This is a genomic window from Bradyrhizobium sp. 142, from assembly GCF_023074015.1.
Lineage (GTDB): Bacteria > Pseudomonadota > Alphaproteobacteria > Rhizobiales > Xanthobacteraceae > Bradyrhizobium.
Genome location: NZ_JADPKQ010000136.1, coordinates 1 through 91521 on the forward strand (window position 1 = coordinate 1; position 91521 = coordinate 91521).

Genomic DNA, 91521 nt, shown 5'->3' on the forward strand with positions numbered 1-91521 from the left:
CAACCAAGCGGCGCTCCTCTCGCCCTCCTCTGGATCGCCGCCCGAAGCCCTCTTCAGGAAGCGGGCCAGTGCGGCTTTTCGTGAATCCCGCGTAGGCGGTCTGCTTGAACTCGATGCCGTCAAGCAGTTCCTGAATGTAGCCGGAAATCGTATCCGCAGCCATGATGAGCGCTGTATCAAGCGTATGGATGTATATTTGCTCGTTACCGAACTCTTGGCATGGCCCACGAGCGCCGCGATGGTTACTGGTGAAGCCAAGATCGTTCGCGATGCTGGCGAAGCGTGACGTAGGACGTGGGGGCACATCGGATAGCGGGGAATCCTCGAAGAGCCTGGCCGACGCTTCATTCTCTACCTCGCACAAACGGTTAGTCTTGGCTTACGGTAAGTATGAACTTACTGTCCGTCGACGGCGAGCATCGACATGATCAATGCAGAACGCGCCCTCGACGCACTTGGAGACCCGACTCGACGACGGGTGTTCATGCGGCTGCGCGAGGGCAACAGATCCGTAAGAGAGATCTCGGATGGCCTCAATGTGAGTCGGCCCGCGGTCTCGCAGCATCTCAGGGTGCTTAAGGATGCGGGCCTCGCGGTGGTGAGGATCGAAGGCACGCGGCGGCTCTACGCAATCGACACGCGCGGACTCGAAAGCCTGCGGGGATGGCTCGACGGGTTCTGGGACAAGACGCTCAAAGCCTTCAAACAGGCGGCCGAACGCGAAGCCGCCAAAGAAAGGAGATCCCGATGATGGAGAAGATGCCCGACCACTCATACGATCCCTACAGCGTCCGCAAGGTGATGACCGTGCAGGCGCCCCGCTCGGTGGCCTGGCGCGTTTTCACGGAGCAGATGGCCAGCTGGTGGCCGCTCGCACACTACAAGATAGGAAAGACGAGCGCGGTCGATGCGATCATGGAGCCGCGGGTTGGTGGCCTCTGGTACGAACGCGGCGACGACGGCAGCACCTGCAATTGGGGCAGCGTGCTCGCTTGGGAGCCGCCGTCGCGCCTCGTCCTGTCGTGAGACATCACCGCGGACTGGCAGTACGACCCGAATTTGAAGACCGAGATCGAGGTCCTCTTCATCGCGGAAGGCGAAGAAGCCACCCGCGTCGAACTTGAGCACCGCAAACTCGATCGGTATGGGACGAGAGCTGCCGAGATGCGGCGCATCTTCGATACTGAGGGCGATTGGGGCCGTCTGCTCGCCATGTTCGCAGCGCGCGCAGTGCAGGAGGGAGGCCAATGACCGGGAAGGAAAGACCGCCCACACTGTTTCAGTTTCCACGCATGTTCGACATAGTCAGGGAATACGGCATCCTCATAGGCTCGAAAGTCCTCAATACCCTCGGCAGGTATTCGGACGATGAGCACGAAGGTTACGAGGTTCGATTGACCGGCGCCCACCGCTATCCTCGCCGCGCCGCTTCCAGAGCCTGCGGCGTGTCGATGTCGAGGAAGGCGCTCTCGCCGTCGACGGGCACTTCGGCGACGGCTTCCGCATGCTTGGCGATCAGGTGACGCGCGCCGACATCGCCCTCGATCGTCATCAGCTCCGGGAAGAAGCGGCGCGACCACAGCACGGGATTGCCGCGGCGGCCTTCGCTGACGGGCACGACGATGAGATTGCCGCGGTCGGGCGCAAACCCGCCGATCAGACGATCGATCAGGCCGGCATCCATCAGCGGCATGTCGCCAAGACAAACCACGGCGCCATCGCAGCTGTCCGGGACGGCCGCGATGCCGGACTTGACCGAGCTCGCGATGCCGCCGGTGAAATCCGGATTGCGGACGAATTTCACCTTCAGCCCCGCAAGCGCCTGTTCGACCAGATCGGCCTGATGACCGGTCACCACGATCACTTCGGAGGCTTTCGAGGCGAGCGCCTGCTCGGTCGCGATCCGCACCAGCTTCTTGCCGTCGAACTCGACCAACAACTTGTTGGGGCCGCCCATCCGGGTCGAACGCCCGGCCGCGAGCACGATGGCCGCGACCTGACTGTTGCCCTCGATCTCCGGCTTGGCGCGCGGCTGCGGGCGGGTGACGATCTCCATCAGCAGGCCGCCGACGCCCATGCCCATCAGCTCGGAACGCGTCACCTCGATGCCGGCCAGGAGGCGCATCAGCACCCAGTCGAAACCGTTCTCGACCGGCGAGCGCGCGCAGCCTGGGGCGCCCAGCACCGGCACGCCGCCGGCCCGCGCAATCAGAAGCAGATTGCCGGGATCGACCGGCATGCCGAAATGCTCGATCTCGCCGCCGATCCCGGTGACCGCGGCCGGGATCACGTCGCGGCGGTCGGCGATCGCCGACGCCCCGAACACGATCACGAGCTCGGCGCCAAGCGCAAGCAGCTCCTTGATCGCAGCCGATAACGCCCGCTCCTCATGTGCGACGCGCCGCTCCGCGATGATGCCGGCACCGGCCGGCGCGAGCCGCTCGGCGGTGACGCGCAGCGTCTTGTCGATCACCTTGGAGGACAGCCCCGGCAGCAGCGTCGAAACCACGCCGACGCGCTTGATCACGTATGGCGCGATCTTCAAGACGTCCCTGCCCGCGGCCTTCACCGCCGCATCGCGCAAGCCTTCTTCAATGCCGAACGGGATGATCTTGACGGTGCCGACCATCTCGCCCTCGACCACCGGCTTATAGGCAGAGAGCGTCGCAAAAGTAATGGCCTCGTCGATGCTGTTGATGCGGTCGACCGCGGCGCGGTCGATCACCAGCACGCCGGGGCGCGCGGCGAACAGATTGGCGCGGCCGGTGAAGGCGCGCTCGACATGAATGCCCTCTCCGCCGACGGCAAGCGCGATGCTGGAGGCGGCGACGTCCTCGGAGACGTCGCCCGCCTCCATCCGCACCACGACGATGTCCTTGATGCCGGCACGCTCCAGCGCCTCGACCTCGGCGGGCCCGATCGTCGTGCCCTTCTTCAGAACCAGCGGTCCCTGGCGCAGGGTGTGGACGGTCACCCCGCCGATCGCATCCCTGGGGCTCGCCGGGCCGAATTTCATGCCGCTTCTTCTTTTTGTTTGGGAGGCAGGCGAAGCACCGCCGTGATCTCGGCCATGATCGCCACCGCGATCTCGGACGGCGAGACGGCGCCGATCGCTAGCCCAATCGGCGCGTGAATGCGCGCGATGTCGCTTTCCGTCGCGCCCTGGGCCCGCAGCCGATCGCCGCGCTTGGCGTGCGTCTTGCGCGAGCCGAGCGCACCGATATAGAAGCAGCGGCGCTCGAAGGCGTGCAGCAGCGCGGGATCGTCAATCTTCGGATCGTGCGTCACCGCGACGAACGCCGTGTAGGGATCGACGTTGAGCGGCGGCAGCGCCGTGTCGGGCCATTCGGCGACCAGCGGAATGTCGGGGAAGCGCTCGGGACTCGCAAAGGCCGTGCGCGGATCGACCACGGTGACGTCGTAGCCGAGCGAGCGCGCCAGCGGCGCCAAGGCCTGGCTGATATGGACGGCGCCGACGATGACGAGCTTCGCCGTCGGCGCGTAGACGTTGAGGAAGAGCTTCTTGCCGCCGGCCTCGACATTGGCGCTCTTGCCCATGCGCAGCTGTTTTTCAAGCTCGGCGCCCAGCGGGTCCCTGGCAAAATCCCTGGCCTTCACCAGCCGCTGCTCACCGCTCTCGGTGTCAGTGACCAGGATGACCGGCCGCCGCGCGGCGCGCTCGGCATTGAGTTCGTGCAGGATCTCGAGCTTCACGGCTAACCGACCTTCTCGACGAAGACGCGGATGGTGCCGCCGCAGGACAGCCCGACATTCCAGGCGGTCTCATCGGCTACGCCGAACTCCAGCATCCTCGGCTTGCCGCTCTGGATCACGTCCATGGCCTCGGTGACCACGGCGCCCTCGACGCAGCCCCCGGAGACGGAGCCGAGGAATGTACCTTCGTCATTAATGACGAGGCTCGAGCCCGCCGGGCGCGGCGCCGAGCCCCAGGTCTCCACGACCGTCGCCAGCGCGACGCCACGGCCGGCCTTCTGCCAGTCCTCCGCCGCCTTCAGGATATCCTCGTCGCGATCGAGCATGGCCTACCTCTCAAGCTGCGGAGCGGATCAGGCTGCGGTGATGCGGCGGCAGCGGCCGGGAGAGCGTGCTGATCAGCTCCTGGATCGAACTCAAATTATGTACCGGGCGGAATTCGTCAACGTGCGGGAGCATCATTTTGATGCCCTGCGCCTTGGCCTCGAAGCCGCCGAACCGCAACAACGGGTTGAGCCAGATCAGCCGCCGGCAGGAGCGGTGCAGCCGGTCCATCTCGAAAGCCAGCTTGGAATCGGCCTCCCGTTCCAGGCCGTCGGAGATCAGCAGCACGATGGCGCCCTGGCTCAGCACACGCCGGGCCCACAATTTGTTGAAGTTGTGCAGCGAGGCCGAGATCCGCGTGCCGCCGGCCCAGTCCTCCACCGCCGCCGAGCAGCTGGCCAGCGCCTCGTCAGGATCGCGCTGGCGCAGCGCGCGGGTGACGTTGGTCAGCCGGGTGCCGAACAGGAACACCGAGACGCGCTTGCGGGCATCGCCGATGGCATGGAGGAAGTGCAGGAACAGCCGCGTATACTCGCTCATCGAGCCCGAGATATCGAGCAGCGCCACGATCGGCGCCGGCTTCTCGATGCGGCCGAGGCGATGGATGTCGATGATGTCGCCGCCGGTGTGGAGCGAGGCGCGCAGCGTGCGGCGCAGGTCGAGGCGCAGGCCCCGCGGATCGGGCCGGTGCCGGCGCGTCAGCAACTCGGCCTGCGGCAGCCGCATCCTGTCGGTGGCCCGCAGCGCCTCGGTGATCTCCGCCGCGCTCATCTGTGCAAAATCCTTCTTCTGAAGGATTTCCTTATCGGAGACCGACAGGCGCAAATCCTGCTCCTGATGCTGCTGCGTCTCCGTCATCCGCGGCTGCGACAGCGCCTCCTGCACCCGACGCGAGGCGGCCGGCGGCTTCTTCTTGGCGCTATCCGGCAGCGGCACCGAATCCAGCATGTGCTTCCACTCTTCCGACGCACGGAAGAACAGGGTGAAGGCCTGCTTGAAGATCAGCGCATGCTCGTGGCGCTTGACGAAGATCGCCTCGAGCGTGGCGAAGACGTCGGCCCGGGTGCCAATGTCGATCACCTGGAGCGCATTCACGGCATCGATGACCGCGCCCGGCCCGACCGGCATGCCGGCCGCGCGTAGCGCGCGGGCGAAGCCGACGATATTGTCGGCGAATTGCTCGGTCTGCTCAGGTGCAAGATGGTTGATGGCCATTGTTCAGCTGCCTCTGCCGTCATTCCGGGGCACGCTAAGCGTGAACCCTGAATTCATTGCCCCACGTCTCCGCAGCCCGATGGATTCCGGACTCGCAGTACGCGCGCCCCGGAATGACAATGAGATCAATTCTCGCTCGTCGCTTCCTTCAGCACCTTCTGCAAGGCATCGCCCTGCATCCGCGTGATGTCGTCCTGGTACTTGAGCAGCGCGCCCAGCGTGTCGCCGACCACCTGCGGCGTCAGCGAGCGAGCGTCGAGCTCCGACAAAGCGGTGGCCCAATCGATGGTCTCGGCGACGCCAGGCGACTTGTAAAAGTCCTGGTTGCGCAGCGCCTGCACGAAGCGCACCACCTGCTGCGACAGCTTGGCGGAGATGCCGGGCACGCGCGTCTTGACGATCGCGAGCTCGCGCTCGGCGGCAGGATAGTCGACCCAGTGGTAGAGACAGCGCCGCTTCAGCGCGTCGTGGATCTCGCGGGTGCGGTTGGAGGTGATGATGACGATCGGCGGATGCGGCGCCTTGACGGTGCCGAATTCGGGGATCGTCACCTGGAAGTCGCTGAGGATTTCGAGGAGGTAAGCCTCGAAAGCTTCGTCGGCACGGTCGAGCTCGTCGATCAGGAGCACCGGCGGGCCCGCAACATCAGGCTCCAGCGCCTGCAACAACGGCCGCTTGATCAGGAAGCGGTCGGCGAAAATATCCGACGACAACTGGTCGCGATCGGTGTCGCCGGCAGCCTCGGCCATCCGGATCGCGATCATCTGCGAGGCGCTGTTCCACTCATAGACTGCCGAGGAGACGTCGAGGCCCTCATAGCACTGCAGGCGGATCAGCTTCCGCCCCAGCGCCGCCGACAGCACCTTTGCGATCTCGGTCTTGCCGACGCCGGCCTCGCCTTCGAGGAACAGCGGCCGGCCCATGCGCAGCGACAAATACGTCACCGTCGCGAGCGACCGCTCGGCGAGGTAGCCGCGCGACGTCAAAAGCTCGAGCATCGCATCGACCGATGCCGGCAAAGCACCGGAAGATTTGACCGCTGAAGTCATGAAAGGCCAGTCTCGCTTATGCCCTTACCGGGGCCAGGTATCGGGCCGGATTGATTCCGGCCCGCTCATTCTTTGGCGTTGGCGGCCTCGACGGCGCGCCGGGTCAGCACGCCGATGAGATGCGCGCGATATTCCGCGCTGCCGTGGATGTCGCTGTTCAGCCCTTCCGCCGGCACCTCGATGCCGTCCAGCGCCTTCGCGGCGAAGCGCTTCTTCAGGGCCTCCTCGAACGCGGTGACGCGGAACACGCCTTCAGAACCGGCACCGGTGACGGCGACCCGCACGTCCGACGGACGCCGCGCCACGAACACACCGACAAGCGCATAGCGCGAGGCCTGGTTGCGGAATTTGATATAGGCCGCCTTCTTCGGCAGCGGGAACATCACCTTGGTGATGATCTCGTCAGCCTCCAGCGCGGTCGAGAACAAGCCCTGGAAATACTCTTCGGCCTTGAGGCGGCGCTTGTTGGTGACGATGGTCGCGCCGAGCGCGAGCACGGCAGCCGGATAATCCGCGGTCGGGTCGTTGTTGGCGAGCGAGCCGCCGATCGTGCCCTTGTGCCGCACGGCGGGATCGCCGATTCCGCTGGCAAGATTTGCAAGTGCCGGGATCGCCTCGCCGACGATAGCGGAGCTTGCGACCTCGGCGTGCCTGGCGGTGGCGCCGATCACGAGCGAGCGGCCCTTCATCTCGATCGCGTCGAGGCCCTCGATGTGGGACAGATCCACCAGATGCGGCGGGCTTGCCAGCCGCTGCTTCATGACCGGAATCAGCGTATGGCCGCCGGCGATCAACTTGGCGTCTTCGTTCTTCACCAGGAGATTGGCGGCCTGCCGCACGGTCCCGGGGCGATGATACTTGAATTCGTACATGAGGGTGTCCTGATCGCGGGATGCGCGCGTGTCGGGTTAGGCGAGATCGGATTTCGCCATCGCCTTCGCGCCGGCGGCGATCGAGGCGACGATGTTCTGATAGCCGGTGCAGCGGCAGAGATTGCCTTCCAGCTCCTCGCGGATGGTGTGGTCGTCGAGCTCGTGGCCCTTGCGATGGACGATGTCGATCGCCGTCATGATCATGCCTGGCGTGCAGAAGCCGCACTGGAGGCCGTGATGCTCGCGGAAAGCTTCCTGCATCGGATGCAGCGGCGCACCGTCGGCGGCCAGCCCCTCGATGGTCTTGACCTCGTGGCCATCGGCCATCACGGCAAGCGTGGTGCAAGATTTCACGGCCTTGCCGTCGACATGCACGACGCAGGCGCCGCACTGCGAGGTGTCACAGCCGACATGGGTCCCGGTCAGCCGCTGATTCTCGCGCAAGAATTGCACCAGCAGCGTCCGCGGGTCGACATTGGCGGTTACAGGATTGCCGTTCACGATGAGGGAGATTTTTGCCATAAGCACTCTCTATCAGCGCCCCAACGGGTCCCGTCGAAGCGGTTCTTATAGTTATTCCAACCTATCATATGGGCCAATATGCCCGGGGGCAACATTGCCCGGGGCGCAAGGCGCCATGACAAAAGGCGATATGTGAAAGGTGATGGGCCTCTAGCCCTGCACCGCCTTGGCGAAGTTCGCGAAAAATTCGTCGGCCAGTTTCTTGGCGGTGCCATTGATCAGGCGCTGGCCAAGCTGCGCCAACTTGCCGCCGATCTGCGCCTCGACGTCATAGGCGAGCAGCGTGCCGCCATCCTTCTCGGACAGCTTGACGACCGCGCCGCCTTTGGCGAAGCCGGCCACCCCGCCCTCGCCTTCGCCGGAGATCTTGTAGCCGTTCGGCGGATCGAGATCGCTGAGCATGACCTTGCCCTTGAAGCGCGCCGACACCGGACCGACCTTCATTTTGGCCACCGCGCGGAAACCGCCGTCGTCGGTCCGCTCCAGCTCCTCGCAGCCGGGTATGCAGACCTTTAGCACTTCGGGATCGTTCAGTTTGGCCCACACGGCCTCGCGCGGCGCCGCAAGCTGGACTTCGCCGTTCATTGTCATGGCCATGGGGCGCCTCCCGGATCGCGTAACTATAGTGCTGCTGAAGTAACGCACGGACGCCGCAAAGGAAAGGGCGATGCTGGCCAAGTGCAATGCATATTCGCAAGTGCAAAATGCTTGCGTGCGCGCTTTGGGATTGGCAGAGGCGGGCCATGGTGGTTAGGTCGCGCGCAACATGAGCACATCCCTGTCCCCCCTGCTCGCGCCAATGCTGTCGAGCGCGGTCATGCGCGCGGTCTGCGACGACCGCACTACACTCCAGAACATGCTCGATTTTGAGGCAGCCTTGGCGCGCGCCGAAGCCGCCACCGGTGTGATTCCGGCAAGCGCGCTGGGCCCGATCGAAGCCGCCTGCAAGGCAGACGCTATTGACATGACCGCGCTGGCGGAGGCCGCGACGCGCTCGGGCAATCTGGCGATTCCCCTGGTCAAGACGCTGACCGCCAATGTCGCCAAGGCGGATGCGGACGCTGCGCGCTATGTTCATTGGGGCGCCACCAGCCAGGACGTCATCGATACCGCCACCATGCTCAGCTTGCGCGCCGGCATCGATGCATTGGACGCCGACCTCAGCCGCGCCATCAAGGGGTTTGCCGCGCTTGCGCGGACGCATCGCAACACGGCGATGGTGGCGCGGACCTGGCTGCAGCATGCGCTGCCGATGCCGTTCGGACTGAAGGCCGCCGAATATGCCGCAAGCCTCGCCCGCTCCCGCTGCCGTCTGCGGCGGCTGCGCCGCGAAGGCCTCGCGCTGCAATTCGGCGGCGCCGCCGGTACGCTCGCTGCGCTCGGCGACCAGGGGCTCGCGGTTTCCGAGCGGCTCGCGCTGGAACTGAATCTGCCGCTGCCTGAAGCGCCCTGGCACACTCATCGCGACCGGATCGCAGAGGCGGCGTCAAGCTTCGCGATTCTCGCCGGAAGCTGCGGCAAGATCGCCCGCGACGTCTCGCTGATGATGCAGACCGATGTCGCGGAAGCCTTCGAGCCGGCCGGCGAAGGCCGCGGCGGCTCCTCGACCATGCCGCACAAGCGCAACCCGGTCGCCGCCGCGAGTGCGCTCGGTGCCGCGACCATGGCCCCGCAGCTCGCTGCGATAATTTTTGCTGCGCAGGTGCAGGATCACGAGCGCAGCGCCGGTCCATGGCATGCGGAGTGGCCGACGCTGCCGCAATTGATGCTGGTTACCTCGGGCGCGCTCGCTGCGATCGTCGACATTGCCGAGGGCCTCGAGGTCGATGCCGCGCGCATGCGCAGCAACCTTGAAGCGACGCACGGCCTGATCATGGCCGAAGCGGTGTCGATGGCCCTGGCCGAGAAAGTCGGCAAGAGCGATGCGCATCACCTCGTTGAAGCCGCAAGCAAGCGCGCGGTCGCCGAGAAGAAGCATCTGCGCGAGGTGCTCACGGCCGATTCGCAGGTCACCGCGCATCTTACGCCCCAGAAAATTGCGGCATTGTTCGAGCCGATGGCCTATCAAGGGGCTTCCCAAGCCCTGATCGACCGGCTGCTCGACAGCCTCGAGCGCGAATAGAGCGGCCCAAAGCGCAAATAAAACGGAGACGCCAGCATGCCCATGATCGATGCCGACGGTTGCCTGATCAACGTCTCCGTCGAGGGCCGCGACGGCGGGCCGACCCTGATGCTCTCCAACTCGCTCGGCTGCACGCTTCAGATGTGGGAGCCGCAGATGAAGGCGTTGACGCAGGTGTTCCGCGTCATCCGCTACGATCGCCGCGGCCATGGCAAGTCGAACGTGCCGCCCGGCCCCTATTCGATGGAGCGCTTCGGCCGCGATGTGCTCGCGATTCTCGACGATCTCAACATCGAGAAGGTGCATTGGTGCGGCCTGTCGATGGGCGGCATGGTCGGGCAATGGCTGGGGGCGAATGCGCCGGAGCGGTTCGGCAAAATCATCCTCGCCAACACCTCCTGCTACTATCCGGACCCGACCAACTGGCGCAATCGCATCAAGGCGGTGAAGGAAGGCGGCATCGCCGCAGTCGCCGACGCCGTGATCGCCGGCTGGCTGACGGCCGATTTCCGCGAGCGCGAGCCTGAGATCACCGCGAAGATGAAATCGATGCTGCTCGCCTCACCGGTCGAAGGCTATCTCGCCTGCTGCGAGGCGCTGTCGACGCTCGACCAGCGCGAGCTGCTGCCGAAGATCAAGAGCCCGACGCTGGTGATCGCCGGCCGCCACGACATGGCGACGCCGATCTCGGCGGGCGAATTGATCCGCTCAAAGATTCCCGGCGCGAGCATGACCATCATCGACGCCGCCCACATTTCCAATATCGAGCAGCCGCACGCCTTTACTGATGCGGTGGTCGGCTTTTTGACGCAACGCTAGCCGCAACCGTCATTGCGAGCGTAGCGAAGCAATCCAGACTGTCTCCGCGGAAGGATTCTGGATTGCTTTGCTTCGCTCGCAATGACGCAGAGGAGGATAGAATGGACGACCAGAAGCGCCGCGATGCCGGCATGAATGTGCGGCGAAAAGTGCTGGGCAATGCCTGGGTCGACAAGTCGATCGCGGGTCGCAATGCGTTCAACACCGACTTCCAGGACATGATCACGCGCTACGCCTGGGGCGAGATCTGGACCCGGCCGCATTTCGACGAGCGCACGCGGCGGGTGCTGGTGATCGGCACCATGGTCGCGCTTGGGCAGTGGGACGAATTCCGCCTGCATGTGCGCGCGGCGCTCGCCGAGGGCGGTTTCACTCCCGACGACATCAAGGAGATCTTGTTGCAACAGGCGATCTATTGCGGGGTGCCGGCGGCGAACCACGCCGTCAAGGAAGCCTCAGCGATTGTGCACGAGCTCGGACTGCTCGAGGGCTAGCGGCGCTGTGGCCTCGGCGGTCTTCGGTGTCGCCTCCGGACGTTCGATCACGATCACGATCGCAGCACCGAGCAGCAGAAGGAGTTCGGTGGCATGCAGTCGCAGCGCGGCCATCTCGCCGACCTTTGACGCCATCACCATGCTGGCGAACGAGATCAGGCTGCCGATCGCAAGCGCGATGCCGAGCGCCTCGTCGCTGCCGCCGCTCTTGCGGACACGGGGAATGCAAAGAAGGGCGAGGTAGATCGCGAAGAACGCCACAACCGTCAGCCGTCCCAGCGCGAGCAGCCAGGCGGCACGCACCGTGCTCATCCCCGCCATCTGGAGATGATCGCTCAGGAACAGCGCCACGGCCACAGTCGGCCGCTCGTAGAGGCCGTGCACCGGCGCCACCATGATGTTGAAGGCGACGAGGGTCCAGGCCGGGATGAAATAAGCCGCCACCAGCGCGCCGTTCACCGAGCCGATCCGCCAATTCCTGAACATTGCCGCTTCCCGCATCGTTTGCCCGAAGCCTTCGATGGAAGGCACCGGCTTTGCGGGGAGCTAACTCGCATCGGACTGTGGCGGCAATTTAAACCCTTTGTTTACCTTAATCGCCCCGGCAGCCGGCGCGGCCAAGGAAAAAGGCCCGCCTCCCGGCGGAGCCCTCCCTACTCCTCGGCTCCCAAACTAGTCATCCTGACTGCGCTGGCCGTCCTGTTGCTGGCCGGGCTTTTCGCCCTGGCGCTGCGGGGCCTGCTGCTGCTGTCCGGGTTTCTGGCCACCGCCCTGCTGCTGCCCGGGGCGCTGCTGGCCGGGGTTCTGAGTCTGCTGACCCGGATTCTGGTTCTGCTGCTTCGTCATCGGGGGAAACTCCTTCGTTGGACGTCAGGGTGCAACAACGACCGGCACCCGATTTGGTTGCCCGTGGAACCCGGTTCCTCGCTGGTGCGGAACCGAGAAAACGACGTCCGCGGCGAAATGAGCTCTGCAAAACCCCAATGGCCGGGGATGGCCAGTTGCGGGCGCCAGTTCCCTCCTGTTACAAAACGGGAAGAATGCTCAAGGGCTGCCGGGGCCCAAGAACTCTTTACTCAAGAGCTACCTTTGAGCGGTGTCAGGTTTGGGTACGGCAGCCTATGGATTATTTCACCCAGCAGCTCATCAACGGCCTCGTGCTCGGCTCGATCTACGGCCTGATCGCGATCGGCTACACGATGGTCTACGGCATCGTCGGCATGATCAACTTCGCCCATGGCGACGTCTTCATGATCGGCGGCTTCATCGCGCTGATCACGTTCCTTTTGCTGGTCTCCACCGGCCTCACCGCGGTCCCCGTGATCCTCTTGATCGTGATCCTGGTCTCGATGGCGATCACCGCGCTCTATGGCTGGACCATCGAGCGCGTCGCCTACCGGCCGCTGCGCCACTCCTTCCGCCTCGCCCCGATGCTGTCGGCGATCGGCATGTCCTTCGTGCTCACGAACTACTCGCAGGTGGCGCAAGGGGCGCGCGTCAAGCCGATCCCGCCCCTCATCACCGGCGGCTATACGCTGCACGAGAGCGCCGATGGCTTCGTGATCCAGCTCTCGAACATCCAGATCGTGGTGGTCATCACCACCATCGTGCTGCTGGCGATCTTCACCTGGCTGGTCTCGCGCACCCGGCTCGGTCGCGACATGCGCGCCTGCGAGCAGGACCAGACCATGGCGGCGCTGCTCGGCGTCGACGTCGACCGCACCATCTCCATGACCTTCGTGATCGGCGCCGCACTCGCCGCCGTCGCGGGCCTAATGTATCTACTCTATTACGGCTTGGTCGATTTCTTCATGGGCTTCGTCGCCGGCATCAAGGCATTCACGGCCGCCGTGCTCGGCGGCATCGGGTCGCTGCCGGGCGCCATGCTCGGCGGTCTCGCAATCGGCCTGATCGAGACGTTCTGGTCGGCCTATTTCTCGGTCGAGTACAAGGACGTCGCGGCGTTCTCGATCCTGATCGTCGTGCTGATCTTCATGCCGACCGGCCTGCTCGGCCGTCCCGAAGTCGAAAAAGTCTGACGGACCGCCGCGTGACAGCCATCCCGCACGAGACCACGCACGCAAGCCGCACCGCCGGAATCACCTACATCCTGAAAAAGTCCCTCATCAGCGCGCTGGTCGCGCTGGTGCTGTTCTCGCTGATGGTCGGCGTCCGCACCGAGGCCGGCTCCGACGGCCAACTCACCTATTGGACCCGTTTCGGCGAGGTCGCCGCCCTCGTCGCCGTCGTGTTCGGCGGCTCGATCGTGATCGAGCTCTTGCGGCAATGGATCGGCCCCAACGGCACCGACAGTCTGGTGCCGCCTGCTGTACGCAGCGGCATGTCTTTTCTCGGCCGTTACCTTGCGCCGGCGCTTTTGATCTTCACCTTCCTGGTGCCGGTGATCTTTTATGACCAGCGCTACATCCTCGACCTAGGGATCCTCGTCCTCACCTATGTGATGCTGGGCTGGGGCTTGAACGTGGTGGTGGGACTCGCCGGCCTGCTCGATCTCGGTTACGTCGCCTTCTACGCGGTGGGCGCCTACTCCTACGCGCTGCTTGCCACCAATTTCGGCTGGTCGTTCTGGATCTGCCTGCCGCTCGCGGGCATCCTTGCGGCGTTCTGGGGCGTGCTGCTCGGCTTTCCCGTGCTGCGCCTGCGCGGAGACTATCTCGCCATCGTCACGCTCGCCTTTGGCGAGATCATCCGCCTTGTCATCATCAACTGGCAGTCGCTGACCGGCGGCCCCAACGGCGTCTCCAGCATTCCCCGCCCCTCCTTCTTCGGCATCCCGCTCGACAACAGCGACAACGGCCTCGCCGCCAGGCTCGGCATCGAGTATTCGCCGACCCATCGCATCGTCTTCCTGTTCTATCTGATCCTGACGCTCGCACTCCTCACCAATTGGGTGACGATCCGCCTGCGCCGCCTGCCGATCGGTCGCGCCTGGGAAGCTTTGCGCGAGGACGAGGTCGCCTGCCGCGCGCTCGGCATCAACACCACGACCACGAAACTCACGGCGTTCGCGACCGGCGCCATGTTCGGCGGCTTTGCCGGCGCGTTCTTCGCCACGCGGCAGGGGTTCATTAGCCCGGAATCCTTCACCTTCCAGGAATCGGCGCTGGTGCTCGCCATCGTTGTGCTCGGCGGCATGGGCTCGCAGCTCGGCGTCGCGCTTGCGGCGCTGGCCATGATCGGCGGCTTCGAGCTGTTCCGCGGCCTCGAGAACTACCGCATGCTGGTGTTCGGCATGGCGATGGTGCTGATCATGATCTGGCGGCCGCGCGGCCTGATCGGCCATCGCGCGCCGACCGTGTACCTGACCAAGGCACACGCGATCTCCTCCGACCTCGTCAAGGAGGGGCACGGATGAGCAGCGACCAGATCCTCAACGTCGACCGGCTCAGCATGCGCTTCGGCGGCATCGTCGCCGTGCAGGAGCTGTCGTTTGCGGCCGAGCCGAAGAAGATCACCGCGCTGATCGGACCGAACGGCGCCGGCAAGACCACCGTCTTCAACTGCATCACCGGCTTCTACAAGCCGAGCGGCGGCACCATTCGCCTGACCCACGACGACGGCAGGGTCATCGCGCTGGAGCGGCTGAACGATTTTCGGATCGCCAAGCGGGCCAAGGTGGCGCGCACCTTCCAGAACATCCGCCTGTTTCCCGGTATGACCGCGCTGGAAAACCTGATGGTGGCGCAGCACAATGCGCTGATGCGCGCCTCCGGCTTCACCTTGCTCGGCCTGATCGGCGCGCCGGTCTACCGCATCGCCGAAAAGCGCGCGATCGATCTCGCCACCGAATGGTTGAAGCGGGTCAATTTGCTCGACCGCGCCGACGATGCCGCCGGCAATCTCGCCTATGGCGACCAGCGCCGGCTCGAGATCGCGCGCGCGATGTGCACCGAGCCCGCGCTGCTCTGCCTCGACGAGCCCGCCGCCGGCCTCAATGCGCGCGAGAGCGCCGCCTTGAGCGAGCTGCTGCTGTCGATCCGCAACGAGCAGGGGACCTCGATCCTGCTGATCGAGCACGACATGTCCGTGGTGATGGAAATCTCCGACCACATCGTGGTGATGGACCATGGTGTCAAAATCGCGCAAGGCTCACCGCGCGAGGTCCGTGACGATCCCAAGGTGATTGCCGCCTATCTCGGCGCCGACGAAGAAGAGGCGATCGCCGTGATGGAGAGCGGGTCGTGACCGCTCCCCTGCTCGCGATCCGTGGCCTGCGCGCCGCTTACGGCAAGATCGAGGCGCTGAAGGGCGTCGACGTCGAGATCAAGGCTGGCGAGATCGTTGCTCTGATCGGAGCCAACGGCGCCGGCAAGTCGACGCTGATGATGACGATCTTCGGCAAGCCGCGCGCCCGTGCCGGCCAGATCCTGTACGAAGGCCGCGACATCACCGACGTGCCCACCCACGAAATCGCGCATTTGCGCATCGCGCAATCGCCAGAGGGACGACGCATCTTCCCGCGCATGAGCGTGGCGGAAAACCTCCAGATGGGGGCGGACGCCACCGAATGCACCGATTCGGAACGCGACACGACGCGGGAGCGCGTCTTCACGCTGTTTCCGCGCCTGAAGGAACGCTATGCCCAGCGCGGTGGAACCCTGTCCGGCGGCGAGCAGCAGATGCTGGCGATCGGCCGCGCCTTGATGAGCCGCCCCCGCCTGCTCCTGCTGGATGAGCCCTCGCTCGGGCTCGCACCGCTGATCGCCCGCCAGATTTTCGACGCGATCCGTACCCTCAACCGGCAGGACGGCTTGACCGTCCTGATCGTCGAGCAGAACGCCAACCATGCCCTCAAGCTCGCCCATCGCGGCTACGTCATGGTCAATGGCCTGATCACGCTTGCCGGCACCGGCTCCGAGTTGTTGCAGCGCCCCGAGATTCGCGCCGCCTACCTGGAAGGCGGGAGGCACGGCTGAGGCAGCCCAAAGGCGGATCATCTGCGGCCGAACGTGGCGAGATATCTCCGCCGAGCCCTGCATTTTGCCGGTGACTTCTTGCTAAATTCATTCAACAATGGCGCCGGTTTGGACCGGGCGTGCCCGGCAACTTCCACAGGCGATCACCCGCGAGGTATCTCATGAAATCATTGAAGCTCATCGGTCTGGCATTCGGCGCGTCCATCGCTCTGTCGAGCGCGGCGTTCGCGCAGGATGTCACCATCGCAGTCGCAGGCCCGATGACCGGCGGCGAGTCCGCCTTCGGCCGCCAGATGAAGAACGGCGCCGAAATGGCCGTGGCCGACATCAACGCCGCCGGCGGCGTCAACGGCAAGAAGCTCGCGCTCAACATCGAGGACGATGCCTGCGATCCGAAGCAGGCGCGCTCGATCGCCGAGAAGATCGCGGGTGCAAAGATTCCGTTCGTCGCCGGGCACTATTGCTCGTCCTCGTCGATTCCCGCGTCGGAGGCCTATGCCGACGGCAACGTGCTCCAGATCACCCCCGCCTCCACCAATCCGAAATTCACTGACAGCGGATTGTGGAACGTGGCGCGCGTCTGCGGCCGCGATGACCAACAGGGCCTGGTCGCGGCGCAGTACATTGCCAAGAACTTCAAGGGCAAGAACATCGCGATCCTCAACGACAAGACCACCTACGGCAAGGGTCTTGCGGATGAGACCAAGAAGTCGCTGAACAAGGCCGGCATCACGGAAAAGATGTACGAGTCCTACAACAAGGGCGACAAGGACTTCAACGCGATCGTCTCGCGCCTGAAGCGCGACAACATCGATCTGGTCTATGTCGGCGGCTACCATCAGGAGAGCGGCCTCATCCTGCGCCAGATGCGCGACCAGGGTCTCAAGACGATCCTGATGGCCGGCGACGCGCTCGCTGACAAGGAGTATGCCTCCATCACCGGTCCGGCCGGCGAAGGCACGCTGTTCACCTTCGGCCCCGATCCGCGCAACAAGCCGACCGCCAAGAAGATCGTCGAGGCCTTCAAGGCCAAGAACATCGACCCCGAGGGCTACACGCTCTACACCTATGCGGCGATGCAGGTCTGGTCGCAGGCGGCCAAGAAAGTCGGCACCACGGATGCCAAGAAGGTCATGGCGGCCATCAAGGCCGGCAAGTGGGACACCGTGATCGGCCCGATCGAGTACGACGCCAAAGGCGATATCAAGCAGCTCGACTATGTCGTCTACAAATGGGACGCCAAGGGCGGCTACGCCGCGATCAGCGGCCAAGGCACCTGAAGCCTCGCCGGGATCGAGCCACGATACAATCACCACCACGCCCCGGCTTGCCCGGGGCGTTTCGTCTTTGCAGGACAATCAGACGGCCGCCGGGAGCTCGTCGCCCGCCGCGGCCTGCGCCTTATGGAGCGCTCGCAAAAGATCGTTCGGCCGAAATGGCTTTTGCAGACAGACCACGTTGGCGAGGTGGGGCGACTGTTCCATGAAATCGAGCGCCGTCATCCCGGACACCGCAACGACGGGGAGTCCCGGCACACGCTCGCGCAGGACCGCAATAACCTCGACCCCATTGGTGTCGCCGAGGAAAATGTCCACAATGACCGCGTCGAAGGATGCCTCGGTAAAGGCCTTCAGCCCCGCCGCGCCGCTCTCGGCCTCGGTGACCTCGTAACGGTTGACCCGGAGCACGATCGCGACCATGGCGCGGACGTCCTTCTGGTCATCGATGATGAGAACGCGACGCATGGGGGATCAACTCCCGGATATTCCAGTCAAAATCGCATGATTCAAACCTGGAACCCGCTGCAGCGGCAAGGCATTATGACACCGCCCAGTAAAGCGCATCTTATTCGAACCCTATACTGCGTTCCCACCCAAATTAAGTAAGTTGTAACCTTCGGTTGAGTCTGGCCCGTTTCCGTTCACGATGCGTGCCTAGAACCGCTACCTTGGACGCAAAAAACATCGACGGAATGAGATGGTGGAGATGCTCAAGACCCATCTGCAAGACGTGGACGTGCCAGCGGCAACCGATCGAAGCGCATTTCTGTCGACGTTGCCGGCCACCCAGACAGACCGCACTGCAGCAGCGGCGATCGTCGGCGTTTCCGCAGTCGTTTTTGCGTTGGCCGTGCCCTTCGCCGGGATCCCGCTCCTGCCAATGCACGCCTTCGTGGCGAGCTATCAATCCGCCCTCGCTGTCGCCGACATCGTCACCGCGGTCCTGCTGCTGTCGCAGTTCGTGGTGTTGCGGACGCGAGCGTTGCTGCTGCTCGCGACCGGCTATCTATTCACCGCCGTCACTGCGCTGGTCCATGCCCTCACCTTCCCCGGGCTTTTCACACCGGCCGGACTTTTCGGCGCCGGCCCGCAGACCACCGTCTGGCTCTACATGATCTGGCACGGCGGCTTTCCGCTGTGCGTGCTGGCCTATGCCTGGCTGAAGGAGGCCGACGGCGGCGTCAGGATCGCGGGCTCGGCAAGCAAAGCGATCTACGCCAGCGTGCTCGGCGTCGTTGCCACCATCATCGTCTGCGCATGGCTCGTCACCGCAGGGCATGATCTGCTTCCGGTCCTGCTCCGCGACGGCCGCTACACGCAGGTCATGATCGCCGTGGTGTCCTTTGTGTGGTCCTTGAGCTTCGCTGCGCTCGTCTCGCTGTGGTTCCGGCGCCCGTATTCCGTGATCGACGTCTGGCTCATGGTCGTGATGTGCGCCTGGCTGTTCGACATCGCGCTGTCGGCGATCGTCAACGTCGCCCGGTTCGACCTCGGCTTCTACGCCGGCCGCCTCTACGGCCTCTGCGCGGCGACCTTCGTGCTCGCGGTGCTGCTGATCGAAAACGTCCGCCTCCAGGCACAGACGGTGGGACTTGTCGACAGGCTGCGCCAGCAATCGGCTTCGGAGCGCGACTATTACGGCAAGCGCCTCGCCCTGTACGGCGCTGTCGTCGAGTCCGCCAATGACGCCATCATCACGAAGACGCTCGACGGTATCATCACGGGCTGGAACAAGGCCGCCGAACATCTGTTCGGCTATTCCGCCGAGGAGGCCATCGGCAAGTCGATCGACATCATCGTGCCGCAGGATCGGAGGGCCGAAGTCCGGGGCATCCTCAACCGGGTCGGCAGCAACGAATCGATCGCACAGCACGAGACGGTCCGGATCCGAAAGGACGGTCGTCCGCTCGACGTCGTCCTCAATATTTCTCCGCTTCGAACCGACGGCGGCGAGATCATCGGCGTCTCCAAAATCGCGCATGACATCACGGAAGAGAAACAGTCCAGGGAAAAGCTGCGCCGCGAGATCGAGGAGCGTCAGCGCATCTTCGAGACCTCGCAGGACCTGATCCTGGTCACCGACGGTTATGGCAATTTCATCCAGGTGAGCCCGAGCGTGAAGGACATCCTCGGCCTCAACCCGGAGGACATGATCGGACACAGCGCGACCGAATTCATCCATCCCGACGACCTCGAGAAGACGCGGGGCGAGATGCGCGCGGCACGCCGCGGCCAGATCAAGCGCAGCTTCGAGGCACGTTACTACCATTACGACGGTCACGAGGTCACTCTGAACTGGATGGGCACCTGGTCGGAGCCCGTGAAGCGCCATTTCTTCATCGGCCGCGATCTGACCGACAAGCAGGCCGCCGAGGCCCAGCTCCGGCAGGTCCAGAAGATGGATGCTATCGGCCAGCTGACAGGCGGCGTTGCCCACGATTTCAACAACGTGCTGACCGTGATCACCGGCACGATCGGTATCCTTGGCGACGCCGTCGCCGACCGGCCCGAACTCGCCGCCATCACCAAGCTGATCGATGACGCCGCCGAACGCGGCGCGCAACTGACCAAGCACCTGCTCGCCTTCGCCCGCAAGCAACCGCTCCAGCCGCGCGAAATCGATATCAACGCGCTGGCGCTCGAGGCCGCCAAGCTGCTGCATCCCACCCTTGGCGAGCAGATCACCATCAACCCGCAGCTCACCGAGGACGCCTGGCCGGCGCTGGTCGATCCGAACCAGCTCACCTCCGCCATCCTCAATCTCGCGCTGAATGCGCGCGACGCCATGCCTGAAGGCGGCACGCTGGTGCTCGAGACGCGCAACATTTTTCTCGACGACGGCTATGCTAGCATGAATGCCGAAGTTGCCCCCGGCAATTACGTCATGATCGCGGTGAGCGACACCGGCGCCGGAATCCCTGCCGAGCTGATCGACCGGGTGTTCGATCCCTTCTTCACCACCAAGGAGGTCGGCAAAGGTACCGGCCTCGGGCTCAGCATGGTGTTCGGCTTCGTCAAGCAGTCCGGAGGCCACGTCAAGATCTATAGCGAGGAGGGCCACGGCACCAGCGTGAAGATCTACCTGCCGCGCTCGAGCGGCGTGCAGGAGACCGAGTTCGAGGCGAGCAAGAACGTACCCATCACCGGCGGCAACGAGAAGATCCTGATCGTCGAGGACGATGCGCTGGTCCGGCAGTATGTCGTGACCCAGATCAAAAGTCTCGGCTATACCGCACTCGAAGCTGCCAATGCGGCCGAGGCCCTCACCATCATCGATGCCGACAACGGGATCGACCTGCTCTTCACCGACATCATCATGCCCGGCGCCATGAACGGCCGGCAGCTCGCCGACGAGGCGGCACGGCGGCGCCCCGAGCTGAAGACGCTGTTCACCTCAGGCTACACGGAGAACGCCATCGTCCATCATGGCCGGCTCGACTCCGGCGTGCTGCTGCTGGCAAAGCCCTACCGCAAATCCGAGCTCGCCAAGATGCTGAGGACAGCGCTGGCGAGTTGAGCGCGGCGCATGCGTGCGCTATCGCTTCAAGCCAACCGCCTGGAGCGCAGGAGTGCCGCCCTTGAAAGACCTTCTCACTGATATTGCCGGTGTCCGAGTCGGCCACGCCGAGGATGCGAAACTCGCCTCCGGCACGACCGCAATCATCTTCGATTCGCCAGCGGTCGCGGCGATCGACGTTCGCGGCGGCGGCCCCGGCACGCGCGAAGTCTCGCTGCTCGACGTCGCCAATACGGTCGAGCGCGTCGACGCGATCACGCTGTCGGGCGGCTCTGCCTTCGGCCTCGATTCCGCAGGCGGGGTCCAGGCTTGGCTTGCCGAGCAGGGCCGCGGCTTCAGGATCCGGGAGGCCGTGATCCCGGTCGTGCCGGGCGCTATCGTGTTCGACCTGCTTAATGGCGGCGACAAGGCCTGGGGCCGCTTCTCGCCCTATCGCGATCTCGGCTACGCCGCGGCTGCGGCAGCCGCTGCCGGCAACGACTTCGCGCTCGGCAGCGTCGGGGCAGGCCTCGGCGCCACCACAGCCACCCTCAAGGGCGGCCTTGGTTCAGCCTCGGCGACGATGCGGAGCGGCGTCAAGGTCGCCGCCATCATGGTCGTCAACGCAGTCGGCAGCGTCACCGTCGGCACCGGCCCCTGGTTCTGGGCCGCGCCGTTCGAGCAGAACGGCGAGTTCGGCGCCCGCGGGCTGCCTGAAAAGTTCACGCCAGACATGCTGGCGATGCGCATCAAGGGCGGAGCCGCCGCAAGCGCCGGCGAGAACACCACGATCGGCCTCGTCGTCACCGACGCCATCCTGACCAAGGCGCAGGCCAAGCGGCTCGCGATGATCGCCCAGACCGGGTTTGCCCGAGCGATCTATCCGGTGCACGCCCCGCTCGACGGCGACGTGCTGTTTGCCGCAGCCACCTGCGAGAAGCCGATCGAGCCGCTGGTCGAGCTCACCGAACTCGGCCTGGTCGCCGCCAACGTTGTTGCGCGCGCGATCGCCCGCGGCGTCTACAATGCAACGGCACTGCCATTCCCGGGCGCGCTGCCGGCGTGGAAAGACCGGTTCGGCTAGCAACGAAACGCCTGATACAGCGCTGTTGCGACGGGCCAAGGTGCACCTCATGCCGTCGTCCGTGATCCGCTTTTTCCGCTACGCCCCCGATACCCGCGAGCTGAAGGTAAGCTTCGTCAGCGGGCGCATCTACGTTTATGAGGATGTTCCGCCGGAGGTTGCCGACGCCTTCAGGGCTGCGCGCTCGAAGGGGACGTTCTTCAACCATGAAATCCGCGATCACTACACCTATCGCGAGATCACGCGCGCATATTCGGACTAGGCCCGCGTCACACACTCATCGACGTGGATGAAGCCGCGGATCCCGACGATGCCTGCGCCTCGCGCTGCATCATCTGCTCGAACCAGTTATAGGCGGAGTTGCCGGCGCCCGATGCCTTCGAAGCGCTGGAGGCGCCCGGGACCGTCGTCGACATCTTGAACCCGTCGGCATAGGTGACGGTGGTCGTGCTCGAGCCGTCGGCGGCGGTCGTCGTGGTCGAGGTCGATCCGCCGCTTCCCTGCGAGGAGGACTCCGAGCCGCTGCCGGACGCATTGCCCGAGTTTGCGTGGCGGTGGCCGCCCTTCAGCGCCTTCGACATCTCCCCGAGGCTGACGCCGTTGTCCGAATTCGCATCAAGCTTGGAGAACACGTCGTCGGCGTGCGCCAGGTTGGTGCCACCGGCGCCGAGGGCGTCCTCGAATTCGGACTTGGTGATCTTGCCGTCGCCGTCCGCATCGATCTGCGAGAACAGGTCCTTCAGTGCGTCCTCGCGGCTCATCGACTTCGAGGACGTCGAGAAAGTCGAACTCGACGTCGCCGAGTTGGTGGCGCTGCTCGCGCTGTCAGGCGAGAGACCTTGCGCGGCAAGCAACGCGCTCATCGTCTCCGGCGCTATCTGTGGACCTTTGCCTGAGCCGACCGGCGAGGTCACAGTGCTGGACGTGCTGTCGATCGCAAACGGGTTGGTCGCCCCTTGCGAAGAGCCGGTCTTCTGCGTCGACCCAGCCTTCTGTGTCGACGATGACGATTTCGAGTTCGTCAGCGCCTGTAACGCGTCGAGCGCACTGCCTACGGCACCAAGCGCGAACAACATTGCACAACTCCAACCGATGCGGCATGCCGCAGCCAATGTTCCGGAGTGAAGTCAGCAAGCGTCGTGCCAGCGCGAAAAGCTCAATGAAATCCGCCTCCCTCACGCCTCACGCAGCTCGGGAACATCGGCAATTCATGCCGCAGACGGCAGAAATTTCCGCCCGAAGGAAGCTCGCTTCCCCTGCATTGCCGGGCGCAAAGGCCCATGTTAGGCGAGGCCTGCTCTCTCACGGCCGCCACGGGAAACTGCGCCATGACCCAAGCCTTCGCCCCCCGACCCCTGGTAATTGCGCCCTCGATCCTGGCCTCGGATTTCTCCAGGCTCGGCGAAGAGGTGCGGGCGGTGGATGCTGCCGGCGCCGACTGGCTCCATCTCGACGTGATGGACGGCCACTTCGTCCCGAACATTTCCTATGGCCCCGATGTCATCAAGGCGATGCGCCCGCACACGAAGAAGATCTTCGACGCGCATTTGATGATCTCGCCCTGCGATCCGTATCTCGAGGCGTTTGCAAAGGCCGGCTGCGACCACATCACCGTGCATGCGGAGGCGGGTCCTCACCTGCACCGCTCGCTCCAGGCGATCCGCGCGCTGGGCAAGAAGGCCGGTGTGTCGCTCAATCCGGGAACGCCGATCAGCACGCTCGAATACGTCCTCGACCTGATCGACCTCGTGCTGGTGATGTCGGTCAATCCCGGCTTCGGCGGCCAGGCCTTCATCCCCTCCGCGATCGGCAAGATCCGCGACATCCGCGCGATGACAGCAGGACGCCCGATCGACATCGAAGTCGATGGCGGCGTCGGTCCCGACGTCGTCGGCGCGCTGGCGGCGGCCGGCGCCAATGCCTTCGTCGCCGGCACCTCCGTGTTCAGGGGCGGCACGCAGGAGGCCTACAAGACCAACATCGCCGCGATTCGCAACGTGGCCGCGGGCGCGCGGGGCGAAGCGATCTGAGCCATCGTCAGACGCGGCAGAGGCGTCCGCGAGCCTGCGGTTCTTACCGGTGTTGCGGCAGGCGATGCCTAAAATTGCAATCAAAATCCGTACTCATCCGGGCTTCCCTGATTCGTGCAAATCACCACAAGTGATTCTCGCCTGCTTTTGACGGGAGCACATCATGACGACGACCCTGGTTTGGACTGGCGTGGCGTTGTGGATTGGTTTCAGTGCATTTGTTGTGTTTGGCCCATCTGCCGGACCGGTGAAAGTCACGGCACGTTCGGCCCGCATCGCTCACCCCCGCCTTCTCCGGGATTGACGCCATGCAGGTCGCGATCATGAAACGTCAGCCGAAGCGCCGGTGCCGGATCCCGCGCCGCCCGCATCCGAACCTCGATTATTTCTTTGGCCGCCTCGAGCATGCGGCGGGCGCACCGAACGACGATGCCGGGCCCGACAATTCGGACCCGGACCATTCGCTCCACTCGCCACGGCGGCACTGAGAATTCCTTTTTCCGGGAAACCCCATGAAACCGCATTGCCCGAACTGCCTGAAGGAAATGACCAACGCAACCGCGTCGCGTAATCTCTTCAATTGCGAACCCTGCCGCGAGATCATCCAGTTCTTCGGCGGTCATGCGGAGCATAGCGAGCATGGCCCCCGGTTCACCTGGCCTATCCGCCGCAAGCGCGACGGCCACGCCGCCCGCGCGGCCTGATCCCTCCCGCAGGACGCCTAGCCGGCCGCTTCCCTTGCGTCGGACGAATCCGCAGCCATCCGCGGCGGCCGCACCACGGTGACGGTGCAGGTCGCTTCCGAGGCGACCTTGGCCGAGACGCTGCCGAGCAACGTACGCCTCAAGGAGCCCTGCCGTGCGCCGATGATGACGTGGTCGACCTGGTTGACCTCGGCGAATTCCAATAGCGCGGCGGCGGGATCGACCGCCTCCAGCACATGAACCGACAGCCGGCTCTCGTCCAGCTTCAGAGGCGTCGCCCAATGCCTGAGCGCCACCAGGCGGTCGATATGCTTGTTGGAGCCCTGCTCGTCCAGGGTACGGTCGACCGCGATGCGGTTGAGCTTGAGCACGTTGACGCAGGCCAGCCGCGCCGACGGCAGCGTGGCGAGAATCCGCTCCGTCGTCATGCGCAACGCCTCGTTCAGCTCCGGCGCCCCTTCCTCGGTGTCGAGCGCGACCGCCAGGATCGGGCTCGAGGCGATCTGCTCTGCGACATCCGACTTCGCGCGCGGCTGCATGACGCCCAGATTGAAGCGGCGCCGCCACGCCACGCCGAGGGGATCGCGCTTCATCCGCTCCGAGCGTGCGGTGAGCCTGACCTGGCTCGGATGGGTGAGATCAAAGGCGAGCTGCGATGCGGTCGGATAGCGCCAGACCGGCTCGATCTCGAGAGAACGCAGCACCACCTCTTGGAGCCAGGGCGGATAGTCCGCCCGCAATTTGCGCGGCGGCTGCGGATCACGCCACAGCCTGCGCCGCATCGCGCGCAGTGTCTCGCCTTCCCCGAATGGCCGCTCGCCCGTCGTGAAGAAATAAAGCAGCACGCCGAGCGAGAACAGATCGCTGCGCTGATCGTCGCGCACCCCCAGCAGCCGCTCCGGCGCCATATAGGGCGCGGTGCCGTAAGGCAGCCGGAACTCCGCCTGCAACAGGTCCGGCAGGTGATTGTGGTGCGACAGACCATAGTCGATCAGCACCGCTTCGCCGCTATCGCGGAACATGATGCTGCTCGGCTTGATGTCGTGATGGATCACGTTCTGGCGGTGCAAATCGGCGAGCGCGGCCGCGATCTTCGCAACCAGCTGCCGCGCCTCCTCGTAGGGCAACGGCAGGTCGGGCAGCCGCTTGTAGAGCGTGGTCCCGGGAATGCGCTCGATCACGACATGGGCCTGGTGGGCGAAGTCGCCAGTGCCGAAACAGGCCGGCACGTGCGGTCCTGCCAGCCGCGGCAGGATCATCATCTCCATCTCGAAGGAGACGATCGCGGCCGGGTCCTCGCCTTCCGATACCCGCGGGATTTTCATCAGCAGCGGCACCTCGATGCCGGGATGGGTGACGGTCCACAGCGTCGCCATGCCGCCGGCATGGACGCATTCGCCGATGGTGTAGCCGTCGATCTCGGCGCCCGGCTTGACCAGGGGTTTCGGCATCGCCGTCAGCGTCCCTGTGATAGGCGGTCGGCGAGCCAGGGCGGCAGGCCATTCTCGCGAATCTTGCCCGCCGCGCTCGCGATGTCATAGGGCACGCGGCAATAGGTGATCTCGCACGAAACCGTATCGAAGAGCACGAAAGCGGCGGACGGATCGCCGTCGCGCGGCTGGCCGACCGCGCCGAGCACGGCCAGCCATTGCCGGCCGCGCAGGAACTGCACGGCGACGCCGGTCTTGGGTACAAAGCTCGTCATCTTCGCCGTCACCGACATTGAATAGATCGCCGGACGGTGGATGTGGCCGCAGAAAGTAACATGGGCAGGCGTCGCGATCAGGCTCTTGGCGGCGTCCGCCGTCGAACGGACATAGTGCCAGCGCTGGGGACTCGATGCTTCCGAGTGGACGAAAAGACGATCGCCGTCCTGCACTAGCATCGGCAGCTCGGCCAGAAAGCGCCGTTGCGCCACGTCGAGCCGCCCGCGGGTCCATTCGATCGCGACCTGTGCCTCGGCGTTCATGGTCTCGCTGGTCGTGCTGACCGCCTCGTCGTGGTTGCCCCGGACCGCGATGGCGCCTTCCTCGACCAGCCTCATCGCGGTATCCACGACCCATTCGGGATCGGCGCCATAGCCGACGAGATCGCCGAGCAGAACGAACCGCTCCGCGCCTCTCGCGCGGGCCACCTTCAGGCACGCCTCGAACGCCTGCCGGTTGCCATGGATATCCGAGAAGACAGCTAGGAGCACGCACCCTCCACCCTTGAGGTCTTATCGAAAGCCGATAAGGCCAAATTGAGGGAGGTCAACAAGATGCGCCAGCGCGGCGCGGTTTTCCAGCGCACCCCGGGGCAATGGTGAAGGGCCTATTGCTCGTCCTTTGGCGGCATCCGGGGCGGCGGCAGCGGCGTGAACACGGCGCCTTGCGCGCCGGCCGATGGAGCGCTGAACTCGCCCGTCGAGGAATCGCCGCCGCTCGTCTCCATGATCGTCTTGGGCGTTACATATTCCCGGACCATGTCGATCAGGCTGCCCTCACCGCCGCCGAAATCCGCGGCGCGCCCGCCTTGCAGATGCCCCGCCGCGATCTCGTTCTGCGCCGCGTGGGTCTTGTCGGCGAGCCTGTCATTGTAGGGCACGCGAAAGGCCCGGGGGATACCGCTCGGACGATTGTCCTCGTCGAGCTCCTCCACCCACAGATAGATCGAGCCGGGATCACCCTCCAGCGAATGCGGCTCGACGATGCGGGCCTGGAGCAGCTTGAAAGAGCCCGGCAGGCGGTCCGCGCTGGCCCAGCCGAGCAGCCCGCGCATTTCCGTGAAGCTGACCACATAGAAGGCGCTGGTCACGACCACCGTGATCGCTTTCAGCGACCAGTGCAGTCGCGCGTAGACCAAAACGACCAGGAGCAGCGCGCCGATCACGGCGTAGGCGACCGACAGCGTGAGGATGACCGCTTGCAAATTACTCACGGCGTACCCTCACACCAGTCTTCGGGTCGACGTCAGCGCCATTGCGCCAACTGCTGCGGAACGTCTCCAGCAGCGATTTCGGCCGCTGGTCCACATTGACCACCTTTCCTTCGGCATCGAGCCTGAACCGCACCGCAGTCTTCTCGTCGCCGGTGTGATCGAGCGTGAATTTGTTGTCGAAGATCACCTGCGCGGTCGGGTTGAGTTTCTGCACCTTCACATTGGCCGAAACCGGCTCGCCGGTCGTGGCCACGAAATGCGAGACGTTGACGGTGTATTCGCCGGCGACGATGCCGCGCACGGTCACGATCTCCTCGCGGATCGGCGAGGCGATCTTCTTGCCGTTGACCATGATGAAATCGTTGGCCCCGCCCCGGTCGTCACGGTCGAGCGTGAGAAAGCCCGCCTCGCGGTGGCGATACCAGGCGATGTTGCCGGCGGGATCCTGCACGAACAGGTCGAGATCGTCGGGGTGATTGTCCGGCCAGTCCAGCGTGATCATGAACTCCGCCTTGGAGTCGATCTTGCCGTCCTTGGCGTCCGGGGAGACCGCGAGCAGCGCGAGGAAGAACAGGAAGGCGATCACCTGGAGCGCCTTGAACAGCATCACACCCAGCGGATCGAACGATTCCTCGCGCGGATAGAGACCAAAGTCGTCCATCATGACGGCGTTTCCGAACGCCGGCGTTCCAGAGCCGGCGTCACATAGGTCTCGGTCAGGACCACCGCGTCCGAGAACACGCGCTGGGTCGCCGCATCCAACATGTAGTACTGAATCCGGACCAGGATCGAGCCGACAAGGCCTGCAAGCGTCGTGTACATCGCGACCGCCATGCCGTCGCTCATTAGCCCCATCGAAGACCGCATCGCGACCTTGTCGGCCGCGTCGAGGCCCGCGATCGGCGCCAGCATGATGATGAAGCCGACGATGGTGCCGAGCAGGCCGAGCTTCATCAGCGTGTCGGAGACGAAGGCGCCGAACCCGTTGGACCCGCGCAGGCGGTCGGCCAGCGTCCGCAGCAGCAGCGTCTGGTCGACCGCACGGAAGTCCTGCGCCGCGGCCTTGGTCACCAGACTCCCGATATGATCCCGCACCAGCCCGCGCGGCAGCGAAGTCGCACTTGCATCGAGCACCTTGCTGCCGTCAGGCGCCGCGAGCACCGCGCGACAGCGCCGCGCCGCCGCGCCCTCGCGCGCAATCGCCCGGGTCCGCAGGAAGCAATGGCCGCAGGTGACGACATAGAGCAGCGCGATCACACTCGAAATGTAGGTCCGGTCCGAGGTCAGCATCAGGTGGATCAGGCCGAACCGCCACAGCAGCACGACAGCGAAGATCGAAAGTCCTGTGAAGATCATCCAGAACAGCAGCGCGCTGCGCTCGGACGGGTCGGCAGCGCTGCCCGCGATCGGTCCAATTGTCATCGAACTCATGCTGCACTGCTCCCGGCCTGCGATTCCTCGCCGATTAGACCAAAGCCACCGGGCCGGGTCTAAAGAGCCATGCCCAATCCGGCCCGGGAATTTTGCCCGAGCTGCGATCCTGCCATTCCCCGCAATTGGCAAGGCGCGGCGGCGTTGTTAGTCTGACCTTACCAAACTTTGGGGTGATCGCATGCGCCTTGTGCTTCAGCTTATCGCCCGTTTGCTTGTCATCGTCGCGCTGTGCCTCGCCGCCGCGACACTGTGGGCCACGTTCGACGCCTATCGCAGCGTCGACCGGGCGACTGCGGCCTCCGCGCAGCGGGTCGCGCAGGCGCTTCAGGCGCTGTACTGGCACGAGCTCTTGTTGCGCAGCAGCAGAACGCGCGAGCATCTGCTGCCGGTTCCGGACTGGCGCACGCTGGAGACGATGAAGCTGATTTCGCCGGGCGTCTGCGTCGAATTCCAGCCCGCGGCGGCATTCGAAAAGCCACTCTGCGGCCAAAGCCAGGGCATCGGCAAGATGCCACCGCGCTGGTTCGCATCGATCGTGCCCACCTTCCTTGGCAGCCACGCCGAGGTGGTGCGGCCGGTCAGTCCACGCGCCGCATCCGCCGGCGCGGTCGTTGCGACACCGGATGCCGCAGCCGCGATCTCGCTCGCCTGGGAGTACATCCTCAACGTGATCGACGTCGCGCTGCTGATGGCGGCGGCGATCGCGCTGCTGGCCTCGCTCGCGATCGCGCACACGCTGGCCCCGGCACGGGCGATCGTCACCGCCTTGCAGCGCATCGCGCGCGGGCAGTATCGCACGAAACTTCCGCGCTTCCGCTCGATCGAACTTGCGATGATCGGGGGCGCCGTCGACGCGCTCGGCAGCCGGCTGGAGGAAGTCACCGAGCAGCGTGCGGCGCTGACGCGGCGCCTGATCGAGATCCGCGACGACGAGCGGCGCGCGCTCGCCCGCGAGTTGCACGACGAGTTCGGGCAAAATCTGTCGGCCATCCTCGCCTTCGCCAACACGATCGAGACGGCGGGCGCAAGGCAGAGCAGCGATAGCGGTATCGCACAGGACGCGCGCATGATCTCCCAGGCCACGCATCATTTGATGGCCTCACTGCGCGACGCGCTGAAGCGCCTGCGCAATCCGCTGCCCGAGGAATTCGGGCTGGAGGCCAGTCTCGTCAATCTCGTCGACAGCTGGCGCTCGCAGAGCGCGACACAGCCGATGATCCAGCTCGATCTTAGGGGCGACTTCACCGACATCAGCGGCCACGCTGCCACCACCGCCTATCGCGTCGCCCAGGAATGCCTGACCAACGCGCTACGCCACGGCGCGGCACGCGAGATCTCCCTGCGCGTCGAGCGGCGCGCGGGCGAGGATGATGCGCTTCTGATCCGCGTCGAGGACGATGGCGGCGGCGACGCGGCGCGCGTGGCGCAGTCGGCCGGCTTCGGTCTCACCGGCATCCGCGAGCGCCTGGCCGCGGCCGGCGGATCGTTGTCGATCCTGCCTGCCAATCGTGGACTGAGCGTCGCCGCCATGATCCCGCTCGCCGCGTGAGGCCACGATGAGCGAGGTCGCGGCAACAGGCATCTCCGTGCTGCTGGTCGACGATCACCCGATCGTCCGGCAAGGCTACCGGCGCGTGCTGGAGAGCCAGGGCGATCTGCGTGTCGTGGCGGAAGCCGACAATGCCGCTGACGCCTACGCCGCATTCAAGGCGCATGATCCCGATGTCATCGTGATGGACATCTCGATGCCGGGCGCGAGCGGGCTGGAGGCGATCCGCAACATCCGAGCGCGCAGCCCGCGGGCGCGGATTCTCGTCTTCACCATGCACAACGAGGCCGTGCTGGTGAAAGCCGCCTTCAACGCCGGTGCCAGCGGCTTCGTCACCAAGAGCAGCGAGCCTTCCGCCGTCGTCACCGCGATCCGCGCCGTCGCCCGCGGCGAGCGCACCATGAGCGACGACATCGCACATGTGCTGGCCGAAGACAGCCTGTCACCGACCGGCTCGGCGCTGGATCAATTGGGCGAACGTGAGATCGAGATCTTGCGACAGTTCGCCGGCGGCGCGACGACCGAACAGATTGCGGCGCACCTCAATCTTAGTGTGAAGACGGTGCAAAACTATCACTATCTGATCAAAACGAAAACCGGCGCACGCACGGATGCACAGCTGGTGCGGCTGGCGGCGGGTTGCGGGCTGACGAAGATTTAGCAGCAATGCTGTCGCACGGAGATCCTTGCGCATCGCTCCAGAGGCGCTTGGTCTCATGTGACGTTTCCGATGATTACTGCCCTGTTATTGCTGGACAGATTGGAACGGACTCCATTCAGCTTCTGTTGGTAGCAGAGTGGAGGAATAACGCCATGAGTAAGGCCATTCACAAGGTAGCCGCCCATCCCGCTATCATCACTGTAGGCGAGCTCATCGACGAGCTTTGCCGCCTGCCAGATACGGCCGTCGTCAGCTTCCGCTGCCCCATGCTCGAACAACAGCTGGCATTCTACCGGCTACGAAAGCGGTCAAAGGACCTTGTCGAAGTCGAAGTCAACGCCTATCCGGAGAGCCCGCCGATCGTGCCGTCGGATGGCGCATTTCATGCGACCAAGCGGGCCTCTCACGCGTCGCCGGCGCGGGAAAGCGCTCTCCTCCACAAGGGACGAGGTTGAACAGCCGTTACAAGCGGATGGGCATCCGCCCCTAGGCAGCCTGGAGCCCGCGCAGGAGCAGTGCAAGCGTCGCATCCATGCGCGCCGGCAGATCGGCATCCTTCCACTCGTCGGCATGGGCCGGGTGATGGAAGCGGACAGTGGCATCGAAGATCGCGCGCGCCGTCGTCTTGACGTCGCTCACAGCGAATACGCCCTGCTTCACGCCATCCGACAGGATCGCCGCGATCTGGTCGATCATGGTATCCTTGTGACACTTGACGGCCGCGCAGGCTTCGCGCGCCAGTGTCAGATAGGTCTGGAACATCTCGGGGTCGTCCAGGACGCGCGAGCGCTTGGCGGCGAACAGCGTGCGCAGCCAGCGGTCCAGCCGCACCGGCGCGGGGCCCTGCTCCTCGGCGATCTGGCGCAGCGGAGCGTCGATACGGTCGAGCCAGCGCTTGGCAACGGCCTCGCGCAGCGAGGCCTTGCTCGGAAAATGCCGGTAGACGCTGCCGTGGCTGACATCGAGCGCGCGGGCCACATCGACTACGGTGGCCTTGGCAAGTCCGTAACGCCTGAGCACATCCTCGGTGACTTCGAGGATCCGCTCCGGCGTCAAGATAACGGCTTCGTTCATGCCAGCACCATGTTCCCGTTGGCTCAGTTGCCCGGCGATGGAGCTGCTTGCGAAGCGCCCCTGCCGGTCGTTTCGCAAAGCTCTCGTCTTAATGAGGCAGTTTTGCAGCCTGCGCCGCGATCTGGCGCGCCACCAGTAAATTGAGCCAATGCCCAATTGTCCCGGTCAAATTGATGATTTCGGTGGTCATTGTCGTAAGTCTCCATTCGTCCGCGGGCCCCTCTCTTCAATTTCGCCCTCGATCCGCATTTGTTTCGGATGTCAGGGCCTTCCGGGGGTGGCCGCGGGACGCCCAATCGGAGCGTCCGGGAACGGATATACACGTCCCGATGACAGATTTCAATATCTGTCAGTCAATGATCTGTGATTGATAGTTAATTTCTGATCCCGGCCGGCTTCAGGCTGGAGGGGCCGGGCTAGGTAAGCTGTCCCCACTCATCCCCCTACCTTGCCGACGGCGTTTGTTTCGTCCTCCCGCTCTGCTAAATCGCGGCGTAAAAAGCGTTTTGGCCGGAGCCGCACCCCTTGAGTCGCTTGGGGACTCCCTTGGGCCGCGCCTGCCCACCTCTTTGGAGCCGTCAGATGATCCCCCGCTATACCCGACCGGAAATGGCCTCGATCTGGGAGCCGCAGACCCGGTTCAAGATCTGGTTCGAGATCGAAGCGCACGCGGCGGACGCTCTGGCCGAACTCGGGACGATTCCGAAACAGGCCGCCAAGACCGTCTGGGAGAAGGCGAAGAACGCCACCTTCGACGTCGCCCGCATCGACGAGATCGAGCGCGAGACCAAGCACGATGTCATCGCCTTCCTGACCCACCTCGCCGAGATCGTCGGCCCCGAAGCCCGCTTCGTGCACCAGGGCATGACCTCGTCCGACGTGCTCGACACCTGCCTCAACGTCCAGCTCACCCGCGCCGCCGACCTGTTGCTCGCCGACGTCGACAAGGTGCTGGCCGCCCTGAAGAAGCGCGCCTTCGAGCACAAGATGACGCCGACCATCGGACGCAGCCACGGCATCCATGCCGAGCCCGTGACGTTCGGCCTCAAGCTCGCTTATGCCTATGCCGAATTCTCGCGCGCCAAGGAGCGCCTGATCGCGGCGCGGAACGAGGTCGCGACCTGCGCGATCTCCGGCGCCGTCGGCACGTTTGCGCAGATCGATCCGCGCGTCGAGGAGCATGTCGCCAAAGCCATGGGGCTCGTGCCCGAGCCGATTTCGACCCAGGTAATCCCGCGCGACCGCCACGCGATGTATTTTTCGACCCTTGGCGTGATTGCCTCCTCGGTCGAGCGTCTCGCGGTCGAGATCCGCCACATGCAGCGCACCGAGGTGCTGGAAGCCGAAGAGTTCTTCTCCGAAGGACAAAAGGGCTCGTCGGCGATGCCGCACAAGCGCAACCCGGTGCTGTCGGAAAACCTCACCGGCCTCTCGCGCATGGTGCGGGCCTATGTGACGCCGGCGCTCGAGAACGTCGTGCTCTGGCACGAGCGCGACATCTCGCACTCCTCCGCCGAGCGTATGATGGCGCCCGATGCCACCGTGACGCTCGACTTCGCGCTGGTGCGCCTCGCTGGGCTGATCGACAAGCTCTTGGTCTATCCCGCCAACATGCAGAAGAATCTCGACCGCCTCGGCGGCCTCGTGCATTCGCAGCGCGTGCTGCTGGCACTGACCCAGAAGGGCGCGAGCCGCGAGGACGCCTACAAGCTGGTGCAGCGCAACGCCATGCCGGTCTGGCGCGGCGAAGGCGACTTCTTGCAGCTGCTGAAGAAGGACGCCGAGGTGAAGAAGTATCTCTCCGACGCCGAGATCGAGGAGCAGTTCGACCTCGGCTATCACCTCAAGCACGTCGACACGATCTTCAAGCGCGTGTTCGGCGAGAGCTGAGGACCAGCCTAACTCGCCGATGAGTGGACCGCGATCGTCCTAGCAGCATGCACCTGCGGCGGTCGAGCGGAACCGCACTGCTTAAGAATTGAGCAGAACACCTTGTAGTGGAATATTCGTTCGGCACCGACGTTCTTTTGATATTTGTCAGTGACGTCAACCGCTATCCTGCTACGCGAAGCGAGCCCGTTGAATTTCAAAGCCGATTCGCATTGGAAAACCGCCAAACGGAAGCGCTGTCGGTATTGCGCGTATGAACCCGCAAATTAACGGAGTTGAGTTTTTTCGAAGTGAACTCTTAACTACAATCGGAGGTTTATTATGCCTCAATTTGAGGGGCATCTCGTCCCTTCCGATATGCTTCGATTTGTCGAGGAGAAGCTTGGCGCTGGCATCTGGCGCTACGATGCCGCCGGCCAAATGCAATGGTCGCGCGGTTTTTACGAGCTGCTGGGGTTAGACCCTCGGAAGGACGCGCCCTCTTACGCGGAGATGGACCGACGGATTCACCCGGAGGATCGACGCCCGAAACTCGATGTGAGCGAGCTAATGCTCGACCGGTCTCCGCTTGAGGGCGAATTTCGAATCATTCGACCGAACGGGACGTTGCGCTGGGTCTACAACCAGGCTGAGCTGTTGCTCGATGACTCCGGCAAGCCGTCGGGCATTCTGGGCGTGATGTTCGATATCACCGCCAACCGCAAGAAGTTGCAGTCTCTCAGAACCGATGCCGAGCGCTACAGCGCGCTCACCCAGATGGCTCTTGGATTGTTGTGGATCGGCAGCTCCGATGGTCGGATCACGGCCTTGCCCAATGCGGCCAGAATGCCGCAGGCATCTCTGTTCTTTGGCAGGGGTTGGCTGGATTTGTTGCATGGCGAGGAGCGCGAAACGGCGCTGCATCAATGGTCGGCCGCCGTTGAAATGAGACGTCCTTACACCACCGAACATCGGATGCGGCAGCCTGATGGCACTTACCGATGGTTCCGCTGCAGCGCCGTGCCGGTCTCCAATCCGGACGGCAACATCCGCGAATGGGTGGGCGTCTCGATCGATGTGCACGACGAGGCTCACCGGAGCGCAAATCCGCGCCGCACGGGGCATTCTGAACTGGTCAGTGAAAGAATTGGCCGAGCGGACCGGGATTTCTTCCGCGGTCATCCGGCGGTTCGAGGATTACAATGATTCTCCACCAATGCCTGGCGACACCATGGAGGTTCTTCGCAACACGCTCTCGAGCGCAGGCATCGAATTCCTGTTTTCACATGTCGGGAAGCCCGGCGTTCGCCCGCGCTGATTGTCGAGCCACCCTGCACCTGACTCAAATTTTGAGTCTTTTCTGTCGAAAATCAGGTAGCTACGCAAATTTTGATGCGTGTGTGCAACTTCCGCTCGGCTGGCGGGCAGAAGGACAACTTTTTTGCGACCGCCCGATGCGGGGTGGATAATTCTTTCTTAACGCGCGCATAAATATTTTGTCCCGTGCTCTGCACGCAAGGGTTTCGGACTTCGCAAGTGGGACACTGTGGTAGTTGCGCGCAGACCGAGCATTCATCCTCACGGTCCAGCCAACACTAAGATGCCGCGGGTGCCGCTGCGCCGACGCCTTTGCCCTCGCAACCCACAGCCCATTGGGCGGAGCACGATAATTCATTTGGCCAATTCCTTGCGGCAGCAGTTCGCAGGGATCGAGGAGTATTGCCATGGCATTCAATTTCAACCTGCGCATACGCGGACGACTGCTTGCCGGCTTTACCGCCGTCTGCGCCATTATCGCACTTTCCGTCGGCTACACGGTTTTTGCCGTCGGCGGAGTCTCCAGGATTGTAGATCGTATGGTGAACCTGCGCACGCCGGTGGCGCTCGCAAGCACCGAGTTGGTCGGAAATGTTTATTCGACGCTCGCGACGTTGCGTGGCTATCTTTTGACGGGCAATCCGCAGGGCAAGCTTGACCGTCAGGCGATGTGGAAGGAAATGGATGCGACCGCTGCCGCGTTCGACGAAATGGCAACGCAATTCACCAACCCGGAGAACAAGCAAAAATGGGCGGAGGCCCGGACGCTGCTCGCGGAGTTTCGCGCGGCGCAGGACAAGGCCGAGGCGATCGCCTTCACGCCCGACGCTTATCCCGCAAGCAAGCTCCTCGGCGCTGAGGCAAGCCCGCGCGCCGAGACGATCTTCTCCGAGATCACGCACATGATCGACGAGGAGGAAGGCCTTGAGGCGACGCCGCAGCGCAAGCGCGTGCTGAAGGCCATGGCGGATACACGCGGCGATTTCGCCGCTTCCATGGCTCAGCTCCGGATGTATCTATTGTCCGGCGACCAGAACGAAAAGCAGAAGTTCGCAAGACCATGGGGGCTATTCGAGCAGGGCTTCGCCGCGGTGAGCGCGCAGAAGGGCCTGCTGACTGCAACCCAGCTCGCGTCTTTTGAGAGGATCGCCAAGGCGCGCGGAGAGCTTGTACCGGTTTCGGACAAGATCTTTGCGCTGCGCGAATCGGCGGGCTGGAATGCGCCGGTCGACATCCTCGTAACGGAAGCGGCACCACGCGCGCTCAGGATTCTCGATTTGCTTGACGGACCGAAAGGTGCCGACGGCACGCGTTCGGGAGGGATCAAGGCCAACCAGAAGAAGATGCTCGCGCAAGCCAAGGAGGAGGTGCGCGATGGCATCTCGCTCCTGATGACGGTCTTGTGGGGACTGCTCGCGCTCGGCTTGGCTTTGGGCGCCATCATTGCGCTTTTCACCTCGCGTGCCATCGCAACACCCATCCAGGGGATGACCGCCGCGATGGGCAATCTTGCCGGCGGCGACACCTCCACGCTCGTGCCAGAGACCGGGCGCGCCGACGAGATCGGAGAGATGGCCGACGCCGTTCAGGTCTTCAAGGACAACATGATCGAGGCAGACCGCCTGCGCGCCGAGCAGGCGCAGGCTACGGCCCATGCGGCGGCCCGCCGCAAGGCCGATATGAACGAGCTGGCAGGTCAATTCGAGAACGCCGTAGGTGAAATCATCAAGACACTATCGTCGTCGTCGACCGAACTGGAGGCCGCGGCCAACACGCTGACCAAGACCGCGGAGAACACCCAGGAGCTGTCGGTGATGGTCGCCTCGGCTTCAGAGGAAGCCTCGACGAACGTTCAATCTGTCGCCTCCGCCAGTGAAGAGATGAGTTCCTCGGTCACCGAGATCAGTCGCCAAGTGCAGGATGCCGCCAGAATCGCCATGGCAGCCGTCGGGCAGGCGAAAAAGACCAACGACCGAGTCAATGCGCTGTCGCACGCGGCAACCCGGATCGGCGATGTTGTGGAGCTTATCAATACCATCGCCGGGCAAACAAACCTTTTGGCTCTGAACGCAACCATCGAAGCCGCGCGGGCCGGCGACGCGGGCCGAGGCTTTGCGGTGGTTGCATCCGAAGTCAAGGCACTCGCTGAACAGACCGCGAAAGCAACCGGAGAAATCAGTCAGCAGATCTCCGGTATCCAGACAGCCACGCAGGAGTCGGTCAGTGCAATCAGAGAGATCAGCGGTACAATCAGCCGGATCTCAGAGATCTCGTCCGCCATTGCATCGGCTGTCGAGGAGCAGGGCGCAGCCACGCAGGAAATCTCTCGCAACGTTCAACAAGCTGCGCAGGGCACCCATCAGGTCGCATCGAGCGTTGCCGATGTTCAGCGCGGTGCGACCGAGACCGGCTCGGCATCCGGTCAGGTCCTTATGTCCGCGCAAACTCTGGCCAGCGACAGTGCCAGGCTGAAGACGGAGGTCGACAAATTCCTGACCACCGTCCGCGCCGCATAACGGGCCCCATTCAGCACATGCAACAGTTCTTCGATCGGAGAACGACAATGCAAGGCCCGGAGAACGAAAATGACAGCGCCGGCGCAACTCGCGGCGCTGATCAAACCAACATCATTCCGTTCCCGGTCATGGATCTAAGCGCTGAAATTGACGAAGGCGTGGCTGCCTGCAACCTCCTGCTCCGGAACATCGCGGAGTTGCGACGAAATCTCCGGGTCCTGGAGGTTTTCGTCGCAACAATCGAGGATAGCGGACAGCGTCAAAAGCTGCAGAATCAGAGTAAGTCGCTCGATGAATTGCTGCTGCAACGCTCGGATCAACTCACCGATGTCGAGAGGCTGCTGCACGACACGCTTCGCCGGACCGTTCATCCCGACCCTCCCGAAGTCGGTGCGACGTAGACCCCTACGAGGCCTGACGTCGGGCGAAGCTTCGAATCGACGCGCCCGATCGAGCTGTCGCTGACGTTTTGCGGGTATGGAGCCGTACGGCGCATGGGCGAAATGCAGTCTGCGATTTGCCCATGGCACGGCGGCGGGCTACGCTGCGATGACAGCTCGACTCATACTGCACTGTTTCAGGAACGACCCTCCCCATGCCCATCGTCAATCGTATCGCCGCCCTCTCCGACGAAATGGCCGCCTGGCGCCATGACTTCCACGAGAATCCCGAGCTGCTCTACGAAGTCCATCGCACCGCCGGCATCGTCGCCGACAAGTTGCGCGAATTCGGCTGCGACGAGGTGGTGACGGGCATCGGCCGAACCGGCGTGGTCGGCGTGATCCGCGGCCGCAAGTCCGCTTCCGGCAAGACCATCGGTCTGCGCGCCGATATGGACGCGCTGCCGATCATGGAAACCTCCGGCGTGCCTTATGCCTCAAAGGTCCCGGGCAAGATGCACGCCTGCGGCCATGACGGTCACACCGCCATGCTCTTGGGCGCGGCAAAATATCTCGCCGAGACGCGCAATTTCGACGGCACGGCCGTGGTGATCTTCCAGCCCGCCGAGGAAGGCGGTGGCGGCGGCAAGGCGATGGTCGAGGACGGCCTGATGACCCGCTGGAACATCCAGGAAGTCTACGGCATGCACAACATGCCGGGCCTGGCGGAGGGCCATTTCGCGACCACGCCGGGCCCGATGCTCGCCTCCTCCGACAACATCCAGATCACCGTTCACGGCAAGGGCGGCCATGCCGGCGCCGGCCCGCACAAATCGGTCGACAGCGTCCTGATCGGCTCGCAGATCGTCGGCGCGCTGCAGTCGATCGTCGCCCGCAACGTCGATCCGCTCAAATCCGCCGTCATCTCGATCACGCAATTCCACGCCGGCACGGCCTTCAACATCATTCCGGAAGTCGCCGAGCTCGGCGGCACCGTCCGCACGCTCGACCCTGAAGTCCGCGATCTCGTCGAGCGCCGCATCGGCGAGGTCGCCGACAGCGTCGCCCGCGCCTATGGCGGCTCGGCAGAGACCAAGTACACGCGCATGTATCCGGTGACGATGAACCATCCGCGCGAAGCCGGCATTGCCGCCGGGGTCGCCCGCGACATCGTCGGCGCCGATCGCGTCAACGAGAAGTTCATTCCGATGATGGGCGCCGAGGATTTTTCGTTCATGCTGGAGGCGCGCCCAGGCGCCATGATCCTGGTCGGCATGGGCGATGGCAACGATTGCCATCACCCGGCCTACGTCTTCAACGACAACATCCTCGGCCACGGCGCCTCGTACTGGGTGCGGCTGGTGGAAACAGGGATGCCAGCGGGCTAGCTACTTTCCGGCGCATTTTTGCGCCGGAAAGTAGCTAAGACATTGTCGATGTCAGAGCCCTGCCCCACAGGGCGCGCAGCCGGCCGAGTCAGTTGCAGATCTCGCCGGTAATTTTCACGATTCCGTTGCCTGGACCGGGTACCGAACCAAGGCGGCAGCCTTTCGCAACCGGTCTGCAACCGGCCTGACTGCAGATCATCTGTCCGGAAGCCTGCGAGCTCGTGGGTGTAGACTCAGACTGCTTCCGATCCTGATCGCGCTTCTTGGAATCATCGCGCGTCGCAACCGGCTTCTTCTCCTGCACCTTCTCGCATTCGTTGTCGTCGCCCACGCGATAACCGGCCCGGCAGGTGATCTTCACGCATTGATCGCCGTCGGCCTTGAAGCCGAAGTTGCACACGAGTGGGCAAACGCGTCCCGGCTTCGTCTTCAGCGCATCGAGCGCGTCGACGCTGGCGAGCTTCACATCGAATTGGGTGCCGGCATATTTGTTGAACAGTGTCAGCGAGCGCTGCGATGCGGGGCTCCAGTCACTATCGGCCGCCGCGGACAGGCAGCCGACGCGGCGCAATTCGCTCTGCACGGCTTTAGCCAGATCGGCTGTAGACAACGCGGATGCCGGCGCAGGCGAGAGCGCGGCCACCTTCTGGTTCTCTGCCTCGGGAATCTGTCGATCGGCTGCCGGCTTTGCCGCAGGCTGTGCTGACGCCTTCTCCGCGGCCTGCCGGGCGGCGAGTTCGGCTTTGGCCTTCTCCGCCGCCTGCTTCTCGGCCTGTGCTTTTGCAGCGGCAGCCTCTGCCACTTTGCGCTGCTGTTCGGCTGCGTCGGTCCTCGCCTGCTCGATCTGCTTTTGCTTCTCCGCGGCGATCCGGGCCTCCTCAGCGGCCTTGGCCGCCGCGGCCGCCCTGTCCTGCTCGGCCTTCTGGGCGCGTTCGGCAATAAGCCTTGCCTTCTCCTGCTCGGCCGACTTCGCTTTCTGTTCGGCCGACGCGCGCGTCTCCTCGGCACCGATCTTGTTCAACTGGCCTTTGGCCAGGTTGGCATAGAAGCCTTCGGGATATTGCGCCAGGAAGGCCTCCCAGCCGTCCCGCGTGCCGAGCTGGAGCGCAAGTTCATAGTCCCGCCGGAGCTCGGACTGCGGATTTGCCTGCGGACCGGTTGCGGCCGGCCTGGCAGGAACCAGCGGCACGTCATCGCCGCCCAGCGAGCCATACACGAAGGGCTCCTGTTTGTTCGTGGTGCTCCGCAGCACATCGTCGCGCACGAAGCCGAAGGCCTTGCGCAGGTCCAGGCCTGGCTTCGGCAGGTGTTCGACCAGCGCGATGGCGAACGGACTGTTTCTGGAATCGCCATCGGACGCCGTCGATCCCGCCTTCGCCGCGAAGGCAATCATGGTGTTGGGGCTGGTCGGCTCGACCTTGGCGAGCCCGCGCCCGATCGCGCGCGAGGCCAGCGTGCGCTTCATGGTCTTGGAAAAGGGATTGTCGCGGCAGGCGTCCAGGATGATCAGGCGCAGCTGCTTGGCAGGCTCGACCGCGAACAGCGCGCGCTCCATCGGAATAGTCTCGTCGAGAACATCGCCATCCGTCTCCAGCGCCGCGTCAGTCGGAATGAGATAGTTGGTGCCTTCGAGCTCGATGCCGTGGCCGGCATAGTAGATGACCGCCATGTCGGCATCGCGCGTCCTGCCGGCGAATTCGCGCAACGTGCGCCGCATCTCGCTGGCGTTGAGATCCAGCCTGACGTCAACGAAATCGAAGCCGGCCTTCTTGAACATGCCGCCAATCAGGGTGGCGTCGTTCGCGGGATTGCCGAGCTTGGGCACGCTCTTGTAGGCGGAATTGCCGATCACGAGCGCAACCCGCCGATCGGCATGTGCCGGTCCGCAGCAAAGGCCAATGGCAAAAATCAACAAAGCAAATAGCCGAAACGGAATCACTTGCGTTCCCCCGAATGCAATTCCACAAGACTATTCGGATGATCGCCCAATTGCCAATTCTTACTATGTGACGGCCGTCACATAGAGGCTCTCGAACGGCGATATGGATAATGGGGCGAAGCGTCGCCCCTCCTGTCGGGCTGGGTGGGGCCACCGCCCGATCCTGTTTCGGGTGTACCACCTCGTGGCGCATCACGAAGGGTGCAACCAGTGCGTGCACCTCGTTCGCAACCGGCTCGCGCTGATCCTCAGGCACGCCCGCAAGCGTGACAGTCGCGATCGAGCCGTGGCTGCCATGGGCGCCGACTCTCGCCTTGCCATCGATACCTGCCTCGATCAGAGGCGCGGGCACCGCAGAGCTCGTCGTCATTGGGCCGCAGAGCGTAGACCCGCTGGCTCACGCGCCCTCAGCAGGCGAGATGCGGTCTCGTCCGCCGCGAGAGGCAGGGTGAACTGAAAGACGGCGCCCCGAGGCTCGTTTGCGCCGGCCCACATCTGTCCGCCATGCGCCTCGATGATCGAGCGACAGATGGCGAGGCCCATCCCCATGCCTGTGGGCTTGGTGGTGTAGAAGGCTTCGAACAGGCGCTCCACATTCTTCGGATCCAGTCCCGGACCGGAATCCCGCAAGGCGACGTGCACGCCGTTCGATGCATCTCTGCCGGTGCTGATCAACAACTCGCGTCCCCCCTCGCTGACCGCGCCCATCGCCTCGACCGCGTTGACGATCAGGTTGAGCATCACTTGCTGAAGTTGGACCCGATCTGCCTGAACGGACGGCAAGCCCTCGGCAAATTGCGTTCGCACCGACACGCGGTTCTTGAATGCTTCACTCCGGGTCAGAGCGATGACGTCAAGCACCGCCTGATTGATCTCCAGATTCTCCTTTTGCGGGGGAGCGCTCCTGATGAGCGCCCGGATGCGACCGATAATATCGCCGGCTCGCGTGCCGTCACTGGTGATCCAGTCGAACGTCTGTCGAACCCGCTCCAGGTTTGGCGGTTGAGACTCCAGCCAATTCAACCCGGCCTCGGCGTTCGCCACTATCGCGGCGATCGGCTGGTTGACTTCATGGGCAATCGAAGCGGTTAGTTGCCCCATCGTGGTGACGCGGTTTGCGTGCGCAAGTTCCATCATGGCTTCACGGTAGCGCCGCTCGTGTTCGCGGGCTTCGGCTTCCGCCCGCTTGAGAGCCGTCAGATCAAGAACAAAGCCGACGCCTTTATCCGTACCTTCTCCAAACATAGTCCCGCCGATCAGCACGGGCACACGGCTTCCGTCCTTCCGCACATACTCTTTCTCGAACGGTTCGGCCGTCCCCACCCGCTTCAATTCCGCCACAGTATGCAAGTCGCGGTCGCGCCATTCCGGCGGCGTGAGGTCGGTCCGATGCAGGCGCCCTGTTGTGAGATCTTCCCGGTCGTATCCCACGATGCGCAGGAATGCATCGTTGGCCTCGAGAATGCGCCCCTCGACTTCCCAGATGATGATGCCGATGATGTTGGCATCGAACAGGCGCCTGATCTTGATATCTCGTGCTGCAAGATCACTCTGGAGCTGGATGTTCTCCTCGGTCGCCTTTCTCCACCGTTTCGCTTCGAGCCGCGCGAGCGCCAGCGCTGCCCCGGCCAGCGCGACGACGAGGACAACGGCGCCGGCGATCAGCCAGGTCCAGCGTCGCTCGAATGCTTCGGCGCGCGCCTCCCGGTCGGCGAGCCGAAAGCGCTCGTGATCCACCATCTGGTCGATTTGCGAGCGGATCTCGTCCATGCTGCGGATCATTGCCAGCGCGGCCAGCCCGGACGTACCGGCCGTCTTCAGCAGCTCGTCGATCTCGCGCAACGTTGCTGCAACGGTCAGTGCCAGATGTCCGGCCCGAAGGCCCTGCAACGGATCGTCCTCGACCAGCGTCTGCAGCGCCTGAGCCTCCCGTCGGACACTTTCGTCAGAGACGCCGTAGGCCTTGAGATAGGCGGGGTCGAAGGTCGTGAGATACCCGCGCCTTTCGGTCTCCAGTTCCGCGATGATCGCCCGCAGCCGATCGAGCGTTTCGAGTACCTGGCGGCTATGTTCGATGAAGTCATGAGCTGCTTGCCGCTCCTGCCAATATTGCAGGCCGAGGAAGCTGGTCGCGGCAAACAGGGTCACAAGCACTGCGACCGCAAGGATCAGCGGACGAGAAAACCATCGCAAAGATAGGGCCGGAGCAGGGGCTGACATTTACCTAGGGTCATGCTCGCGTGACCGGCGCGTCTTCTGGTGCCAAGGCCAGAGCATTGCTAGCATGATAGCATGGATAGGCCCGCATGGGTGAGCCGGAACCTGACTAGGTTACATCGGCTTCGGACCCCGTAAGTCGTCTGGCGAGGGCCACGATGCCGTAGGGGTGCGACCCCGCTCACGTGTCGTGAATGACTGCCTTGGTGAAGGAGCATTAGCATGGCGCAGGGTGAAAACTCACTGAACCGTCAAATGCAGGCCAGCCGGCGCAGCCTCATCAAGGGATTGGGCGCGGCGGGGGCGGTGCTGCCGGCCCTTGGCATGATGCCGCGGTGGAGTGTTGCCCAGGATGCCGCCGCGATCCACACCAGCGCCGCGATCGATTGGAAGCAATTTGCGGGACAGACGATCGCGCTTTCGGGCGCGATCCATCCGTGGTCGAATGCGATCACGCCGCTGTTGCCGGAGTTCACCATACTCACCGGCATCAACATCACCATCGATTTCCAACTGGAAACCACGTACCTCGGCGCGCTGCCGATCAGGCTCGCCCGCGGCAGCAGCACGCCCGACGTCTTCATGTTCACGACCTATGGCCAGGGCATCTCGAACGGATGGCTAGAGCCACTGAACGGCTATTATTCCAACAGGTCGCTGACCGACCCCACCTGGTATGACGAGAGCGATCTGCTCAAGACGGCCCGATCCTTCCCGCTGTGGTCGGACGGCGAACGGTACGCTGTCCCGATTACCTCAGAGGCGATGACCCTGTTCATCAACAGGGATGCGCTGGCAGGCCAAGGACCAGCCGACTCCCCAGACTTTTGAAGAGCTGCTTGTCACCGCCAAGGCGGTCAAGACCAACGGGATGTCGGGGATCGCCATGCGGGCCCAGGCCGGCGGCAATTCCTCCCCACCGGCCATGGGCTTCGTGTTCTCCTATGGTGGGGCGATGGTCGAACGCAACAGGGTCGTTTTCGCAAGCCCGGAGGCGATCGCGGCGGTCGAGATGTACGGACGGCTGCTCAGTCAGGCCGGGCCTGCCGGCGTCGGCAGCTATGAATGGTACAACGTGCTGGATGACTTCCTGCAGGGGCGGACGGCCATGGCAATCGACAGCAGCAACTTCGCTACCGACATCTCCAATCCAGCGAAAAGCCATGTCGCCAAGCTGGCTGGGTTTGCAACCTTTCCGCATCTCGCCGGTCGCGGACCCGTCCCCTTCATGTCGCACTGGCAGGCGTGCATCAATTCCAAATCTCGAAACAAGCGGGCGGCTTTCCTGTTCCTGCTTTGGGCGACGAGCAGGGCGACCTCGCTGAAAACTGCTGCAGCAGGGCTGGCGACGACACGCGTGTCGGCCTGGTCCAGCGAGGGGTTCAAGAAGGCGTTCGGCTCGCAAGCCGCCGAGGCGGCGCTGACCAACTTGCAGAATGCCGATGTCGACCGCGCCAAGGCAATCCTTTTCCATCCGCAATCGAGACCGATCCTGGACGCCTTCATGATCGGGGTCAATGAGGTGGTCAACGGTGCGAAATCGGCGAAGGATGCGATGACCGGCGCAGCCGAAAGGGCCAATGCGGCGATCCGCGGGTAGCGGCGATGCGTTGTCCAATCGGAAGAGCTGGAGCCACGCTGTGCGCAGCCCCATCAGGCCTACCCGCTCGGCCATGCTGGTTAGGCGAAAACCACCTCGTGCCGCATCACGAATGGGGCGAGCAGCGTGTGCACTTCGTCGGCAACTACCTTGCGCTGATCCTCCGGCAAGCCCGCAAGCGTGACAGTCGCAATCGAGCCGTGGCTGCCATGGGCGCCGACCTTGACCTTGCAGTCGATGCCGCGCCCGGCGAGCGGCGTCAGCACCTTGGTGAACACGCGCTGGGCTGCGTCCCAACGCAGCTGCGGCTTGAATACCTTGCCGACGCCGGTCACTGGCATCGGATCGATCGGGATGACCTGCACGGGAACAGCCGCACGTTCTGGCGTGCGCTCGCGAACCCACGTCTCCAGCTCGCCAGGCTCGACTCTCGCGCCCGGCTTCAACTGCACGTAACCGACAGGCAGCTCGCCGGCATAGGCGTCGGGCTGGCCAACCACGGCGGCGAAGCCGACGGCGGGATGACGGAACATGATCTCCTCGATCGGCGCCGGATCGATGTTGTGGCCGCCGCGGATCACGAGATCCTTGGCGCGGCCGGTGATCCAGAGATAGCCGTCGGCGTCGAGCCGGCCGAGATCGCCGGAATTGACCCAGACTTCGTCGACGAAGGCGCCCCTGTTGTGTTCGTCGTTGAGATAGCCGCCGAACACGCCGGGCCCGGCCATAATGACGACGCCGATCTCGTCAGGGGCGCAGTCGCGGATCAGGCGACCGTCGGCATCGAGTTGCACAATACGCACGCGCGCGTACGGCATCGGCAAGCCGACCGAACCGAGCCTGATCGGCCGCGACGGATAGGCCAGCGTGTGCACGCTCGAAGTCTCGGTCATGCCATAGACCTCGACCACCGGCAGCTTGAGCTTGTCCTGGATCGCAGAGCCCACGGCGACGGGGATCGCCGACCCGCCGCCGGCGGCATATTTCAGGCTGGAGATGTCGGCATTGCCCGGCGGCACCGCCAGCGTGGCGGCAAGCACCGTCGGCACGCTCGACAGCGCCTCCGGCTTGAAGCGTTCGACCAGCCCCCAGATGCTCTTCACCGAATTCGGATTGCGCCATCCGCTCGGCGACAGCACGACCAGCGAGCCACAGCCCGACAACGTCGTCAGCACCTGGGTCAGCGATCCCCCGACGTGAAACAGCGGCATGCCGAACAGCATGTTGGCGCCCTGCTTCGGCTTCAGCAGCAAATTGAGCGCCCAGGCCTGATAGACTTGGTTGGCATGAGTGTGCCGCACCAGTTTTGGCGTACCGGTGGTGCCGCCGGTGTGGAAATAGGCCGCGATGTCGCTGCCAAGAATCTTGCGGCCGCTGACGAGCCGGTCGGACGGCTGCTGCTTGATCAGATCGCTGAACGCAAAGATCCCTTTCGCCGGATCGCCGCCGCCGAACATCTGCACGATCGCCTTGAGATGTTTGAGTTGCGGACGGATCTGCTCGACCTTCTGCCAGATGTCGGTGCCCGGCATCGGCCCGAGCGCCACCAGGATTTTCGTTTTCGCGGCCTCCAGGATCTCCGCGATCTGACGCGGCTCCAGCAGTGGATTGACGGGATTGGCGATGCCCGCGGCCTCGGCGCCGAACAGCGTCACGAAGGCATCCGGCACCAGCGGCAGCATGAAGCTGATGACGTCGTCCTTTTCCGCGCCGAGCGCGTGAAACATGTTGGCGGCCTGCGTGACGCGGGCGACGAAATCGCGATAGGTCACCACGACGGGCGTGTCGGCCGGATCGGCGTTTTGCAGAAACTGGATCGCGGCCCCATCGGGGTTGCGCGCGGCACCTAAGCTGATGGCGTCATAGGTGCTCTCGGCCGCGACGCGCTCCGCGTAGGGGACCTGCTCGAATGCCCGGAGCCCCTCGTCCGTCGCCAGGTCCGGATAGTCGTTGCCGATGAGCCGATCGAGCGCGTGGATGCCCGCCATGAATTCCGTCCTCCCTCAGGTGCATTTCCCCGCCTCCTGTCTTTTGACATTGGTTCAGGCGAGGCCGCGACCGATCGCCGGTCGCGCGGACAGAATGATGGATGATTTGGCGTTCGTCCATTGCCGGATGCAATCGGCCACTTGCGTTAAGACGCCGTCGAGATGGGCCTATGGACGGTCCGGCGTCCAACCAACCGCGTTGAAGTCGGCCGGCGCGGGCATCACCTCGGGCTCCGCAGTCGCCTTGCGCAGGATTGCATCGGCAAGGTTTAGATCCGCGATCTCGATCGGCACGCCCTCCTTGTTGACGGCGAGCACTCCTGTCGATTCGGGCGCCACGGACATCACGTAGCGGTCTGCGGCTTCGATCTGGCGAAGCAACTCATCGCGAATGAAGGCTGCCGACCATTCAGAAGGCAAGCCTCGCACGGCGGCAAACTCCTCAGCCGGGATCGACAATGCATGGCGGCGGATTTCGTCGATGGTTCGGCGCGGCGAGAAATTAGGCGGCTCGCCGGCCGCCGCAAGCACAAGCGGTCCCAGTGGACAATAGTCACAACCGATGGCGACGAGTCGGCAATATCGCGCGCCTTCGAGCGGCCGGCGGCAGCAAGAACCTTGTTGACGGCAAGGTCCGCCTGATGGAGCCGCGCTCCCCATTGCTCGTCCCTCACGAGCGGAAAGAAGCGAAGCCTCGTCTCCGCGAACCATTGGATGATTGTCGATTCAGCTTCGCGCGAGACAGTTGCATCGACGCAGCCGTAGATGACGAAGTCCCTATGCGTCTTGAAGCCGGCGGCGTCGAGAACGGCGAGGTCGAACTTCGCGGTCTCGGTCACCTCTTCGTCGGTATCGTGAAAGATGTCGATGTCGTCGGATCGTCTCTGCCAATCCTTGTTGAGCATCAAGCCGCCGGCGAGATAGCTACTCTCCGAGCGGTTTTTCGCCAGGAGTCGAAGGATGTCGCTCTGCAACTTGCTAAGAGCCATCTCGATCCTCGTGCTCGTTGACGCGATCCAACATCTTTCTGCCCATCGCAAAGGCCCGGGCGTCGCCGCGATCGATCATGGCGCGAGCGGCAACCGCGGCACGTGAGCGGAGATCGGGCAGACGATCGAGATCGACATTGTCGAGAATGCGCGGTCCGTAGAGGCGGAGCGCATTGTCGAGGAGTGACTGGAGCTCCTTAGCGCGGCGATGTTCCGCCCGCATGCGCGAGGCAATCGCCAAAACCTCGCTCCGGGCGTCCGGCGGAATGAGGACCTCGACCCGCACCAGATCTGCAGCACCGCCCTCACTTCGGTATTTGCGCACACGCTTTTTTGCTGGGACCACGATAGCTGCTCCTTCAGCGAGCTTACCACGCGTATCCCGGTTACGCAAATTTGTATCCCGGTTACGCCAACAAGCCACTGAAATAACGCGTGTTTATGACGAAGCTTTCGAATGGAGTGAACCTCTTGGCGCGATGCAAGGACCAAGGACTGGTGGCAGGCCCGCCGAAAGTCGCCATGCCGCCACACACGCGAGGACACCATGACCAAGCCGCTGCGCCAGCGAGCCAGACCGCTCATTGTTGCGCTTTCGATCGCAGCGGCGATCGCCCTGCCCTGCGCCGCGGTCGCCGAGGAGACGCAGCTCGACAAGATGCGCGCGAGGGTCTCCGCTTTCATCGGCAACATGATGGAGAAGCTGGGCGGCTCGCGCATCGTCTACAAGGTCGACGCCGACGCCTTGCGCGAGTCTGTAGTCACCGAATTGCGCGACGACGCCTACAAGAACCTCCGTGAGAGCCGCATTGCGTTCTCCGGCCTTGCAATTCGCGAAGGAAGCGTCGAGGTAAAGATCGCGGATGCCAAGGGGCGGGAGCAACTCGTGCGCAAGCTCGCGTCAGCCGCGGAGAATTTGCCCGCGCATGCGCTCTCCGTGGCCGATGGCGGCGACGGCCTGACCAGACTCACGCCCACCGATGCTGCACTCGCCGCCAGCCTGCGCGATCTCGTTGAAGATACCATCGCCATGATCGAGCAGCGCCTCAAGGACATCGGCATCAAGCTCGCCAGCGTCCAACAGGACGGGCCGGACCGCATCCGCATCTTCCTGCCGGGCGTGATGGAGCCGGAACGCGTGACCGCGGTCTTTGCCAAGAAGGTCCGGGTCAGCTTCCGTCTGATCGACATTTCGATGCCAGCGGAACAAGCGCAGCAAAGCACGCCTCCCGCGGGGGCGGAAGTCCTGTTCGGCTTCAAGGACAAGCGCCCCTACCTGGTCGGCAAGGAAAGCGCGCTTGAGGGCGACGACATCAGCTACGCCGGCCCCGGCTATGCGAGCGGCACGCAGGATCCGATCGCCTCGTTCCGCTTCAACGGGCGCGGCACCCACCGCTTTGCCCACGTCACGGAAGAGAATATCGGAAAACCCTTTGCGATCGTGCTCGACGACAAGGTAATCTCGGCCCCCGTGATCCGCGAGCCCATCACTGGCGGCTCGGGACAGATCTCCGGCAATTTCACCCTGCAAGAGGCCAACAGCGTCGCCATGATGCTGCGCGCCGGCTCGCTGCCGGGGCATTTGGCCCTGATCGAGCAGCAGATCATCCAGCCCGCCGCCAAGCCGTAAAGCGGCCGGCCGGTCTCCGCCTCTCCGGCCACGCCGACGGCCCCGACAAAGCCCCCTTCGTGCCTTCCGGGTGTCGAAAACGCACGAAGCGGGTCCCGCGTGCGACAGGCGGCCAATTGCCGAATCCATCGTTCGGGATAGAATTGCCGGACCGCCGGAAATGCTGGTCAAACGCCCGTCATCCGATTTCGATTATCCCTCTTCGGGACAGCGACGAAGACCGGCGGTCTTACGCAGAGGACATTATGATGCCGTCCGGCAGCGCAGACATTTCGTCGATCCTCGACCGCATTCTCAATGCGGCGGCGGACAATCTCAGGATCGCGAAGATTTTCGTCCAGATGGGCCTCGATCCCGACAACATCACCTATGACGCGCTGTTCAATCGGATACTGGAGATCGTGGTCCACAACATCACGTTTGCCAATCTGTTCGCCGCGGTTGGCGCCGGCTTCTTCGTCGCCACCCTGCTGATGCGGACGATGGTGCCGCTGCGCGTCGCCAACATGATCGGCTGCGCGTTCTTCGCCCTTTTCGGCGCGCTCTCCGCGAATGTCTCGACGTTCCTGCTGTATCTCTTATTGCTTCCGATCAACGCCTTGCGCCTGCGGCAAATGCTCAAGCTCGTCAAGAAGGCGCGCCATGCCGCCGAAGGCGACATGTCGATCGAGTGGCTCAAGCCGTTCATGACCGAACGCAAATATCGCCGTGGCGACACGCTGTTCAAGATGCGCGATCCGGCGAATGAAATGTTCCTCACGGTTACCGGCAAGTTCCTCGTCAAGGAAATCAACATCGAGATTTTGCCGGGAACTCTCATGGGAGAACTCGGCTTCCTCACGCCGGATAACCGGCGAACCGGAACGGTCGAGTGCATCGAAGACGGTCAGGTCTTGACGATCACCTATGATCGGCTGCTCGAGATCTACTTCCAGGACCCGCAATTCGGCTATTACTTCCTGGTCCTCACCAGCCAGCGCCTGCTGCAAAACATCCAGCGTTTGCAGGACCAACTGACAGCTGAACGAGCCGCGACCACGAACAGGATCGCATGATCGGCGCGAGCGACCCGGCGTCGCCGCTCAGCTCAGCAGCAGCGCCATGCCAGGATCGCCCTTCTCCATCGCGCGCCGGTAGGCAGGACGGGCGCCGATGCGGCCGAGATATTTGACCACGTTCGGACATCGCACGAGATCGTAGGCCTGGAAGTAGCGCATCGTGGTGAGCGAGAAGCCCATCATGATGTCGGCGGTGGTGAAGCCGCTGCCGGCCAGATATTCGGCGGCGCCCACCCTGGCATCGACGAGATCGAAGGCCCGATCGACGCGCGCCTTGATCGCAAGCAGCATCGGATTGTTCTCGGCGAGCTTGAGCCGGTTCAGAAGCATCAGCCGGCCCATACCGGCTTGCAGCGTGCCGTTGGCGAAGTGAAACCAGTACAGGAACTGCGCGAAGTCGGAATCATCCGGGCGCTTCACGAGGCGGCCGTTGCCGTATTTGGCAATGATGTAGTCGACGATGGCGCCGGATTCGGCGAGCATGAGATCGCCGTCGGCAATGACCGGTGCCGCCCCGATCGGATGTAGCGCCTTGTACTCGGCCGGCGCCAGCATGGTCACGGGATCGCGCGTATAGCGCTTCAGCTCATAGGGAATGTCGAGCTCCTCGCAGAGCCAGACGATGCGCTCGGATTGCGATTTGCCGAGATGATGGACGGTGAGCATGGCGCCTCCTGCGACATTTGCCTGTCGGGCGAAACACCGCATGGTTTCTACGGCTTGGCAAAGGCCGTCAACTTTCGCCGTGCCCAGACGCAGCGCAGAGCGGCGCCCCTGCCCGCTTCTGCCGGCTTGAGGTCTCAGCAGCAGCGCCGGCGTCGGGTTGATGACCTCCCAGATCAGGCCGGTGGCGCTGAGCCGCACGATCACATAGCCGCTGACGGTATGGATCGACCGGTAAAAGGAAGATTCGCCGCAAAACCGCCCCAAAAACCGAATGGTAACCATGACGGGGTAGGGTAATCACGTGACCAATTCTCCGACGATCCTGGTGTTCGATTCCGGTCTTGGCGGGCTCACGGTGCTGCGTGAGGTCGTGGCCGCGCGCCCGGATGCGCACTACGTTTACGTGGCCGACGACGCCTTCTTTCCCTACGGCCACCACAGCGAGGACGAGATCATCGCCCGCGTGGTGCCGCTGATGGGCGAACTGATCGGCACACATGATCCTGACCTCGTCGTCATCGCCTGCAACACAGCCTCCACCCTGGTCCTATCGCACCTGCGTGGCGCCTATTCCGTGCCCTTCGTCGGCACGGTGCCAGCGATCAAGCCGGCCTGCGCCCAATCGAAGAGCCGCCGCGTCTCGGTGCTCGGCACCAAGGGCACGGTGAAGCGCGAGTACACCCGCGCGCTGATCCGCGACTTCGCCCAGGGTTGCGAGGTGACGCTGGTGGGCTCGCCCGAGCTCGCCTCGCTCGCAGAACGCGCGCTCGGCGGCGATACGATCAGCGACGGCGCCATTCTCGCCGAGCTCTCCCCCTGCTTCGTCGGCAATCCCGCCGACGCCGGCGCGCGCACGGATACGGTGGTGCTCGCCTGCACGCATTACCCGCTGCTGCTCGAGCGCTTGAAGCGGCTTGCGCCCTGGCCGGTCGACTGGATCGATCCGGCACCTGCGATCGCCCGCCGTGTCTCGGACCTGCTCGGCTCGCACATCGGCGGCATCGTGCAGTCCGGCGCCGAGATGATCTTCACCTCGAACCGCGTGCATGGTCTCGGCACAGCCCTGACGCCATTCTTCGGCGGCCGCGTGCCGGCCTGACTTTGCGCGCCGGCGGCGCGCTGCTAGGCTCTGCCATCGTCATCTGCTCGCAGGTTTCTCCCATGTCGGCTCCGACTACGCCGCTCAACCGTCTGCGCCAATTGTGGCGCGAGGGCCGCCCTGCCTTCGGCGCGATCGCGACCATCCCGAGCGTGCAGACCGTGCAGATCATGGCGCGCTCGCTCGACTGGATCATCGTCGATCTCGAGCATGGGCCGATCGGCCTGACCGAAGCGCACGCGATGATCGCGGCGACGACGGGCACGCCCTGCACGCCGCTAGTGCGGATCGCGACGAACGAGCCTTGGCTTGCTAAGGCCCCAATGGACATCGGCGCCTTCGGCATCAACTTTCCGATGATCACCAATCGCGCCGAGGCCGAGAAGGCGGTGCGCAGCGTGCGTTATCCGCCGCGGGGTGACCGCCTCTGGGGGCCTTTCCACGCGCCGTTCCGCTGGGGACAGTCGATGCCCGACTACATGGCCGGCGCCGACGACGAGATGATCTGCATGATCACCATCGAGCATGTCGATGCCGTCAACCGCATCGACGAGATCATGGCCACGCCCGGGATCGACGTCGCGGTGATCGGCGCCGGCGATCTCGCCACCTCCATCGACAAGCGCGGCCAGATGGACGATCCGGAGCTCCTGGAGCTGATCGCCCGCGCCGAAGCCGGCATCCTCAAGAGCGGCGTGCCGATAGGCGGCGTGGCGCGCACCGCCGAGCAGGCCAACGCCCTGGTCGACCACGGCTACCGCGCGATCGCGCTCGGCTTCGACTGGTCGCTCTTCCAGCGCGGCATCCTGGCGGCGTTCGAGGGGATCAAGCGCTAAGCAGTTGCGGCCAGCCTTGCCGGGAACCGCGGCGCTGCCAGGGTCGGCCGTTCCAGGGAGTTCATGACGCCAAGATCCATGGCGATAAGCCATTGAAAATCATCTATCTTTGACAAGACCCAGCCTTAGCGACGCCAGCGCCCTGATGATGCGGCGAACCGACTGGCCCCAAGCCGGTTGGTTCATGCTAGAGCAGGCGGCGAGCGGAGAAGCCCACTCGCTGCACATATTTTAATCCCGCAGGAACCGGAGAACGATGCGCGGTCAACCGAAGAACATTTCGCTGCCGCGCCGCCTGATCGTCGACCTCATGCGCGCTTCGATGGGCGTGCCTTTCGTCTCGCTGTCCCGCCCGCTCCATGTCCGCCCCCTGCTTGAGGCCCGCGCTGGCGCGGCCGCACCCGCGGGCTGGGCCGCGATGTTCGTCAAGGCTTTCGCCCTGGTTGCCAGGGATGAGCCGATCCTGCGCACGGTCTACGCTAAGTGGCCGTGGCCGATGCTCTACGAGCTTCCAAGGAGTGTGGCGTCGATAGCCATCGCCCGGATCGAGGACGGCGAGGAATGCGTGCTGCCGCAGCGAATCGCGGCCCCGGAGGCCCTGCCCCTGGCTGAGGTCGACGCCCTGATCCGGCACGCCAAGACGGCGCCGATCGAGGACGTCCCCATGTTTCGCAAGATCATGCGGGCGACCCGGCTGCCGCTGGCGCTCCGGCGCCTGTCCTGGGCGATCGGCCTGAATTTCGGCCGGCAGCGGGGCAATTGGTTCGGCAGCTTCTCGGTGACCTCGGTGGCCGCCTATGGCGGCGGCGAGCTCCAGGCTATCACGCCGGGCCCTTTCATCGTCAGCTACGGAGTGGTGGCGCCGGACCAGACCATCCATGTCGTGATCCGCTGGGACCATCGGGTCACCGATGCCGCCCCGATCGCCCGGGTCCTGACCCGGCTGGAACAGGTGCTGAACACTGAAATCGCTACCGAATTGCGCGCGGCCGGACCGAAGCCGATCCGGGCGGTCAGGACGTAATTCATTCCGGGCTATTCGCATTGACAGCACGCCCCAAACTCTCCTAAAAGCCGCCTGCTCGCGGGCCGATTTCGGCCCGCGAAGCGTTTCGCGACCCGTGGTCCTGTCCCTTCCAGCTTTGGGGATCGGACCTGTCGGTGCCGGGCGATAGCCCGTCACACAGGAGGGCGCGTTTCCTCAAACCATGAACCGACAGAGGACGCGATGACTAAGCGCAGTGAGGCGAAGTACAAGATCGATCGCCGTATGGGCCAGAACATCTGGGGCCGCCCGAAGAGCCCCGTCAATCGCCGCGAGTATGGCCCCGGCCAGCACGGCCAGCGCCGCAAGGGCAAGCTCTCCGATTTCGGCGTGCAGCTGCGCGCCAAGCAGAAGCTGAAGGGCTATTACGCCAACATCAGCGAGCGTCAGTTCCACGGCATCTATGTCGAGGCGAGCCGCCTCAAGGGCGACACCGGCGAGAACCTGATCGGGCTTCTGGAGCGTCGTCTCGACGCGGTCGTGTACCGTGCCAAGTTCGTCTCTACGATCTTCGCCGCACGCCAATTCATCAACCACGGCCACATCAAGGTGAACGGCCGCAAGGTCAACATCTCGAGCTACCAGCTCAAGATCGGCGACGTGATCGAGGTCAAGGAAGCCTCCAAGCAGCTCGCCCACGTGCTCGAAGCCAGCCAGCTCGCCGAGCGCGACACTCCCGACTATCTCGAAGTCGACCACGGCAAGATGACCGCGAAATACATCCGCATCCCCGGCCTCTCCGACGTGCCGTTCCCGGTGCAGATGGAGCCGCATCTGGTCGTCGAATTCTATTCGCGCTGATAATCGGCAGATCAACACTCAAAGGCCCCGGTTTCCGGGGCCTTTTTGTTGTGGTATGGCCAGTCTCAATGCCTCAGACGACTGACCAACTCGCCAACATTGAACCGTCGGCAACACCGACCGAGGCGGAGCGAAAGGTATGGGCCGTCCTGCCCCGTGACGAGCAGGTCCGCCGACATCAAGAACTGTTCGCGCTGCCCAACTGCAACAACTTCACTTCGGACACTCCGGACGACATCCTCGCCACCGCGCGGCAACGCGTTGCCCAGCGCGTCATGACTGAGGACCGGTGATCGTTGTTCGACTAGATGACGAGATCAGCCATGTTCTACACCCCTCCCCCGATCGATCCCAAGGCGCCGCCGGTGCGCATCAATTTGCTTTCGGACACGCAGACGAAGCCGACGCCCGCGATGCGCGAGGCGATGGCGCGCGCCGAGGTCGGCGACGAGCAGGTCGGAGACGATCCGACGGTGAATGCGCTGTGCGCGCGCGTTGCGGATCTGCTCGGCAAGGAGGCCGCCGTGTACATGCCGTCCGGCACGATGTGCAACGTCACGGCTACGCTGGTGCATTGCCGTCCCGGCGACGAGATCCTCGCCCATGAGAGCGCGCACATCATCGCGCGCGAGGGCGGCGCGCATGCCGCGATCGGCGGCTTCCAGGTCACGCAATTGAAGGGACCCGACGGCCAGTTCACGCCGGAAACCCTGCGCAAGGCGCTGCACCCGCGCACCCGCTACCAGCCGCCGCAGACGGTCGTCAGCGTCGAGCAGACCGCCAATATCGGTGGCGGCACGATCTGGAAGAAAGCCGCGCTGGACGAGATCGTCGCGATCGCGAAGCAACACGGCCTCGTCACCCACATGGACGGCGCGCGCCTGCTCAACGCCACGGTGGCAACCGGCATCTCTCCGCGCGACATGACCACGGGCTGGGATTCGGCGTGGATCGACTTCTCGAAGGGTCTGGGCGCACCGATCGGCGGCGTGCTCGCGGGATCGCGCGCGTTCATCGATGCGGTCTGGCAATGGAAGCAGCGCCTCGGCGGCTCGATGCGGCAGGCCGGAATCTGCGCGGCCGCCTGTATCTACGCGCTCGACCACCACGTCGACCGTCTCGCCGACGACCACGCCAACGCGCGCGCCCTGGCGCGCGGGCTGTCGCAGATCGCGGGCGTGGAGGTGCAGGAGCCCGAGACCAATCTCGTGTTCTTCAAGCCCGACGGCGCCGGCATTCCCGGCGACAAGATGGTCGCCGCGCTCCGCCAGCGCGGCGTGACGCTCGCGATGATGGACGGCCGCATCCGCGCCTGCACGCATCTCGATGTCAATGCGAGCCAGATCGAGGAGACGATCGGCCACATCAGAGAGATCATGCGCGGGGCCTGAATCCCGTAGCCCGGATTACGCTGCAGCACAATCCGGGATTCTCGCCGAGCGGATGGATTCCCGGATTTCGCTTTCGCTCCATCCGGGCTACGAAAGCGGCGTAACCGTCGAGCTCAGCGCCCCATCGCCTGATAGATCAGCGTCTTCAGCGCCAGTTGAATCCGGCCGCGCTGCATCGGGGTCTGCACCATGAAGATCCCGAACAGATCGTCCTCGGGATCGATGAAGAAGAAGGTGCCACCGACGCCGTCCCAACGATACTCGCCGAGCGGCCATGAGGTGCCCGGCGGCACCGAGGTGCGCACGGCGAAGCCAAGGCCGAAACCGGACGTCCCGCCCGGATAATAGTTCCGATCGCGCGCGATCTTGGTCTCGGGCCCGATATGATCCGAGGCCATCAGCGCAATGGTCTCGGACTTGAGATAGCGCCGGCCTTCATAAGTGCCGCCATTGAGCAGCATCTGCGCGAAGCGGGCGTAATCGCCGATCGTGCCGACCAGGCCGCCGCCGCCCGATTCCCATTTCAGCGGCCGCCTCGGATCGCGGAGCTGTGTCGTCGGATTGATGTTGCGGTCCTCCGGCATCGGCTCGGCAATGCGGGGAAATTTGGCGGGATCAGCAACGTAGAATGCGGTCTCGGTCATGCCGAGCGGATCGAGCAGCCGTTCCTTTTCGAACTGGAGCAGCGTCTTTCCGGAGACCACCTCGATGACGCGGCCGAGCACGTCGGTGGAAAAGCCGTAGTCCCACACCGTGGCCGGCTGTTCGGCCAGCGGCAGCGTGGCGATCTTGGCGGCAAAATCGGCGTTGGTCAGATCGCTGTTGAAGAGGTTGGCATCAGCATAAAGCTCGCGGACCATTCCGCCACCGTAATAGCCGTAAGGCAGTCCAGAGGTGTGCCGCAGCAGGTCCTTGATTGTTACCGGACGATCGAGCGGCTCCAGCGCCAGCGCGACCTTGCCGTCCTCGGCCTTCTTTTCGACGCCGACCTTCATTCCGGCAAAAGCAGGAATGAATTTCGAGACGGGATCATCGAGCGCGAGCTTGCCCTCCTCGACCAGCATCATCGCCATCACGGAGGTGATCGGCTTCGACATCGAATAGAGCCGGAAGATTGTGTCCGCGCTCATTGAAATCTCGGTCGCGACATCGCGGACCCCGAAATTCTGGTAGTAGATCGGCTTGCCGTGCTGTTGAAGCAGCAGGATGGCACCGGGAATCTTGCCGGTCGCGATCTCGTTCCTGATGTAGTCGGAGACTTTTGCCAGTCCCTCGGGCGAGAAATTGTGGGCGACACGCCCCTCGGAGCCTGCCTGTGCACCGATTGTACCGAACAGGAGAACCAGCGCCGCTATCAGCGCGCGGCGCCCGCGCATGTCAATTCTCCATGGCGTCATAGACCAACTGTTTCAATGTCCGCTGCACCCGCTGGCGCTCGGTCGGGGTCTGCTCCAACAGGACGAAGAACATGTCCTGCTTGGGGTCGATCACGAAATAGCAGCCGGAGGCGCCGTCCCATTTCAATTCGCCGAGATCGCCGGGCGGCGGCGGCTTGGCATTGCCGGGATCGGTGCGAACCGCAAGGCCGAGGCCAAAGCCGAAACCGTCGCCGGGGAAATAGAAATAGTCGCGATCGACGCCGGAGTTCGAGTCGACCTGGTCGGTCACCATCAGCTTGAAGGTCGCGGGCTTAAGGATGGTCTTGCCGTCGAGGCTGCCGCCGTTGAGCAGCATCTGCGCAAAGCGCTCATAATCGGCCATGGTCGTAACCATGCCGCCGCTCGCGAACTGGATCTTCTTGGCGACGGTTGGATCGTTGATGCGACCGACCCGGAAATCACTGTCGTTCGGCACCGGCTGGGCCAGCAGCTTCTGCTTCTCGGGATCGGTGACGAAGAAGCCGGTGTCGACCATGCCGAGCGGGCCAAGCAGCTTCTCCCGCTCGATCTCCAGCAGCGGCTTGCCGGCCGCGACCTCCATGACGCGCGCCAGGATGTCGGTGGAATGCCCGTATTGCCACAGCGCGCCCGGCTGGTTGTGCAGCGGCAGTTTTGCGATTCGCTCGGCAAACTCGGCGAGGTCGAAATCGCCGGCATAGATGTTGGCGTCGCGATAGGCCTTGCGGACCAGGCTGTCGCCATAGAAGCCATAGGTGACGCCCGAGGTGTGCGTCATCAAGTCGTGCACCGTCATCGGCCGGCTCGGTGGCACGAGCTCGAGCGACCTGGTACCGTCCTCGGCCTTCTTCTCGACGCCGACCTTCACATTGGCGAAGGAGGGAATGTATTTCGAGATGGGATCGTCGAGGTTGATCTTGCCGTCCTCGATCAACTGCACTGCAACGACGGAAGTGATCGCCTTGCTCATCGAGAACAGGCGGAAGATCGTCTTGTCCGTAATCGGCGCCTTGCTGACCACGTCCTGCACGCCGAAGGCTTCGCGATAGACCGGCTTGCCGTGCTGCTTGATCAGCACGGTTGCACCGGCAATCTTGCCTGCCGCGACCTCGTTCTTGAAGAACTCGCTGACCTTGGCGAGCTTATCCTGGTTGAAATGCGCGCCTGCCGGGACCTCGTAAGTCCCTTCCGCGTTCGCGAACGACGTCGCGCCAAACGACACCAGCGCGCCACAGACGAGCGCACGCAGTCCAACATGTGAAATCATATCCCCTCCCCGGAACATGGTCCGGCGGAGTGTACTGACAGCGTCAATCGGCACAAGGGCCGCTGTGCCGCCTAAGCGCCTCGGCGTGGAGCTTGGCGCTCGGCTCCGAGAAGCAGCAGAACACCACGCGGGCAACGGACGGTGCCAGGGGCAGCATTTCGATTGTCGTGCGGACAGCGATCTCGGCGGCCCGCTCGACGGGAAAGCGATAGACGCCGGTCGAGATCGCGGGGAATGCCACAGAGGTCAGCTTATGCTCCCGGCACAGCTCCATCGCGCGGCGATAGCAGGAGGCGAGCAGATCGTCCTCGCCGTGCGCGCCGCCATTCCAGACCGGCCCGACAGTGTGGATCACATGCGCAGCCTTGAGCCGATAGCCTTTGGTGATCTTGGCGTCGCCGGTTTTGCAGCCATGCAGCGTGCGGCACTCGGCGACCAGTTCGGGCCCGGCCGCCCGATGGATGGCGCCGTCCACGCCGCCCCCGCCAAGGAGCGACGTGTTGGCCGCGTTGACGATGGCGTCAACGCCGAGCGTGGTGATGTCAGCAACGATGACCTCGAGCTGGGCGCCGTCGATCCGGCGCGTCAGCGTGGTCAAGCGTCAGGCCGCAGCGTTGACCGCAACGCCCTTCTCGGAGAAGAGCTGCTGCAATTCGCCGGCCTGGAACATCTCGCGGATGATGTCGCAGCCACCGACGAACTCGCCCTTTACGTAGAGCTGAGGAATCGTCGGCCAGTTCGAGAAGGTCTTGATGCCGTTGCGCAGTTCGGCCGATTCGAGGACGTTGAGGCCCTTATAGCCGACGCCGAGATGGTCGAGGATCTGGACGACCTGGCCGGAGAAGCCGCACTGCGGAAATTGCGGCGTGCCCTTCATGAACAGAACCACGTCGTTCGACTTAACTTCGTTGCCGATGAATTCCTCGATGCTCATATCCATGTCCTTCCGGGGCGGAGCCCTTAACGATCAACTCGGGCCGGCTCAGCCAATTTAACCCGATACCTGCCTATATATGTAGCCCAAACCGTTGTGCATCCAAAGTAAAATGGCGGCGACGGGGGTCGGACGGCCGATCCGAAACCCGGCCCGCGGCATGGGCTGATGACGCTAATATCATTACCGAGGAGGACTTTCATACCGTAACGGAGCCCCTATCTAGGACGAACCTTGGTTTTGGAACCGGGCAACGCCAACAACGTTCTCTTGTCCTGTCTGGAGAAAAACGTGACGAAACAAGCCTCCGCTACGGCCGCCCCCGCGCTTTCGTCAGAGGTGTCCGCTCCGGGCAGCCTCGCCCAGTCCTTGGAGGACGCGTTTCTCACCGTCCGCAACGAGACCGAACGCCGGGCTGCGCCGCTATCGCCCGAGGACCAGCAGATCCAGTCCATGCCGGATGCGAGCCCGACAAAATGGCACCGCGCCCACACGACCTGGTTCTGGGAGCAATTCGTGCTCGGGGAGCACTGTCCGGACTACCGACCCTTCCATCCCGATTTCGCGTTCCTGTTCAATTCCTATTACGTCAGCGCAGGCCCCCGTCACGCCCGGCATCGCCGCGGCGACATCACGCGGCCAAGCGCCGATCAGGTCGGCGCCTATCGCAGACATGTCGACGCGGCGGCCGTGAAATTCTTTCGCAAGGTCGGCGAGGACAAGCTTCAGGACATCGCGCCGCTGATCGAGGTCGGGCTCAACCACGAACAGCAACACCAGGAATTGATGTTCACCGACATCCTGCACGCCTTCGCCCAGAACCCGATCCCGCCGGCCTACGATCCGGACTGGCGTTTCCCGGCGATGACGCGGGCCGGCGGGGATTGGCTGACGCTGAACGAAGGCATCCATACCGTCGGCCATGTCGACGACAGCTTTCATTTCGACAATGAGAAGCCGGCACATCGTGCCCTGGTTGGCCCGGTCAGGATCTCGCGCAATCTCGTCACCAATGCCGAATGGCTCGCGTTCATACGCGACGGCGGCTATCGGACGGCAACTCTCTGGCTGATGGACGGTTTTGCTGCCGTGAACAGCGAAGGCTGGGAGGCCCCGGGTCATTGGCGCGAGATCGACGGCGGGTGGCACGTCATGACGCTCGCCGGCCTCAAGCCGGTCGATCCCGAGGCGCCCGTCTGCCATGTCAGCTATTACGAAGCCGACGCCTTCGCGCGCTGGGCCGGCAAGCATTTGCCGACCGAGATGGAATGGGAGGTCGCGGCACGCGCGGGCGCGCTGAACGACGCCTTCGGCATCGTCTGGCAATGGACGCGCTCCTCCTACTCACCCTATCCCGGTTACCGCGCCATCGAAGGCGCGCTCGGCGAGTACAATGGCAAGTTCATGATCAACCAGCTGGTGCTGCGCGGCTCCTCGCTGGCAACGCCTGACGGTCACAGCCGCGTCACCTATCGCAACTTCTTCTATCCGCATCATCGCTGGCAATTCACGGGATTGCGGCTCGCCGATTACGACTAATTCTCATCCGACGACAACCGCGCGCCGGACAGCGCGTTCAGGAGAGTATCATGAATGTGCATGGCAGCGCTTTGGCCGAAGCCCATCTTCCCGACAAGCAAACGACCGCATTCGCCCGCGAAGCCATCGAGGATTTGTCGCGGCAGCCGAAAAAGCTGTCGCCGAAATATTTCTACGACGCGACCGGATCGGAATTGTTCGAGGCGATTACGCGCCTGCCGGAATATTATCCGACGCGCACGGAGCTCGCGATCCTGAGGGAGCGCGGCAGCGAGATCACGAAGATCATTCCGGGGCACGCAGCGCTGGTCGAGTTCGGCGCCGGCGCCACGACAAAGGTTCGTCTGCTGCTCAACCACTGCAAGTTCGCAGCCTATGTGCCCGTGGACATCTCGGGCGATTTCCTGAAGGCCCAGGCGAACGGCCTGAAGCGGGACTTCCTCTCGCTCGGCATTCATCCGGTGGCAGCCGATTTCACCACGCCGTTCGAGTTGCCCAAGGCGGTCGCGTCGATGCCAAAGGTCGGCTTCTTCCCCGGCTCGACCATCGGCAATTTCGAGCCGCAGGAGGCCCAGGCCTTCCTGAAGAGCGCCCGCACGATTCTCGGCCGGGGCGCGCAGATGATCATCGGCGCCGACCTGGAGAAAGAGGAGCGCGTGCTGCACGACGCCTACAACGACGCCGCCGGTATCACCGCGCGCTTCAACCTCAATGTGCTGGTGCGCATCAACCGCGAGCTCGGCGGCAACTTCGACCTCTCCGCCTTCACCCATCGCGCGATCTATAACCGCGAGCGGCATCGAATAGAGATGCATCTGATCAGCAAGAAAAGCCAGACCGTGCGCATGCTCGGCACGAGCTTCTCATTCCGGGCGGGTGAGAGCATCCATACCGAGAATAGCTACAAATACAGCCTCGAGCGTTTTGCTGCGCTGGCGCAAGGAGCCGGCTGGCGCGTGCGCGAGACCTGGACGGATTCTGCGAAGATGTTTTCGGTGCACGCCCTGGAGGCTGCTGAGTAAGCGCTTCGGCGCATGTCGCTGAGCAAATTTCCGCCAGCCACGGGCCGGCGTTTCAATGTTCGGCGGCCTGCTCCGGCTTCGCCCCCAGCGACACCGACTCCCACACCGCGACCACGATCATGATCACCGTTGTCACGGCCGACAGCCATAGCGGCGAGAGATCGGCCGCAAACCAGCTCAGCGCCAGAAGCAGGATGATGCCGATGCCGTGCGAGAGCTGGAGGAAGCCGCGGATCGCGTGCTTGAACAGTATGGTGCCGGTCAGGAATACCAGCGGCCCGCCGACCGTGCTCACGATGGTGCGGATGTCGGAATGGCCGCCCGGATGCTTCAGCACCAGTTCGTCCGAGACCGCGGCCAGGATGATGCCGGCGACGATCGGCATGTGCAGATAGGTATAGGCGAGCCGCGCCAGGCGGCCGGATTCGGCGGTCTTCGAGATCCTCTCAGCGCCGGCCTCCGCGCCCTTGTGGAAGTAGATCCACCACATCGCGATGCTGCCGACCAGCGCCGAGACGAAGGCGAGAATGTTGTCCGCGGTCCAGTCCAGTTCGGCGAAGGTCGCGCCATTGACGACGACGGCCTCGCCGAGCGCGATGATGACGAACAGGGAGCAGCGCTCCGCCATGTGGCCGCCTTCGACGGCCCAGGCCTCGATCGACGAAAACCCCAGCTTCGGGACCCAGAAGCGTGCCGCCGGTGAGACGTACTCCCAGGTGACCGCCGCGATCCACAGCCATAGCCGCGTCTCGCCCTCGAGAAAACCGCCTGCGATCCACAGCACGGCAGAGATCGAGAGCCACGTCAGGATGCGAATGGCGTTATGGCGGACCTGTCGCCGATGGCGCGGGGTTGCGAATAGCCAGAACGCCGTACGTCCAACCTGCATGGTCGCGTAGGCAATCGCAAACCACAGGCCGCGCCCCTCGAACGCGGTCGGGATCGTGGTCGACAGCACGAGGCCGCCCAGCATCATCAGGAAGAGCAGGATGCGGACCGGCGTCAGCTCGGGATTGAGCCAGTTGGTGACCCACGCGGTGTAGACCCACACCCACCACACGGCCAGAAACAGCACCGTGACGTGTACCGCGCCGAGCGGCGTAAAGTGGTGTAGCAGCGTATGTGAGACTTGCGTGATGGCGAAGACGAAGACGAGGTCGAAGAACAGCTCGGCGTTGGTGACGCGGCTGTGCTGGTTCGGCACGATGACGCGAAACATCGCACCGCGAGGATTATCCGCAGCCATCGTCGTCCCCCGCTCTCGCGATCAGGTCAGGTGCTCGTCAGATCAAGTACTCGCCAAATCTTAAGTACCTGGCACCCCGGGTCCGCCAGGAACCCCGGTTTGCAGTGCCAGCGCGTGCAGCACGCCGCCCATCTGGCCGCGCAGCGACTGGTAGACGATCTGGTGCTGCTGGACGCGCGATTTGCCGCGGAACGATTCCGAGATCACGGTCGCGGCATAGTGGTCGCCATCGCCGGCGAGGTCACGGATGGTCACCTCGGCATCGGGGATCGCTGCCTTGATCATCGCCTCGATATCGTGGGCGTCCATTGGCATTCGGGTCTTGCTCCTAATCTCGGCTGCAAATTAGCCTCGGCGTCGAATCGCTGCCGGGGTCCGGATCTGCAAAGCCAAACTTGCCGGCAGGGCCAAACTTAGCGTGAACAGCCTTCTACGTCACGCCTTGAGGCACTATATCGGTGATCCGACCAGGATAAAGGCACGACAAAGTGCCGCGCACGGCAGATTGATCGAAAAGGCGTGAAGTCATGAAACTTCCAGGGCCTGACCACCCCATCACCATTACCCCGACCGCCCGGCGTATCCGCGTCACGGCGGGCGACATCGTGATCGCCGAGACCACCAAGGCGCTGACGCTAAAGGAGGCCAAATATCCGGCGGTGCAATATGTGCCGCGGGAAGACGCCAACATGGCGCTGCTCGAGCGCACCGACCGCGTCACGCATTGCCCCTACAAGGGGGATGCGAGCTATTACAGTATCAAGGCCGACGGCAAGACGCTCGACAACGCGATCTGGACCTATGAGACGCCCTTCCCCGCAATGGCGGAGATTTCCGGGCATCTCGCCTTCTATCCGGACAAGGTGAAGATCGAGGAGGTTGGATAAACTCTCCTGTCCTGGCCGGGCCATAGACGTCCAAAGGACGGTGTCGCTTACGATCGCCTATGTCCCGGCCATCCACGCTCTTGGTGCTTCGGATACGGAAGATCGTGGATGCCCCGGACCCGGCTCCGCTCGGCCAAGGCCTCGCCGGGCATTCAGTGTTGGGCCGGCGAAGCTTCAGCGAAGACGGCAAGCCCGGGCCCGACGACCGCGCGCGGGAGCCGTAGGGCTACGCCCTGAATATCGTTAGCCCCAATATCAGCAACACCAGGAAGATCACCACAAAGGCGTAGAACAGGAAGCGGGCGATATCGGCCGACGCAGCCGAGATGCCTGTGAAGCCGAGCACACCGGCCACGATCGAGATCAGCAGGAAGATCAATGCCCATTTCAGGATTGTCATCGCCAGCTCCGACACATTGGCCGCCGTCGTTGGCGCACCCGTTTCGTCAACGCCAACGACGCAGCGCGGAACTGGTTCCTGATGGTCCGCCCACCGGCGATGTGGCACAAGCCCGTCTTGCTGAATCGGGTTCCCAGCGGCAGAGTCCGGCCGGGATGGAAGCGCGACCGGGGCGGCCAAGATGACGATTTCACATTCAGCGACGATCGGCACAGACGTGCACGCCGCGCCGAAGAGCAAGGCGCGCAATCTGTCGCTCGACCGCGCCCGCACCTTCCTGACGCTGGTGGTGCTGCTGCATCACGCCGTCATTCCCTACACCTATTTCGGTCACACCGACCCAACCTCCTGGGTCGGCTTCGACATGATCGTGCTGGCGACCGACAGCTTCTTCATGGCGATGTTCTTCTTCCTGTCGGGGCTGTTCGCGTGGTCGGGAATCGCTCGCAAGGGGCCGGCGAGCTATCTGGCAGACCGCGTCCGTCGGCTCGGCATACCGTTCGTGATCTGCGCATTCACGGTCATTCCGCTCGCGTATTACGCCATCTCGCTGCGGCTCAACCCCGAGATCGGATTTTCGCAGTTCTGGTGGACTACGATCACGAAAGGCCCGTGGCCAAGCGGGCCGATCTGGTTCCTCTGGGTCTTGTTCGCCTTCGACCTGATCGCATGCCTCCTGTACCGGCTGTCGCCCGATCTGCTCGACCCTATCAACCGCCTCTCGCTGCGCGGGCGGCGCCGACCCGCGGAATTCTTCGCGGTCATGATGGCTGTCAGCGCCGCGTTCTATGTACCCGGGCTGATGTATTTCGGACCAAGCAACTGGTTCGAGTTCGGGCCGTTTTCGGTCCAGCATGGGCGCGTGATGCTCTATGCGACCTACTTCTTTTTCGGCGCCGGCATCGGCGTTGCGAATATCGATCGCGGACTGCTCTCGGCTGACGGCAGGATGGCGAAGGTGAGCTGGGACTGGATGGTCTTGGCGATCGTTCCGTATTGCCTGCTGTGGGTGCTGATCTTCATCAAGCGAGAAATACTGGGGAATCCGTCGCCACTGCCGAACTGGTATGAAGGAGTTTACGCCGTCTGCGTCACCATCTTCAGCGTGGCCATCATGTTTCTGATCCTGGCCTTGTTCCAGCGGTTCAGGCAGTCAGGCTCAGCAAGGCTACTCGATCCGATGCAGGCGGCTGCCTACGGCATGTTCCTGCTGCATTATCCGATCACGCTGTGGCTGCAATACTGGCTGTTCGACTACAATTGGCCTGCAATCGCGAAGGCTTCCGCCGTGTTCGTGCTGACGGTGATTCTGAGCTGGGGCCTGACGGCGGCGTTGCGAAAGATTCCTGGGGCGTCGCACGTGTTGTGAGGCACGGTCTCTCCTCGTCATTGCGAGGAGCTCTTGCGGCGAAGCAATCCAGAGTGTCTCCGCGGTGAGAGTCTGGATTGCTTCGCTGCGCTCGCAATGACGGAGAATGCGGAAACGGCCCTACGCCACCTTCCCGCTCATATACTCCGGCAGCCAGCGCTCGAACGAGGCACGCAACGTGTCGATCGCGACCGGCGCTTCGCCCGCGATCGCGATCACGTCGCCACCGGTGGTGCCGATCCGCACGCAAGGCACCTCGCAGCCGCGCATCTTGGCGAGCACACGGCCGGCTTCCACTTCCGGCACGGTGACGAGATAGCGCGCCTGGTCCTCGCCGAACCAATAGGCGTGCGGCACGAGTGCAGCGGGCGCTGCGAGCAGCTTCGCGCCGATGCCGCTTGCCATCGCCATCTCGGCAAGCGCGACCAGAAGGCCGCCGTCGGAGAGGTCGTGCGCGGCGGTCGCGGTGCCGGCGTGGATCATGCCGCGCACACAGTCGCCGTTGCGCTTCTCGGCGGCGAGATCGACCGGCGGCGGCGCGCCCTCCTCGCGACCGCAGATGTCGCGCAAATAGACGGACTGGCCGAGCCAGCCGTGGGTTTCGCCGATCAGCAGGATCGCTTCGCCGTCGGCCTTGAAGGCCAGCGAAGCCGATTTGGTGAAATCGTCGAGTAGGCCGACGCCGCCGATCGAGGGCGTCGGCAGGATCGCGCGGCCGTTGGTCTCGTTGTAGAGCGAGACGTTGCCGGACACGACCGGGAAGTCGAGCGTGCGGCAGGCCTCCGAAATGCCCTTCAGGCAGCCGACGAACTGGCCCATGATCTCGGGCCGCTCCGGATTGCCGAAGTTGAGATTGTCGGTGATCGCGAGCGGCTTGCCGCCGACCGCGGTGATGTTCCGCCAGGCTTCCGCCACCGCCTGCTTGCCACCCTCGAAGGGATCCGCCTCGCAATAGCGCGGCGTGACGTCGACGGTCAGCGCCAGGCCCTTCGGCCCGTCCTGCACGCGCACGACGGCGGCATCGCCGCCGGGCCGTTGCATGGTATTGCCGAGGATGACGTGGTCGTACTGCTCCCAGACCCAGCGCTTGCTGCACATATCCGGCGTGCCGATCAGCTTCTCCAGCGCGGCACCGACGCCCATCGGCGCCGACACCTCGCGGGCGTGCACGATCGGCAGTGCGGTGGCGGCGACATGCGGGCGGTCATAAAGCGGTGCTTCGTCGCCGAGCTCCTTGATCGGCAGGTCGGCCATGACGTCACCGCCATGCTTGACCACGAAGCGCTTGCTCGGCGTGGTGTAGCCGACGACGGCGAAATCGAGCCCCCACTTCCTGAAGATCGCCTCGGCTTCCTTCTCCTTCTCAGGCTTGAGCACCATGAGCATGCGCTCCTGGCTCTCGGAGAGCATCATCTCGTAGGCGCTCATGCCGGTCTCGCGGGTCGGCACCGCGTCGAGATCGAGATCGACGCCGAGGTCGCCCTTGGCGCCCATCTCCACCGCCGAGCAGGTCAGGCCCGCCGCACCCATGTCCTGGATCGCGATGACGCAGCCCTTGTCCATGATCTCGAGGCAAGCCTCGAGCAGCAGCTTCTCGGCGAAGGGATCGCCGACCTGTACGGTGGGACGCTTCTCCTCGGACTTGTCGTCAAATTCGGCCGAAGCCATCGAGGCGCCATGGATGCCGTCGCGTCCCGTCTTGGAGCCGAGATAGACGATCGGCATGTTCACGCCGGAGGCGGCCGCATAGAAAATCTTGTCGGCATCGGCGAGGCCGACGGCCATCGCATTGACGAGGATGTTGCCGTCATAGCGGGTGTGGAAGCGCACCTGGCCACCGACCGTCGGCACGCCGAAGGAATTGCCGTAGCCGCCAACGCCGGCCACGACGCCGGAGACCAGATGCCGGGTCCTGGCATGCTCGGGCGCGCCAAAGCTCAGCGCGTTGAGGCAGGCGATGGGCCGTGCGCCCATCGTGAAGACGTCGCGCAGAATGCCGCCGACGCCGGTGGTCGCGCCCTGGTAGGGCTCGATATAGCTCGGGTGGTTGTGGCTCTCCATCTTGAAGACCACGGCCTGGCCATCGCCAATATCGATCACGCCGGCGTTCTCGCCGGGGCCCTGGATCACCCAGGGGGCCTTGGTCGGCAATCCGCGCAAATGGATGCGCGAGGATTTGTACGAGCAGTGCTCGTTCCACATCGCCGAGAAGATGCCGAGCTCGGTGAAGGTCGGCTCCCGCCCGATCAGCTTCAGGATGCGCTCATACTCGTCGGGCTTGAGCCCGTGGACGGCAACCAGTTCGGGGGTGATCTTGGGTTCGTTCTTCATGGATTCGAGGCTTTCGGCGGGGTTGGCCGTTCTTAGGAACATCGGGGGCTCACGAAAAGCCCTTTATGGCGCATTTTCCCGCTGTCCCACGTTTTGCGGCCGGGGGATGCGGGAACGGGAATTGCAAGGCGCGGTCGGATCGGATTTAAGGGCTAAAGACCTGTAATTGAAGGCCCGTTTCTTTGCACGAATTGACCAAAGCGCCCCCGTCCCGCCGTCCCGACCTCCACATCGCCGCCGATGGGGAATTCCGGGGCTGGCGGACCTGGATTCGCGACAGTTTCGAGAGCCATATCGGTCCGTTCTGGCACAAGATCGAACAGGACGGCGGCGTCCGCAGCGCTTTCCGGGTCGAGAAAAAGCACCTCAACGGCTCCGGCAACGTCCATGGCGGATGCTTCATGGCGTTCGCCGACTACTCGCTGTTTGCGATCGCCACCCATGAGCTGAATGGGCCAGCCGTGACCACCAATTTCGCCTGCGACTTCCTCGATGGTGCACGGGAGGGTGAGCTGATCGAATGCGTGGGTGAAGTCTCCCGCGCTGGCGGCTCGCTGATCTTCCTGCGCGGCAAGATGATGTCCGGCGACCGGCCCCTGTTCACCTTCTCCGGCACGATCAAGCGGGTGAAGCGGAAGCCGGCACTCCAGGCAAACGCATAGCATGACGGTCCCGGCCGAACGGCTGAAGCTGCGGTAGCGCCAAACGCTATTACTTGGCGTCGTCCGCCAGCATTTTCCGGTATTTCTCGACGTCGCGCGACACAAGTTGCTGAAGCAGCTCCGGCGTGTGTTCGTCGGCATCGGGCGCGACCGTCGACAGATCGCCAAAACGCTTCTTCACCGCGTCGGTTTCTACTGCGGTACGCGCGGCGGCGTTCAGCTTGGCGACAACCGCCGGCGGCGTGCCCTTGGGCGCGAACAGGCCGTTCCAGCCCTGCGCCTCGAATTCGGGCAGGCCCGCTTCGGCGGACGTAGCCAAATCGGGCAGCGTGGCGAGCCGCACGGTCGAGCCGACCACGAGCCCCCTCACCAGCTTCTCGTTGATCGACTGCGAGACGGACGCGGCCGCATCGCAGACGCCGTCGATCTGGCTGCCGACCGCGTCGGTGAGCGCAGGCGCCGCGCCGCGATAGCCCACCAGTGTCGCCTCGATTCCGGCGGCCGTGACGAAACTCTTGCAGATCAAATAATTCGACGAGCCGACGCCGGCATGGCCGAGATTGATCTTGCCCGGATTGGCCTTGGCGTAGGCGATGAACTCCTTGAGGTCCTTTGCTGGAAAATCCTTGCGCAGGGCGATGATGCCGAACGTCTTCGCCACCATGGCAATCGGCTGGAAGGAGTCCGGCGTGAACGGCAGTTTTGGATAGATTGTATAGGCCGCGGCATTGGTGCCGGCATTGCCGATCGCGATGGTGTAGCCGTCAGGCTCGGCGCGGGAGGCGCGCGCCAGCGCGGTCGAGCCGCCGGCGCCGGCGACGTTCTCGATCACGATGGTCTGATCGAGCGCGATGCCCATCTGCTCGGCGACCGTGCGCGCGATGACATCGGAGGTGCCGCCGGCCGCGAACGGCACGATCATGGTGATCGGACGCTTGGGAAAATCCTGCGCGGAGACAGCAGTCGCGAATGAGAACACCGCGAGCGCGGCGAGACACCGCTTCAAGACGAGCGAGATCACGCGGCCTTTTCCAGATGCTGGACCAGGCCGGCGAACAGGCCGCGGCCGTCGGTGCAGCCCATGATGTCTTCGACGTGGTTCTCCGGATGCGGCATCATGCCAAGCACGTTGCCGTTGTCGTTGACGAGGCCGGCGATCGAATGTGCCGCGCCGTTGATGTTGTGGTTCTCATCGACCACGCCGTCGGCCGAGCAGTAGCGGTAGAGCACCCGCCCCTCGCCTTCGAGGCGTTTGATGGTCTCTTCATCTGCCTCGTAATTACCCTCGCCATGGGCGACGGGGACGCGGATCACCTGCCCCGCATTGTAGCCGCGGGTGAATGGCGTGTCGGAACGCTCGACGCGCAGGTGCACGTCGCGGCAGACGAATTTCAGCTGCGCGTTGCGCATCAGCACGCCCGGCAGAAGGCCGGATTCGCAGAGGATCTGAAAGCCGTTGCAGACGCCGAGCACGAGGCCGCCCTTGGCCGCATAGTCGCGCACTGCATCCATGACTGGCGCGCGCGCCGCAATCGCGCCGCAGCGCAGATAGTCGCCATACGAGAAGCCGCCTGGGACCACCACGAGATCGGTGCCGGCAGGAAGCGACGTCTCCGCGTGCCACACCATCGCAGGCTCGCTGCCCGAGATCAGCTTCAGCGCGCGCGCCATGTCGCGCTCGCGGTTGATTCCGGGAAAAACGAGAATGGCGGCTTTCATGGCTCGGGTTCCGACAGTGGCGGGAATCGGGAATCGGGGTGGCACGGCGGCCAAATCATGAAGAGACATAACCATTTGACGGGGATTTTACCAGTGCTAGCCTCGCCGGGCCGCCTTGTGCACAGGCCATGGTTATCGCAATTTGGCCATCGCAATCTGGCCGAACGATTTGCCGGGATTGAAACCATGAATGTCCCGTCGCTGCCCACATCCGCCGCCGAGCCGGTTTCCGCCGACGGCGTCGTCGCTGCCGGCGCCTATGTCGACGGACGGCGCGTCGCCAATATCGCCATCAGCGAGGCGTCTAGCTGGCGCGCCAAGCCCGGCCACGTGGTCTGGATCGGGCTGCATGAGCCCGACATGGCTCTGCTCGGCGCCGTGCAGAAGCAGTTCGATCTGCACGAGCTCGCTATCGAGGACGCCAACCACGCCCATCAGCGGCCGAAGATCGAGCAATACGGCGAAGCCCTGTTCATCGTGGCGCGGACCGCGCAATTGCTCGAGGGGCGGATCGCCTTCGGCGAGACCCACATCTTCATCGGCGATGGCTATCTCGTGACGGTCCGCCACGGCGCCTCGACCTCCTATACGGCGGTACGCGAGCGCTGCGAGAGTTGCCCGCGGGCGCTCGCCCGCGGCGAGGACTACATCCTCTATGCCATCCTCGATTTCATCGTCGACAACTATTCGCCGGTGCTCGAAAGCATTCACGAAGAGGTCGAAGGGATCGAGGACTACGTGCTCGCCCACGCGATCACCAAGGCGCAGATCGAACGTCTCTACATGCTGCGCCGCGACCTGTTGCGGCTGCGGAACGCGATCGGCCCCCTGGTCGAAGTCTGCCGCCGGCTGGAGCACGACGAACTGTCGATGGTGCGCCCGGCAATGCAGACGCTATTCCGCGACGTCACCGACCACGTCCGCAACATCCAGGAGCGCATCGATTCCATGCGCGAGGTGCTGGCCTTCGCCTTCGAAGCGAGCCTGCTGGTCGGCCAAGCGCAGGAAACAGCAGTCTCCAAGAAGCTTGCCTCCTGGCTCGCGATCATCGCGATCCCGACCGCGCTCGCCGGCATCTACGGCATGAACTTCAAGCACATGCCGGAGCTGGAGTGGGACTACGGCTATTACGCCGTGCTGAGCCTGATGCTGGTTTCGTGCACCGCGCTCTACTGGCGCTTCCGCCGCGTTGGATGGCTGTAAGGCCGGCGGCCCTCGCCCGACTGCGCGTGTTAGCCACTCCGGCTCCTCGTCCTGAGGAGCGCGCTCTCTGCGCGCGTCTCGAAGGATGAAGGCCGAGCTGCAAGAGCCGGGCCTGCATGGTTCGAGACGCGCATTCTGCGCTCCTCACCATGAGGATTTACGAGGCGGACTCAGACGATCTCGACGCGATAGTTCTCGATCACTGTATTCGCCAAGAGCTTATCGGCGGCATCCTTCAGCGCGGCTTCGGCCTTGGCCTTGTCGGCGCCGGCAAGCTCGATGTCGAACACCTTGCCCTGGCGCACGCTGGCAACACCATCGACGCCGAGCGATTTCAGCGCGCCTTCGATGGCCTTGCCTTGCGGATCGAGGATGCCCGTTTTCAAGGTAACGGTGACACGTGCCTTCACGTCGAAATCCCCTTTAGCTCTTCACCAGTACCGGGCCGGAGCCGGCTGGACGCTCGTTCTCCATCAGAATGCCGAGGCGCTTGGCGACTTCGGTATAGGCCTCCAGCAGCCCGCCGAGATCCCTGCGGAAGCGGTCCTTGTCGAGCTTCTCGTTCGACTTGATGTCCCAGAGGCGGCAGGAGTCCGGCGAGATCTCGTCGGCGACGATGATCCGCATCATCTCGTTCTCGAACAGCCGCCCGCACTCCATCTTGAAATCAACGAGACGGATGCCGATGCCGAGGAAGAGACCGGTGAGGAAGTCGTTGACGCGGATGGCGAGCGCCATGATGTCGTCGATCTCCTGCGGCGTGGCCCAGCCGAAGGCGGTGATGTGCTCTTCCGACACCATTGGGTCGTTGAGCTGATCGTTCTTGTAGTAGAATTCGATGATCGAGCGCGGCAACTGCGTGCCCTCCTCGATGCCGAGGCGCTGCGACAGCGAGCCGGCCGCGACGTTCCGTACCACCACTTCGAGCGGCACGATCTCGACCTCGCGAATCAGCTGTTCGCGCATGTTGAGGCGACGGATGAAGTGGGTCGGCACCCCGATGTCATTGAGGTGCTGAAACAGGTACTCCGAGATCCGGTTGTTGAGGACACCCTTGCCCTCGATCACCTGATGCTTTTTCGCGTTGAACGCGGTGGCATCGTCCTTGAAGTGCTGGATCAGGGTACCGGGCTCCGGGCCTTCGTAAAGAACCTTTGCCTTGCCTTCATAAATGCGACGCCGACGGCTCATGGGGATGTACCGTGTTTTGTTGAAATCCATGTATTTGGTGTGCTCCGGTTTACGAGAACTACGACCCACGGCGGAGCTGCCGTGAACAGCCCGGAACCCATGGAAACAGAACAGGAACCACGCCTTCAGGCAACCTATCCGATTGGCTGTCCCAGCACAATCGATCCGGCCCATCCGATGCCAACTTATACCGCCTTGCCTGCGGCTTAACGGCCCGTTGTTTTGCCGATTCGTGCCCCCTATCTAGGCATGCACGGGGGATGCCGCAACGAGGCGTCTCGGTCTATTCAGCAGGGTTGGAACAAGGCATGAGCACGTTCGACAAGCGCGAGGAAGGTTTCGAGAAGAAATTCGCTCTCGACGAGGAGCAGAAATTCAAGGCCGAAGCCCGCCGCAATCGGCTGCTCGGCCTGTGGGCGGCCGAAAAGCTCGGCATCACGGGCGATGCGGCGGCAGCCTACGCCAAGGAAGTAGTCGCAGCCGATTTCGAGGAATCCGGCGACGGCGACGTCCTGCGCAAGGTCACGGCCGATTTCGCCGCCAAGAACGTCGCCGTCACCGAACAGGCGATTCGGGCCAAGATGAGCGAGCTGCTCGCGGTCGCGGCCGCCGAGGTGAAGGCGGGGAAATAAACCGCTGTTCTTTATTTGGCGCGCCGGCGTGCAATTGTCTTGCGCGCCGGTCGTCGCTTTTTTGGCTGCCGAATCGTGATGGCGTCGGTTGCGCTATAATTGCTTCGGATGGCCTCCAGCAAATGCCGGGCGGCCAGGCTCAAGAACCCGCCGCGCCGCGTCACGACGGCGATGTCGTGGCTGGCGACGAGATCGTCGACCGCAATGGAGGCGATGGCGGCAGAGCTCAACTCCTCTGCCACATGGCTTTCCGCCAGCAGAGCGAGGCCGAAACCGGATTCGACGAGTCTCTTCTGGGCAGTGAGGCTGTCGACTGCCGTCCATTCAACATCGGCCAGGCCGCGCGTCAGAAACAGCGCAAAGACGTGCGCGGCCGCGATCTCGCGCCGCCCGGGGACCTCGGGAAACGCGATCCAGCGCTCGCCGCCGAGCTCGGCGAACTGCTTTACGCGCTTGCCGGCGAGTGGATGATCAGGTGCGCAGACAACCTGCAATGTCTCGGTCATGACCGCTTTGCAGTCGAGGTCCCGCGAACGGTCTATGTTGTAACGCAGGCCGATCGTCGCCTCGCCGCGGCGAATGAGGCCGCTGATCTCCGCGCTGGTCGCGGTGCGCAGCGTGAGCCCGACGCCGGGATTTTCCTTCGCGAACCCCGTCATGATCTTCGACAGGCGACTGTCGGCGAGCGTGCCGGTCACGGCGAGCGACACCGGACCGGCATTCTGTTTGGTCAGCGCCCGGATCGCCTGCTCGGCGTCCTGCGCGGCAGCGACGGCGCGCTCTGCGTAAGGAATCAGCACCCGTCCCGCATCGCTGAGCAGCGTGCGCCCCGCCACGCGCTCGAACAGCGGCACACCGAGGTCCTGCTCCAACAGCGCAATGCGGCGCGATATCGCCGGTTGCGAGCGGTGCAGGAACTTCGCAGCGTTCGAGATCCCTCCCCGGCGGTGAACCGCCAGGAAAGTATTGAGGGCATCGCTGTCCATCGCCGCCATCTCATGCAAAAAGCTGATGATGTTAAGAGAAATAACAAATTTGTCGGATGGCGGAAAGGCGCATATGGCTGGTCCACATCGATCAGGATGAACGGAGCGATCAATGACGAGCCAATTGGAGAAGGCAAAAGCGTTTCGGGCCCTGCACGTGCGGCCAGGCGCGTTCATCATTCCCAACCCGTGGGATGCCGGCACGGCAAAGCTGCTCGCCGCGATGGGTTTTGAGGCGCTCGCGACGACAAGCCTTGGTCTTGCCAACACCTTCGGCGGTTCGACGGTCAGCCTTGATGCCATCCTCGACAATTGCCGCGTGATTGCCGCCGCAACCGAACTCCCGGTCAGCGTTGATCTCGAAAACTGCGGCGCGCATGAGCCAAAGCGCGCAGCGGACGCGATCCGGCACGCTGCCGAAGCCGGCGCTGTCGGCGGCTCCATCGAGGATTCGACCGGCGAGCAAGAACGTCCGATCTATGATTTCGCCTTGGCCTTGGAGCGGGTGCAGGCCGCAGTGGAGGTGGCGCGCTCCCTGCCCATTCCGTTCACGCTGACGGCCCGGGCCGAAAATCTTCTGCACGGGCGCAACGACCTCGACGACACCATCAAACGGTTGCAGGCGTTCGAGGCCGCCGGCGCCGACGTACTCTATGCACCGGGCGTCCATGACCTCGCAACGATCAAGACAGTGGTGGCGTCGCTGAAAAAACCCTTCAACCTCGTCATGGGCTTTGCCGATCCGACGCTGACCTTGCCGCAACTGGCAGCGGCCGGTGTCAAACGCATCAGCGTCGGCGGCGCGATGTCGCGATACGCATTGTCCGCCTTCCTGATGAGCGCGCGCGAGATGAAGGAGAATGGCTCCTTCACCTATGTTCGCGACATGGCACGGATCAAGGAACTGCGCGACGCATTCACCGCGGTCAGCCCTCCCTAAAGCCGTATTCCGGCACGTTGCCGCTGGCGCCGTAATATTTGTACGGCAGGAATTTTCCGCTCATGGTGATCTTGACGCGGTCGCCCTTCGGGTTGGCGACGCGCTCGATTCCCATGTCGAAGTCGATCGCCGACATGATGCCGTCGCCGAATTCCTCCTCGATCAGCGCCTTCCAGGCCGGGCCGTTGACCATCACCATCTCGTAGAAACGGTAGATCAGCGGGTCTGTTGGCGGCATCGGCGTGCCGGTGCCGCGCATCGGCACCTCGTTGAGCATGGCGGTCTCGGCCTTCGACAGGCCGAACAGCTCGCCGGCGTTCGCGGCCTGCGGCTTGGTCAGCTTCATCTGGCCCATGATCGCGCCGACGATCAGGACCTCGGAATAGCCTCCGATCTGCTCGCAGATGTGTTTCCAGCTCCAGCCCTTCTCGCGCTTGATGTCGAGCAGCTTTTCGGTGAGGTCTTCGCGTTTCATGTCAGGTCTCCTCTAAAAGCATGATCCGGAAAAGTGTGGAGCGGCTTTCCGAAGATCAGGCGTCTACAAAATCAGGCAGTCAGCCCGGGACTGGTCCCGGGTGTCCAGGTCTGTCGTTGTTCGTCGCTGGCGGCGACCGTCAATCCGGGCTTGCCGATAAGCACGACGGGCACGTTGCGCGGATCGTGATCGGGCTTCTCGGCCGCAAAATTCTTGCTGCGGCTGACCAGGAAATCGACGATGTGGTTGCGCAGCGCGTAGTACAGCGGATGCCGGTGCAAATCGGTGCGGCCGCGATCCTTCGGCAGCGGATTTTCGACGACCTCCGCAAGCACCGCGCCCGGACCATTGGTCATGAGAAAGATCTTGTCGGCCAGGTAAATCGCCTCATCCACGTCGTGGGTGATCATGAACGCGGTCTGTCCGGTCTCCAGACAAATCCGTCGCACCTCGTCCTGGAGCGTGCCGCGCGTCAGCGCGTCCAGCGCCGAGAACGGCTCGTCCATCAGCATGATCTTTGGTGTGATCGAGAGCGCACGCGCAATGCCGACACGCTGCTTCATGCCGCCGGACAGCTCCGACGGACGCTTGTGCTCCGAACCCGTCAGGCCGACGAGATCGATGAACGTCTGCGCGTGCGCCTTCACCTTGGCGCGGTCCCAGCTGCGCCATTTCGACGTGACGGCATAGGCGACGTTGCCGAGCACGGTACGCCAGGGCAACAGCGCGTGGCTCTGGAAGATCACGGCGCGGTCGAGGCTGGTGCCGGAAATGGCCTGGCCGTCGACGATCACGGCACCCTCGCTCGGCGCATCGAGGCCGGCGAGGATGTTGAGCACGGTGGTCTTGCCGCAGCCGGAATGACCGATCACGCAGCAAAACTCGCCGCGCGGCATCGACAGCCACAGATTCTCGAACACGGCCGTGGTGCCCCCAACCGCGCCCGGATAGCGCTTTGCGATGCCTTCGATGGAGATGAACTTGTCGGTCATGGCCCTACTCCGGAAAAGTGACCATGCGCGTGAAACGCGCGAGGATCTGGTCGAGCAGCATGCCGACGATTCCGATCAAGAGAATCGCGATGATGACGTTGGTGATCGAAAGATTATTCCATTCGTTCCAGACGAAATAGCCGATGCCGGTGCCGCCGACGAGCATTTCGGCGGCGACGATCACAAGCCAGGCGATGCCGATCGAGATGCGCATACCGGTCAGAATCGTCGGCGCCGCCGCCGGCAGGATCACGGTGAAGGCGCGCCGCAGCGTGCCGACCTCGAGCGTGCGCGCGACATTGATCCACTCCTTGCGCACGCTGGCGACGCCAAAGACGGTGTTGAGCAACATCGGCCAGATCGAACAGATGAAGATCACGAAGATCGCGGAGATCGAGGAATCCTTGATGGTGTAGAGCGCAAGCGGCATCCAGGCCAGCGGCGAGATCGGCTTCAACACCTGGATGAAGGGATCAAGCGCCTTGCTCAGCAGCGGCGACATGCCGATCAGGAAGCCAAGCGGGATCGCAACCAGCACGGCCAGAAGATAGCCGGTGCCGACGCGCGCGATGGAAAAGCCGAGCTGGATGCCGAGCCCCTTGTCGTTCGGCCCGTTGTCGTAGAACGGCCGTCTCAAATGCTCCCAGAGCTTGGCGCCGACGTCGAGCGGGCCGGGCATGGCGGATTTGCCCTGAGTCGCGGTCAGGCCCATCAGCTTGGCGTATTCCGGGCTCATCGCGGCAACGGTGCCGCTCGACCGCGTGGCGAGATGCCAGATGCCGAGGAAGGCGGCCAGCAGCACGATGGAGACGAGGCCTGCGCGGAGGCGGAGGGAGGAGGTCATTGCGCAAAACCTCCCCTCGCGTCGTCCCGGCCTAGTGCGCGTTGCGCACTAGGCCGAGACGACGGCTTTGAGAGAGTGGTGTCCCTCACGACGCCTTCCTGATCTTGAAGCTCGCAACGTAATCGTCCGGCTTCGTCGGATCGAAATTCTTGCCCATCACTGCGAACGACTTGTAGGCGCTGGTCGGCGGCGACAGGCCCATCTCGGTCATCAGCTTCCTGGTGTCGGTTGCCAGATACACTTGCTCGGCGACCGCCTTGTAGTCGACATCGCCCTTGATCTGGCCCCAGCGCTTCATCTGCGTCAGCATCCACACCGCAAAAGACTGCCAGGGAAATGGATCGAAATCGACGCGCTTGGCATCGGTCTTTACGCCGCCGAGGCCGTCGGCGTACGTGCCGGTCAAGACCTGCTCCAGGACCGTCACTGGCGCGTTGATATAGTTGGCCGGCGCGATTGCCTCGGCGATCTGCTTGCGGTTCTCCGCTTTCGATGCATACGCGGTCGCATCGACGATGGCCCGCGTCAGCGCCGCAAAACTGTTCGGCGCGGTGGTGATGAATTCGCGACTGGCGGCGAAGCTGCAGCAGGGATGGCCGTCCCAGATCTCCTTCGACAACAGATGCATGAAGCCGACGCCGTCATAGATCGCGCGCTGGCAGATGTTGTCGGGCGCAAGGAACCCGTCGATGTTGTCGGCGCGCAGATTCGCGACCATCTCCGGCGGCGGCACCGAGCGCAGCTGCACGTCGGTATCGGGATCGAGCCCGTGCTCCGCAAGATAGTAGCGCAGGAGATAGTTGTGCATGGAGTAGTCGAAGGGAATGGCGAATTTCATCCCCTTCCAGTCCTTCGGATCGCGCTTGTCCTTGTGCTTCGTCGCCAGCACGATGCCCTGCCCGTTGATGTTCTCGATCGCGGGCACCGCAAAGGGAATGGCGTTCGCACCAAGGCCGAGCGAGATCGCAAGCGGCATCGGCGCCAGCATGTGCGCCGCGTCATATTCCTTGTTGATGGTCTTGTCGCGGATTACCGCCCAGCCGGCGGTCTTGACCACCTCGACGTTGAGGCCATGCTTTGAATAGAACCCAAGCGGCGCGGCCATGATGATCGGCGTCGCACAGCTGATCGGAATAAAGCCGACCTTGAGGTCCTTCTTCTCCGGCGTACCGGTTGCCCCGAACACCTCGGTTGCAGTCTTGAGCGGGAAGAACTGCGACAGCGCGGCAAGTGCAGTCGATGCACCAACCGACTTCAGGAAGGCGCGCCGCGCGGCATCCTGCGGAAACATCGCGCGCATGACCGCGGACGCCACCACCCCCTCGTAGCGCTTCTCCTCGCTCTCGACGGGCTCACAGCGCAGCGCCGGCGAGGCCTGCTCATGTTCGGTTGCCGAACGATGCTGGCCGCATTCGCAGCCGCCACGGAGGTTACGGTCGGGATCAAACGGATTGTCGAAGGTGGACATCGGATCTCCTGCGCGACTTTGCAGGACGAATTACGCAAGGAGCATGCCATCGCCTTCCGGCCGGCCAGTGCCTTGACGACGCAGCACTTCGGTAGCCCTTGGCCGCTACGAAAACTCGTGATAAACGAAAATTCGTAGTTCAATTACGAGATTTCGCAATGGCAATGACGCCAATGCCTGCCCGCGACGATGTGGCCCCGGTGCTCGATCCGCGTGTCGCCGCATTCGAATCTTCGGTCGAAGCAACGCTGCTGATCGATCCCTATGGCGACCAGATCGTGGATGCCAATCCAGCCGCCTGCGCCCTGCTTGGCTATGACCGTGCCCTGCTGCGGCAGACCAAAGCCAGCACGCTTCACGCCGGCCAGCTTCCCGCCCTCACCGTGTTCACCCAGGCCGTGCTGCACAAGGGCGCCTACTGGTCCACGGCGCTCAACCCGCGCCATGCCACCGGTCAAAATCTCCGACTCGAATATGCCGGCTGCCTCCTGCCCCATGACGGCCGCACGCTGGTGCTGCTCACGCTGACCGATCTCGAAGCCCGCCGCCGCCGCAACGTCGATGCCGCGGCCGAAGACCACATGCGCGGCGGGATTGCGACCTGGCAGCGTGTCGAGCGCGTCTTTCAGGACATCGAGCGCGAGAACCAGCTCATCCTGCGCGCGGCCGGCGAAGGCATCTACGGCGTGAACGCAGAAGGCAAGACCACCTTCGTGAACCCGGCCGCCGAGCGGATGCTGGGCTGGACTGCCGAGGAACTGGTGGGCAAGGAAATTCACCCGATCGTGCATCACACCCATCACGATGGCAGCCATTATCACGACCACGATTGCCCGATCTACGCGGCCTTCCGCGACGGCGCCGTTCATCAGGTCGACGGCGAGGTATTTTGGCGCAAGGACGGCTCGCCGGCCTGGGTCGAATACACCTCGACCCCGATCCGCGACCGCGGCATGGTTGTTGGTGCGGTGGTGGTGTTTCGCGATGTCAGCCAGCGGCGCGAGGCCGACGAGAAGCTGCACGCGGCTCTCGCCGAGGTCGATCGCCTGCGCGAGCGGCTCGAACTGGAGAACGCCTATCTCCAGGAGGAGATCCGGATCGAGACCAATCCACGCGGCATCATCGGTAGAAGCGAGGCGATCCAGAAGACGCTGCGCCAGGTCAAGCTCGTCGCTCCAACCACCGCAGCCGTGATGATCACCGGCGAATCCGGCACCGGCAAGGAGCTGATTGCGCGCGCCATCCATGACGCTTCGGGCCGCAGCGACCGGCCGCTGATCCGCGTCAATTGCGCCGCGATCCCGCGCGAGCTGTTCGAGAGTGAGTTCTTCGGCCACGTTCGCGGCGCCTTCACGGGCGCAATGCGCGATCGCATCGGCCGGTTCGAGCTCGCCGATGGCGGCACGCTGTTTCTCGACGAGGTCGGCGAAATCCCGCTGGAGTTGCAGGGCAAGCTGCTGCGCGTGTTGCAGGAAGGCAATTTCGAGCGGGTCGGGCAGGAACGCACGCGCACGGTCGACGTCCGCGTGATCGCCGCGACCAATCGCAATCTCAAGCAGGAGGTGCAGCGCGGACGGTTTCGCGAGGACCTCTATTTCCGCCTCAACGTATTCCCGATCGAGTCGGTGCCCTTGCGCGAACGGCGCGAGGACATTCCGCTGCTGGCCCAACACTTCCTGACCCGCGAGAGTAAGGCTCTCAAATCCAACCTGCGCCTGTCCGAGGGCGACGCACGGCGGCTCACCCGCTACGACTGGCCCGGCAACGTTCGCGAATTGCAGAACGTGATCGAGCGCGCCGCGATCCTGTCGCAGAACGGTCGCCTGCGGGTCGACCTGCCCGATCCTTCCGGCGCGCAGCCCGCGATCGGCACGGCGCGCCAGAAGACCGATGGGCGGCCGGCGGTCATGACCTCCTCGGAGATGCGCGACCACGAGCGCACCAACATCCTCGCCGCGCTCGAGGCCTGCGCAGGAAAAGTCTTCGGCCCCGGCGGCGCGGCGGAAATTCTTGATCTCAAGCCGACAACGCTGGCATCGCGGATCAAAGCGCTTGGGATTGCGCCCCGTCCGCGCGCCGGCGTGAACGGTTAGAACGATATCTCAGGCCGCCTTGGTCGTGACCTCAGTCGCAATCGGCAGTCCCTGCTCGATCGGCAGCGACGGATCGCGCGACCACTCGTTCCAGGAGCCGAAGTACATCCGCACGTCCTTCACGCCGGCATTCTTGAGCGCGAGGAAGGTGTTCGAGGCGCGCGCCCCTTTGAAGCAATAGAGATAGACCGGCGTGGTCGTCGAGATGCCGACGGTGGCGCACTCCGCCAAAATCTCGTCCTTGGATTTGAAGCGCGGACCTTCAGCGGTCGGCTTCATCATGCGGTACCATTCCAGCCAGACAGCACCGGGGATACGGCCCTTGCGCGGACAGAAATCCTTACCGTACGGAGACGAGCTGTCGCCGATCCACTCATCGACGTCGCGCACGTCGAGGATGGCGATGCCGGGCTTGCCGACAGCCCCGAGCATGGTCTTCGCGTCGATCAGGATCTCGCCCGCCTCGGGCACGATCGAGAACGAGGCTTTCGCCGGCGCCGGCACGTCTTTCGTGACCGGCAGGCCAGCTGCGGCCCAGGCATCAAAACCGCCATGCAGCACCTTGATCTTGGGGTAGCCGAGCATGGTGAGCAGATAGTAGCCGCGGCAGGACTGGCCGAAGCCAGAATTCATCGACTGCTCATAGACCACAGCCGTCTCCTTGCCGGAGAGGCCAGCGGCACCGAAGGCGTCGGCGAACTTGGTCTTCAGCTCGCTCATTCCTTCCGGCGTCGAGGTCGCCAGAAAAGTGAAAATCTCATGCACGTTTACGGCGTTGGGCAGGTGCCCGGCGCCGTAGGCGTCGGGATTGCGGGTATCGATGACGATACACGGCTCGGTCTTCAAGAGATCGGCAAGTTCGCTGGCAGAGATCAGAACGTCCGTCATTGGCAGCCTCTCCGTTGAGGTTAAGTGGTCTTCGGGGTGGACTCGGGTAGACTCAGGCGTCAGCGAGCATCTTGCGCAACTGCTTGGTGGCGGGCGTGACGATCGCGACGAAATAGGCTTCGCGCAGGCGCCGCTGCGCGCGGTGGCTCTTCAGATAACCGCGCGCGCCACAATGGAGCATCGCCGCATGCGCCGCCGCGACGCTGGCTTCGCCCGCGCGCAAACGCAGCGCGATCACCTTGCGCCAATAGGTGTCCTCTTCATTGTAGGGATCGCGCGCCAGCGCCATGGTTTCGGCCTCGAGCTCGGCGGCAAGATCGCGGAAATTCACTGGCTGCTGCGGCAAATAGCGGTTGATGTGGCCGAGCGGACGATCGACCTCGTCCATGATGTTGATGCAGTCCCGGATCAGGCCGAGCGCCATGCCGGCCTGGAGGAGGATGAAGCCGGCGCGGATCTTCTTGACGAAGGGCGTCGCCGGATCGGCGAGGATCAACTCGTCCGGCACGAAGACGTCGCGGAACTGCACGCCGTAGGTGCCGGTGCCGTCCATGGCGAGGAACGGCTTACAAGGCGCGAGGGTGATCGCGGGATCGGCGCAGTCGGCAAGGAACATGACGGTGCCCGGCTCGTCCTCGCGCTCGAAGATGGTGCCGAAATAATGGTCGGGGCCGAGATTGGAGACCCAAGGCAACGCGCCGCGCACGATATAGCCGCCCTCGACCTTGCGCCCCTTCAACTTGAGCTTCTCGATGCCGAAAAAGCTCTTCATCGGATTGGACAGCCCAGTGCCGCCGAGCAGCCGGCCGGTCGAAAAGCCGTCGCCGAAGCGTTTTGCGAGCTTCATGTTGGTCGAGTTGGCGGCGTACCAGACCAGCGTGTTCTGGCACCAGGCCATGAAGGCGGTGGCGCCGCAGACCTCGCCGATCGCCGCCATCGCCTGGATCGCGCAGCGCAAGTCCGCGGGCCCTTCCTGGGGCATGTGACTGCCCCAGGCGCCGACTTCGCCGAAGCGGCGCAGCACCTCGGCCGGATAGACCGAGCCGTCGTCGACGCCGGCGGCGAGCGGCGCAAGCTGCTCCCGCGCGATCCGCGCCACTTCTCCCGCAATGGACGGTGCGGGCTGATCCAAAGCTTCGACCCGCGATAAAGCCAGTGTCCCCATGATCGTCTCCCGCACCTTTTCCACTGCCGCCGCGCGCTAGATGCCGACCTCGAGATTGACCGGACGGGTGAAGGTGTTGGCGACCGGTGACCACTTCTTCACGTGGGTTACCAGCGCATTGATCTCGTCCGGCGAGATGCCCTCGCATTCCATGTCAACCTTGACGCGCACGTCGGTGAAGCCGACCGGCTTGTCGGAGATGTCGCCGGTGCCCCAGACCGCGGTAATGTTGAGGTCACCTTCGAGCTCGAGCTCGAGTTTGTTGACGATCCAGCCGCGGTGCACGGCATTGGCGTGCAGTCCGACCGCGAGGCAGGAGCCGAGCGCGGCGAGCGAAGCCTCCGACGGATTCGGCGCGCTGTCATCGCCAAGCAGGCCCGGCGGCTCGTCGACGATGTAGGGCGGCAGGTTGCGGATATAGTTGGCGTGACGGAATTTTCCTTCCGCGATCGTCTTGCACTTCAAGGTCTTGATGACCTTCGGATTGGCCTTGCCGTTGACGATCAGTTGCTCGAGCCCACCTCTGTCGATCGGCGCAAGGCAGCCCGTCAGCACCGTTTTTTGAACGACCGCAGTCATCAGTTTTCTCCCTAGGAGTCAGAAAATCGATAGGATACCGAACGGTCTGTTTCCTTGCATGGAGCGTGCCAGACCGGTGCAAAATCAAAATGCGAAGCATTGGAGCCGCTTAGCGATCGCTGCCTGCGTATTGATCAGGGGCGTCCTGCTCAAAGGCGATGCAGATGCGCTTTGCCATGCGAATCTTTTCAGCTCGGAACAGATGCGGCTTGCTGATGCGGCGCGGCTGCGATTAAGTTGCAGCCCATGGCCAAATCGTCACTGAACAAGATGTCATCGAAGAAGAAATCGAATTCGCCGCAGGCCGGCACGGGCGACGACGAATCCGCGCGCGGCCGTCTGCTCAGCGCCGCGACGCATCTGTTCTGCAAGAACGGCATCAACGCCACCGGCATCGATGCGATCATCGAGGAAGCCGGCACGGCGAAGACCACGCTTTACAAGCTGTTCGGCTCCAAGACCAATCTTGTCAACGCAGTGCTGGAGAGCGAAGGCAAGCAGTGGCGCGAATGGTTCATCGGCGCCATGGAGCAAGGCGGCGGCGACGCGCAGGCAAAACTCACGCGCATCTTCCCGGCGCTGAAGAGCTGGTTCGCCGAGGAGCGCTTCTACGGCTGCCCCTTCATCAATGCGGTCGGCGAGCACGACAAGGACCAGAAGCTGTTCCGCAACATCGCGATGAAGCACAAGAAGATCGTGCTCGGCCACATCGAAAAGCTCGCCGGCGAGCTCGGCTCGGCCGAGCCCATCGTGCTTGCGCATCAGCTCGGGCTTCTGATCGATGGCGCGATCGTCGCAGCCATGGTGTCGCGCGATCCGGGCGTGGCCGATACGGCCGCGCTTGCGGCGGGCCCCTTGCTCAGCCAGTCGAAGGCAAAGAAGAAGCGCACGGCAGATCAGCTCGAAGCGGTGTGATCGCTCTATCCCGATGGCGTAGCCCGCATGCAGCGGAGCGGAATGCAGGGAAACCATCCCGAATTACGCTCCCGCTCCATCCGGGTTACAGCGCTAACGCCGCGCCCTGCCCTTGCGCGGCAAAGCTTCCGTAAATCGCCTGATCGCCTCGAGCACGGGTTGCTGGTCGCCGGCAAAGAACCAGTGATCGTTGCCGTCGAGTTCGACGAATTGCGCTCCGGTGATCCGGCTCGCCACATCGCGGCCGGCCGCGATCCGCGCAGCCTGGTCGTTCCGCCGGTGCAGCACCAGGGTCGGCACGGCAATTTGCGGCAGGAGATGCCGCACGTCGGCGTCGCGAAACGCCTCGAGCACGGCCGAGATGCCACCGGGGCTGGAAGCCGCGCGCAGCAGCCCGGCCCACCAGACGCGCGCCTGCGGATCACGGGCAAGGCTCGGCGCGAAGGTTTCGATCCCGGCCGGGCCGCCCCAATCGGCGACGAGCCGCTGGCTCCAGGCATCATACTGGCTTGTGCGCAACGCGTACGGATAGTCCGGCGCCCAACAGCCCTTGGCCAGCGCGCCGAACAGAATAAGGCCGGCCGTGAGTCGCGGCGTGTCGACCGCAAACCTGACGCACGCCGGCCCACACTCCGACGCTCCGAACAGGACGACGCGACGCGCGTCCACTGCCCGCAAAACGGTGCCGATATCCTCTGCGGTGGCTTCGATATCAGGCGCTGATCCGATCCGGTCCGACAGCCCGATACCGCGCCGATCGAGAATGATGAGTCGTCCAAGCCTCATCAATGAAGCCAGAAACGTCCGGCTCGCGGGATGCTCCCAGCCGCGTTCTACATGCGACACGAAACCGGGCATGAGCAGGATATCGAACTCACCGCTGCCGTAGGTCTGATACGCCAAGTGCACGCCGGCGCCCTTGACGTAGCGCGTGGTCGGAACTGCGGCGAGCGACGAAGCCGCACTGGGGTCCATGAGTGCTTCGGTCTCGGCTTCCGGCGCCACCCCAAGCTCGTCGCGCAGCCGCTGTGTCAGTGTCGCGTGGTGCCGCTCTGCCGCGCTTCGATCGCCAGCCAGCAGAAGGCTGCGGATCAAATGCCGGCCGTACACCTCGCTCAACGGATCGAGCTCAACCAGGCGCCCCGCATGCACTGTCGCGGCAAAATGGTCGCGGGCCGCATTCTTGTCCTGCACTAGACGCTTGAGCGCGTGCACGAGCCGTCCCCTCAGCGCCTCCCGGCGAAAGAACGTCCAATCGTCGAATTCGGGACAGTCGGCCAGAGCGAAGCCAGCCAGGAAATCACCCCGGTAAATCAGGCAGGCTTCCTCGAAGGCGCCTCGGTCACAGGCGCTCTCGAGCAGATGCGTATCGACCTTCAGCTCGATCGCCGGCGACCAGCGCACGCTGGTGCGGTCGGTCTCGAAAACCGGCTGGCCTAGCGCAAGCTCGATGCGATGAAGCAGGCGCCGTAGTCGCGCGAGGCCGGTCTCGCGGGGAGTCTCGGGCCACAGCAGCGTCGCAATGACGTCCCGTGCCACGGCGCCTTTGACTTCCGCGAGATAGAGCAGCAGCGCAAGACCCTTGCGCAAGTTCAGCTTGATCGGCCGGTCGTCACCATGGATTTCCGGGAACCCGAGCGTTCGGAGCGAGAAGACGGCCATGAAATCAACTCTACCTGGCGGCGTCCCCCGGGGGACGCGCAGGGGACGGTCTAGCAATAGCAGTCATGCCCGAACGAGCCTGCTCGCCATCGAACGCTTCAGGCTTCTGCATGCGGCAACACTGCTGTCGGCACAATAGGAACAAACATGTTCGCGCGCCTCCTGATCCTGCTCTACGCCATTGTGAGCTATGCCATATTCACTGCTTCATTTCTCTACGCACTTGGTTTCGTCGGCAATTATGTCGTGCCGAAATCGATCGACGTCGGCAGCACCACGAATTTGACCGAGGCCGTCGTCGTCGACCTGCTGCTGCTCGGCCTGTTTGCAATCCAGCACAGCGTTATGGCGCGCCCGGCCTTCAAACGATGGTGGGCGGCAAACCTCCCCATCGCCTGCCAGCGCAGCACCTACGTGCTGCTCTCCAGCCTTATCCTCCTCTTGCTGTTCTGGCAGTGGCGTCCGATCCCGACGCCGGTCTGGCAGGTCGGCGGCATTGCGGCCTGGTTGCTGACCGGCATTCACTGGCTTGGCTGGTTGATCGCGTTTGCCTCAACCCACATGATCGACCATTTCGATCTGTTTGGCCTGCGCCAGGCTTTCGTCGCGCTCCGCGGGGCCGAGATGCCCGGCCAGTCGTTCAAGACGCCGCTGCTCTATAAGATCGTGCGGCATCCGCTCATGCTGGGGTTTCTGCTCGCGTTCTGGGCCGCGCCAGAGATGACCGCCGGCCATCTTCTGTTCGCGATCGCGAACACAGCCTACATCTTGGTCGGACTTCACTTCGAGGAACGGGATCTGATCGCCGAGTTCGGCGCGACCTATCAGCAGTATCGCCGGCGCGTTCCCATGCTGGTGCCGCGTCTTTTCGGTCGCCGCCGGACCGAAGATCGGCAGCCTCCATGGCCTGTTGGAGCACCGCGATGAGTAGAACAACACATTGGAGCGCCACGATGAGAGCAGTTCTCTGCAGTACATTCACTGGACCGGGCGACCTGCGCATCGGCGAGATTGATCAGCCGAAGCCGGCCGGAGATGAAATTCTCATCGATGTTCACGCAGCCTCCGTGAGCTTCATGGACCAGTTGCTGGTCTCGGGCCTCTACCAGATGCGGCCACCGACACCCTTCGTGCCCGGCACGGAAGCATCCGGTGTAGTCGTGACTGTTGGCGAGAAGGTCACGAAATTCGCACCGGGAGATCGCGTGGCGTGCAGCAGCTGGACCGGCGGCTACGCCGAACGGATGATTGCGAAGGAATCAAAGAGCGTACGGCTGCCGGACGATGTCGCGTTCGAAACCGCGGCGACGGTCCTGCACAATTACGGCACGGCGTATTACGCGCTGGTCGAGCGGGCACGGGCGCAACGCGGCGAAACCGCGTTTGTCACGGGCGCTGCCGGCGGCGTTGGACTTGCCGCCGTCGACCTCGGCCGCCATCTCGGCCTGCGCGTCGTCGCCGGCGTCGGCTCCGATGACAAGGCTGCCCTGGTGCGCGATTACGGCGCTCGCGATGTCATCAACTATCGCAACGAAGATCTGCGCGAGCGGATCAAGTTGATCACCGGCGGTGACGGCATCGATGTCGGCTTCGATAATATTGGCGGAACGGTTTTCGAACAGATGGCCCGGCTGATGAAGTGGGGCGGACGTCTCATGCCGATCGGCTTCACCAGCGGCGTGATTCCGTCGCTCCCGATGAATCTGCCTCTGCTCAAGAACTATTCCATCGTCGGTGTCTTTGCCGGCGCCTGGGCGGAGAAATTTCCCGCAGATGCCGCGCGCATGAACGATACGCTAATGCAATTGTTGGCCGAGGGAAGCATCCGCCCGCACATCGATCGCGTGCTGCCCCTGGATCAGGTTGGAGAAGCCATGCGGGCGGTGGCCAATCGGACCGTCCAGGGACGAATTGTCCTCAAGCTCAGATAAAATGCGCCGGTGACGGCGGGAGATGAGATTCCGATGACAATGATCATCATCGACAAGCGCTATTGTGGTCCTCCGAACTCCGGGAATGGCGGTTATGTCTGCGGCCGGCTGGCCCGGCACATTGCCGGCGGCGCGGAGGTGACGCTGCGCGCACCGCCTCCCCTGGACAAGCCGCTCGATACGATCGCGATCGACGACGGGGCATGGGAGCTTCGCGATGGCGCCACGGTCGTCGCGGCCGCGCGACCGGCAAATGTCGAGCTTGCGCGTCTGGAGACGGCCAGCTTCGAGGAGGCATGCGCCGCCGAACTGCTGACGCCGGTCAAGCCGCACGAGCATCCGTTGCCGACGTGTTTCGTGTGTGGTCCCGCACGGGCGAAAGGAGATGGCCTGCGTATCTTTGCCGGACCGCTCGGGCGTCGCTCGCAAAATGCTCTGGCCGTTCTCGCGGCGAGCTGGATACCGGATCCGAATTTGGCTGCCGGAGATGGCCTGGTCGCCCCCGAATTTCTCTGGTCGGCGCTCGATTGCCCCACCGGCTATGCCTGCAATTACAATTCGCAGAGCGGCAGCTTCGACAAGGCGCCGATCCTGCTGGGACGGATGTCGGTACGAGTAGAATCACGGCCGCGCCCCGGAGAAGGCTGCGTCATCACGGCCTGGCCAATCGGCCGCGACGGCCGCAAACGCGTTGCCGAGGCGGCTGTCCATGATGAAGCCGGGACGTTGCTGGCCGTAGCGAAGGCGACATGGATCGTGGTCGAACGCGACGTGCAGCTCGGGCGGGCCGCCCAATAATCGTCGAGAAGCCGCTTCCCTTGCATGGTCGCGGGACGGTGGGCTGACACCATTCCGTCCCAATATACGTTCACCCGGTTGATCTCAGCGCCAGAAACGTCGTGCTCCCTCGTCGCGGTTCGACGATCCACAGACCAATACCGATCGGTGCGGGATACGTGAGGGCTCGGGCGGCAAGGCGTAGCGGTTTCGGGGAGAGGCGCGTATTCTTCGGCTCAGCCCGCACGTCATTGAGCGTATCCGCCACGGTTCGATCGGATCAGCCGGACGCTGTCGCGGGCATTTGGCTTGGAGGCAGACCTTCAAATGACGGCAATCGATAACGTCCAATGCATCACGCTCTTCGTGTCGGACTTGGCCGGCGCAAAAGCCTTCTACGAGGCCGTGTTCAGCGGCAATTTCATCTATGAGGACGAGAACTCGGCGGTGCTCAAGCTGCAGAACTTGATGATCAATCTTCTCGACGAACGCTCGCCGCGCCGGAGCTCCTGACGCCGCATCCGGTTGGAGCGCGGGGCGCCCCTCCGCGACTGCTGCTGACCGTGCTGGTCGACGACGTCGATGCGTGTTGCGCGAAGCTTGTCGGGCGGCAGGTGCCGATCCTGAACGGACCTGCCGACCGACCCTGGGGACGTCGGACGGCGGCATTCCTCGATCCCGCAGGTCATGCGTGGGAGGTGGCCCAAGAACTCTAGCTCTTAGCACTGTGCGGAGAGATCACGGATGGCACGTGCTTTGCCCTAAAGTACCGCCTACGTATTGCCGTCGCCGATTGCGTCGCATGAGCATCCGCTGCCGACATGTTTCGTGTGCGGTTGCGCAAGGGGCTGGCCGCAGCAAGTAAGCTGTTCTTTCTAGCTAGCAGTCTGCTGAAAAACCCCCTCGCCACGGAGGGGGTCTGATGATTCACTTTATCATCTCGAATCGGTGGAGACGATCATGCGCGGCAGATTTATGG

The 91521-nt window shown here is 63.8% G+C and carries 93 protein-coding genes and 4 pseudogenes; 50 read left to right on the forward strand and 47 right to left on the reverse strand.

Annotation, left to right across the window (positions count from 1 at the left end; all coding sequences use genetic code 11):
• Positions 1–334, reverse strand: a pseudogene (locus IVA82_RS13580) (integrase); the annotation flags it as partial.
• 90 nt (positions 335–424) lie between these two features.
• On the opposite strand from IVA82_RS13580, the gene IVA82_RS13585 reads away from it, so the two are divergent.
• Genes IVA82_RS13585 through IVA82_RS13595 form a run of 3 tightly spaced genes read left to right on the forward strand, consistent with a single transcriptional unit; the run spans position 425 to position 1251 of the window.
• Positions 425–751 carry a metalloregulator ArsR/SmtB family transcription factor gene (locus tag IVA82_RS13585; RefSeq protein WP_247380369.1) on the forward strand — a complete coding sequence of 109 codons (327 nt, stop codon included), beginning with the start codon at positions 425–427 and terminating at the stop codon, positions 749–751.
• Positions 748–1026, forward strand: a complete 279-nt coding sequence (locus IVA82_RS13590; RefSeq protein WP_247380370.1) for an SRPBCC domain-containing protein — start codon at positions 748–750, stop codon at positions 1024–1026. Before IVA82_RS13585 ends, IVA82_RS13590 begins: the two co-directional genes overlap by 4 nt.
• A 33-nt stretch (positions 1027–1059) precedes the next feature.
• Positions 1060–1251 (forward strand): hypothetical protein, encoded by a 192-nt coding sequence (locus IVA82_RS13595; RefSeq protein WP_247380372.1) that lies wholly within the window; start codon positions 1060–1062, stop codon positions 1249–1251.
• A gap of 160 nt (positions 1252–1411) precedes the next feature.
• Here the strand turns inward: IVA82_RS13595 and IVA82_RS13600 are convergent, their stop codons facing one another.
• The 8 genes from IVA82_RS13600 to IVA82_RS13635 all read right to left on the reverse strand — a co-directional run bounded on the left by IVA82_RS13600 (position 1412) and on the right by IVA82_RS13635 (position 8293).
• A complete protein-coding gene (locus tag IVA82_RS13600; protein ID WP_247380374.1) occupies positions 1412–3016 on the reverse strand; it encodes a molybdopterin-binding/glycosyltransferase family 2 protein in 1605 nt (534 codons plus the stop codon).
• Positions 3013–3714 (reverse strand): XdhC family protein, encoded by a 702-nt coding sequence (locus IVA82_RS13605; RefSeq protein ID WP_247380376.1) that lies wholly within the window; start codon positions 3712–3714, stop codon positions 3013–3015. Before IVA82_RS13605 ends, IVA82_RS13600 begins: the two co-directional genes overlap by 4 nt.
• 2 nt (positions 3715–3716) lie before the next feature.
• A complete protein-coding gene (locus IVA82_RS13610) occupies positions 3717–4040 on the reverse strand; it encodes an XdhC family protein (RefSeq protein ID WP_007602422.1) in 324 nt (107 codons plus the stop codon).
• 10 nt (positions 4041–4050) lie between these two features.
• Entirely contained in the window at positions 4051–5253 is a 1203-nt protein-coding gene (locus tag IVA82_RS13615) for a VWA domain-containing protein (protein ID WP_247380378.1), read from the reverse strand.
• A gap of 125 nt (positions 5254–5378) precedes the next feature.
• Positions 5379–6302 (reverse strand): MoxR family ATPase, encoded by a 924-nt coding sequence (locus tag IVA82_RS13620; RefSeq protein ID WP_247380380.1) that lies wholly within the window; start codon positions 6300–6302, stop codon positions 5379–5381.
• Positions 6303–6367: 65 nt separating this feature from the next.
• On the reverse strand, positions 6368–7174 hold the full coding sequence (locus IVA82_RS13625; protein ID WP_247493328.1) for a xanthine dehydrogenase family protein subunit M: 807 nt from the start codon (positions 7172–7174) through the stop codon (positions 6368–6370).
• Positions 7175–7210: 36 nt separating this feature from the next.
• Positions 7211–7696 carry a (2Fe-2S)-binding protein gene (locus IVA82_RS13630; RefSeq protein WP_148741122.1) on the reverse strand — a complete coding sequence of 162 codons (486 nt, stop codon included), beginning with the start codon at positions 7694–7696 and terminating at the stop codon, positions 7211–7213.
• 150 nt (positions 7697–7846) lie between these two features.
• Complete coding sequence (locus tag IVA82_RS13635; RefSeq protein ID WP_247380384.1) at positions 7847–8293, reverse strand: carbon monoxide dehydrogenase subunit G; 447 nt, start codon at positions 8291–8293, stop codon at positions 7847–7849.
• 169 nt (positions 8294–8462) lie between these two features.
• Here IVA82_RS13635 and IVA82_RS13640 point away from each other — a divergent pair, with 169 nt between their 5' ends.
• The 3 genes from IVA82_RS13640 (at position 8463) to IVA82_RS13650 (ending at position 11131) form a co-directional block, all read left to right on the forward strand.
• Positions 8463–9818, forward strand: coding sequence for a 3-carboxy-cis,cis-muconate cycloisomerase (locus tag IVA82_RS13640; RefSeq protein WP_247380388.1), 1356 nt, complete (start codon positions 8463–8465; stop codon positions 9816–9818).
• 36 nt (positions 9819–9854) lie between these two features.
• Complete coding sequence (gene pcaD, locus IVA82_RS13645) at positions 9855–10637, forward strand: 3-oxoadipate enol-lactonase (RefSeq protein WP_247380390.1); 783 nt, start codon at positions 9855–9857, stop codon at positions 10635–10637.
• Between the two features lie 101 nt (positions 10638–10738).
• The gene (locus tag IVA82_RS13650) at positions 10739–11131 is read left to right on the forward strand and encodes a carboxymuconolactone decarboxylase family protein (protein ID WP_247380393.1); all 393 of its coding nucleotides are present in this window, start codon (positions 10739–10741) and stop codon (positions 11129–11131) included.
• Here IVA82_RS13650 and IVA82_RS13655 read toward each other — a convergent pair.
• Both IVA82_RS13655 and IVA82_RS13660 read right to left on the reverse strand, forming a co-directional pair.
• Positions 11093–11617, reverse strand: a complete 525-nt coding sequence (locus IVA82_RS13655; protein ID WP_247493329.1) for a hypothetical protein — start codon at positions 11615–11617, stop codon at positions 11093–11095. The genes IVA82_RS13650 and IVA82_RS13655 overlap by 39 nt on opposite strands.
• Before the next feature lie 186 nt (positions 11618–11803).
• The gene (locus tag IVA82_RS13660; protein ID WP_247380397.1) at positions 11804–11977 is read right to left on the reverse strand and encodes a hypothetical protein; all 174 of its coding nucleotides are present in this window, start codon (positions 11975–11977) and stop codon (positions 11804–11806) included.
• A 275-nt stretch (positions 11978–12252) separates the two neighbouring features.
• Between IVA82_RS13660 and IVA82_RS13665 the strand changes: the two genes are divergently transcribed.
• From IVA82_RS13665 to IVA82_RS13685, 5 genes are all read left to right on the forward strand, one after another.
• The gene (locus IVA82_RS13665; RefSeq protein ID WP_247380399.1) at positions 12253–13170 is read left to right on the forward strand and encodes a branched-chain amino acid ABC transporter permease LivH; all 918 of its coding nucleotides are present in this window, start codon (positions 12253–12255) and stop codon (positions 13168–13170) included.
• An 11-nt stretch (positions 13171–13181) separates the two neighbouring features.
• On the forward strand, positions 13182–14507 hold the full coding sequence (livM, locus tag IVA82_RS13670; RefSeq protein WP_247380401.1) for a high-affinity branched-chain amino acid ABC transporter permease LivM: 1326 nt from the start codon (positions 13182–13184) through the stop codon (positions 14505–14507).
• A complete protein-coding gene (locus IVA82_RS13675; protein ID WP_247380403.1) occupies positions 14504–15337 on the forward strand; it encodes an ATP-binding cassette domain-containing protein in 834 nt (277 codons plus the stop codon). Before livM ends, IVA82_RS13675 begins: the two co-directional genes overlap by 4 nt.
• A complete protein-coding gene (locus IVA82_RS13680; RefSeq protein ID WP_247380405.1) occupies positions 15334–16068 on the forward strand; it encodes an ABC transporter ATP-binding protein in 735 nt (244 codons plus the stop codon). The genes IVA82_RS13675 and IVA82_RS13680 overlap by 4 nt, the downstream gene beginning before the upstream one ends.
• A 161-nt stretch (positions 16069–16229) precedes the next feature.
• Positions 16230–17348, forward strand: coding sequence for a branched-chain amino acid ABC transporter substrate-binding protein (locus tag IVA82_RS13685; RefSeq protein ID WP_247380407.1), 1119 nt, complete (start codon positions 16230–16232; stop codon positions 17346–17348).
• 78 nt (positions 17349–17426) lie between these two features.
• Here IVA82_RS13685 and IVA82_RS13690 read toward each other — a convergent pair whose 3' ends face one another.
• Entirely contained in the window at positions 17427–17813 is a 387-nt protein-coding gene (locus IVA82_RS13690; RefSeq protein ID WP_247380408.1) for a response regulator, read from the reverse strand.
• 241 nt (positions 17814–18054) lie between these two features.
• On the opposite strand from IVA82_RS13690, the gene IVA82_RS13695 reads away from it, so the two are divergent.
• The 3 genes from IVA82_RS13695 (at position 18055) to IVA82_RS13705 (ending at position 22190) form a co-directional block, all read left to right on the forward strand.
• On the forward strand, positions 18055–20865 hold the full coding sequence (locus IVA82_RS13695) for a PAS domain S-box protein (protein WP_247380410.1): 2811 nt from the start codon (positions 18055–18057) through the stop codon (positions 20863–20865).
• Between the two features lie 61 nt (positions 20866–20926).
• On the forward strand, positions 20927–21928 hold the full coding sequence (locus IVA82_RS13700) for a P1 family peptidase (protein WP_247380412.1): 1002 nt from the start codon (positions 20927–20929) through the stop codon (positions 21926–21928).
• A 49-nt stretch (positions 21929–21977) separates the two neighbouring features.
• Complete coding sequence (locus IVA82_RS13705) at positions 21978–22190, forward strand: KTSC domain-containing protein (RefSeq protein ID WP_247380414.1); 213 nt, start codon at positions 21978–21980, stop codon at positions 22188–22190.
• A 7-nt stretch (positions 22191–22197) separates the two neighbouring features.
• Here IVA82_RS13705 and IVA82_RS13710 read toward each other — a convergent pair whose 3' ends face one another.
• Positions 22198–23004 carry an EF-hand domain-containing protein gene (locus IVA82_RS13710; protein ID WP_247380415.1) on the reverse strand — a complete coding sequence of 269 codons (807 nt, stop codon included), beginning with the start codon at positions 23002–23004 and terminating at the stop codon, positions 22198–22200.
• A 252-nt stretch (positions 23005–23256) separates the two neighbouring features.
• Here IVA82_RS13710 and rpe point away from each other — a divergent pair, with 252 nt between their 5' ends.
• From rpe to IVA82_RS13725, 3 genes are all read left to right on the forward strand, one after another.
• On the forward strand, positions 23257–23958 hold the full coding sequence (gene rpe, locus IVA82_RS13715) for a ribulose-phosphate 3-epimerase (protein WP_247380418.1): 702 nt from the start codon (positions 23257–23259) through the stop codon (positions 23956–23958).
• Between the two features lie 308 nt (positions 23959–24266).
• On the forward strand, positions 24267–24446 hold the full coding sequence (locus tag IVA82_RS13720; protein WP_247380420.1) for a hypothetical protein: 180 nt from the start codon (positions 24267–24269) through the stop codon (positions 24444–24446).
• Between the two features lie 24 nt (positions 24447–24470).
• Entirely contained in the window at positions 24471–24662 is a 192-nt protein-coding gene (locus IVA82_RS13725) for a hypothetical protein (protein WP_247380422.1), read from the forward strand.
• 17 nt (positions 24663–24679) lie between these two features.
• On the opposite strand, the gene IVA82_RS13730 is transcribed toward IVA82_RS13725, so the two are convergent.
• The 5 genes from IVA82_RS13730 to IVA82_RS13750 all read right to left on the reverse strand — a co-directional run bounded on the left by IVA82_RS13730 (position 24680) and on the right by IVA82_RS13750 (position 29012).
• Entirely contained in the window at positions 24680–26113 is a 1434-nt protein-coding gene (locus tag IVA82_RS13730; RefSeq protein ID WP_247493330.1) for a bifunctional serine/threonine-protein kinase/universal stress protein, read from the reverse strand.
• A gap of 5 nt (positions 26114–26118) precedes the next feature.
• Entirely contained in the window at positions 26119–26859 is a 741-nt protein-coding gene (locus tag IVA82_RS13735) for a metallophosphoesterase family protein (RefSeq protein ID WP_247380426.1), read from the reverse strand.
• 116 nt (positions 26860–26975) lie between these two features.
• Positions 26976–27581, reverse strand: coding sequence for a hypothetical protein (locus IVA82_RS13740; RefSeq protein ID WP_247380428.1), 606 nt, complete (start codon positions 27579–27581; stop codon positions 26976–26978).
• Complete coding sequence (locus IVA82_RS13745; protein ID WP_247380430.1) at positions 27574–28245, reverse strand: hypothetical protein; 672 nt, start codon at positions 28243–28245, stop codon at positions 27574–27576. The genes IVA82_RS13740 and IVA82_RS13745 overlap by 8 nt, the downstream gene beginning before the upstream one ends.
• Positions 28242–29012 (reverse strand): MotA/TolQ/ExbB proton channel family protein, encoded by a 771-nt coding sequence (locus tag IVA82_RS13750; RefSeq protein ID WP_247380433.1) that lies wholly within the window; start codon positions 29010–29012, stop codon positions 28242–28244. The genes IVA82_RS13745 and IVA82_RS13750 overlap by 4 nt, the downstream gene beginning before the upstream one ends.
• A 181-nt stretch (positions 29013–29193) precedes the next feature.
• On the opposite strand from IVA82_RS13750, the gene IVA82_RS13755 reads away from it, so the two are divergent.
• The 3 genes from IVA82_RS13755 to IVA82_RS13765 all read left to right on the forward strand — a co-directional run bounded on the left by IVA82_RS13755 (position 29194) and on the right by IVA82_RS13765 (position 31680).
• Complete coding sequence (locus IVA82_RS13755; RefSeq protein ID WP_247380434.1) at positions 29194–30564, forward strand: histidine kinase; 1371 nt, start codon at positions 29194–29196, stop codon at positions 30562–30564.
• Between the two features lie 7 nt (positions 30565–30571).
• Complete coding sequence (locus IVA82_RS13760; RefSeq protein ID WP_247380436.1) at positions 30572–31225, forward strand: response regulator transcription factor; 654 nt, start codon at positions 30572–30574, stop codon at positions 31223–31225.
• Between the two features lie 152 nt (positions 31226–31377).
• Positions 31378–31680, forward strand: coding sequence for a hypothetical protein (locus tag IVA82_RS13765; RefSeq protein ID WP_247380438.1), 303 nt, complete (start codon positions 31378–31380; stop codon positions 31678–31680).
• Between the two features lie 31 nt (positions 31681–31711).
• Here the strand turns inward: IVA82_RS13765 and IVA82_RS13770 are convergent, their stop codons facing one another.
• Positions 31712–32299: a TetR family transcriptional regulator gene (locus IVA82_RS13770; RefSeq protein WP_247380440.1), complete on the reverse strand. Its 588-nt coding sequence runs from the start codon at positions 32297–32299 to the stop codon at positions 31712–31714.
• 582 nt (positions 32300–32881) lie between these two features.
• Between IVA82_RS13770 and purB the strand changes: the two genes are divergently transcribed.
• The 5 genes from purB (at position 32882) to IVA82_RS13795 (ending at position 39769) form a co-directional block, all read left to right on the forward strand.
• Positions 32882–34189, forward strand: a complete 1308-nt coding sequence (gene purB / locus IVA82_RS13775; protein ID WP_247380442.1) for an adenylosuccinate lyase — start codon at positions 32882–32884, stop codon at positions 34187–34189.
• A gap of 321 nt (positions 34190–34510) precedes the next feature.
• A complete protein-coding gene (locus IVA82_RS13780; RefSeq protein WP_247380444.1) occupies positions 34511–35374 on the forward strand; it encodes a PAS domain-containing protein in 864 nt (287 codons plus the stop codon).
• 518 nt (positions 35375–35892) lie between these two features.
• The gene (locus IVA82_RS13785; protein ID WP_247380445.1) at positions 35893–38001 is read left to right on the forward strand and encodes a methyl-accepting chemotaxis protein; all 2109 of its coding nucleotides are present in this window, start codon (positions 35893–35895) and stop codon (positions 37999–38001) included.
• 47 nt (positions 38002–38048) lie between these two features.
• Positions 38049–38402, forward strand: coding sequence for a hypothetical protein (locus tag IVA82_RS13790; RefSeq protein WP_247380448.1), 354 nt, complete (start codon positions 38049–38051; stop codon positions 38400–38402).
• A gap of 194 nt (positions 38403–38596) precedes the next feature.
• Complete coding sequence (locus tag IVA82_RS13795) at positions 38597–39769, forward strand: M20 aminoacylase family protein (RefSeq protein WP_247380450.1); 1173 nt, start codon at positions 38597–38599, stop codon at positions 39767–39769.
• Positions 39770–39857: 88 nt separating this feature from the next.
• Here the strand turns inward: IVA82_RS13795 and IVA82_RS13800 are convergent, their stop codons facing one another.
• From IVA82_RS13800 to IVA82_RS13810, 3 genes and pseudogenes are all read right to left on the reverse strand, one after another.
• Positions 39858–41708 carry a caspase family protein gene (locus IVA82_RS13800; RefSeq protein ID WP_247380452.1) on the reverse strand — a complete coding sequence of 617 codons (1851 nt, stop codon included), beginning with the start codon at positions 41706–41708 and terminating at the stop codon, positions 39858–39860.
• 366 nt (positions 41709–42074) lie between these two features.
• Positions 42075–43283: pseudogene (locus tag IVA82_RS13805) on the reverse strand (ATP-binding protein); the annotation flags it as partial.
• A gap of 183 nt (positions 43284–43466) precedes the next feature.
• Positions 43467–43928: pseudogene (locus IVA82_RS13810) on the reverse strand (CHASE3 domain-containing protein); the annotation flags it as partial.
• A gap of 219 nt (positions 43929–44147) precedes the next feature.
• Here IVA82_RS13810 and IVA82_RS48255 point away from each other — a divergent pair.
• On the forward strand, positions 44148–44756 hold the full coding sequence (locus tag IVA82_RS48255) for an extracellular solute-binding protein (protein WP_253075570.1): 609 nt from the start codon (positions 44148–44150) through the stop codon (positions 44754–44756).
• Positions 44713–45525 carry an extracellular solute-binding protein gene (locus tag IVA82_RS48260; protein WP_253075571.1) on the forward strand — a complete coding sequence of 271 codons (813 nt, stop codon included), beginning with the start codon at positions 44713–44715 and terminating at the stop codon, positions 45523–45525. The genes IVA82_RS48255 and IVA82_RS48260 overlap by 44 nt, the downstream gene beginning before the upstream one ends.
• A gap of 80 nt (positions 45526–45605) precedes the next feature.
• Here the strand turns inward: IVA82_RS48260 and IVA82_RS13820 are convergent, their stop codons facing one another.
• Both IVA82_RS13820 and IVA82_RS13825 read right to left on the reverse strand, forming a co-directional pair.
• Complete coding sequence (locus tag IVA82_RS13820) at positions 45606–47513, reverse strand: acyl-CoA synthetase (RefSeq protein ID WP_247380453.1); 1908 nt, start codon at positions 47511–47513, stop codon at positions 45606–45608.
• 168 nt (positions 47514–47681) lie between these two features.
• On the reverse strand, positions 47682–48044 hold the full coding sequence (locus tag IVA82_RS13825; RefSeq protein WP_247380455.1) for a hypothetical protein: 363 nt from the start codon (positions 48042–48044) through the stop codon (positions 47682–47684).
• An 11-nt stretch (positions 48045–48055) separates the two neighbouring features.
• On the opposite strand from IVA82_RS13825, the gene IVA82_RS13830 reads away from it, so the two are divergent.
• Positions 48056–48523: a hypothetical protein gene (locus IVA82_RS13830; RefSeq protein ID WP_247380457.1), complete on the forward strand. Its 468-nt coding sequence runs from the start codon at positions 48056–48058 to the stop codon at positions 48521–48523.
• On the opposite strand, the gene IVA82_RS13835 is transcribed toward IVA82_RS13830, so the two are convergent.
• Positions 48492–48848: a hypothetical protein gene (locus IVA82_RS13835; RefSeq protein WP_247380459.1), complete on the reverse strand. Its 357-nt coding sequence runs from the start codon at positions 48846–48848 to the stop codon at positions 48492–48494. The genes IVA82_RS13830 and IVA82_RS13835 overlap by 32 nt on opposite strands.
• Before the next feature lie 201 nt (positions 48849–49049).
• Between IVA82_RS13835 and IVA82_RS13840 the strand changes: the two genes are divergently transcribed.
• Positions 49050–50132 carry a preprotein translocase subunit SecD gene (locus IVA82_RS13840; RefSeq protein WP_247380461.1) on the forward strand — a complete coding sequence of 361 codons (1083 nt, stop codon included), beginning with the start codon at positions 49050–49052 and terminating at the stop codon, positions 50130–50132.
• 248 nt (positions 50133–50380) lie between these two features.
• The gene (locus IVA82_RS13845; RefSeq protein ID WP_247380463.1) at positions 50381–51187 is read left to right on the forward strand and encodes a cyclic nucleotide-binding domain-containing protein; all 807 of its coding nucleotides are present in this window, start codon (positions 50381–50383) and stop codon (positions 51185–51187) included.
• Positions 51188–51214: 27 nt separating this feature from the next.
• Here IVA82_RS13845 and IVA82_RS13850 read toward each other — a convergent pair whose 3' ends face one another.
• Positions 51215–51856, reverse strand: coding sequence for a glutathione S-transferase (locus IVA82_RS13850; protein ID WP_247380525.1), 642 nt, complete (start codon positions 51854–51856; stop codon positions 51215–51217).
• A gap of 301 nt (positions 51857–52157) precedes the next feature.
• Here IVA82_RS13850 and murI point away from each other — a divergent pair, with 301 nt between their 5' ends.
• The 6 genes from murI (at position 52158) to IVA82_RS13880 (ending at position 57028) form a co-directional block, all read left to right on the forward strand.
• Positions 52158–52955 (forward strand): glutamate racemase, encoded by a 798-nt coding sequence (gene murI / locus IVA82_RS13855; RefSeq protein WP_247380465.1) that lies wholly within the window; start codon positions 52158–52160, stop codon positions 52953–52955.
• Positions 52956–53017: 62 nt separating this feature from the next.
• Positions 53018–53791, forward strand: a complete 774-nt coding sequence (locus tag IVA82_RS13860) for an aldolase/citrate lyase family protein (protein WP_247380467.1) — start codon at positions 53018–53020, stop codon at positions 53789–53791.
• A 256-nt stretch (positions 53792–54047) separates the two neighbouring features.
• A complete protein-coding gene (locus IVA82_RS13865) occupies positions 54048–54815 on the forward strand; it encodes an acyltransferase (protein ID WP_247380470.1) in 768 nt (255 codons plus the stop codon).
• A gap of 204 nt (positions 54816–55019) precedes the next feature.
• Positions 55020–55637 (forward strand): 30S ribosomal protein S4, encoded by a 618-nt coding sequence (gene rpsD / locus IVA82_RS13870; RefSeq protein ID WP_247380472.1) that lies wholly within the window; start codon positions 55020–55022, stop codon positions 55635–55637.
• Between the two features lie 68 nt (positions 55638–55705).
• Positions 55706–55930 carry a hypothetical protein gene (locus IVA82_RS13875; protein WP_247380474.1) on the forward strand — a complete coding sequence of 75 codons (225 nt, stop codon included), beginning with the start codon at positions 55706–55708 and terminating at the stop codon, positions 55928–55930.
• A 30-nt stretch (positions 55931–55960) separates the two neighbouring features.
• The gene (locus IVA82_RS13880) at positions 55961–57028 is read left to right on the forward strand and encodes a threonine aldolase family protein (RefSeq protein ID WP_247380476.1); all 1068 of its coding nucleotides are present in this window, start codon (positions 55961–55963) and stop codon (positions 57026–57028) included.
• A 113-nt stretch (positions 57029–57141) separates the two neighbouring features.
• Here IVA82_RS13880 and IVA82_RS13885 read toward each other — a convergent pair whose 3' ends face one another.
• From IVA82_RS13885 to grxD, 4 genes are read right to left on the reverse strand one after another with little or no spacing between them, the layout of a single operon-like run.
• Positions 57142–58404 carry a serine hydrolase domain-containing protein gene (locus tag IVA82_RS13885; RefSeq protein WP_247380477.1) on the reverse strand — a complete coding sequence of 421 codons (1263 nt, stop codon included), beginning with the start codon at positions 58402–58404 and terminating at the stop codon, positions 57142–57144.
• Between the two features lies 1 nt (position 58405).
• The gene (locus IVA82_RS13890; protein ID WP_247380479.1) at positions 58406–59692 is read right to left on the reverse strand and encodes a serine hydrolase domain-containing protein; all 1287 of its coding nucleotides are present in this window, start codon (positions 59690–59692) and stop codon (positions 58406–58408) included.
• A 43-nt stretch (positions 59693–59735) separates the two neighbouring features.
• Positions 59736–60290 carry an O-acetyl-ADP-ribose deacetylase gene (locus IVA82_RS13895; protein WP_247380481.1) on the reverse strand — a complete coding sequence of 185 codons (555 nt, stop codon included), beginning with the start codon at positions 60288–60290 and terminating at the stop codon, positions 59736–59738.
• A 3-nt stretch (positions 60291–60293) separates the two neighbouring features.
• Positions 60294–60626 (reverse strand): Grx4 family monothiol glutaredoxin, encoded by a 333-nt coding sequence (grxD, locus tag IVA82_RS13900; protein ID WP_187436151.1) that lies wholly within the window; start codon positions 60624–60626, stop codon positions 60294–60296.
• Between the two features lie 240 nt (positions 60627–60866).
• On the opposite strand from grxD, the gene egtB reads away from it, so the two are divergent.
• The gene (egtB, locus tag IVA82_RS13905) at positions 60867–62165 is read left to right on the forward strand and encodes an ergothioneine biosynthesis protein EgtB (RefSeq protein ID WP_247380527.1); all 1299 of its coding nucleotides are present in this window, start codon (positions 60867–60869) and stop codon (positions 62163–62165) included.
• 50 nt (positions 62166–62215) lie between these two features.
• Complete coding sequence (gene egtD, locus IVA82_RS13910; RefSeq protein ID WP_247380482.1) at positions 62216–63187, forward strand: L-histidine N(alpha)-methyltransferase; 972 nt, start codon at positions 62216–62218, stop codon at positions 63185–63187.
• Positions 63188–63239: 52 nt separating this feature from the next.
• Here the strand turns inward: egtD and IVA82_RS13915 are convergent, their stop codons facing one another.
• Positions 63240–64433, reverse strand: a complete 1194-nt coding sequence (locus IVA82_RS13915) for a low temperature requirement protein A (protein WP_247380484.1) — start codon at positions 64431–64433, stop codon at positions 63240–63242.
• Between the two features lie 60 nt (positions 64434–64493).
• On the reverse strand, positions 64494–64748 hold the full coding sequence (locus IVA82_RS13920; protein ID WP_035707582.1) for a BolA family transcriptional regulator: 255 nt from the start codon (positions 64746–64748) through the stop codon (positions 64494–64496).
• 212 nt (positions 64749–64960) lie between these two features.
• Here IVA82_RS13920 and IVA82_RS13925 point away from each other — a divergent pair, with 212 nt between their 5' ends.
• Positions 64961–65320, forward strand: a complete 360-nt coding sequence (locus IVA82_RS13925; protein ID WP_148742379.1) for a DUF427 domain-containing protein — start codon at positions 64961–64963, stop codon at positions 65318–65320.
• A gap of 226 nt (positions 65321–65546) precedes the next feature.
• On the opposite strand, the gene IVA82_RS13930 is transcribed toward IVA82_RS13925, so the two are convergent.
• Positions 65547–65720 carry a DUF1328 domain-containing protein gene (locus IVA82_RS13930; protein WP_247380486.1) on the reverse strand — a complete coding sequence of 58 codons (174 nt, stop codon included), beginning with the start codon at positions 65718–65720 and terminating at the stop codon, positions 65547–65549.
• Positions 65721–65901: 181 nt separating this feature from the next.
• Here IVA82_RS13930 and IVA82_RS13935 point away from each other — a divergent pair, with 181 nt between their 5' ends.
• On the forward strand, positions 65902–67089 hold the full coding sequence (locus IVA82_RS13935; protein ID WP_247380488.1) for an acyltransferase: 1188 nt from the start codon (positions 65902–65904) through the stop codon (positions 67087–67089).
• 120 nt (positions 67090–67209) lie between these two features.
• On the opposite strand, the gene purL is transcribed toward IVA82_RS13935, so the two are convergent.
• Positions 67210–69420: a phosphoribosylformylglycinamidine synthase subunit PurL gene (gene purL, locus IVA82_RS13940; protein ID WP_247380528.1), complete on the reverse strand. Its 2211-nt coding sequence runs from the start codon at positions 69418–69420 to the stop codon at positions 67210–67212.
• A 182-nt stretch (positions 69421–69602) separates the two neighbouring features.
• Between purL and IVA82_RS13945 the strand changes: the two genes are divergently transcribed.
• Positions 69603–70082, forward strand: coding sequence for a PaaI family thioesterase (locus IVA82_RS13945; RefSeq protein ID WP_247380490.1), 480 nt, complete (start codon positions 69603–69605; stop codon positions 70080–70082).
• A 49-nt stretch (positions 70083–70131) separates the two neighbouring features.
• On the opposite strand, the gene IVA82_RS13950 is transcribed toward IVA82_RS13945, so the two are convergent.
• Both IVA82_RS13950 and purQ read right to left on the reverse strand, forming a co-directional pair.
• Positions 70132–71103 (reverse strand): tripartite tricarboxylate transporter substrate binding protein BugD, encoded by a 972-nt coding sequence (locus IVA82_RS13950; protein ID WP_247380492.1) that lies wholly within the window; start codon positions 71101–71103, stop codon positions 70132–70134.
• Positions 71100–71801 carry a phosphoribosylformylglycinamidine synthase subunit PurQ gene (gene purQ, locus IVA82_RS13955; RefSeq protein WP_247380494.1) on the reverse strand — a complete coding sequence of 234 codons (702 nt, stop codon included), beginning with the start codon at positions 71799–71801 and terminating at the stop codon, positions 71100–71102. Before purQ ends, IVA82_RS13950 begins: the two co-directional genes overlap by 4 nt.
• 186 nt (positions 71802–71987) lie before the next feature.
• Between purQ and IVA82_RS13960 the strand changes: the two genes are divergently transcribed.
• Complete coding sequence (locus IVA82_RS13960) at positions 71988–73004, forward strand: magnesium and cobalt transport protein CorA (RefSeq protein ID WP_247380496.1); 1017 nt, start codon at positions 71988–71990, stop codon at positions 73002–73004.
• A gap of 170 nt (positions 73005–73174) precedes the next feature.
• On the opposite strand, the gene purS is transcribed toward IVA82_RS13960, so the two are convergent.
• Entirely contained in the window at positions 73175–73414 is a 240-nt protein-coding gene (gene purS, locus IVA82_RS13965; RefSeq protein WP_148773046.1) for a phosphoribosylformylglycinamidine synthase subunit PurS, read from the reverse strand.
• Between the two features lie 13 nt (positions 73415–73427).
• Entirely contained in the window at positions 73428–74195 is a 768-nt protein-coding gene (purC, locus tag IVA82_RS13970) for a phosphoribosylaminoimidazolesuccinocarboxamide synthase (RefSeq protein ID WP_008974302.1), read from the reverse strand.
• A 308-nt stretch (positions 74196–74503) separates the two neighbouring features.
• On the opposite strand from purC, the gene IVA82_RS13975 reads away from it, so the two are divergent.
• On the forward strand, positions 74504–74827 hold the full coding sequence (locus tag IVA82_RS13975; RefSeq protein ID WP_148742388.1) for a DUF1476 domain-containing protein: 324 nt from the start codon (positions 74504–74506) through the stop codon (positions 74825–74827).
• Between the two features lie 11 nt (positions 74828–74838).
• Here IVA82_RS13975 and IVA82_RS13980 read toward each other — a convergent pair whose 3' ends face one another.
• Complete coding sequence (locus tag IVA82_RS13980; RefSeq protein WP_247380499.1) at positions 74839–75813, reverse strand: LysR family transcriptional regulator; 975 nt, start codon at positions 75811–75813, stop codon at positions 74839–74841.
• A 112-nt stretch (positions 75814–75925) separates the two neighbouring features.
• Here IVA82_RS13980 and IVA82_RS13985 point away from each other — a divergent pair, with 112 nt between their 5' ends.
• Entirely contained in the window at positions 75926–76753 is an 828-nt protein-coding gene (locus IVA82_RS13985) for an isocitrate lyase/phosphoenolpyruvate mutase family protein (RefSeq protein WP_247380501.1), read from the forward strand.
• Here IVA82_RS13985 and cynS read toward each other — a convergent pair.
• From cynS to IVA82_RS14005, 4 genes are all read right to left on the reverse strand, one after another.
• Positions 76740–77228 (reverse strand): cyanase, encoded by a 489-nt coding sequence (cynS, locus tag IVA82_RS13990; RefSeq protein ID WP_148742390.1) that lies wholly within the window; start codon positions 77226–77228, stop codon positions 76740–76742. The genes IVA82_RS13985 and cynS overlap by 14 nt on opposite strands.
• A 71-nt stretch (positions 77229–77299) precedes the next feature.
• The gene (locus IVA82_RS13995) at positions 77300–78220 is read right to left on the reverse strand and encodes an ABC transporter ATP-binding protein (protein WP_247380503.1); all 921 of its coding nucleotides are present in this window, start codon (positions 78218–78220) and stop codon (positions 77300–77302) included.
• Positions 78221–78224: 4 nt separating this feature from the next.
• The gene (ntrB, locus tag IVA82_RS14000) at positions 78225–79064 is read right to left on the reverse strand and encodes a nitrate ABC transporter permease (protein WP_148742392.1); all 840 of its coding nucleotides are present in this window, start codon (positions 79062–79064) and stop codon (positions 78225–78227) included.
• Positions 79065–79149: 85 nt separating this feature from the next.
• Entirely contained in the window at positions 79150–80532 is a 1383-nt protein-coding gene (locus IVA82_RS14005) for a CmpA/NrtA family ABC transporter substrate-binding protein (RefSeq protein WP_247380504.1), read from the reverse strand.
• 158 nt (positions 80533–80690) lie between these two features.
• On the opposite strand from IVA82_RS14005, the gene IVA82_RS14010 reads away from it, so the two are divergent.
• Positions 80691–82625, forward strand: a complete 1935-nt coding sequence (locus IVA82_RS14010) for a sigma 54-interacting transcriptional regulator (protein WP_247380507.1) — start codon at positions 80691–80693, stop codon at positions 82623–82625.
• A gap of 9 nt (positions 82626–82634) precedes the next feature.
• Here the strand turns inward: IVA82_RS14010 and IVA82_RS14015 are convergent, their stop codons facing one another.
• From IVA82_RS14015 to IVA82_RS14025, 3 genes are read right to left on the reverse strand one after another with little or no spacing between them, the layout of a single operon-like run.
• Entirely contained in the window at positions 82635–83513 is an 879-nt protein-coding gene (locus tag IVA82_RS14015; protein WP_247380509.1) for a sulfurtransferase, read from the reverse strand.
• Between the two features lie 52 nt (positions 83514–83565).
• The gene (locus IVA82_RS14020) at positions 83566–84678 is read right to left on the reverse strand and encodes an acyl-CoA dehydrogenase family protein (RefSeq protein WP_247380511.1); all 1113 of its coding nucleotides are present in this window, start codon (positions 84676–84678) and stop codon (positions 83566–83568) included.
• Between the two features lie 36 nt (positions 84679–84714).
• Positions 84715–85257, reverse strand: coding sequence for an OsmC family protein (locus IVA82_RS14025; protein WP_247380513.1), 543 nt, complete (start codon positions 85255–85257; stop codon positions 84715–84717).
• 246 nt (positions 85258–85503) lie between these two features.
• Here IVA82_RS14025 and IVA82_RS14030 point away from each other — a divergent pair, with 246 nt between their 5' ends.
• Positions 85504–86172: a TetR/AcrR family transcriptional regulator gene (locus tag IVA82_RS14030; RefSeq protein ID WP_247380515.1), complete on the forward strand. Its 669-nt coding sequence runs from the start codon at positions 85504–85506 to the stop codon at positions 86170–86172.
• Positions 86173–86265: 93 nt separating this feature from the next.
• Here IVA82_RS14030 and IVA82_RS14035 read toward each other — a convergent pair whose 3' ends face one another.
• Complete coding sequence (locus IVA82_RS14035; protein ID WP_247380517.1) at positions 86266–87834, reverse strand: alpha/beta fold hydrolase; 1569 nt, start codon at positions 87832–87834, stop codon at positions 86266–86268.
• A 147-nt stretch (positions 87835–87981) separates the two neighbouring features.
• On the opposite strand from IVA82_RS14035, the gene mddA reads away from it, so the two are divergent.
• The 4 genes and pseudogenes from mddA to IVA82_RS14055 all read left to right on the forward strand — a co-directional run bounded on the left by mddA (position 87982) and on the right by IVA82_RS14055 (position 91258).
• A complete protein-coding gene (gene mddA, locus IVA82_RS14040) occupies positions 87982–88761 on the forward strand; it encodes a methanethiol S-methyltransferase (protein ID WP_247380519.1) in 780 nt (259 codons plus the stop codon).
• A 26-nt stretch (positions 88762–88787) separates the two neighbouring features.
• Positions 88788–89765 (forward strand): NADPH:quinone oxidoreductase family protein, encoded by a 978-nt coding sequence (locus IVA82_RS14045; protein ID WP_247380521.1) that lies wholly within the window; start codon positions 88788–88790, stop codon positions 89763–89765.
• Between the two features lie 33 nt (positions 89766–89798).
• Positions 89799–90563: a hypothetical protein gene (locus IVA82_RS14050; RefSeq protein ID WP_247380523.1), complete on the forward strand. Its 765-nt coding sequence runs from the start codon at positions 89799–89801 to the stop codon at positions 90561–90563.
• Positions 90564–90869: 306 nt separating this feature from the next.
• Positions 90870–91258, forward strand: a pseudogene (locus tag IVA82_RS14055) (VOC family protein).
• Positions 91259–91521 lie beyond the last annotated feature (263 nt).

Excerpts from the sequence above, each read along its gene's own strand:
- IVA82_RS13585 (WP_247380369.1), top strand. The coding sequence starts at position 425 with ATGATCAATGCAGAACGCGCCCTCGACGCACTTGGAGACCCGACTCGA.
- IVA82_RS13590 (WP_247380370.1), top strand. The coding sequence starts at position 748 with ATGATGGAGAAGATGCCCGACCACTCATACGATCCCTACAGCGTCCGC.
- IVA82_RS13600 (WP_247380374.1), bottom strand. The coding sequence starts at position 3,016 with ATGAAATTCGGCCCGGCGAGCCCCAGGGATGCGATCGGCGGGGTGACC.
- IVA82_RS13610 (WP_007602422.1), bottom strand. The coding sequence starts at position 4,040 with ATGCTCGATCGCGACGAGGATATCCTGAAGGCGGCGGAGGACTGGCAG.
- IVA82_RS13615 (WP_247380378.1), bottom strand. The coding sequence starts at position 5,253 with ATGGCCATCAACCATCTTGCACCTGAGCAGACCGAGCAATTCGCCGAC.
- IVA82_RS13620 (WP_247380380.1), bottom strand. The coding sequence starts at position 6,302 with ATGACTTCAGCGGTCAAATCTTCCGGTGCTTTGCCGGCATCGGTCGAT.
- IVA82_RS13625 (WP_247493328.1), bottom strand. The coding sequence starts at position 7,174 with ATGTACGAATTCAAGTATCATCGCCCCGGGACCGTGCGGCAGGCCGCC.
- IVA82_RS13630 (WP_148741122.1), bottom strand. The coding sequence starts at position 7,696 with ATGGCAAAAATCTCCCTCATCGTGAACGGCAATCCTGTAACCGCCAAT.
- IVA82_RS13635 (WP_247380384.1), bottom strand. The coding sequence starts at position 8,293 with ATGGCCATGACAATGAACGGCGAAGTCCAGCTTGCGGCGCCGCGCGAG.
- IVA82_RS13640 (WP_247380388.1), top strand. The coding sequence starts at position 8,463 with ATGAGCACATCCCTGTCCCCCCTGCTCGCGCCAATGCTGTCGAGCGCG.
- pcaD (WP_247380390.1), top strand. The coding sequence starts at position 9,855 with ATGCCCATGATCGATGCCGACGGTTGCCTGATCAACGTCTCCGTCGAG.
- IVA82_RS13650 (WP_247380393.1), top strand. The coding sequence starts at position 10,739 with ATGGACGACCAGAAGCGCCGCGATGCCGGCATGAATGTGCGGCGAAAA.
- IVA82_RS13655 (WP_247493329.1), bottom strand. The coding sequence starts at position 11,617 with ATGTTCAGGAATTGGCGGATCGGCTCGGTGAACGGCGCGCTGGTGGCG.
- IVA82_RS13660 (WP_247380397.1), bottom strand. The coding sequence starts at position 11,977 with ATGACGAAGCAGCAGAACCAGAATCCGGGTCAGCAGACTCAGAACCCC.
- IVA82_RS13665 (WP_247380399.1), top strand. The coding sequence starts at position 12,253 with ATGGATTATTTCACCCAGCAGCTCATCAACGGCCTCGTGCTCGGCTCG.
- IVA82_RS13675 (WP_247380403.1), top strand. The coding sequence starts at position 14,504 with ATGAGCAGCGACCAGATCCTCAACGTCGACCGGCTCAGCATGCGCTTC.
- IVA82_RS13685 (WP_247380407.1), top strand. The coding sequence starts at position 16,230 with ATGAAATCATTGAAGCTCATCGGTCTGGCATTCGGCGCGTCCATCGCT.
- IVA82_RS13690 (WP_247380408.1), bottom strand. The coding sequence starts at position 17,813 with ATGCGTCGCGTTCTCATCATCGATGACCAGAAGGACGTCCGCGCCATG.
- IVA82_RS13695 (WP_247380410.1), top strand. The coding sequence starts at position 18,055 with ATGCTCAAGACCCATCTGCAAGACGTGGACGTGCCAGCGGCAACCGAT.
- IVA82_RS13705 (WP_247380414.1), top strand. The coding sequence starts at position 21,978 with ATGCCGTCGTCCGTGATCCGCTTTTTCCGCTACGCCCCCGATACCCGC.
- IVA82_RS13710 (WP_247380415.1), bottom strand. The coding sequence starts at position 23,004 with ATGTTGTTCGCGCTTGGTGCCGTAGGCAGTGCGCTCGACGCGTTACAG.
- rpe (WP_247380418.1), top strand. The coding sequence starts at position 23,257 with ATGACCCAAGCCTTCGCCCCCCGACCCCTGGTAATTGCGCCCTCGATC.
- IVA82_RS13720 (WP_247380420.1), top strand. The coding sequence starts at position 24,267 with ATGCAGGTCGCGATCATGAAACGTCAGCCGAAGCGCCGGTGCCGGATC.
- IVA82_RS13725 (WP_247380422.1), top strand. The coding sequence starts at position 24,471 with ATGAAACCGCATTGCCCGAACTGCCTGAAGGAAATGACCAACGCAACC.
- IVA82_RS13730 (WP_247493330.1), bottom strand. The coding sequence starts at position 26,113 with ATGCCGAAACCCCTGGTCAAGCCGGGCGCCGAGATCGACGGCTACACC.
- IVA82_RS13745 (WP_247380430.1), bottom strand. The coding sequence starts at position 28,245 with ATGATGGACGACTTTGGTCTCTATCCGCGCGAGGAATCGTTCGATCCG.
- IVA82_RS13750 (WP_247380433.1), bottom strand. The coding sequence starts at position 29,012 with ATGAGTTCGATGACAATTGGACCGATCGCGGGCAGCGCTGCCGACCCG.
- IVA82_RS13755 (WP_247380434.1), top strand. The coding sequence starts at position 29,194 with ATGCGCCTTGTGCTTCAGCTTATCGCCCGTTTGCTTGTCATCGTCGCG.
- IVA82_RS13760 (WP_247380436.1), top strand. The coding sequence starts at position 30,572 with ATGAGCGAGGTCGCGGCAACAGGCATCTCCGTGCTGCTGGTCGACGAT.
- IVA82_RS13765 (WP_247380438.1), top strand. The coding sequence starts at position 31,378 with ATGAGTAAGGCCATTCACAAGGTAGCCGCCCATCCCGCTATCATCACT.
- IVA82_RS13770 (WP_247380440.1), bottom strand. The coding sequence starts at position 32,299 with ATGAACGAAGCCGTTATCTTGACGCCGGAGCGGATCCTCGAAGTCACC.
- purB (WP_247380442.1), top strand. The coding sequence starts at position 32,882 with ATGATCCCCCGCTATACCCGACCGGAAATGGCCTCGATCTGGGAGCCG.
- IVA82_RS13780 (WP_247380444.1), top strand. The coding sequence starts at position 34,511 with ATGCCTCAATTTGAGGGGCATCTCGTCCCTTCCGATATGCTTCGATTT.
- IVA82_RS13785 (WP_247380445.1), top strand. The coding sequence starts at position 35,893 with ATGGCATTCAATTTCAACCTGCGCATACGCGGACGACTGCTTGCCGGC.
- IVA82_RS13790 (WP_247380448.1), top strand. The coding sequence starts at position 38,049 with ATGCAAGGCCCGGAGAACGAAAATGACAGCGCCGGCGCAACTCGCGGC.
- IVA82_RS13795 (WP_247380450.1), top strand. The coding sequence starts at position 38,597 with ATGCCCATCGTCAATCGTATCGCCGCCCTCTCCGACGAAATGGCCGCC.
- IVA82_RS48255 (WP_253075570.1), top strand. The coding sequence starts at position 44,148 with ATGGCGCAGGGTGAAAACTCACTGAACCGTCAAATGCAGGCCAGCCGG.
- IVA82_RS48260 (WP_253075571.1), top strand. The coding sequence starts at position 44,713 with ATGCGCTGGCAGGCCAAGGACCAGCCGACTCCCCAGACTTTTGAAGAG.
- IVA82_RS13820 (WP_247380453.1), bottom strand. The coding sequence starts at position 47,513 with ATGGCGGGCATCCACGCGCTCGATCGGCTCATCGGCAACGACTATCCG.
- IVA82_RS13840 (WP_247380461.1), top strand. The coding sequence starts at position 49,050 with ATGACCAAGCCGCTGCGCCAGCGAGCCAGACCGCTCATTGTTGCGCTT.
- IVA82_RS13845 (WP_247380463.1), top strand. The coding sequence starts at position 50,381 with ATGCCGTCCGGCAGCGCAGACATTTCGTCGATCCTCGACCGCATTCTC.
- IVA82_RS13850 (WP_247380525.1), bottom strand. The coding sequence starts at position 51,856 with ATGCTCACCGTCCATCATCTCGGCAAATCGCAATCCGAGCGCATCGTC.
- IVA82_RS13860 (WP_247380467.1), top strand. The coding sequence starts at position 53,018 with ATGTCGGCTCCGACTACGCCGCTCAACCGTCTGCGCCAATTGTGGCGC.
- IVA82_RS13865 (WP_247380470.1), top strand. The coding sequence starts at position 54,048 with ATGCGCGGTCAACCGAAGAACATTTCGCTGCCGCGCCGCCTGATCGTC.
- rpsD (WP_247380472.1), top strand. The coding sequence starts at position 55,020 with ATGACTAAGCGCAGTGAGGCGAAGTACAAGATCGATCGCCGTATGGGC.
- IVA82_RS13875 (WP_247380474.1), top strand. The coding sequence starts at position 55,706 with ATGCCTCAGACGACTGACCAACTCGCCAACATTGAACCGTCGGCAACA.
- IVA82_RS13880 (WP_247380476.1), top strand. The coding sequence starts at position 55,961 with ATGTTCTACACCCCTCCCCCGATCGATCCCAAGGCGCCGCCGGTGCGC.
- IVA82_RS13885 (WP_247380477.1), bottom strand. The coding sequence starts at position 58,404 with ATGCGCGGGCGCCGCGCGCTGATAGCGGCGCTGGTTCTCCTGTTCGGT.
- IVA82_RS13890 (WP_247380479.1), bottom strand. The coding sequence starts at position 59,692 with ATGATTTCACATGTTGGACTGCGTGCGCTCGTCTGTGGCGCGCTGGTG.
- grxD (WP_187436151.1), bottom strand. The coding sequence starts at position 60,626 with ATGAGCATCGAGGAATTCATCGGCAACGAAGTTAAGTCGAACGACGTG.
- egtD (WP_247380482.1), top strand. The coding sequence starts at position 62,216 with ATGAATGTGCATGGCAGCGCTTTGGCCGAAGCCCATCTTCCCGACAAG.
- IVA82_RS13915 (WP_247380484.1), bottom strand. The coding sequence starts at position 64,433 with ATGGCTGCGGATAATCCTCGCGGTGCGATGTTTCGCGTCATCGTGCCG.
- IVA82_RS13920 (WP_035707582.1), bottom strand. The coding sequence starts at position 64,748 with ATGCCAATGGACGCCCACGATATCGAGGCGATGATCAAGGCAGCGATC.
- IVA82_RS13925 (WP_148742379.1), top strand. The coding sequence starts at position 64,961 with ATGAAACTTCCAGGGCCTGACCACCCCATCACCATTACCCCGACCGCC.
- IVA82_RS13930 (WP_247380486.1), bottom strand. The coding sequence starts at position 65,720 with ATGACAATCCTGAAATGGGCATTGATCTTCCTGCTGATCTCGATCGTG.
- IVA82_RS13935 (WP_247380488.1), top strand. The coding sequence starts at position 65,902 with ATGACGATTTCACATTCAGCGACGATCGGCACAGACGTGCACGCCGCG.
- purL (WP_247380528.1), bottom strand. The coding sequence starts at position 69,420 with ATGAAGAACGAACCCAAGATCACCCCCGAACTGGTTGCCGTCCACGGG.
- purQ (WP_247380494.1), bottom strand. The coding sequence starts at position 71,801 with ATGAAAGCCGCCATTCTCGTTTTTCCCGGAATCAACCGCGAGCGCGAC.
- IVA82_RS13960 (WP_247380496.1), top strand. The coding sequence starts at position 71,988 with ATGAATGTCCCGTCGCTGCCCACATCCGCCGCCGAGCCGGTTTCCGCC.
- purC (WP_008974302.1), bottom strand. The coding sequence starts at position 74,195 with ATGAGCCGTCGGCGTCGCATTTATGAAGGCAAGGCAAAGGTTCTTTAC.
- IVA82_RS13975 (WP_148742388.1), top strand. The coding sequence starts at position 74,504 with ATGAGCACGTTCGACAAGCGCGAGGAAGGTTTCGAGAAGAAATTCGCT.
- IVA82_RS13980 (WP_247380499.1), bottom strand. The coding sequence starts at position 75,813 with ATGGACAGCGATGCCCTCAATACTTTCCTGGCGGTTCACCGCCGGGGA.
- IVA82_RS13985 (WP_247380501.1), top strand. The coding sequence starts at position 75,926 with ATGACGAGCCAATTGGAGAAGGCAAAAGCGTTTCGGGCCCTGCACGTG.
- cynS (WP_148742390.1), bottom strand. The coding sequence starts at position 77,228 with ATGAAACGCGAAGACCTCACCGAAAAGCTGCTCGACATCAAGCGCGAG.
- IVA82_RS13995 (WP_247380503.1), bottom strand. The coding sequence starts at position 78,220 with ATGACCGACAAGTTCATCTCCATCGAAGGCATCGCAAAGCGCTATCCG.
- ntrB (WP_148742392.1), bottom strand. The coding sequence starts at position 79,064 with ATGACCTCCTCCCTCCGCCTCCGCGCAGGCCTCGTCTCCATCGTGCTG.
- IVA82_RS14005 (WP_247380504.1), bottom strand. The coding sequence starts at position 80,532 with ATGTCCACCTTCGACAATCCGTTTGATCCCGACCGTAACCTCCGTGGC.
- IVA82_RS14010 (WP_247380507.1), top strand. The coding sequence starts at position 80,691 with ATGGCAATGACGCCAATGCCTGCCCGCGACGATGTGGCCCCGGTGCTC.
- IVA82_RS14015 (WP_247380509.1), bottom strand. The coding sequence starts at position 83,513 with ATGACGGACGTTCTGATCTCTGCCAGCGAACTTGCCGATCTCTTGAAG.
- IVA82_RS14020 (WP_247380511.1), bottom strand. The coding sequence starts at position 84,678 with ATGGGGACACTGGCTTTATCGCGGGTCGAAGCTTTGGATCAGCCCGCA.
- IVA82_RS14025 (WP_247380513.1), bottom strand. The coding sequence starts at position 85,257 with ATGACTGCGGTCGTTCAAAAAACGGTGCTGACGGGCTGCCTTGCGCCG.
- IVA82_RS14030 (WP_247380515.1), top strand. The coding sequence starts at position 85,504 with ATGGCCAAATCGTCACTGAACAAGATGTCATCGAAGAAGAAATCGAAT.
- IVA82_RS14035 (WP_247380517.1), bottom strand. The coding sequence starts at position 87,834 with ATGGCCGTCTTCTCGCTCCGAACGCTCGGGTTCCCGGAAATCCATGGT.
- mddA (WP_247380519.1), top strand. The coding sequence starts at position 87,982 with ATGTTCGCGCGCCTCCTGATCCTGCTCTACGCCATTGTGAGCTATGCC.
- IVA82_RS14045 (WP_247380521.1), top strand. The coding sequence starts at position 88,788 with ATGAGAGCAGTTCTCTGCAGTACATTCACTGGACCGGGCGACCTGCGC.
- IVA82_RS14050 (WP_247380523.1), top strand. The coding sequence starts at position 89,799 with ATGACAATGATCATCATCGACAAGCGCTATTGTGGTCCTCCGAACTCC.